Raw genomic sequence first — 113,430 nt, forward strand, 5'->3', positions numbered from 1 at the left:
GCACGATCGGCGAGGTCGGCGAAATCGGCCCCTGGCGCGATTGACCGGCGCGAAGGCACGTCGCACCGACCGCGTCACCCTTTCACCCGCACAACTTTACCTCTATGACGGATCGATGACATGCGACCGGCACTTTCGTGACGGCCGGAACAAAGGGTCCCCATGAGCAAGTTCGAACCCGTCGCCAAGGCGCCGGTCCGCATCCAGCAGAATATCCTCGCGCGCAGCGAACGCCGTCTGCTCAACTGGCTGTGCGCGCGTCTTCCCGCATGGGTCACCCCCGACCAGCTCACCACGCTGGGGTTCGCCGGCGCGGTGCTCGTCGCGGCGGGCTATCTGCTCAGCTGGTTCGACAGCGAATGGCTCGGCCTGTCGCTCGCCGGCTATATCGTCAACTGGTTCGGCGATTCGCTCGACGGCAGCCTCGCGCGCTGGCGCGGCATCGAACGCCCCAATTACGGCTATTTCGTCGATCACAGCGTCGATGCGATCGCAACGCTGCTGATGATCAGCGCGATTGGCATGAGCCCCTATATGCGGCTCGACGTCGCGCTGATGGGGGTGATCGGCTATTTCCTGCTCTCGATCCACACTTTCATTTCGGCGAAGATCCTCGGCGAATTCCGCCTGTCCTACATGGCGGGCGGGCCGACCGAGCTGCGGCTGATGCTGATGGCGATGACCATTTCGATGCCGATCATCGGCGGGGCCGACATCAAAGGCACCAATTTCTCCGTGTTCGATCTGTTCGCGCTTGTCGTGTCGAGCATCCTCGTCACGCTGTTCATCGTCCAGACGTCGGCGACCGCACGGATGCTCCGCCGCCGGGGCAACTGAGACCGAAGAAACGACGTCGGCGGCCGACCTCAGGGACGCGTCCGCGCCTGTGCATAGGTGCCGAGAAGGCGCAACGACTTGGTCTGGAAACCGAGTTCCTCGAGCGCGCGATCGATCCTTTCGTCGCCGGGAGCACCGACGATGTCGGCATAAAATTTGGTCGCCGCAAAGCTGTCGCCGGTCTGATAGCTTTCGAGCTTGGTCATGTTGACGCCGTTGGTCGCAAATCCGCCGAGCGCCTTGTAGAGCGCGGCCGGGATATTCTTCACTTCGAACATGAAGGTCGTCATCAGCGGGCCGGGTATCGCCGCGACATCGGCGAGCGGTTCGCGCGCCAGCACGACGAAACGCGTCGTATTATGGTCGGCATCCTCCATCCCGATGCCGTGCAGCGTCAGGCCATAGAGTTCGGCCGCGTGCGGCGGCGCGAGCGCGGCGAGGCCGACCTCGTCGCTGTCGGCAACCCACGCCGCCGCGCCCGCGGTATCGCTGTGCGCGACGGGCGCGATATTGTTCGCGCGCAGCCAGTGGCGGCATTGCCCCAAAGCCTGCTCGTGGCTCATCGCGCGCGTCACCGGGCCAAGGTCGCGGCTCATCAGCCCGTAGCGGATCGGCAGAAAATGCTCGCCGACGATCGACAGGCCCGATTCGGGGAGCAGGAAATGGATGTCGGCGACGCGGCCGTGCAGGCTGTTCTCTATCGGGATGATCGCGCGGTCGACGCGACCCTCGCGCACGGCGTCGATCGCATCCTCGAACGCATAGCAGGGCATCGGCAGCGAATTCGGATCATATTCGCGCGCGGCGAGGTCGCTGTTCGCGCCGGGCGCGCCCTGGAACGCCAGCCCGCGTCCGGGCTCGGCGAGCGCCACCGCCCGCATTTCGTCGACCAGATGCTGCGCCGAAGCCGAATAGCTGCCCATCGATTGCCTTCCCAGGGTGGAGCCGCGGCGCATAGCCGCCCCGCCCGCCGCGCGCAACCGGACCTTGGGCCTTCGGCTCTGCGGGCGATTTCATCCCCTTGCGCCGCCGTCGTCGCCCCTTTAAGGGAGCCTCCAAATCAAAGATGCGTCCGGCAAGCGGGCGCCAGCTAACGGGGCTGCTAGAGCATGGACGATCGCAACAATACTATTGCCGGCTGGGTGCTGTTCGCCGGCATTTGCGCGCTGGGCCTGACGATCGGGTCGCAGATGCTGTTCGCCAGCCACGCCCCCGAAAAGCCCGGTTATCCGATCGAAGATGCCGAAGCCGGTGCCGGTGGCGGCGAATCGGCGGTGCCGCTTCCCAACCTGCTCGCCGCCGCCGACCCGGCCAAGGGCGAAGCGGTGTTCGCGAAATGCGCCGCGTGTCACACGATCAATCAGGGCGGCGCCAACGGCATCGGCCCGAATCTGTGGGGTGCGCTCGGCAAGCCGCACGGCCATGTTCCGGGCTTCGATTATTCGGCGGCGCTGAAGGGCGTTGCGGGCAACTGGGACTTCGCGGGCATGGACGAATGGGTGAAGAGCCCGCGCAAATACGCCCCTGGCACCAAGATGTCGTTCGCGGGCCTCAGCAGCCCCGAGGACCGCGCGAACCTGATCGTCTATCTCAACAGCCAGGGTTCGAACCTGCCGCTGCCCGCCGCCGAAGCCGCTCCCGCGGCCGAAGAAGCGGGTGCCGCACCGGCCGAAGGCGAAGCTGCCGCCGCGGCTGCCCCGGCGGCCGAGGGCGAAGCCGCTCCGGCTGCTGACGCCGCGCCCGCTCCGGCCGAAGCCAAGAAATAATGCGGCTCGCGCCCGTGCTGCTGGCGGGCGCACTGGCGCTCGCCGGCTGCGGCAAGAGCGATCACCCCGCCGACGACGCGCCCGCGAGCGGCGAAGCGGCGGTCGAGGCCCCTGCCGTCGCGCCGACGGCGGCGATGGGCGAACAGGTCTTCCGGCGCTGCGTCGCCTGCCACACCGTCGAAAAGGGCGGATCCAACGGCATCGGCCCCAATCTGCACGGCATCGTCGGCGCCGCGGTCGCGTCGAAGCCGGACTTCTCCTATTCGGGCGCCATGAAGGCGAAAGGCGGCGTCTGGGACGAAGCCGCGCTCGACGCCTATCTGAAAGCCCCGATGAAGGATGTCCCCGGAACGCGCATGGCCTTTGCCGGGGTGATCGACCCTGCGGATCGCAAGGCGCTGATCCTCTATCTGGAAGAACAGTCGAAATAGCTCATTGATCCTCCCTGTCGCGAAGCGATGGGGAGGTGGCAGCCCGTAGGGCTGACGGAGAGGCCCATGACGCACCGTCGCCGCCCCTCCACCACCGCCTGCGGCGGCGGTCCCCCTCCCCATTGCTTCGCGACAGGGAGGATTGCAGTCGATCAATGTTCCTCGATGTTCGCGTAGAAATCCGTGATGATCGTCCACGCCTCATCCGCGGTCTCGACAAAGCGGAAAAGATCGAGGTCGCGCGCGCTGACCACGCCCTCTTCGACCAGCGCCTCGAAATTGACCACGCGCTGCCAGAATTCCTTGCCGAACAGGACGATCGGAATTGGCTTGATCTTGCCCGTCTGGATCAGCGTCAACAGTTCGAACATCTCGTCGAACGTGCCGAAGCCGCCGGGGAATACACAGACCGCGCGCGCGCGGAGCAGGAAGTGCATCTTGCGCAGCGCGAAATAGTGGAACTGAAAGCTCAGCGACGGTGTGACGAAGCGGTTCGGCGCCTGTTCGTGCGGGAGCACGATGTTGAGTCCGATCGATTCGCGGCCCTCGTCGTCGGCGCCGCGGTTCGCGGCCTCCATGATCGACGGCCCCCCGCCCGAGCAGACGACGAAATGGCGGCAGCCCTTTTCATCGCATGGATATTGGCTGGCGAGCCGCGCGAGCGCGCGCGCCTCGTCATAATATTTGGCTTTTTCCTTCAGCCGCCGCGCGATGTTGCGCTGCGCATCGTCGGTCGCCGCGGCCTCGAGGCCGTCGGCCTGCGACGGTTCGGGAATGCGCGCCGAACCATAGATGACCAGCGTCGATTCGATCCCCGCTTCGTCGAGCAGCAATTCGGGCTTGAGCAGTTCGAGCTGGAAGCGAACCGGGCGCAAATCCTCGCGCAACAGGAAATCCTTGTCCTGGAATGCGAGCTTGTAGGCGGGGTGCGCCGTCTGCGGGGTGGTGGTCGCCTGCTTGGCGAACTGCGCGTCGTCCTTGGCTTTGTGAAAACGCGAACGATGGGGTTGTTTATCTTCTGCCATTGGCGGACGGCTAGCCGGTCCGCGTGACTTTGCCAAGACGGACGGGCTTTAGCGGCAGTAGCCGTTGCCGCTCATGTCGAAGTGGAAATGATTATAATGGGCGGCATTATAATCGGGGCCGAGCACGGTGCCGAAGCGGCGGCAGCCCGATTTGTGCAGCGCGCGCAGGAAATCCCGCGACGGCTGGTCGCCGTCCCAGCCGCCGTCGAGCATGATGCGGCGCCCGTCGGCAAGCACGAAGCCCGACACGTCGATCGCGTTCGAATAGGCGTGCTGCGACAGCCGGCCCGAACGGCCGCCATAGATGTTGCGGCAGCTGTAGGTGCCATAGGTTTCGATCTTCACGACCTCGGTCCCGAAATATTTTCGCGCCGCGGGCTTCACCGCATATTGCGCCCAGGCGGCGAAATTCTTCGCGAGCGGACAGGTCATCGCGCCGAGCCCCGACACCGGCACGCCGACGTCGAGCAGTTTCACCGAATCGATCGAGGTGCAGCCGCCGCCATGATCCTGGTTCGGCAGCGGCGTGAAGCGCACCCCGGCCTGTTTGAGGTCGAACGCGCATTGCTGCGCCGCGGCGCTGGTGAAAGAGGGAGTGCCTATCGCTTGCGGGCGGCTCGGCTTGCTAGCCGACGTCCGTTTTCCGCCACCGTTCTTCATCGCTTCGGGCGCACCGAAACAGGCCGATAGTGCGAGCGCCGCGCTGGCGGCGATCAGGATCCGGGGCTTCAGGAACGTCGGGATCGGCATGGCCGTCAAAATACCGACGAAATGGTTAACAAGCTGTATACTATTTTCTCCACTCGTCGAAAATTTCGCGCGGTCCGTGCAATTTGTTTGACAGCCCGCGCGTCCGCCCTAAACGCGGCGCCGGGCCACGCGGTCCCAACGCCGCGCGAGCTCTCTGCAAGGAGAGACTATTATGAGTGAAGTGACGACGCCAAAGGTGCGCCCGACGCGCCCCTATTTTTCTTCCGGACCCTGCGCCAAGCCGCCGGTCTGGTCTCCCGAAAAACTGAACACCGAATCGCTCGGCCGCTCGCATCGCGCGAAGATCGGCAAGACGCGCCTCCAATATTGCATCGACCTGATGCGCGAGATGCTGCAGCTGCCCGACACGCACCGCATCGGCATCGTGCCGGGCTCCGACACCGGCGCCTTCGAAATGGCGATGTGGACGATGCTCGGCGCCCGCCCCGTGACGACGCTCGCCTGGGAAAGCTTCGGCGAGGGCTGGGTCACCGATGCCGCGAAGCAGCTCAAGCTCGATCCGACAATCATCCGCGCCGACTACGGCGAGCTTCCCGATTTGACGCAGGTCGACTGGTCGAACGACGTCCTCTTCACCTGGAACGGCACCACTTCGGGCGTGCGCGTTCCCGATGGCGACTGGATCGCCGACGACCGCGCCGGCCTCAGCTTCGCCGACGCGACCTCGGCGGTGTTCGCTTACGACCTGCCGTGGGACAAGATCGACGTCGCGACCTTCAGCTGGCAGAAAGTGCTCGGCGGCGAAGGCGGTCACGGCGTGCTGATCCTCGGCCCGCGCGCGGTCGAACGGCTCGAAACCCACACCCCTGCCTGGCCGCTGCCCAAGGTGTTCCGCCTGATGTCGAAGGGCGCGCTGTCCGAAGGCGTGTTCAAGGGCGAGACGATCAACACCCCGTCGATGCTCGCGGTCGAAGATGCGATCTTCGCGCTCGAATGGGCGAAGTCCCTGGGCGGTCTCGATGGCCTGAAGGCACGCAGCGACGCCAATGCCGCGGCGCTCGACACGATCGTCGCGGAGCGCGACTGGCTCTCCCACCTCGCCGCCGACCCCGCCAGCCGCTCGAAGACGTCGGTCTGCCTGTCGGTCGCGGGCGCCGATGCGGATTTCATCAAGAAGTTCGCGGGTCTGCTCGAAAAGGAAGGCGCGGCCTATGACATCGCGGGCTATCGCGATGCGCCTCCGGGCCTGCGCATCTGGTGCGGCGCGACCGTCGACACCGCCGACATCGAAGCGCTAGGCCCGTGGCTCGACTGGGCCTACGCAAGCCTTTCGGCCTGACGCTCCCTTTTTTCCGTTTGCCCTGAGCTTGTCGAAGGGCCGCCCTTTTCTTCCGACGTCCAAGAGAAATACTGTCCTTCGACAAGCTCAGGACGAACGGAGCTTTTGAAAGCTATCGAAATGACCCAACCCAAAGTCCTCATCAGCGACAAGATGGACCCCAAAGCCGAAGCGATCTTCAAGGAACGCGGCATCCAGGTCGACGTGATCACCGGCAAGACCAAGGACGAGCTGATCGCGATGATCGGCGACTATGACGGCCTTGCGATCCGTTCGGCCACGAAAGTCACCGCCGATGTTCTCGCCGCCGCGACGAACCTGAAGGTCGTCGGCCGCGCCGGCATCGGCGTCGACAATGTCGACATTCCGGAGGCGTCGAAGAAGGGCGTCATCGTGATGAACACCCCCTTCGGCAACAGCATCACCACCGCCGAACATGCAATCGCGATGATGTTCGCGCTCGCGCGCCAGATTCCCGAAGCCAACACGGGGACCCAGGCGGGCAAATGGCCCAAGAATGACTTCATGGGCGTCGAGCTGACCTCGAAGACGCTCGGCCTGATCGGCTGCGGCAACATCGGCAGCATCGTTGCCGAGCGCGCGCTCGGCCTGCGCATGAAGGTCGTCGCCTTCGACCCCTTCCTTACCCCCGAACGCGCCATCGAACTCGGCGTCGAAAAGGCCGATCTCGACACCTTGCTCGCCAAGGCCGACTTCATCACGTTGCACACGCCGCTGACCGACCAGACGCGGAACATCCTGTCGAAGGAAAATCTGGCGAAGGCCAAGAAAGGCGTGCGCATCATCAACTGCGCGCGCGGCGGGCTGATCGACGAAGCGGCGCTGAAGGAAGCGCTCGAATCGGGCCATGTCGCGGGCGCCGCGCTCGACGTGTTTCAGACCGAGCCGCCGGCGGCCGACCATCCGCTGTTCAGCGCGCCGAACTTCATCTGCACCCCGCATCTCGGCGCGTCGACCGACGAGGCGCAGGTCAATGTCGCGATTCAGGTCGCCGAGCAAATTTCGGACTATCTGCTCACCGGCGGCATCACCAACGCGCTCAACGTGCCCAGCCTGTCGGCCGAGGAAGCGCCGAAGCTGCGCCCCTATATGAGCCTTGCAGAAAAGCTCGGTAGCCTCGTCGGCCAGCTCGCGCACGACAATCTCACGCACATTTCGATCGAGGTCGAGGGCGCCGCCGCCGAGCTCAATATGAAGCCGATCACCGCCGCGGTGCTCACCGGCCTGATGCGCCGCTATTCGGATAGCGTGAACATGGTCAACGCCCCGCATCTCGCGCGCGAGCGCGGGCTCGACATCCGCGAGGTGCGCCACGACCGCGAAGGCGATTACCACACGCTCGTCCGCGTCACCGTCGCGACCGAAGCGGGCGACCGTTCGGTCGCGGGCACGCTGTTCGGCAACAACGAACCGCGCCTCGTCGAGATGTTCGGTATCAAGGTCGAAGCCGACCTCGACGGTCATATGCTCTACATCGTCAACGAGGACGCGCCGGGCTTCATCGGCCGCATCGGCACCGCGCTCGGCGAAGCGGGGCTCAACATCGGCACCTTCCACCTCGGCCGCCGCGCCGCGGGCGGCGAAGCGGTGCTGCTCTTGAGCCTCGACTCGCCGATGCCCGAGCCGCTGCTGTGGCAGCTCTGCCAGCTTCCCGGCGTGAAGACGGTGAAGGGTTTGAAGTTCTAATGGTTAAGTCCCCTCCCGCTTGCGGGAGGGGCAGCGAGACTTGCGAGCTTGCTCGCTAGTCACAGCGGGGTGGGTCCGGCAAAGTCGCTATCCACCCCTAACCCCTCCCGCAAGCGGGAGGGGGACTATATTGAACTCCCCTCGCCACCCGCCTAAGGCCGCATTCGATGACCAAGGCCCCTGCCCTGCTGCCCGAAGGGCTGCGCGATCGCCTCCCCCGACAGGCGGAGGCCGCGTCGCGCGTCACCCGCGCGCTCGTCGATGCGATGCGCGCGCATGGCTATGGCCGCGTCTCGCCGCCGCTCGCCGAATTTCGCGAGACGCTCGGCGGCGATGACGAACGCGCGACGCGCGACCTGCTGCGCTTCACCGACCCGGTCTCGCAGCGCACGCTGGCACTCCGCCCCGACATCACGCGGCAAGTCGGCCGCATCGCAACTTCGCTGCTCGCGAAAGCGCCGCGCCCCTTGCGCCTCTGCTACGCCGGCCAAGTCGTCAAACTCCGCGCCAGCCAGCTCCGTCCCGCGCGCGAGATGCTGCAGGTCGGCGCCGAGCTGATCGGCAGCGACAGCGTTGCCGCCGCACGCGAGATCGTGACGGTCGCGATCGACGCGCTCGAAGCCGCCGGCATCGGTCCCGTCACGATCGACTTCACCCTGCCCGATGTCGTCGACCTGCTCGCTAGCGGGCCGCTTCCCGTCGAAGCCGATATCCAGCAATTGCGCGACGAACTCGACGCCAAGGACGCCGGTGCGCTGACCCGCCTCGGCGCCCAAGCCTATCTGCCGCTGCTCCGCGCGACGGGTCCGTTCGATCAGGCGATTGCCGATCTCCGCGCCTTCGACACCACCGGCGTCCTCACCGCGCGCATCGACGCGCTCGAAGCGATCGCCGCGCCGATCCGCGACCGCGTCACGCTGACGCTCGACCCGACCGAACGTCATGGCTTCGCCTATCAAAGCTGGTTCGGTTTCCAGATCTTCGTGCCGGGGCAAGGCGATGCGGTGGGTCGCGGCGGCGGTTATTCTATCCCCGTTGGCGAGCAGGAAGAATCGGCCGTCGGCTTTTCGCTCTACCCCGACCCGCTGATCGACGCGGGCCTCGGCGCCGAGGACGACGCCGACCGCCGCATCTTCCTGCCGCTCGGCCACGACCCCGCGCTCGCCGCGAGCCTGCGCGCCGACGACTGGCAGACGGTGGCCGCGCTGTCCGAGGGCGACGAGGCACGCGCGCTCGGCTGCGGCTTCATCCTCGGGCCCGACGGTCCGGTCGAAGCCTAAATCCTCTTGTCGTCAAAAACCGTGCCCCTGCGAAGGCAGGGGCCTATCTCCGGTCGATTCCATCTCGAGCCGGCAGGAGATGGGTCCCTGCCTTCGCAGGGACACAAGCTTAAAAATCCGACACGCCGAAGCGCGGAATGCCCTGGTTGACCCCGGGCGGATCGAGCACGGTCACGTCGAGTTCGACGGGTTCGCCGATCCAGTGCGCCAGCGTCGTATGATCGGCGAGATCGTCGTCAGTCAGCGGGTGGACGAGCGCGCGCAGCCCCGTCGCCTCGATCGTCGCGACAATCGCAGGAACTGCCGCGCCCAGAAAATGCACCTCATATTGCGCGATCGGATGCGGCCCCGCCGCGCCGTCGGTCATGTCGCCGACGAACAGGATCGCCGAGTCGCGGCCAAAATCATCGCGCAATTGTGTCGCCGCGGAACGCTCGGCGTCGTCGAAATAGATATGGGCGTGATAGGGGGCGTCGGGTTCGATCATCGAGGGCATCCTTCTTTTCGTCTCGCTACCCTCTCGAAAAGACGGGCGCAACCATGCCACTGCCCTTGCCTCTGCGGCCAAATCCGCTAAGGCCGCGCCGGGCCGGAAGGGCCTCGCTCAGCAGGACAGCATCATGGCAAATGTTACCGTCATCGGGTCGCAATGGGGCGACGAGGGCAAGGGCAAGATCGTCGACTGGCTCGCCAGCCGCGCCGACGCCGTCGTCCGCTTCCAGGGCGGTCACAATGCCGGCCATACGCTCGTCGTCGGCGAGCAAGTGTACAAGCTGTCGCTGCTTCCCTCGGGTATCGTCACCGGCACGCTGTCGATCATCGGCAACGGCGTCGTGCTCGACCCCTGGGCGCTGCGCGACGAGATCGCCAAGCTGCGCGGTCAGGGGGTTGCCATCAATCCCGAGAATTTCGCGATCGCCGACAATTGCGCGCTGATCCTGCCCTTTCACCGCGACCTTGACGCGCTGCGCGAAACCGCGGCGGGCGCGGGCAAGATCGGCACCACCGGCCGCGGCATCGGCCCCGCCTATGAGGACAAGGTCGGCCGCCGCGCGATCCGCGTCTGCGACCTCGCGCATCTCGACAAGCTCGAACCGCAGCTCGACCGTCTGACCGCGCACCACGACGCGCTGCGCGCCGGCTTCGGCGAGCCGCCGATCGACCGCGAACGCCTGGTCGCCGACCTGCGCGAAATGGCGGATTATGTGCTCGAATATGCCCAGCCCGTCTGGAAGCGCCTGAAAAAGGTCCGCAAGGCCGGCGCGCGCATCCTGTTCGAAGGCGCGCAGGGCGTGCTGCTCGACATCGATCACGGCACCTATCCCTTCGTCACCAGCTCGAACACGGTCAGCGGCACCGCCGCCTCGGGTTCGGGTCTAGGCCCCTCGGCGGTCGGCTTCGTGCTCGGCATCGCCAAGGCTTATACGACGCGCGTCGGCAGCGGCCCCTTCCCGACCGAACTCGAGGATGACACCGGCCAGCGGCTCGGCGAGCGCGGGCATGAGTTCGGCACCGTCACCGGGCGCAAGCGCCGCTGCGGGTGGTTCGATGCGGTACTCGTGCGGCAGAGCTGCGCCGTCTCGGGCGTCACCGGCATCGCGCTTACCAAGCTCGACGTGCTCGATGGCTTCGACACGATCCGCATCTGCACGGGCTATCGGCTGCGTGGCAAAATCCTCGACTATTTCCCCGCACACGCCGCCGATCAGGCCGAGGTCGAGCCGATCTATGAGGAAATGGACGGCTGGCATGAATCGACCGCGGGCGCGCGTAGCTATGCCGACCTGCCCGCGCAGGCGATCAAATATATCCAGCGCGTGCAGGAACTGATCGAAACCCCGATCGCGCTGGTGTCGACGAGCCCCGAACGCGAAGACACGATCCTGATCCGCGATCCGTTCAGCGACTGACGAGGGAGCGCTTGCACGCGGACGAGGGAGCCATAAGGTGACGGGATGCGGACCGTCCTGAAAGCTTTGCCGTTATTTGCCCTCGCCGCATGCGGAACGGCCCAGCCACCGCCGCTGCAACCCGGAACCCAAGCGGACCGGATTGTCGTCGTCAAAAGCCAGCGCTGGCTGACCGCCTACGCGGGCGAGCAGGAACTCGTCACCTATTTCCACATCGGGTTCGACGGCGAATCGACGAGCGCCAAGCGATTCGAGGGTGACGGGCGAACACCGGAGGGCACCTATATGCTCAAGCGCAAGGCCCGCGAACTCGGCCCCCCGCGCTCGTTCCGTATCTCCTACCCCTCCCCCGCCGACCGCGCCCACGCCAAGGCGAGGGGCCGTTCTGCCGGCGGCGACATCCTGCTTCGCAGTTCAGCCGACTTCTCGCGCGGCAGCGGGCTTACCACTCGCCCGGGCGACGGCAGCATCATACTCAAGGAGTGGGAAATGCAACAATTGTTGACGCTCGTTCCCGACGGCACCCCGATCATCATCCGACCTTAGGAGCTGCTATGCCGCGCCATATCCTCGTCTTCTACGGCAGCTATCGCCGCGACCGGCAGGGCATCAAGCTCGCGCGCTGGCTCGTTGACGCCATCGATGCGCGCGGCGACAGCGCCGAACTGATCGACGCGAAGGCCGTCGGCCTGCCAATGCTCGACCGGATGTACAAGGAATATCCCAAAGGCGCGGCGCCGGCGGCGATGGAGGAACTCGCGGGAAAGATCCGCGCGGCGGACGGATTTCTGTTCGTCACAGGCGAATATAATTGGGGGCCGCAGCCGGGGCTCAAGAATCTGACCGACCATTTTCTCGAGGAATGGTTTTGGCGCCCCGCCGCGATCGCCTGTTACTCGGCGGGACCCTGGTCGGGGGTGCGCGCGATGATGGGCTGGCGCGACACGCTCGGCGAAATGGGGATGGCGGTCACCTCGTCGATTCTGCCCGTCGGGCGGATCGGCGGCGCGTTCGACGCCGAGGGCAATCCGACGGGCGACGACGGCGCGCGGCTTCGAAAGAGCTTCCCCCGCTTCGCCGACGACCTCAACTGGTGGATCGACGCCGCGAAAACGCAGCGCGCGAAGGTCGACCCGCCCTATTAACCCGACTTGAGTTCAGAGGCGAGCCGCAGGCTGGCGCGCCAGAAGAAGAAGGCGGGGATGAGGCCGAGCCACGCCGCCCCGTAGAGAACATAGCGCACGCTTTCCTCGCCATAGGCGGGCGCGAGCGCGTCCGACAGCACGCCGAAGAGGAATGGGCCGAAACCGAGCCCGATCAGATTCTGTCCGAACAGCATGATCGACGCGGCGACCGCGCGCGCCTGCGGCCGCACCAGCCCCTGTACGCAGGCATAGGCGGGACCATAATAGGCCGAGTTGAGGATGGTCGGGACGATGAGCAGCGCCACGGCGACGCGCCAGTCGTCCATCTGGTAGCCGAGAAAGAGGATCGGGGCGCCGACGGCCATGCCATAGGCGGGCAAGGTCAGAATATGCCGCTTGTCGCGCTTGCCGAAAAGGTCGGCGCATTTGCCGCCGAGCCAGGTGCCGAATACCCCTGCCACCCCCAGCACGACCGCCATCGACAGCCCCGCTTCGGTCGTCGACAGGCCATGGCTGCGGATGAAGAAACTGATCGTCCACAGCGCCTTGCCATAGCCGAGGAATGCGGTGACGGAGGCCGCGATCAAGATGTAGATGAACGCGCGCGACGAAAAGATTTCGCGCATCGCATCGCGCGCAGGAAGCTGCGGCAGCGCAGCGGTCACCGTCGCGTCGGCGGACCGATGATGCCGCGGTTCGCGCATCACGAACAGCACCACCAGCGCGAGCAGCAGTCCCGGCGCCCCGACAAGCATCAACGCGATACGCCAGCCATAAAGATCGTTGACGATACCGCCGAGAATCAGCCCGAGCAGCGAGCCGATCGGCACGCCGAGCCCGTAAAATGCGATCGCAGACGAGCGCTTTTCGGGCGCCACACTGTCCGAAATCAGCGAATGCGCGGCAGGGGTGCACCCTGCCTCGCCCACGCCGACGCCAATCCGCGCCAGAAGCAGTTGCACGAAATTCTGCGCCAGCCCGCACACCGCGGTCATCGCCGACCAGACCGCGAGCGCGAGGGCGATCAGTCGCACCCGGTTCGTCCCCTCCCTGTCGGCATAGCGCGCGATCGGGATTCCGAGCAGTGCATAGAAAACGGCGAACGCGGGTCCGGCGAGCAGGCCGAGTTCGGTATCCGAAAGGCCGAGATCGGCCTTGATCGGTTCGGCGAGGATATTGACGATCTGCCGGTCGAGGAAGTTGAAGATATAGACGATCAGCAGGATCCACAGCATCGTCCGCGTCTGCGCGGAAACGCCATCGGCGGACGGCGAAGCGATACCCGGGGCCGGAGCGGCTTTGTCAGACATTCATCTCTCCCGCCGCCATCGGAGCAGACGGGAGGGACCGGTGTCAACGCCCTTGCGGCGCGCCAGGAATGGCCGTTCGCAATTGCCGTTACGGCGCCCGCCGTGCGATGCACGGAAAAAATTTTCGCCGGTTAGGGCCGGTCGCGCCGCCGCTTCCGATCCCTGCCCTCCAGTTCGAGCAATTCCATCGGGACGTGGATCGCGCGCACCGCGAGACGGACCTCGACGAGAAAAAGGATCAGCGAGACGAGCAGCAACAGCATCGCCGCCGCAAAGGCCCACGACGCCGCAACGCCCAGGTTGATGCCGGTAAAGGCCTGGGTGAACAGCAATGCGACGAGCAGGCAGACGACGATCCCGCACGCCACGGCCGAGAGGATCGAATTGTTGATGATCCCCATTCGCCGATCGGCGATGCGCAGTTCGGCGACGATGCGCTCATGTTCGAGACCCTCGGTCTCGGCCCAGCGCTCCATCAGATTACGCGAGCGATCGACGACGCGCGCCAGCCGCCCCGCGATGACGTTGAGCAGGCTGCCGGTCGCGACCAGCAGAAACACCGGCGTGACCGACAGCTGGATCGTCTGCGCGATGGCGCTCGCGTCGGGAGTCATTATCCCCCGGCCGCGACCGACGGCGTGTTCACGCCATGCATCTGGAGAAACTTTCGGATGTTGCGCGCCGCCTGCCGGATGCGCTGCTCATTCTCGACCATCGCGATGCGGACATAGCCCTCGCCGTCCTCGCCATAGCCGACGCCCGGCGCGACCGCGACCTTGGCGTGGATCAGAAGCTGCTTCGAAAATTCGAGGCTGCCCATTTCCTTGAGCGCGGGCGGCAGCGGCGCCCAGGCGAACATCGACGCGGGCGGGCTCGGAATGTCCCACCCGGCGCGCGCGAAGCTTTCGACCATCACGTCGCGGCGCTTTTGATAAAGCTCGCGGTTCTTGGCGACGATGTCCTGCGGACCGTTGAGCGCGGCGCACGCCGCCGCCTGGATCGGCGTGAAGGCGCCATAATCGAGATAGGACTTCACGCGCGTCATCGCCGCGATCAGCCGCTTGTTGCCCACGGCAAAGCCCATGCGCCAGCCCGCCATCGAATAGGTTTTCGACATTGAGGTGAACTCGATCGCGACGTCCTTCGCACCCGGCACCTGCAGGATCGAGGGCGTCGGATTGCCGTCGTAGTAAAGTTCCGAATAGGCAAGGTCCGACAGCACCCAGACCTTGTTCTCCTTCGCCCAGGCGACAAGCCGCTCATAGAAAGCGAGGTCGACCGCTTCGGCGGTCGGGTTCGACGGATAGTTGACGACGAGGATCGACGGGCGCGGCACGGTGAAGGCCATCGCGCGGTCGAGCGCGCGCCAGTAATTCTCGTCGGGGGTCGTCGGCACGCTGCGGATCGTCGCGCCGGCGATGATGAAACCGAAGGTGTGGATCGGATAGCTGGGGTTCGGCGCAAGCACGACGTCACCGGGGCCGGTGATCGCGGTCGCGAGGCTCGCGAGCCCTTCCTTCGACCCCATCGTCACGACGACCTCGGTTTCGGGATCGAGATCGACGTTGAAGCGGCGGCCGTAATAATTGGCCTGCGCGCGGCGGAGCCCCGGAATGCCCTTCGACTGCGAATAGCCGTGCGCGTCGGGCTTCATCGCGACTTCGCACAGCTTTTCGATCACATGCGCGGGCGGCGGCAGGTCGGGGTTGCCCATCCCCAGGTCGATGATGTCCTCTCCCGCGGCGCGGGCGGCCGCACGCATCGCATTCACTTCAGCGATGACGTAGGGCGGCAGGCGCTTGATGCGATAGAATTCATCTTCGGACATGGGAAACTAGAACAACTCCTTTGCGTTAACTGTTGAATTGACGCGCGCGGCAATCTCGCCAGCCGCATCGCGGCTTGTTATAGGCATTATATCCGCACTGACCAGCAGGAACGAGCATGAACGATACGGGTAAGGACGACACGACCGAAGCACCGAATCCCTTCATGCCATCGCCCGATGACCTGCAGCATTGGGCCAGCGTCATGGGCCGCGCGCAGCAGATGATGCTCGAATATGCGCTGGGTCAGGCGAACCAGGGTAACAGCGCCGCCGCAGGTATGTTCGACCCCGCTAGCTGGCTGCAAAATCCGACGACCCAGCTGTGGGCCGAACAATCATCGAAGCTGTGGGAACAGGGCGTCACCTTCTGGACCTCGCTCGCGACGATCCAACCCTCCTTCACGCCCGAAACCGATGCGCGACCAGACAAGCGTTTCGCCGATCCCGACTGGACCGCCAACCCGGTCTTCGCGCTGATCCGCCAGACCTATGGCCTGCTCGCCGAGCAGTTGCTCACGACCACGCGCACGATGCAGGGGCTCGACGAGCATGCGCGCGCGAAGATGGAATTCGCCGCGAAGAATATGACCGACGCGCTGTCGCCTTCGAACCTTGCGATCACCAATCCCGAAGTGATCAGACGCGCGGTCGAGACGCGCGGCGAAAGCCTGCTCAAGGGTTTGAAGAATATGCTCACGGACCTGTCGCGCGGGCAACTCTCCCACGTCGATCCCGACGCGTTCGAAGTCGGGGTGAATATCGCGACGACGCCGGGCAAGGTGGTCCACGAAACCGATCTCTATCAGCTGATCCAGTACAGCCCGACGACGAAGGAGGTTTTCACCGTCCCGCTCGTCATCTTCCCGCCTTGGATCAACCGCTTCTACATTCTCGACCTCAACCCCGCGAAAAGCTTTGTCGCCTGGGCGGTCGAACAGGGGCTCAGCGTGTTCATGGTATCGTGGAAGTCGGCCGACGCGTCGATGAGCGAGGTTGCATGGGACGACTATATCGCGGCGCAGGTCGACGCGGTCGACACGGTGCGCGATCTGCTGGACGTGCCGCACGTCCACACCATCGGCTATTGCGTCGCGGGCACCACGCTTGCCGCGACGCTCGCGATGCTCGCGGCGCGCGGCGAGGCGGACAAGGTCAAGTCGGTGACCTTCTTCACCGCGCAGGTCGATTTCGAACTGGCGGGCGACCTCAAGATGTTCGTCGACGAAAGCTATCTGACGCTCTTGCAGCAACTGTCGGCGGGCGGTTTTCTCGACGGGCGCTATATGGCCGCGACCTTCAACAGCCTGCGCGGGCGCGACCTCATCTGGAATTATGTCGTGAGCAATTATCTGCTCGGCAACGACTATCCGCCTTTCGACCTTCTCTATTGGAACGGCGACGTCACCAACCTGCCCGCGAAGTGGCACCGGCAATATCTGGTCGACCTTTATCGCGACAATCGCATGGTGATCCCGAACAGCCTGACGGTGATGGCAACGCCGATCGACCTCAAGAAAATCGAGACCCCCGCCTATATCCAGGCGGGCCGCGAGGATCATATCGCGCCGCTCGCGAGCGTGTGGCGGCTGATGGACCATCTCGCGGGACCCAAGACCTTCGTCCTTGCGGGCTCGGGACATATCGCCGGTGTGGTCAATCCGCCCGCGGCAGGCAAATATCAATATTGGACCGGTGACAATGAAGCTGCGTCGCTCGACGATTTTGTTGCGAGCGCGTCCGAGACCAAGGGCAGCTGGTGGCCGCACTGGATCGGCTGGATCGCGCAGCAGGATGATATGAAAATCGCCTCCAAGGGCGCGCGTATCCCCGGAAAAGGCAAGAAAAAGCCGATCGAGGACGCACCCGGCCGCTACGTCAAACAGCGGTAATATCTGGCGAATATATCGGCGCTCGGGCCGGCGGTGCAGCATTTTTGTGCGCTGCACAAATTTTTGCTTGAAATCGCCGATCCACTCCTATATTGTGCAGTGCAACATAAAGGAGTTGTCCCGATGGCTACCAAGATGGATAGTGCCGAAAAGGCTTTCGAAGCCGCGACGCTGGAAACCGCCGCCAAGCCGGTGGCTGCTCCTGCCGTTCCCGCCGAAGCTGCGCCCGCAGCGAAGGCCGCGGCGCCCGTGAAAACCAAGACTGTCGCGGCGAAGGCCAAGCCGGTCCAAAAGAAAGCCGCAAAGCCGGCAGCCAAGAAGGTCGCCCCCAAGAAGGCGGCTGCGAAGACCCTTGCCTCCAAGCCCGCGAAAGCTGCGCCGAAGCCGGCCGCTCTCGCCACCAAAGGATTGAAGACCATGAACGACACCGTCAAGAAGTTCGCCGACGAAGCGAAGACCCGCGCCGAAACCCTGACCGCCGACTTCAACGAGAAGGCGAAGGAAGCCATGGCCAAGTCGAGCAAGCTCGCCGAAGAAGCCGTCGAATTCAACAAGGCGAACCTCGAAGCCCTCGTCGAATCGGGCAAGATCGCTGCCAAGGGCATCGAAACGCTCGGCCAGGAAGGCGTCACCTTCGCTCGCAAGAGCTTTGAAGACACGACCGCCGCGCTGAAGGGCTATACCGCCGTCAAGACCCCGGCCGACTTCTTCAAGCTCTATGCCGAAAACAGCAAGAAGGCGTTCGACGCCGCTGTCGCGCAGACCTCGAAGACCAGCGAACTCGTCGTCAAGCTGACGAACGACAGCTTCGCGCCGATCTCGAACCGCGTTTCGGTCATTACCTCGAAGATGAAGGCCGCCTAAGCGCCCTCTCTTCCATCGTTGGCGCGGGCAACTCCCCTCCCTCTCCCCGCCTGTGCCGACACCCCAAGGCCGCTCGCTTCTTTTCAGAAGCGGGCGGTTCTTGTTTTGGCACCGCCCGCTGGCGAACAAGAGGTTAAAATCCGCGACCGCGCCCCTTGCGCTTCGGCCGCGGCTTGCGATATTCCTGCGATGATGTTTCCAGTTTCGACCATCCAGCCGGTCCGCGCCATGGCGGATAAGGACGACGGCTCGCCCGGCAGCCCCGGCGTCGGCATCGCGACGCGCACCCGCGCGAAGGCGAAGAAGCCCTCGATGTACAAGGTGCTGCTACTCAACGACGATTACACGCCGATGGAATTCGTCGTGATGGTGCTCCAGCGTTTCTTCAACATGGATATCGAACAGGCGACGCAGGTGATGCTGCACGTCCACCAGCAGGGCGTCGGCGTGTGCGGCGTGTTCAGCTACGAGGTCGCCGAAACAAAGGTGAACCAGGTGATGGACGCCGCGAGACAGAACCAGCACCCGCTGCAATGCACGCTGGAAAAGGCCTGATCAGCCAGATTTTGCGGCCTGCTCGGCTTTGAGCGCCGGCGATGGTTCGCCCTTCAGATCCCCATAGCGCAGCGGCTCGCCGCACCCCGGACAGACGGTCGATGTGCCGACGTCGGCACCGCAAGCGCGATGGGTATAGCGCATCGCCGGCCCTCCCCCGGTCTCGCCCTCTTCATAGGCCCAGCGTTCGGCCCAGTTGCGCATCGCGTAGAGGACATCGAACAGATCCCTGCCCTTCGCGGTAAGGCGATATTCGTACCGCGGCGGCCGCTCCCGATAAGCGTGGCGTTCGACCACCACTTGCTCGATCAGCAGCTTGAACCGCGCCGATACGATCTGCGGACCGAGCCCGGTGTTCGCCACAATCTCCTCGAACCGCCGCCGCCCGAAGAACAGGTCGCGCAGGATCAGGAGCACCGCACGGTCGCCGAGCAATTCGGCCGAGCGGCCGACGGGGCAAAATGTGTCCGATAGATCCGCGCGTTTGGGCAAATTCAAACCGTCCTTCGTCTTTTCCCTTGTCACTATGATTATCATAGTTACTATCGGGCGCAAGAGGAGAGTCGCTCATGCCCAATCCCGCAGCCGTCATCATCGGAGCCGGCGACGCCACCGGCGGCGCCATCGCGCGCGCCTTCGCCGCCGAAGGCCTCGCCGCGTGCGTCAACCGCCGCGAACGCAATGCCGACCAGCTCGAAGCCCTCGCGCAATCGATCCGCGACGAAGGGCATCGGGCGCGCGCTTTCCCCGCCGATGCCCGTGACGAAGAGGCGATGATCGCGCTGTTCGACCAGGTCGAAGCCGACGTCGGACCGGTCGAGGTCGCCGTGTTCAACATCGGCGCCAATGTGAATTTCCCGATCACCGAGACGACGGTGCGCGTCTATACCAAGGTCTGGGAAATGGCCTGCCTCGGCGGTTTCCTGATGGGCCGCGAGGCGGCGAAGCGCATGGCGCCGCGCGGCCGCGGCACGATCATCTTCACCGGCGCGACCGCGTCCTTACGCGGCGGGTCGGGCTTTTCGGCTTTCTCGGGAGCCAAAGCGAGCTTGCGTATGCTCGCGCAGTCGATGACGCGCGAACTCGGGCCACAGGGTATTCATGTCGCGCACACGGTCATCGACGGCGCGATCGACACCGACTTCATCAAGGGCCGCCATCCCGATTTCGAGCATGCCAAGGCGCAGGAGCTGATCCTGAACCCTGCCGCAATCGCCGCCAATTATGTGATGCTCCACAAACAGCCCAAAAGCGCATGGACGCACGAACTCGACCTTCGCCCGTGGGGAGAAAAATGGTGACCAAAACGCTCGAACTCATTTTCGACTTCGGCAGCCCCAACGCCTATCTCTCGATGAAGGCGCTCCCCGATCTGCTCGATCGAACCGGCGCCGATCTCGTCATCACTCCCTGTCTTTTGGGCGGCATCTTCAAGGCAACGGGCAACAAGGCGCCGATGATCCAATATGCCGACGCTCCCGCGAAGCTCGCATATGAGAATCTCGAAATGCGCCGCTTCATCGCGAAGCACGGCCTCGTCAGATTCCGCATCAACCCGCATTTCCCGGTCAACACGCTGATCATCATGCGCGGCGCGATCGTCGCCGAGGACGAAGGCAATCTCGACGATTATATCGACGCGGTGAACCGCGCGATGTGGGAGGAAGGCCTCAAGATGGACGACGCGCAAGTGATCGCCCCCTTTCTCTCGGCGAACGGCTTCGACGGCCCGGCGCTGCTCGCACGCGCGCAAGAGCCCGAGATCAAGGCAAGGCTGGCCGCCAATACCGAAGCCGCGGTCGCGCGCGGCGTGTTCGGCATCCCGACCTTCTTCGTCGGCGGCGAGATGTTCTTCGGCAAGGACCGGCTGGCGCAGGTCGAAGAGGCTCTCGCTTAGGCCTGCGCCGCGGGCGGCGGGCGGCCGGCGACGAGGATGCCGGCGACGATCAGCGCCAGCCCGGCGACATGGAACAGATGCAACGCCTCGCCGAGGAACAGCATCGCAAGCCCCGCGCCCATCAGCGGCATCACATTCATATATTGCCCCGTCGCCGCCGATCCGATCAGCTCGACCCCGCGATTGAAGAAGAGATAGGCGAGGAAGGACGGGAAGATCGAGACATAGGCGATCGCGAGCGCGCTCCCCGCCGCCGGAACGATCAGCCGCCCCGACCAGAGTTCGTGCGCATAGACGGGCGCGATCACCGCGATGCCGACGACCATCGATGCTGCAAGGAAACTCAGCGGATGCACCACAGGGCGACGGCGGAGCAGCACCGAATAAAGCGCCCAGAGCAGGACCGCCACGCTGATGATCGCGTCCCCGATATTGAGCTGGAGGCCCCATAGCATCGCAGGATCGCCGCGCCCGATGATCGCGAGCACGCCGGCGAGCGAGATCAGCACCCCGGCGACCTGCCGCAGACTGGTGCGATCGCCCATCACCAGCGCTCCGGCGATCAGCACGAGCGCGGGCTGGGCCGACTGGATCAGCATCGAATTGAGCGCAGTCGTACTCTGCAGCCCGGTATAGAGCAGGATGTTGAACGAGCCGATGGCGAGCGCGCCGAGCAGCGCGACGATCGGCCAGTTCGCCCGCAGCACCGGCCAGTCGCGCCGCAGATGCGGCCAAGCGAGCGGCAGCAGCAGCAAGAACGCGAAGGTCCAGCGCCAGAAGGACAAGGCGGCCGGCGGCACCAAATCGCGTGCGGCGCGCCCGACGATCGAATTGCCCGCCCAGAACAGCGCGGTTACCGTCAACAGCGGATAAGCCTTCGACCAAAGCGCCGCGAACGGGCCACCGTCTTTCATCATTCCATCCCGCTCACGCCGCGCCCTTCTTCTCATTCACGGCTTGGCGGAAAGATGCAATCGGTAGGATGGCATAGGCGGCGGTTTCGGCCGAAACCAGCCGTCGCCCCCGCGAAGGCGGGGGCCGGTGGATGACCTACACAGCCGCGCGGCGTAAATCGACAGCGGCCCCCGCCTTCGCGGGGGCGACGGCGGTGGGCAACGTCCGCTTACCGGCGCGCGACCTAACTGAAGTCGAGCTGGATGATCTGCGTCGGCGTCGCGCGGCAATACATTTCGAGCGTGCGCGTGCCGTCGGGATAGGTCGCGGTCATCGCCGCGCGGATGCGCCAGCCGCCATTGCCCTGTTCGAGGTTGACCAGCCGGTCGAACGACAGCCGCGTGCCGCCGGTCACCCCGATCTGGCGCGCCGCATCGTTCATGCAATTCTGCACCGACGGCCGCGCCGCGCTCGGCAGCGACGAGAGATTGGCGCTCAGCGTCGCCGGAGGGCCCGCCGGATAGGTCGGCGTGGTCGTGCCGTCCTGCACCGGCTGGCCGGCTTCGGCCTTCTTCTTCTTGCTCTGGCTCGCGAGCAGGGCGAGCAGCCCGCCCGCGACGACGATGCCGCCGATGATGAGGCCGGTGCTCGGCCCCTTGTCCTTGTCCTTTTCGGGCGGCCGGAGGTTGCGATAGCCATAGCCGAAGTCGGCGCGGCATCCGTTGTTCACCCAGACATAGGTCGAGGTATAGCCCCATTGCCGCCCCGCGTTGCAGCGACCGCCGATCCGGCGCACCAGTTCGACGCGGTCGTTCGTCGCAACATTGCACTGCTGGTAGCGGTTGCTGCGCGACTCGCAGCGGATCGTCCCCGCATAATCGTCGACCGGCTGCGGCAACGGCACCGGATTGCCGCCATCATTGGCATAGCCATAGCGGAATTCGGCGCGGCATCCGCCCGACACCCAAATCTGCGTCGCGGTGAAGCCCCAGTCGCGCCCTTTCGAACAGCGCCCGCCGATGACGCGCGCCAATTCGACACGATTGTCCGTGCGGACATTGCAGCGCTTGAGCTTGTTATTTCGCGATTCGCAGCGGATCGTTCCGGCAAAGCCATCGCCATAGCCGGGACGCGGCGGCTGTACCTGCGGGCCACCCGGCGGCGGATAGGGCAAGGTCGTGGCCTGCGGCATCGCGGGCACGGCAAGTTGGCTGGCAATCAAGGTGGCCGTAGTCACGACCGTGACGACATTATTCCGCATGACCTTCTCCCCTGTGAAAAGTCGTTTTACGTAAACACTGCGATTGTCGAGGCCCGATATGGGCACGAATAGTTTCATATTTTCACCGGGAAAGCCACGACGAAAGCCATTCGCCCATACGGCAACTTAACCATCATCGCGGCGCGCTCCGCCGGCCGCCATCGCCGGCATGGCCAGTCCGCTTGCGCGGCCCCGCGCATGCGCTAAAGACAGCCGATGGATCAGATCGTCATTCGCGGCGGCCAGCGACTCAAGGGCCGTATCCCCATCTCCGGTGCCAAGAATGCGGCGCTCACCCTGCTGCCCTGCGCGCTGCTCACCGATGAGCCACTGACGCTCAGGAATCTGCCGCGGCTCGCCGACGTCGACGGCTTCGGCCACCTCTTGAACCAGCTCGGCTGCTCGACGACGATCGAGGGATCGCGGCCCGAGGATTTCGGCCGCGTGATGACCGCGCGCACGACAACGCTGACCTCGACCGTCGCGCCCTATGACATCGTGCGCAAGATGCGCGCGTCGATCCTCGTGCTCGGCCCGTTGCTCGCGCGCGCGGGCGAAGCGACGGTGTCGCTCCCCGGCGGCTGCGCGATCGGCAACCGTCCGATCGACCTCCATCTGAAAGCCCTCGAAGCCTTCGGCGCAGAGATCGAGCTCGCCTCGGGCTATGTGAAGGCGAGCGCGCCCGGCGGCGGGCGCCTTCCCGGCGGCAAGTTCACCTTCCCCGTCGTGTCGGTCGGCGCGACCGAAAATGCCGTCATGGCGGCGGTACTCGCCAAGGGCACCTGCGTGCTCGAAAATGCGGCGCGCGAGCCCGAGATCGTCGACCTGTGCAATTGCCTCGTCGCGATGGGCGCGCATATCGACGGCATCGGCACCGAAACGCTGACGATCGAGGGCGTCGACCGCCTGCACGGCGCGACCTATCGCGTCATGGCCGACCGCATCGAAGCGGGAAGCTATGCCTGCGCCGCCGTGATTACCGAGGGCGATGTCGAGCTCGTCGGCGCCAAGGCGTCCGAAATGGACGCGACGCTCGCGGCGCTGCGCGAAGCGGGCGCGACGGTCGAGGAGACCAAGGCCGGCATCCGCGTCGCCATGTCGGGCCGCGCCGAACCCGTCACGCTGTCGACCGCGCCCTATCCGGGTTTCGCGACCGACATGCAGGCGCAGTTCATGGCGATGGCGACGCTGGGCAAGGGCGCATCGCTGTTCACCGAGACGATCTTCGAAAACCGCTATATGCACGTCCCCGAACTGGCGCGCATGGGCTGCGACATCCAGGTCAAGGGCCGCACCGCGATCGTCCGCGGGGTCGAGCATCTGGTCGGCGCGCCGGTGATGGCGACCGACCTGCGCGCGTCGATGAGCCTGATCATCGCCGGCCTCGCCGCCGAGGGGCAGACCGAGGTCAACCGCGTCTATCACCTCGATCGCGGTTACGAGCGGCTCGAGGAAAAGCTTCAGGCCGTCGGCGCCGACATCGAACGGATCAGCGCGGGGTAAGTCGTTCCACGCGGCCATAGGCGCCGTGCGTATCGCCCTTGATCCAATCGCCGAGCAATTTGAGATAGCCGTCGGTGATGCGCGTTATGCTGCGCGAGCCGTCGGCGGCGGTCGTGAACTCGAACATGCCGTGGTCGGTATCGGGGAAGAGGTAGACGTCGAACGGCTTGCCCGCCTCCGCCAGCTTTAGCAGCGCGGCGCGGGTCGTTTCGATCGGCGCCTCGCGGTCCTCTCCCGCGAGCACCCACAGCAAGGGCGTATCGAGCTTCCGGAGCGCCGCGACCGCGTCATAGTCCCAGATCAGCTCGACATTGTCGAAACGCGCGCGCCCGAGGCGTTTCAATTCGTCGTTCGTCATGCGCGCGATCGCGCCGCTATATTCGCCGTTGATCGCCGCTGCCCAAGGCTGAGCGGCCATCTCGCGCCGCACCGCATCGAGCACTTCATAGCCCTGCGTGAAGTTCGTCAGCACCAGCTTCGACGTCGCCGCCGACAGCCGGTTGACCAGTGCCTCGGCGTCCTTACCCAGTCCCTCCGCGCGCACCTCGGACACCATCTGCTCGCGGTCCTCCTCGATCGGCGAGGCGACGAGGCCGAAGCCGACCGCGACGAAATCGGCCTTGGTTCGCGTCGCGGCGAGCGGGGCGACCCAGCCGCCCTGGCTACCACCGAAGAAACCCGCGCGGCCGTGGCGGCCCGCCGTCATCCCGCGCGCGGTGTCGAGCGCCTTCGCGGCATCGGCGGCGAGCAATTCGAAATTCTGCGTATATTCGCCCTCCGATCCGCCGGTGCCGCGCTTGTCGTATACGAACACCGAAATTCCCTGCGCCGCCATCGCATAGCCATAGATGCCGCCGATCGGCGACGAACGTTCGGACCCGTGCACCATCACCACGAGCGGGCGCTGCGCATTCTGGCCCGACGGCTCGATGAGCATGCCGTTCATCTTCGTGCCCACGCTGTCGAAGCTCGCGGGCGTCTCGCGAAAGGCGATCGGCTTCCAAACTTCGCCATCCACGCTGACGTCGGCGGCACCGCAAGCCAGCGGCACGTCCGCATCGGATGTCGCGCCGCGCCGCCCGTCGCGAAACTGATAGCGCAGCGCGGGCGCCGCAACCGCGGGCGACTTCGCCAGCACGACGAAATCGCCGTCGGGGGCGGCATAGGTGGCGGGCTGGCAAGGCGTTTGAGCCGATGCGGGGGTGACCGAAACGGCGGCGGAAAGAAAAGCGATTCCAGCGATTACGGATTTCATGGCACCGTCTTAGCGACATAGGACACAGGCGGCAATGCTACTCCTGCGCGTCGACCGGCACCGACACCATATTGCCGCTGACCGAGGGCCGCTCGGGCCGCTTGGCGACCGCGATCACCAGCCCGACAAGCGCGACGACGCCGCCCGCGACCGACAGCGTCGCCCAGCGATAGCCCTCGAACGCGGTCGAAAAGCCCATGGCGATGATCGGGATCAGCACGCTCGACCAGGCCGCCTGCCCCGGCCCGACCGCACGAATGACGTTGAAATAAAGCGGAAAGGTCACCGCGCTCGCGATGATGCCGAGATAAAGCACGCCGCCCAGATAGACGGGGGTGGGCTCGATCACCGGCGGGCCGGTGGTGATCCACGCGTAGCTTCCGTCGGCGAGCGCGCCGAATGCCATCGCCCAGGCGATCATCACGACCATCGACTGCGCGCGCGCGATGCCCGTCCCCTGCATGACATTCGCGGTCGACGCGCTCATCACGCCCGCGAGCGTCAGCGCGGTTCCGAGCAGGACCTCGCCCGCCCCCACCGCCGCGGCGCGATACTCGTGCAGGATCATCATCCCGACGCCGACGATCGCGATGCCCGCCCCGGCGAGGAAGCGTCCTTCGAGCGGCGTCTTCAGAAAGGCCCGCCCGAGCAAGGTATTGGGCACGATCAGCAGCGCGAACAGCACCGCGACGAGCCCCGAGGTGATATGCTGCTCGGCGCGGTAGACGAAGTTGAAATTGAGCGCGAACTGCGCGATCCCGAGCACCGCCGCAAAGACCATCGCGCGCGGCTCGATCCACATCCGCTCGCGCCGCATCGCGGCAAACAGGAACATCGCGATCGCCGCGACCGCGAAACGATAGGTCACCGACCAGCTCGGCGGCACGACGCCGAGTTGCCCCTTGATGACGATCCAGGTCGACCCCCAGATCAGGGTGACCAGCGCGAAGGGAAGCAGGACGCGCGGGCTGAGCAGCGTCGGCTGCTCGCTGCTCATGGCTCGCAGCTCATAGCGCGCCGATCGCCGCCGCCAGCGGCGCCACGGCCTCGGCATCCTGATCCCAACTGACGACGAGGCGCGCGGCGCCTTCGCCCCAGTCGTAGAAGTCGAACCCGGCGCCGCGCAGCTTCGTCGCCTCTTCCGCACTCAGCCGGACGAACAATTCGTTCGCCTCGACCGGATACATCAGCCGGCCGCCGCACGCCGCCGCGAGCTTCGCCGCGCCGGCATTGGCGGCGCGCGCGTTGGCGAGCCACAGATCGTCCTTCAGCATCGCGCGAATCTGTGCCGCGACGAAGCGCCCCTTGCTGAGCAGATGGCCGCCGCGCTTTTTGAGCTCGCGCACCCCGGCACCGCCGCTGCCGCCGAAAAAGACGATCGCCTCGGCCATCATCGCGCCATTCTTGGTGAAGCCGAAGGACAGCGCATCGACCCCGACGCGCCACGTAACATCGGCGGGAGCGCAGCCCAGAAAGGCGACGGCGTTGGCGAAGCGCGCGCCGTCCATGTGCAGCTTCAGCCCCTTGCCCTTCGCGATCTCGCTGATCTCGCCGATCTCTTCGGCGCGCCACGCGAGGCCATATTCGGTCGCGTTGGTGATGCTGACCGCCGCGGGCTGGACCTGATGCACATCCTGCCGGATTCCCGCGATCCGCGCCTTCAGCGCCGCGGCGTCGATCTTGGCCCCGCGCCCCGGCAGCGTCATCAGCTTCGCGCCCCCCGAATAAAAGGTGGGCGCGCCGCATTCGTCGACCTCGATATGCGCCTCTTCGTAGCAAAGAATGCCCTGCCACGGCCGCACGAAATGCGCGAGGATGATGCTGTTCGCGGCGGTGCCGGTGGGGATCCAGACGACCTCGCACTCGGTTTCGAACAGCTCGGAAAAAGCCGCGTCGAGCGACTGGCTGAGCGCGTCGCCATCATAGGCCGTATCGACCTGATTGGCGGCAGCCATCGCCTCCATCACCGCCGGATGGACGGTCGCGGCATTGTCGGAAAAAAATCGGGTCGCAGTCATGCCCCGCGCCTTAGCGCGGCGCGAGCCGCTTGCTAAGCCTTCATTTCTGCTGCGCTTCTCCGGACGGCTCCGCCGGATCTTCGGACGCCGATCCGCGCGAAAGGCTGGCTCCACCCGCCACGCCAAGACCGCCGGCCATTCCCATGCCCATGCCGCCTCCCCCGCCGCCGCCACGCCCCCCTCCGCCGCCGCGCGCCTCGCCGCCGCGACCGCCGCCCTTTCCCCCGCTGCTCGCCGGCCGCGTCGGTCCCTGGACCGGAATGGTGACATCGGCGGGAACCGGATCGAGATCGAGCGCCTTGCGGATGAAATCGCGCAGTTCGACGACAAGGTCGTGGACATGCACCGGCCGTCCTTCGGCCAGTTCCTGCGCCGCGCGGCTCGCGAGGCGGACCTGCGCTTCGGTGCCGAGCAGGATGATATCGGACAACGCGCCTTCGACCGCGTCGCGAATACGGCGCGGTCGGTCCGATTCGCCGGGCCCACTCTCTTCGGTCGCGGGCTCATCGGACAGGTCGATCGCGGGCTCCCCCTTCGCCTCGCTCGCCTGGCGTTTGATATCGCGCAGGTGGCGCGGATCGACCATCAGATTTCCGGTAAAGGAACCGCCGAGCGTCTTATACGCCGCCATCAACGTGCGCAGCCGCTCGTTGATCTGGCGGTTCATCCGTTCGCGGCGCTGCTGGATCGTCATCATCACCATGAGCCGGATACCGACGCCGATCAGCGTGACGAGCGCGAGTCCGACCAGCGTCGCCCCGATGCTTTGCCACGACGAAAAATCGAAGAACCGCATGGCGGCAATAGTGCCGTCCTTCGCGGCGCGGCGCTACCCGAAAATCGGGCGCCTTTACGGGATCAGATGCCGAGAGCGTCGGCGCAGTCGAACACCGAAGCGAGCTTTTCGCGAAAGCCCGAAACGTCCGATCCCACATCGACGAGCACGGCATCGCCGATCGCGCCCGCATCGAGCCTCTCGTGGAGCGCGATCGACAGCGAATCCTCGGTGAACAGGTCGCCGACGAAGCGATTATGCGCCACGAAACCCAACCGCTCCGGCGTCGATTCGATCACCACCGCACGCCACGCGGGGCCATAGCTCGCCTTCGCCCACAGCTGGGTGCCGACGGGAAGCGTGCGCGTCGGCTTGCCGGCCACCACCGCGACATTGATCATCGTGCGATCGGCATCGTTGAAGGCCTGGCGGATCTCGATCGAGCCGCCGCCGAAATTCGCGGTGCACTCGCCCGCGGCGCGCTCCACATACCCTAGGTCGGCATAGGAGGCGTCGTTGAACGCGGGTGTCAGGCTGGCCGCCGCCAGCAAAAGGGAGAACATCGATCAAGGCTCCTGTCGCAACCGGGTCGGTGCCCGGCCGCTTTATTGACCCTGTTTCGCGAGCAATTTCAAGCGCAAGGCATTGAGCTTGATAAAGCCCGCCGCATCCTTCTGATCATAGGCGCCGGCATCGTCCTCGAAGGTCACGTGGCGTTCGCTGTAGAGGCTGAACGGCGACTTGCGGCCGACGACGCTCGCATTGCCCTTGTAGAGCTTGAGCCGCACGGTGCCGGTGACGTTCGTCTGACTGTGGTCGATCGCGGCCTGCAGCATCTCGCGCTCGGGCGCGAACCAGAAGCCGTTGTAGATGAGCTCGGCATATTTCGGCATCAGCTCGTCCTTGAGATGCGCCGCGCCGCGGTCGAGCGTGATGCTTTCGATGCCACGATGCGCGCGCGCATAGATTTCGCCGCCCGGTGTCTCGTACATGCCGCGCGACTTCATGCCGACGAAGCGGTTCTCGACCAGGTCGAGGCGGCCGATGCCATGCTTGCGGCCAAGGTCGTTCAAGGCCGCGAGCAGCGTCGCGGGCGACATCGCCTGCCCATTGAGCGCGACGCCGTCGCCCTTTTCGAAATCGATCGTGATATATTCGGGCGTGTCGGGCGCATCCTCGGGATTGACCGTGCGCGAATAGACATAGTCCGGGGTCTCTTCCCACGGATCCTCGAGCACCTTACCCTCGGACGAGGTGTGGAGGAGGTTCGCGTCGGTCGAGAAGGGGCTTTCGCCGCGCTTGTCCTTGGGCACGGGAATCTGGTTCTTTTCGGCGAAGTCGATCAGCGCGGTGCGGCTGGTCAGGTCCCATTCGCGCCACGGCGCGATCACCTTGATGTCGGGGTTGAGCGCATAGGCGCTGAGTTCGAACCGCACCTGGTCGTTGCCCTTGCCCGTCGCGCCGTGCGCCACCGCATCGGCACCCGTTTCCTTGGCGATTTCGATGAGACGCTTCGAAATCAGCGGTCGGGCGATAGAGGTGCCGAGCAGGTAATCGCCCTCGTAGCGCGCATTGGCACGCATCATCGGGAAGACGAAATCACGGACGAATTCTTCGCGGACGTCATCGATATAGATATGCTCTGGCTTCACGCCCATCAGCTCGGCCTTGGCGCGCGCGGGCTCGATCTCTTCGCCCTGCCCCAGGTCGGCGGTGAAGGTCACGACCTCGCAGCCGTAAGTCACCTGCAGCCACTTCAGGATGACGCTGGTATCGAGGCCGCCCGAATAGGCGAGGACGACGCGCTTGAAGGACTCGGACATGATGCACCTTTGGCGAGAGAAAGACGCGGGCGCGGCTAGCAGGGAGCCGGCGAACGCGCAACCGGCTTGGCGCTCCGCCGCGCGCAGGCTATCGTCGGCGCCCGGGAGAAACGCCATGGCCAAAGCCGAAATCAAGACCAAGGCGACCGATGTGTCGGTCGCCGATTTCATCGCCGCCGTGCCCGACGCCAGACGCCGCGAGGAAGCCGTCATCGTCGATGCGATGCACCGCCGCGTCACCGGCCAGCCGCCCAAGATGTGGGGTCCGTCGATCATCGGCTATGGCAGCTACGACTATGTCTATGACAGCGGCCGGTCGGGAACGATGTGCCGCGCCGGTTTCTCACCCCGCAAGGCCGCGATGACGCTCTATCTGATGGGCCATTATTGCGATCGCCAGCCCGAGGCCGACGCGCTGCTCGCCCGGCTCGGCAAGCACAAGACGGGCAAATCCTGCCTCTACATCAACAAGCTCGCCGATGTGGATCTCGATGTGCTCGAACAGCTCGTCACGCTGAGCTGGGACGTCATGAACGAGCGCTATCCGACATAGCCTAGCTCCGCATCGCCCATATAATCGCGGGTCAGCGGCAGCGCGTGGCGGCTGCGCGCGAACTGGATCTGATAATTGCCCATCCCGCCGCTCTCGAACGCCGAGGTCGCACCGGCGAGGTAGAAGGTCCACATGCGGAAGAAGCGGTCCCCCATTAGGGCGACGATCTCGTCCTCGTGCGCGAGCGTCCGGGCATACCATTGGCGAAGCGTCAGCGCATAATGCAGCCGTAGCGTCTCGATGTCGGTCGCGATCAGCCGGCTCTTTTCGCTCGCCGCCAGCGTCTCGCTCAATGCCGGGATATAGCCGCCGGGGAAGATATATTTGCGGGTGAAGGCATCGGTCGATCCCGGCCCTCCGAAACGCCCGATCGTGTGGAGCAGCATCACTCCGTCGGCGGTCATCAAATTGGCGGCGGCGCGAAAGAAGGTTGCGAAATTGGGCGCACCGACATGCTCGAACATGCCGACCGATACGATGCGATCGAACCGCCCCGCCTCGCGCGCGGCGAGGTCTCGATAGTCGATCAACTCGAATTTGACACGATCGGCGACGTCAGCCGCTTCGGCGCGCTGGCGGGCGAGCGCGAGTTGCTCCTCCGACAGGGTGATCCCCAGCACCTCGACCTGCTCGAGCTTCGCGAGCGTGATCGCCATCCCGCCCCAGCCGCAGCCGATGTCGAGCACCCGCTGCCCCGGCGCGAGCGCGAGCTTCGCCGCGATATGCGCCTTTTTCGCGGCCTGCGCTTCTTCCAGCGTCATGTCCGGCCGCGGCCAATAGGCGCAGCTATATTGCATGTCCTTGTCGAGGAAGAGGCGGTAAAGCTCGTTTCCGATGTCGTAATGATGTTTGACGTTGGCACGCGACCGGCGCCGGCGGTTGATCGATCCGATCCGCGTCTTTGCCCATGCGGCGCGGCGGCCGAGCCAGTTCTTGGGGTGGAGCCTCGCGCCGCGATCCCACGGCGTGTTCATGCGGATCAGGCCGACGAATTCCATGATGTCCCCCTCGACCAGTTCCATCTCGCCATCCATGAACGCTTCGGCCGCACCAAGGCGCGGGTCGAGGAGGATGCGGCGCATTCCCTTGCGGCTGGTGAAGCGGATCGTGACGTTGGGAAAGCCATCGGCCGGCTGGCCATATTCCTCGCGCGCGCCACCGGGCGTGACGACGGTAAGCCGCCCCTGGCGAATGATCCGGGAGAGAAACGGACGCAGAATCGACATATGTTATGCGCCGAATATTTGCACCGCGACGGGGCCGAGGTCAAATTCCGGCATACCATTCATAATCCACGCGATCCTCCCAATAACCGCCCTTGCCCGCGCCGATCTGGTCGAGACTCGCGACCGCTTCGATCGCGTTGATATATTTGGCGTGCTTATAGCCCAGCTGGCGCTCGATGCGCAGGCGCAGCGGGGCGCCGTTGGCGATCGGCAGCACGGCGTCATTGAGCGCCCAGGCGAGGATCGTCTGCGGATGGCGCGCGTCGATCATGTCGCAGCTTTCATAATAGAGCGCGTCGCCGATCCGGTCGGCGCAGCGGAATACGATATAGCGCGCGCTGTCCCGCACCCCCGCCGCTTCGAGAATCCGGCGGAGCTCAACGCCGGTCCATTGCCCGATCGCGCTCCACCCCTCGACGCAGTCATGGCGCGTGATCTGCGTGCGCTGCGGCATCGCGCGAATGTCGACCATCGACAGCGACAGCGGGCGCGCGACGAGGCCAGAGACCTTGACGCGCCAGTCGACGAAGCCGTTCGCGGCATGCGCGGCATAATCCGCCCCGGCGGGGAGGCGCGTGCCGTTGGGCCGGAAAAAGGGCGACAGGTCGGCGCGGGTGAATTCGCGCGCGAGCGCGTCGCGGTCGATCAGCGCGCGCTGGCTCGCGCGGTTCATCTCCTCGCCCATCGACAGGATCTTGCGCACCGCGGGCGCGTCGTTGATCGCGTCGCAGCCCGCGAGCAGCGGCAGCGTCCCCGCCGCGACGACCAGCCCGCCGGCGCGGGCGATCAACTGGCGGCGCGGGATGATGATGTCGCTCACGCGCGCCCGTCCTTCTCCGGCGGCAGGCGGAACCAGCCGGTGACCATCGACCGAATCTCGTTCAGCTGCCCGGCGAGCAGCACCATCGCGATATGCACGATAAAAAAGGCCACGAGCGCCCAGGCGGCGATGAAGTGGATCGAGCGCGCCGACTGGCGCCCGCCGAAAATGTCGAGCAGCCACGGCCAGGCCGCGTTCATGCCCGGCGACATGGTGAGCCCGGTCGCGATCATCAGCGGCAGCGCGACGAAGATGACCCCGATATAGCTGAGCTTCTGCAGGATGCCGTAGCGCGCCGCAGCTTCGCCCTTCGGAAAACGCAGCCGCGCATGCTCCTTCACATCGTGCCAGATATGGCGCGGCGACCATTCGGCGCGGCGGACGTGCAAATCCTTGCGCAAATGTCCGCCGAACAGCGTCCAAAGCATATAGAGCGCGAGCCCGACCGACAGCAGCCACGCGAAAAGCAGATGCCAGCGCCGCCCGTCGGCGAGGCTGTAGTTCGTCGGAATCGTCGCCCAGCCCGGAAAGGCCCAGGTCTTGGTCGCCCCTTGCGCGTCGGTCCATCGGCCGAGCACGCCGGTCGTGTCGATCTTCCAGTCGCCGACCCGCAGATAGCCCGTGTCCGTCGTCGAGCCGATCACCAGCCACGCCCGATCGAAATTGGCGCCATATTCGCCCCAATAGAGGCGCGGATGCGCATTGAAGATCATCAGCCCGCTCATCAGCAGGACGAGCAGCGTGACAGCATTGACCCAATGCCAGATGCGCGTCGGCAGCCGGTGGCGATAGACGCGCACCGGCTCCGGCTTTTCGGGAGCGACGGGAGTTTCAGCCTCGGCCATGGTCCCGGTTCGCTCCTGTCCTTCAATTGGTTACGCGACGACCTCCGCCGCATATTCCTCGCGATAATGGTTGCGCAAGCTGACCTTGTCGATCTTTTCGCTGCCGAGCTTGGGCAGCGCGTCGTTCGACATCCAGATCTTGCACGGCACCTTGTAAGGCGCGAGGCGCGCGCCGAGGAAGGCGGCCAGATCGTCGGCGCTCACGACGCTGCCCGGCTTCATCCACACCACCGCGCCGACGCATTCGCCGAGCCGCTCGTCGGGAAGCCCGAACACCGCGCATTCATTCGCCTCCGGATGTTCGTAGATCGCCGCCTCGACTTCCTGGCAGCTGATATTCTCGCCGCCGCGGATGATGATGTCCTTCTTGCGATCAACGATGAACAGATAGCCGTCCTCGTCGAGATAGCCGAGGTCGCCCGAACGGAAATAACCATTGTCGAAAAAGGCCGCCTTCGTCGCCGTCTCATTGTTCCAATAGCCCTCGAAATTGCAGACCGACCGGATGCACACCTCGCCGACGCCGCCCTGCGCCACCGGCTCGCCATTGTCGTCGAGGATCGCAAGATCGACGAGCGGCTTCGACGCGGGGCCTGTCGACAGCGGCTTGTCGACATAATTCTCGTTGATGATGCCGCAGCCGACCGCATTGGTTTCGGTCAGGCCGTAACCGAGCAACGGCTTCGCTTCCCCCATCTCCGACGCAAGGCGCCGCACATGTTCGGGCGGACGCGGCGCGCCGCCGCCGGCGTAGCTCTTGCACGTCGACAAATCGTAATTCTTGCGGTTCGGGCTGACGAGAATTTCATAGCTCATCAGCGGAACGCCGACGAAATAATTGACCTTCTCGTCCTGGATGAGCCGCATCGCCTCGTCCGCATTCCACTTGGGCATCAGGACCAGCTTGCGCCCGATCGCGATGCTCTGGAGGAACACCGGAATTTCCGCGGTGACGTGGAACAGCGGGGTGCAGATCAGCGTCGCGGGCTGGATGTCCGACATCAGCCCGTCCTGCGTGAGCAGATGCACGATGCTCGCGGTTTGCGTCACATAGTTGAAGATCGCCTGCACCACCGCATGATGGCGCGAATAGGCGCCTTTCGACTGGCCGGTCGAACCCGAAGTGAAGAGGATTGTCGCAAGATCGTCACCGGTGAGAGCGGGCAAGGCTGTCCCGGCGCTACCGCCCGCGCTCGTGAGCGGGGCGATCGCTTCGTCGATCGGCTTTGAAAGATCGAGCGTGATGACCTTGGCGCCATGGCTGACGCCCGGCTCGGCGAGCCGCGCCGCGCGCTGGACGTCGGCGATGACCAGCTTCGCTTCGGCATCCTCGATCCCCGCGGCGAGCTCGCCGCCCTGCCACCAGCCGTTGAGCAGCGTCGCGCAGCCGCCCGCCATCAACACGCCGAGGTAGGAGACGCACCAGGCATTGGCGTTGCGCATCGCGATACCGACGCGGTCGCCCCGCTCGACGCCATGCCCTTCGACGAGCGCCACGGCGACCTCGCGCGCGGCGGCATAGACCTGTTTGAAGCTCAGCCGTTCGTCGCCCTCGACCAGAAAGGTCGCGTCGCCATGCTGCGCACAAAAAAAGGCGACATAGTCGGCCAGATTCGTCGGCGCATTGGTGATGACGGGCAGCTCGCGGCCAAAGCGTTCGACGGACCCGACCTGGATCGGCCCGCCCGGGCCGGTGATCAGATTGTAAGCGGCTTCCAGGCGCAAATCGAGCGCAGATGGCATCTTCTATCTCTCCTCTTGGTCTCGCTCGCCTTACCCCTTATGGGGAGGCCTCTCCTGGGGAAGGACAGCGCGACAATATGTTTCTTTTTGCAACCTTAGCCGAAGCAACGCAATATGTGAACTTCGACGAGCTGATGGGACCGAACAGCGAGATCGCGTTCAGCGTTTTCGGGCTTCCCATCCGCTGGTATGCGCTCGCCTATCTCGCTGGCATTTTCGTCGGTTACTGGTATCTGTTGAAGCTGATCGCGCAGCCCGGCGCGCCGATGGCGCGGCGTCACGCCGACGACATGATCTTCTATGCGATGCTCGGGATCATCCTCGGCGGCCGGCTCGGCTATGTGCTCTTTTACAACCTCGGCAATTATCTCCAGAAGCCGCTCGAAATCTTCAAATTGTGGGACGGCGGCATGTCGCTCCACGGCGGGGTGATCGGCGTGTTGGTCGCGATCTGGTATGTGACGAAGAAGGAAAAGCTCAGCTTCCTGCGCTTTTGCGACTATATCGCCTGCGTCGTCCCCTTTGGCCTCCTCTTCGGCCGCCTCGCCAACTTCGTGAACGGCGAATTGTGGGGCCGCGCGACGACCGTGCCGTGGGCGATCATCTTTCCGGGCAGCGGGACGATGGACCCGCGCCACCCGAGCCAGCTTTACGAAGCCGGCCTCGAAGGGATCGTGATGATGGCCGTCCTCGCCTTTTTCTTCTGGCGCACCGATGCGCGCTACAAGCCGGGTTTCCTGTTCGGCATGGCAGCGATCATCTATGGCCTCAGCCGGTTCGCGGTCGAGTTCGTGCGCGAGCCCGACGTCCAACTCGGCACCTTGTCTTGGGGGCTGACGATGGGGCAGACGCTCACCATCCCGATGCTGCTGATCGGTTTCTGGCTCGTGGCGACCGCGAAGGGGCGCCGTCAGCGCGTCGAACCGGTCGCCGGACCCGATGCCGTTGCGTGACGGCCCTCCCAGCCCCGACCAGCTGATAAGCGACATCGCGGCGGCGCGGTCGACGACGATCGCCGACTATATGGCGGCCGCGAACGCGCATTATTATGCGACGCGCGATCCGCTCGGCGTCGCCGGAGACTTCACCACCGCGCCCGAGATCAGCCAGATGTTCGGCGAGATGGTCGGCATCTGGATCGCCGACCTGTGGTCGCGCGCGGGCAGCCCGGCGTTCCGCTATGCCGAACTCGGCCCGGGGCGCGGGACGCTTGCCGCCGATGCGCTGCGCGCGATGGCCCGCTTCGGATGCACGCCGCAAGGCGTCCATCTCGTCGAGACGAGCCCGGCGCTGCGCGCCGCGCAGTCGGCGCGCTTGCCCACGGCGATGCACCACGACGACATCGCCGACCTGCCGGGCGAAGACGCGATCGTCATCGTCGCCAACGAATTTTTCGACGCGCTGCCGGTGCATCAATATGTCCGCACCACCGATGGCTGGCGCGAGCGCATGGTCGAACGCGTGGATGGCAAGTTGACGGCGGTGCCCGGTGCCGCCCCCGCCGACGAGCATGTCCCGGTGGCCCTGCGCGGCCATGGCGAAGGCGACATCGTCGAAACCGCCCCGGCATCGGCGGCGATCATGCAGGGCTGCGCCTTTCGGCTCGCCCGTCACGGCGGCGCGATGCTGGTGATCGACTATGGCTATCAGGGCCCCGCCGCGGGCGACACGTTGCAGGCGGTGAAGGCGCATCGATTCGCCGATCCCTTCGCCGATCCCGGCGAAGTGGACCTCACCACCCATGTCGATTTCACGCCGCTCGCGCACGCGGCGCGGCGCGGCGGAGTCGTGGTGACCGGCCCGGTCGGCCAGGGCCCATGGCTGCAGGCGATGGGCATCGACGCGCGGTCGCGGGCGCTCGCGAGCGCGGCACCCGGCCGCGCCGACGAGCTGAGGGCGCAGCGCGACCGGCTTGTCGAGCCGCAAGCGATGGGCGAATTGTTCAAGGTCATGGCCGCCACCGCCCCCGGCTGGCCGCGACCCCAAGGTTTCGGGGCGATCGAGGAACCGGCATGACGACCATCACCCTGGCCCGCGACGAGGACGTCGGCGAGCTGACGCTGTTCGCGAGCACGGCCTTCACCCACACCTTCGGGCATATCTACGACCCCGCCGACCTTGCGGCCTTCCTCGCGGGCTGGAACCCACCCGAACGCATCCGCGACCAGATCGCCGATCCCGGCTGGGCGATTGCCCTGGCCCATGACGACGCGGGCGCGATCGCCGGCTTCATCAAAATGGGCCCGATCGATTTCGACCTCCCCGAAGGCCAGCCGGGCGAAGATGCGACCGAACTCCACCAGCTCTATGTCGGAGAAGCCGCGAAAGGCACCGGCATCGCGGTGGCGCTGATGGACTGGGGCATCGAATGGGCGCGCGCGCGCGCGTCGATCCTCTATCTTTCGGTCTTCACCGAAAATCCGCGCGCGCAGGCCTTTTACCGTCGCTACGGCTTTGTCGACGTCGGCCGCAACGCCTTTCGCGTCGGCAATCATGTCGACGAGGACCGCATCTTCAGGCTTGACCTGTGACCGCGCCCTTCGTCGCCGCGCCCATGCTGGACGGCATCGCGCACGGTTTCTTCGGTCGCCGCGGCGGCGTGTCGAGCGGTGATCTCGCCTCGCTCAACTGCGGACTCGGGTCGGGCGACGATCCGGCGCTGATCGCCGCGAACCGTCGGCGCGTGGCCGACGCCGTGCTGCCCGATGCGACGCTCACCGGCCTCTATCAGGTCCACGGCAATCGCTGCGCGATCGTCGATGCGAGCAGCGACCTCGCCGCGCGGCCCGAAGCCGACGCTTATGCGACACGCACGCCCGGCATCCTGCTCGGCATCCTGACCGCAGACTGCGTCCCCGTGCTCCTCGCAGACCGCGAAGCAGGCGTCGTCGGCGCGGCACACGCGGGCTGGAAAGGCGCGCTCGCCGGGGTCACCGACAGGGCGCTGGACGCGATGGAAAGCCTCGGTGCCAACCGCGCCCATATCGCCGCCGCGATCGGCCCCTGCATCGGCCGCGCCTCCTACGAGGTCGACGATGGCTTCGTGCAGTGTTTCATCGCCGACGATCCCGCGAACGAACGCTTCTTCGCCGCCGGCAAGCCCGGCCACGCGATGTTCGACATCGCCGCTTATGTCGCGGCGCGGCTCGCCGCGGCGGGCGTCACGCGAATTGCCATCGGCGGGCAGGACACCTATGCCGAGGCCCAGGATTATTTCAGCTATCGCCGCGCGTGCCATAAAGGGGAGAACACCTATGGCCGCCAGCTATCGGTGATCGGACTGGCGGGAGGATAAGGGGTCGATGACGCGCACGCGCTGGCTGGGATTGATCGGCGGGCTCGTCGTCTTTGGCATCATGCTTCTGCTCCCGGCCCCCGCCGGAATGGAAATCACCGCCTGGCGCGTCGCGGCACTGACCGTGCTGATGGCGATCTGGTGGATGACCGAGGCGCTGCCGCTCACCGTCACCGCGCTCCTCCCCTTCCTCACCGTGCCCGCCTTCGGCGTGATGGACGCCAATGCCATCGCGAAGGAATATTATTCGCCGATCCTGTTCCTGATCCTCGGCGGCGCCTTCCTCGCGCTCGCGATCGAGCGCGTCGGGCTGCACCGGCGCCTCGCGCTCGCGCTGCTCAAGCGCGCTTCGCCGACGGCATCAGGCCTCCTCTTCGCCTTCATGGCGGCGACTGCGCTGCTCAGCATGTTCATCTCGAACACCTCGACGACGCTGATCATGATCCCGATCGCGCTCGCGGTCGTGCGCGCGGGCGGCGTGCAAGACGGCGAGACCGACGGCTTTGCTGGCGCGGTGATGATGGGTATCGCCTTTGCCGCCTCGCTCGGCGGGCTCGGCACACTCGTCGGCAGCCCGACCAACGCGATCGCCGCGGGGCTGATCGAAAAGGCGCTCGACCTGCGCATCTCCTTCCTCGACTGGGCAATCTATGGCGTGCCGATCGTATTGCTGTCGGTCCCGATCGCGATGTGGACCCTGGCGCGCGTCCAGCGGCTCGCCGAGCATCCCTTCGACGGCACCGCCGCGGCGACCGCGCTCGGCAATCAGGCGATCTGGTCGACCGCCGAACGCCGCGTCGTCCCGATCTTCCTTCTCGTCCTCGTCGCATGGATCGCGCAGCCCTGGCTCGAACCGATGCTCCCCGACGGCGCGCTCACCGACGGCACGATCGCCGTCGCGGGCAGCCTGCTGCTCTTCATCCTTCCCGACGGCACCGGCCGGCCCTTGCTGCTCTGGAAAGAGGCCGACCGCGCGCCGTGGGGTGTCATCATGATGTTCGGCGGCGGGCTCGCGCTCGCCGCCGCGATCACCGCGAGCGGCCTCGCCGCCTGGCTCGGCGCGGTGCTCGCGCCGCTCGGCAGCGTCCCGACGATCCTGCTCGCGGCGGCAATCGTCGCACTAACGATCCTTGTCACCGAATTTGCCAGCAATGTCGCAACCGCGAGCGGCATCATGCCCGTGCTCGCGGCGCTGATCGCCGCGACGGGCGTGGATCCGATCCTGCTCGCGCTGCCGGTCGCGATGGCGGCGAGCTGGGGCTTCATGCTGCCGTCGGGCACCGGCCCCAATGCGCTCGCCTGGGCGACCGGCCATATCGCGCTGCCGCGCATATTGAAGGCTGGGCTTGCACTCGACATCATCGGCGTTCCGCTGCTGATCGGGGTGATCTGGGCCATCGCCATGATTGGATGACCCGCGCAATATAGTTTCAAACGAAACTTGGCGCGCTATAAGGGCTGCCAGATTCAAGGAGCATTCCATGGCCATGCGCGGCAAACCCAAGACGAACAGCAAGAAGATCGGCGACAAGGAGCTGAACCCCGCAACGTTGATGATGGGGCTCGGCTATGATCCGATGCTGTCCGAAGGGTCGCTGAAGCCGCCGATCTTCCTGACCTCGACCTTCGCGTTCGAAAGCGCCGCGGCGGGCAAACGCTTCTTCGAGCATATCACCGGCAAGCGCGAAGGGCCGGCCGACGGCCTCGTCTATTCGCGCTTCAACGGCCCCAATCAGGAAATCCTCGAGGACCGCCTCGCGGTGTGGGACGGCGCCGACGACAGCCTCGTCTTTTCGAGCGGCATGTCGGCGATTGCCACCCTGCTCCTCGCGCTCGTCGGCCAGAATGACGTGATCGTCCATTCGGGCCCGCTCTATGCCGCGACCGAAACGCTGATCGCGCGCATCCTGTCGCGCTTCGGCGTCAGCTTCGTCGACTTTCCCGCCGGCGCGACGCGCGACGAAATCGACGCGATCCTCGCCCGCGCGCAGGCACTCGCCGACGAAAAGGGCGGCAAGGTCGCGCTCGTCTATCTCGAAAGCCCGGCGAACCCGACCAACGCGCTCGTCGATGTCGAGGCGGTCCGCGCCGCGCGAGACGCTGCCTTCCCCGGCGAGGCGAAGCCCGCGATCGCGATCGACAACACCTTCCTCGGCCCACTGTGGCAGAAGCCGCTGAAACAAGGGGCCGAACTCGTCGTCTACAGCCTCACCAAATATGCCGGCGGCCATTCGGATCTCGTCGCGGGCGGGGTGTCGGGCGACCAGCGGCTGCTCAACATCATCCGCCCGATGCGCAACACGATCGGCACGATCTGCGATCCCAACACCGCCTGGATGTTGCTCCGCAGCCTCGAAACGCTCGAACTCAGGATGAGCCGCGCGGGCGAAAATGCGCTGAAGGTCTGTGCCTATCTTCGCGATCATCCAAAAGTCGAGGGCCTCGGCTATCTGGGCTTCATTACCGATCCGCGCCAGAAGGATATCTTCGACCGCCATTGCACCGGCGCGGGATCGACTTTCTCGCTCTTCATCAAGGGCGGCGAGGCCGAAAGCTTCCGCTTCCTCGACGCGCTCAAGATCGCCAAGCTCGCGGTCAGCCTCGGCGGCACCGAAACGCTCGCGAGCCACCCTGCGGCGATGACGCACCTGTCGGTCCCCGACGAGCGCAAGAAGGCGCTCGGCATCACCGACAATCTGGTGCGCGTGTCGATCGGGATCGAGGATGCCGACGACCTGATCGCCGACTTCGCGCAGGCGCTCGACGCGGTTTAACGACCGCGCTTTGCGCGCCAGTCGACCACCTGCCAGCCCATTTTCGGCGCGAGCTGCTTGAGCCCGCGCGACGGCGTCGTGGCGACCGCCTCGTCGGCGAAATACAGCATCGGATGGTCCGAGACATGATCCGAATAGGCGCGCACATGCGCCGCCTCGCGCGTGATGTCGTTCGCGGCGAGCCAGTCGGAAATGCGCGCGAATTTGGCGTCGCCATAGCAATTGTCGCCGGCGAGCCGCGCGTGAATATGGTCGGCGCCGTCAGGCTCGTCGAGCCGTGTCGCGAGCACGTCGTCGATCCCCAGCCGCCGCGCGATCGCATCGACATAGAGGTGGAAGGACGCCGTCGCGAGCAGCAGCCGGTATCCCGCCTCGCGGTCGGCCGCGAGCTGGTCGAGCGCGGCGGGGTGCAATCCCCTCGCCACCACCTTGTCGGCATAGCTTTCGGCGAGCGGCGCGATCTCGGCGCGGCGAAAACGCTTTCCCACCAGCAGCCGCAGGTTGATCGCCTTCAGCCGCGACCGGTCGATCAGCCGCAGCGACCAGGCCGCACCCGCCAGCCCGACGAGCGGCAGGAGCAAGAGCCGCCATTGCTGCCGCCGCCGTGCAACATGGATGAGGAACCCGCTGTAAGTCCCTGAACGCGTTATCGTCCGGTCCATGTCGTATACGGCGACGCGATGCGCATAATCGGGAATGGCGGTGACAAGCGGATCGTCCATTCCCGTTCCTTAATCGGGCGACGCGGCACCGCCAAGGCTTGGCGAACACACCATGGATTCGCTTGCCGTTACCGGGCAAATAATACAATGTCGCCCGCACGATGGTGGCCAGAGCGGATTTCGAACATAGCGATGGTGCCAGTGGCGCCGAAGTCCGCTTCACAGGCCGACTGACGCTCGCCCGTCTGGGCGACGTCCCGGCGCGGCTCGACGCGCTCGGCGCGATCGCGACGTTGGACCTGTCGGCGATCGACCGGATCGACACGGTCGGCGCGTGGATCGTGACGCGCACCGCCAAGGAACATGGTTCGCAGGTCGTCGGCGCGAGCGCCGAGGCCGAGCGCCTGCTCGACGCGCTCGCCAGCGACAAGAGCGAATATCGCGTCCACCGCGACCGCCGCCCGGCGTGGATGCGGATGCTCGAACAGGTCGGCACCGCGAGCGTCGCAATCTGGCACGAATTGCTCGGCATCATCGGCTTTTTCGGCGCGATGATCGTCGCGCTCGTTACGCAGATCCGCGCGCGCCGCCGCCTCCGCTGGAATGCCATCGTCACCCGCTTCCAGACCGTCGGCGTCGACGCGCTGCCGATCATCGGCCTGATGAGCTTCCTCATCGGCATCGTCATCGCCCAGCAGGGCGCGGTGCAGCTCGAACAATTCGGGCTCGAGGTGTTCACGATCAATCTCGTCGGCCGCGCCTCGATCCGCGAACTCGGCCTGTTGATGACCGCGATCATGGTCGCCGGCCGGTCGGGATCGGCCTTTGCCGCACAGATCGGCACGATGAAGCTGACCGAAGAGGTCGATGCGATGCGCACCATCGGCGTCTCGCCGATGGAGGCGATCGTGCTGCCGCGCGTAGCCGCGTCAACGATCACCATGCCCTTGCTCGGCTTTTACGCCAGCCTTTGCGCGATCGCGGGCGGCGGGCTCTTTTGCTGGGTCGGGCTCGACATTCCGCCGCTCACCTATATCCAGCGCCTGCGCGAAATCATCCCGATGACCGATTTCTGGATCATGCTGATCAAGGCGCCGGTGTTCGGCGTCCTGATCGGTGTCACCGGATGTTACGAAGGGATGCAGGTGCGCCAGAATGCCGAAGAGGTCGGGCAGCGCACCACCTCCGCCGTTGTCGCCGCGATCTTCCTCGTCATCGTCCTCGACGCGATGTTTGCCGTCTTCTTCTCGTCGCTGGGATGGAATTGATGGCCGAAGAGACCGACATCGAAATCCGCGAGGAACTGGCGGCCGCCGACGCCGTGCGACCCGAGAAGTTCGAGCGCGCCATCTGTATCCGCGGGCTGAAGAACCAGTTCGGCGACGCGGTGATCCACGACGGGCTCGATCTCGACGTGCGTTCGGGCGAGATTCTCGGCGTTGTCGGCGGGTCGGGCACCGGCAAGTCGGTGCTGATGCGCTCGATCATCGGGTTGCAGACGCCGGCGGCGGGCGAGATCGAAGTCTATGGCAAGACGCTCGACACGATCGCCGACGAGGAGGAATCGCGCGACCTGCGGCGGCGCTGGGGCGTGATGTTCCAGGGCGGTGCGCTCTTCTCGACGCTCAGCGTCGCCGAGAATATCCAGGTCCCGCTACGCGAATATTATCCGCGGCTCGACGCGAATCTGCTCGACGAAATCGCCGCCTACAAGGTCGAGATGGTCGGCCTGCCGCCCGATGCCGGCCCCAAATATCCGGCCGAGCTGTCGGGCGGGATGGTCAAACGCGCGGGGCTCGCCCGCGCGCTCGCGCTCGACCCGGCGCTGCTCTTCCTCGACGAGCCGACCGCCGGCCTCGACCCGATCGGCGCCGCCAAGTTCGACGAGCTGATCCGCGAACTCGCCGACACGATGGGCCTCACCGTCTTTCTCATCACGCACGATCTCGACACGCTTTACGCCACTTGCGACCGCGTCGCGGTGCTCGCGGAAAAGAAGGTGATCGCGGTGGGCACGATCCCCGAACTGCTTGCCACCGAACATCCGTGGATACAGGATTATTTCAATGGGCCGCGCGGCCGTGCTGCTGCGGGCGGGAACCAAACCGCGCGCGCGCGATAGGAACAGCTGATGGAAACACGCTCGAACAATGTCCTCGTCGGCGCCTTCGTCCTCCTTTTCACCGCGGCGCTCGCGGTGTTCGTCGTCTGGCTCGCCAACGACAGCGGCGGCACGAAGCGTGAATATGACATATTTTTCAAACAGTCGGTCGACGGACTGAACAAGGGCGCACAGGTGCAATTCTCCGGCGTGCCGTCGGGACAGGTGCGCGAAATCGCGCTCTGGCCCGACGATCCGCAGTTCGTGCGCGTGCGGATCGAGGTGAACGAAGGGGTGCCGGTGCTGCAGGGCACGACCGCCGCGCTCGAAGGCGTCGGCTTTACCGGCGTGTCGCAGATTTCGCTCGACGGCGCGGTCAAGGACGCGCCGCCGATCACCGACAAGGGGCCCGCCGGCAAGCCGGTGATCCCGACGCGCGTCGGCGGGCTCGGCGAACTGCTCAACACCGCGCCGCAGCTACTCCAGCGCCTGTCGACGCTCAGCGAGCGCCTCGCCGAACTCGTCGATGACGAGAACCAGGCGAGCATGCGTGGCATCCTCAAAAATGTCGAAGCGTCGACCGCAATCCTCGCGCGCAACGGCCCAGCACTCGAAAAGGCGCTCGCCGATACTCGCATCGCGATCCAGCAGACCGGCCTCGCGGCCGAGCAGATCGGCAATCTCGCCGCAGCGACGCAGGGGACGATCGACCGCAACGTCGACCCGGCGATGCGCAACCTGCGCGAAACGCTCGCCTCGGCGAACGAATCGATGAAGACGCTTGAGGGTGCGATCGCCGATGCGCGGCCCGGCCTCAAGACGTTCAGCGAAACGACGATCCCCGAAACCAACGCGCTGATCCGCGACCTGCGCCGCACTTCCGCTTCGCTGTCGAGCCTGACCGACAAACTCGACCAGCAGGGCGCCGGCGCGCTGCTCGGCGGCAGCAAGCTGCCCGATTACAAGGAATGAGGATGCCCATGATGCGTAGATTTCGCGCCCCGCTCATCGCCGCCGTCGCGGTCGCGACGCTGTCGGGTTGCATCGGGCTGGGCGGCAAGACGCCCCCCTTCCTGCTGACGCTCGACCCGGAGGCCGAGCCGCAGGCGGGCGCCGCGCGCACCGCTGCCGAGGCGGCGACGCTGACCATCCTGATCCCGACCGCACCGCAAAAGCTGCGCACGACGCGCATCCCGGTGCAACAGGATGATGCGAGCGTCTCCTATGTGAAGGATGCGCAATGGGTCGAGGCGCCGTCGCGCCTGTTTCAGCGGCTGGTGTCCGAAACCGTCGCCGCGCGCACCTCGCGCGTCGTGCTCGACGAGGGGCAATATCTGACCGCGCCGGGCGAACAGCTCGCGGGGCAGCTCATGGAATTCGGCGTCGATGCGCGCACGAACGAAGTGGTCGTCGCCTATCAGGCGATGCTCGTCGCCGCGGGCGGCAAGACCGTCACCCAGCGCCGCTTCGAGACGCGCGAGGCGATCGGCGGCAAGGTCGAGGCAAAGCCCGTCGGCGAGGCGCTGACCCGCGCCGCGAACAAGGTCGCGGTCGACGTGGCGGGCTGGCTCGGCGGATAGGAATCCTTTCCGTCGCCCGTATCCATTTCGATTACTCTTGAGGTAATCGCTTAGCCGTCGGCATCGCCCTATCGTCGCTCCATCACATCGACAGGAGGGACGGATGCACAGACGCGAGATCATGGCATTGGCAGGCATCGCCGCGGCGGGCACCTTTTTGGCGCCGGCACGCACCCTTGCCGCAGCCCCGGATGCGAAACGGCCCGCCGAGAGCTTCGTCGCCGCCAAGGACGGGACGTCGCTGTTCGTCCGCGACTGGGGTGCAGGCCGGCCCATATTGTTCCTGTCGGGGTGGGCTTTGCCGTCCGATTTCTGGGGTTATCAGATGCTCGCGCTCGCGCGCAAAGGCTATCGCGCGATCGCCTATGACCGGCGCGGGCACGGCCGCTCGGCCGACCCGGGGCGCGGCTATGACCATGACACGCTCGCCGACGATCTGGCGGCGGTGATCGACGGATTGAAGCTCGACGGCGTGACCATCGTCGCGCATTCGATGGGCGCCACCGAGGTCGCGCGCTATTTCGCGCGCCACGGCGGCCGCGGCGTCGCGCGCGTCGTGCTCGTCGGCACGATCACGCCCTGCCTGATGAAGCGCGCCGACAATCCCGGCGGCATCGATCCCGCCACGCTCGCTGCGGGCGCCGACCTGCTCGCGCACGACTTCCCGGCGTGGATCGCCGCCAACACCAAGCCCTTCTTCACCCCCGAAACCTCGGCCGCGATGGTGGCATGGGGACAGGCGATGATGATGTCGACCTCGCTGCTCGCGGCGGCGCAGCTGGCGCAGGCGAATTTCACGACCGACTTCCGGGCCGATGTGCGGAAAATCAACGTTCCGACGCGGATCATCCACGGCGACCGCGATGCCTCGGCGCCGCTCGCGCTGACCGCGAGGGCAACCGCGGCGTTGCTGCCGCAAGCGACGCTTAGCGTCTATGAAGGCGCGCCGCACGGCCTGCCGCTGACGCATGTCGAGCGGTTGAACGCCGAACTGCTCGCCTTGCTTTCGAGCACGTAAGCCACTTGCCACCGCGCTCAGGCTGACCTAGGGGCGTGCCCACGACGTTTCTGTCCGATGCGCGCAGCCTCTTTCGGGTTTCCGGCTGCGTCCTTTCCTTCGAGCCCGCAATTCGAAGGAAATGATATGGGATGGTTCATCCTCGGGGTCGCCGTGTTCACCGAAATCGTCTGGGCGCTCAGCCTGAAATGGGCCGCCACGATCGGATCGTGGCAGGCGTCGCTCGTCCCGGTTTCGCTGAGCTTCCTGAACATGGCGCTGCTCGCCTTCGCGATGCGCGAGATTTCGGCCGGCACCGCCTATGCGATCTGGACCGGCCTCGGCGCGATCGGCGTGATCATCGGCGGCATCATCCTGTTCGGCGAGAAGGTAAACGGGGTCCAGCTCGGCTTCATGGCGCTCATCGTCATCGGCGTCGCGGGGACGAAGCTCTTCGCCCCCGCCTGACATTATGATCAGCCAGCCAGGCTCTTCGACGCCTGCTCGGTCACGTCGCGCGACAGGCCGGGCTGCGCGAGGATGCGCTCCAGCTCGGCGCGCATGAGCGCCTGCCGCCCCTCCTCGAACCGCTTCCAGCGGCCGAGCGGCGGGATCATCCTTGCCGCGGTCTGCGGATTCTTCGGATCGAGCGCGATGACGAGGTCGGCGATCAGCCGGTAACCCGCCCCGTCGGCCTGATGGAACGCCGCCTGATTGCCCGTCAGCGCGCCATAGAGCGACCGCACGCGATTGGGGTTCGCGAGCGTGAAATCGGGATGCCGCGCGAGTTCCTTCACCGCACCGACAGTATCGGGCCGCAGCGACCAGGCCTGCACCTGAAACCATTTGTCGAGCACCAGCGGATTGTCGCGATAGCGCTGATAAAAGATATCGAGCGCTGCCACGCGCTCTTCGCTGTCGCCATGTGCAAGCGTCGCGAGCGCCGCCTGCCGCTCGGTCATCCCGTCGGCGTCGGAGAAGATGCGGAAAGCCAGCGCCGCGGCATCGTCCAAACCCGCCGCCGCGAGATAGGCGAGCGCCACGCCGCGCAAGCGGCGGCCGCCCTTCGCGCCGCGCGACAAGTCGGTCGCCGCCGGCGTATCGCCGGCGAGGACCGCGTGCCATTCCGCTTTTAGCGCGGCGCCGATCGCACCCTGCAACGCCAGCCGCTCGCGGCGGATCGCATCGGGGTCGACCGTCACCATCTGGTCGCCGATAAAGGCTTCGCTGGGAAGCAGCACCGCCTCGGCGACGAAGGCCGGGTCATCGGCGCGCCCCACCAGCGTCTGCGCCACGGCTTCGATCACCGCGCCGCTGCCGCCGCCCTTGCCTGACACCGCGGCGACGAGCGTGTCGAGCATCAGTTGCTGCAACGCCTCATAGCGGGCGAAAGGATCGTCGTCGTGCGCGGCGAGCCATGCGAGCTCGCCGTCCTCACGCGCGAAATCGACGATCACCGGTGCCGAAAAGCCGCGGTTGATCGAAAGCATCGGCCGGCTGCGATAAGGACCCAGCGGCACCGCCATTTCGGCGCGATCGAGCAGTATGAGCTGCTCCGCCGCGTCGCCATGGCCGCCATCGAGATCATAAGCCTTGATACGCAGCGGGATGAGCATCGGCGCCTTGTCGGGTTGCCCGGGCGTCGGCGGCACGGCCTGTGCCAGATGGAGCGTGCGCTCGCCCGTCGCCGCGTCGGTGTCGATCCGCGCGGTGATGCGCGGCGTGCCCGCCTGCCCATACCACAGTCGGAACTGGGCGAGATCGACCTTGGCGCCGTCCTCGATCGCGCGGACGAAATCCTCGCACGTCGCCGCCTCGCCGTCGTGGCGCTCGAAATAGAGGTCGGTGCCCTTGCGAAAGCGTTCGGCGCCGACCATCGTGTGCATCATCCGGATGATCTCGGCGCCCTTGTTATAGACGGTCGCGGTATAGAAGTTGCTGATTTCCTGATAGGAGTCGGGGCGGATCGGATGCGCGAGCGGCCCGGCATCCTCGGGGAATTGCGCCGCGCGGAGCAGGCGGACATCCTCGATCCTTTTGACCGGCGGCGATCCCATGTCGGCCGAGAAATTCTGGTCGCGAAAGACGGTGAAGCCTTCCTTCAGCGACAATTGGAACCAGTCGCGGCAGGTGACGCGATTGCCCGACCAATTGTGGAAATATTCATGCGCGACGACGCCCTCGACCCCGTCATAATCGAGATCGGTCGCGGTATCGGGGTCGGCGAGGATGTAGCGGGTGTTGAAGATGTTGAGCCCCTTATTCTCCATCGCCCCCATGTTGAAATCGCCGACCGCGACGATGTTGAACAGGTCGAGGTCATATTCGCGGCCATAAACCGCCTCGTCCCACTTCATGCTGTTCTTGAGCGCGTCCATCGCGTGGCCGGTCCGGCCCTCGTCGCCCTCGCGCACCCAGATACCAAGTTCGACCCTGCGCCCCGACATCGTCGTGAAGCTGTCCTTGTTGACGACGAGATCGCCCGCGACGAGCGCGAAGAGGTAGGAGGGCTTCGGCCACGGGTCTTCCCAAAGCGCCCAGTGCCGACCGCCTTCACCCGCGCCCCGCTCGACGCAATTGCCGTTCGACAGCAGGATCGGGAAGGCCGCCTTGTCGCCTTCCATGCGCACCCGGTAACGGCTCAGCACGTCGGGCCGGTCGGGGTGGAAGGTGATGCGGCGAAAACCCTCGGCCTCGCACTGGGTGCACAGCATGCCGTTCGAGGCGTAGAGCCCCATCAGCTGGGTGTTCGCCGCCGGGTTGATCTCTGTCTCGATTTCGACCGTCGCCGCCGTCCGCTCGCCCAGATCGACGATCAGGTCGCTACCATCGAGGCGCCAGTCGTTCCAGCTCTCGCCGTCGACGCGCACCGCGGCGGGGGTCAGCCCGTCGCCGCGCAGCACGAGCGGCGTCGGCGCATCGGCATGGCGCACGACGGACAACGCCGCGGCGACCTTCGTTTCGTCGAGCCCCAGCGCGAAATCGAGCGAGATGTCCGGAACCTGCCATTCGGGAGGGCGATAATCGCCGCGATGGATGGTGACGGGGATGGCGGGCGTGGAAGAGAGGTCGGTCATCCAATCGATCTAGGCAGGACGCCGCCGACGCGCAATAAGGCGCGCGATGAGCCATATGCTGATTTTCGGAATGGGCTATGCCGCGAGCCATCTTGCCGGACGGCTGCGCGCGCGCGGGTGGGAGGTCGAGGGAACGACGCGCGACGGGCGCGCAGGCGGCACCGCCTTCGACGACGAGCGCGCGGTGCACAAGGCGTTGCGCAGCGCGACGCATATCCTCTCGTCGGTCCCCCCGGCCGAAGGCGGCGACCCCGTGCTCGCGCGCTATGGCGAAGCCATCGCCCTCGCCCCCGCAACGTGGACCGGCTATCTTTCCTCGACCGGCGTTTATGGCGATACGCGCGGCGCGTGGGTCGACGAGAGCGCCCCGGTCAAGGGCCGCCGCGCCGATCGCAACGCCGCCGATGCGGCTTGGTCGGCGCTGCGCGGCGATGTGTGCGTCTTTCGCCTTCCCGGCATCTATGGCCCCGGACGTTCGATCCTCGATCGCATCCGCGAGGGGCGCGCGCACCGGATCGACTTGCCGCAGCAGGTCTTTAGCCGCATCCATATCGACGACATCGCAGGCGGCGTGATCGCGTCGTTCCGGGGCCCCGCGGGCACCTATAATCTCGCCGACGACGCACCCTGCCACCAGAATAGGCTCGTCGAATGGGGCTGCGTCATGCTCGGCGCGCCCTTGCCGCCGCTGCAGTCGCTCGACGAAGCCGGCCTGTCACCCGCCGCGCGCGCCTTCTATGCCGAAAACCGCCGCGTCGCGAACGGCAAGGCGAAACGCCTGCTCGGCTGGACCCCGCGCTATCCGACGTTTCGCGAGGGACTTGCAGCGAGCGGCTAGATCAAAACATCGACTGTATGGATCAGCACGCCCACCAATCCGCCGACCAGCGTGCCGTTGATGCGGATATACTGAAGGTCGTCGCCGACGGCATTTTCCAGCCGGTCGGTGATCGTCTTCGCATCCCAGCCGCGGATCGTGTCGGACACGAGCTTGAGCGCGGTTTCGCCATAGCTGTCGACGACGCCGACGACGGCGCGGCGCGCATAGCGGTTGAGCGTACGCTTGATGCCGACATCCTCGCCGAGCATCGCGCCGAATTGCGTGACGAGTTCGCCGATCCGGCCCGCGAGCATCGTATCGGGGTTACGCGCCGCCTTGAGCAGCGCGCTGCGGCCCTGTTCCCAGAGGCCGTCGAGCCACCGCTTCACCGCCTTATTCTCGAGCAGCTCGTCGCGGACCTTGGCGACCTTCGCCTTGACCTCGGGGTCGTGCTGCAGGTCGAGCGCCATCTTGGCGAGCCCTTCCTCGACACGGATACGCAGCGGGTGCGTCTCGTCGACCGCCATTTCGCTGAGCAGCTTCGACAGCCCCGCGACGATACGGTTCGAGATGCTTTCGTCGAGTCCGGTGAAACGCACGATCGCGTTACTATTGTCGTGGACCATCTGGTGGATCAAATGCTCGTTGAGTTCGAGCGTCTTCGATCCCCATTTGACCATCGCATCCAATAGGGGTTGATGCCGCCCCTCGGCAAGCGCAGCCTGCAGCGCCTGCCCGAGCAGCGGCGCGACGTCGAGTTCGCGCAGGCGGTCGGCGATCGCCGATTTGACCATGCCGCCGAGCCGTTGCTGGTCGAGCGCGCCGAGCGCATCGGCAATGATGCGCGAGGCACCAAGGCGCAATCGCCCGCCGCCCTCGCCCGGTTCGGACAGGAACTTACCGACCGCGCCTGCGACGTCGACCGTCTGCATCTTGCGCGCAATCAGGCGCGGCAGCAGGAAATTGGTGAGCAGGAAGCGCGCGAGCGTATCGCCGATGCGGTTCTTGTTGCGCGGGATGATCGCGGTGTGGGGGATCGGCAGCCCCATGGGGTGGCGGAACAGCGCGGTGACCGCGAACCAGTCGGCAAGCCCGCCGACCATCGCCGCTTCGGCAAAGGCACGGACGAAGCCGACCGCGGGGTGGACGTCCTGATAGTATTTCGCGCCGATGAAGACGAGCGCCATCACGATCAGCATGCCGGTCGCGACGACGCGGATGTTCGATCCCCTCGCCGGAATGGAAACGCCAATCGGCCGGGGGGAAGCGCGGTCGGTCATGTGAATCAAATGGCGAAAACCGGCAAAGGTTGCAACCGGCGCGGCGCGGAGCCGCACCGGTCGCTCGTCATTCTCACTCGGCGGGGTCCGGCACGGCCTCGCCATGCGGCTTGCTTTCGTCGCCCTTGCGATAGGTCAAGAGGTTCGCAGAGAAGAAGCGGCCGAGGCGTTTCTCGATGCTGTCCGCCAGGCTGAAACCGGCGGGCACGATCAGCAGCGTCAGCAGCGTCGACAGGATCAGGCCGCCGATCACGACCACACCCATCGGCGCGCGCCACGCTCCGTCGCCCGACAGAGACAGTGCTGTCGGCACCATGCCCGCGACCATCGCCACCGTCGTCATCACGATCGGCTGCGCACGCTTGCGTCCCGCGTCGAGCAGCGCATCCATCTTGCTCACGCCATGGTCCATTTCCTCGATCGCGAAATCGACGAGCAGGATGGAGTTTTTCGCGACGATCCCGAGCAGCATGAGCAAGCCGATATAGACCGGCATCGAAACTTCCATGCCGGTGACTGCCAGCCCCAAAAGACCGCCGAGCGGCGCGAGCAGCAGCGACGACATGTTGACGAGCGGCGACAGAAAGCGGCGATAGAGCAGCACCAGCGTCGCAAACACCAGCAGAAGCCCCGACACCACCGCGATGATGAAGTTGTTGATCAGTTCCGCCTGCCACTTCTGGTCGCCCTGCACGACCTTGCGGACGCCCTGCGGCATATTCTTGACCGCCGGTAGCGCATCGATCTTTTTCTGTGCGTCGCCCGTGACGAGGCCGGGCGCAAGGTCGGCACCGATGACGATGCGCCGCGTCTGGTTATAGCGACGCAGTTCGGTCGGCCCGGCCCCAAAGCCGATCTCGGCAACCGACTTCAGCGGCACGGTCGTCCCGCTCGCGGTCGGCACCGGCAGATTCTCGATCGTCGCAAGGCTGCGGCGCGAATCTTCGGACAGGAGCACGCGGATCGGGATCTGCCGGTCGGACAGCGAGAATTTGGCTGCGTTCTGATCGATATCGCCCAGCGTCGCGATGCGGATCGTCTGGCTGAGCGCCGCCGTCGTCACGCCGAGTTCGGCGGCAAGGTCCATCCGCGGATTGACGATGATTTCGGGACGCGGAATGTCGCCTTCGATCCGCGGCGCGCGCAGTTCCTTCATTCCGCCCATCTGATCGACGATCAGGCGCGCATGTTTTTCCAGCGCGACCGGATCGTCACCGCCGACCACCATGGTGATGTCGCGGCCCGAAAATCCGCCCGACTGGCTTTGGAACGACACGCGCGCGTCGGGAATCGCCGCCAGTTTCGGTTGCAGGCTGCGTTCCCATTCGACGCTGGTCTGCTCGCGTTCCTTTTTGAGCGTGATGAAAGCGTTTCCGCCGCCGACCTCGACGTCGTAGAAGGCGGTTTGAACCGCGGGGCTGTCGTCGAGGATGGCGCCGATCTGCCGCACGATCGCCTCGCTCTGCGCCAGCGTCGAACCCGGCGGCAGTTCATATTTCACCTGGCTGTAATCGCTGTTGATCGTCGGCTGAAACTGTTGCGGCAGGACCGCAAACAGACCGATGCTCGACAAAAATGCCAGAATGCCGATGCCGACGATCCACACGCGATGGTCGTGCAGGCGCGCCCAGAAACGCTGGACCATGAATTTGGCCCAATGGGTGAAGGCGAACCCCCGCATTCCCAAGGCATAAACGAGCGCGCCGATCAGGATCGCGAGCAAGCTCGTCACCAAAAAGGTCGCGATCGTCATAACCGGGGTCAACAAAAGGAAGTGAATGGCCGGGTTCGGGCCATCCTGTCCGGCCGGGACGGGCTGGAAATAGGCATAGACCGAATAGAGGGCGTATAGACCCGCCAGCACGAGCGGGACGCCGAGAAACGCCAGCCTGGTCGGCGTGCCGTCATATCCCGCCCGCACCCTCTGCTGCTTGCTGCTGTCGAGTGTCCACGCCAGCAGCCGCTCGTAACGATCGACCCACGGGCCGGCGGCATGTTCCTGCTCGCCCTGCGCCGCCAGGAAATAGGCCGCGATCATCGGGGTGATCATGCGCGCGACCGCCAGGCTGGCGAGCACCGCGAACACGACGGTCAGGCCGAACTGGATGAAGAATTGGCCCGAGATGCCCGGCATCAGCGCGACCGGCAGAAACACCGCGACGATCGACATCGTCGTCGCGACGACCGCGAGGCCGATTTCGTCGGCGGCGTCGATCGACGCCTGATAGGCGGTCTTGCCCATTCGCATATGCCGGACGATATTCTCGATCTCGACGATCGCATCGTCGACGAGCACGCCGGCGACGAGGCTGAGCGCGAGCAGCGACAGACTGTTCAGCGAAAAGCCCATCATGTCCATGAACCAGAAGGTCGGGATCGCCGACAAGGGGATAGCGAGCGCGCTGATCAGCGTCGCGCGCCAGTCGCGCAGGAACAGGAACACCACGACGACGGCAAGCACCGCGCCCTCGATCATCGCGAGCATCGAGCTGCGATATTGTTCCTTGGTATATTCGGTGCGGGTGAAGAGGATCTTGAAGTCGACCTTCGGGTTGTTCTTCTTGATCTGTTCGAGCTTCTTCATCGTCTCGTCGTGGACGGTGACGTCCGACGCGCCCTTCGCCTTTTCGATCGAGAAGCTCAGCACCTGGCGCCCGCGGATCTTCGCGAGGTTGCGCTGCTCGGCATAGCCGTCGGTGACCCTCGCGACGTCGGCGAGGCGGATGGTGCGGCCATCGCCGATCGAGAGGCGCGTTTCACCGAGCTGAAAAGCGTTTTCCGCGTTGCCCAGCACGCGCACGGCCTGTTCGCTGCCCGCGATTTCGGTGCGCCCGCCCGCGGCGTTGACATTCACCTGCCGCAACTGCTGGTTCACCTGGCTCGCGGTCAGGCCATAGCTTTGCATACGCGCGGGATCGAGAATGACGCGGATCTCGCGGTCGACGCCGCCCGACCGGCTGACCTGGCTCATCCCAGGGATCGACAGCAATTCCTTCGCGATATTGTTGTCGACGAACCACGATAATTGTTCGAGCGTCATGTCCGACGCCTCGACCGCAAAATAGGTGATCGGGCCGCCGGCGATGTCGACCCGCACGACCTGCGGTTCGAGGATGCCGTCGGGCAGATCGCTGCGGATCTGCTGAATCGCCTGGTTGACGTCGTTATAGGCGCGGTCGATCGGCGTGCCGATCGCGAACTGCACGAAAGTCCGGCTGTTGCCTTCGCTGACATAGGACGACATTTCGTCGACGCCGCTAACCCCGCGGATCGCCGCCTCGACGCGCTGCGTCACCTGCGTCTCGAGCTCGGTCGGCGCCGCGCCGGGCTGGACCACGACGACCTGCACCGCGGGAAATTCGATGTCGGGCTGGTCGTTCACGTCCATCCGGTTGAAGCTGACGATACCCGCCAGCAGCAGCAGGACGAACATGACGACCGGCGGCACCGGATTGCGGATGCACCAAGCGGAGATGTTGCGAAAGCTCATGATTCAAACGCCTTTTGTGCGTACGCGATCCGGTTCGATTACTGCGACGATTTCTGGACCACCGGCTTTACCTTGTCGCCGACGTTGAGGAAGGCACCGGCCAGCACGACCACGCGTTCGCTGCCGTCGAGACCCGAGGCGATCGACACGCCGCCATCGGTCACCGTGCCGACCTTGACCGGGCGGCGCCGGATCGTGTCCTTGCCGTCGACGATCAGCACATAATTGCCTTCGGGGCCGCTCTGCACCGCACTTTCGGGGAGCAACGGCGCTTGGGCGGTGCCCGCCACCAGCCGCGCGTCGGCAAAACCGCCGGGACGGAGCGCGGCGCTGTACGGCACCGCGATACGCACCATGCCTTGACGTGTATCGGGGTTGATGACCGGCGACACCTGCCACACCTGCCCTGCGATGTTCAGGTTGCTGCCGACCGGGGTGATCGTGGCGCGGGTGCCGACGCGCACGCGTTGCAGATCGGCTTCGGCCATCTGCGCCAGCAATTCCATCTCGCCGCCGCGGGCCATGCGGAACAGCACGCCGCTGCCGGCGCCCACGATCTGGCCGACCTCGACGTCGCGGGTCAGCACCAGTCCTGCGGCCGGCGCGACGATGTTGAGCCGGTCGTTGCGCGCGGTCGCTTCGGCATATTGCGCTTGCGCAACGCGCACGCGCGCGTTGGCGGCGTCGCGCGTTGCCCGCTTGCGATCCATATCGGCCTTCGAAATGAAGCCGCGCGATACCAGCGCCTCGGCGCGTTCGAGTTCGGCCTGCGCCAGGTTCGCGTCGGCCTGCGCCACGCGGATCGACGCCGCGAGGCCGGCGGCCTGCTGCGTCTGAACCGAGCGATCGATGACGGCGAGCGGCTGTCCGGCGCCGACCCATTGGCCGGGCTCGACGAGCACGCGCTCGACGCGGCCGCCTTCGCCGGCGACCCCGACGGGCATTTCGCGCCGCGCCGCGATCGTCCCGTTGGTCGAAATCGTCGACTGGACGGACTGACGGCCGGGGGTGACGACGGTGATGCTGGGCACGGCGGCGGCGCCAGCGGCACCTCCCGCGGCGGCCCCATCGGCGCCCGCCGCGCCGCCCTTTCCGGCGGAAAAGGCATAATAGGCCGCAGCCAGCGCGAGCGCGATCAGCACCAGCGCGACGATCAGCCGCGTCCGCTTGCGCCGGCTGTCGTCGGCGTCTTCATAAAAGCTTTGCGTGCCCGCCAGGCTGTCCATCGAATCCACTTTCCGCTCGTAGTTCACGCCGAAAACCCTCCCTGCCTTGCGCGGCATCATGATGCGGAAGGCGCGAGCGCGCCCACCCCCTTCGATCCCGCACAACAGGATCAATCCTCTGCGAGGTGTATTACCTAATTAAATCACCACTGGCAAGAGGCGAAACTTCGCCGTCCCCCCTGCGCCCCGAAGCGCGCGCCATAGACGCATTGTCACGCGAATTCCAGTGGTTGCGAGCATGAAAAAGGGCGGCCCGCCTCGCGGCGGCCGCCCTCTTCTTCGTGCCGGTCTGCCGGACCGGCTATGGCCGTTCGGTGGTCAGCGGACGCGACCGCGGCGCACGAGGTTGACGATCCCGAGCAGGATCACGGCGCCTAGAAAGGCGGTGAGCAAGGTCATCGGATCGAAGGCGTCGCCGCGCAGATGGCCGCCGCCGAGGAAGCTGCCGAACAGGAAACGGCCGAGGATCGACCCGATGCAACCGACGATGATGTTGAGGAAGATGCCCTGTTGGGCGTCGGTGCGCATCACGATGCTGGCAAGCCAGCCGATGATGCCGCCCATGATGATTGCGATAATCCAAGTCATAAGATCACCCCTACGATCGTTGTTGGCGCCTGACCTTGCAGGCATGATATTGGTAACTCAAATATCTGAAATCGCCTAGCGGAATGGCGGCGGCGGAATGCGGCCATCCGCCGCCATGCCGATCAGCGGACGCTGCCGCGCCGTATCAGGTTGATGATCCCGAGGAGCACCACCGCGCCGATGAAGGCCCAGAGCAGCCCGATCGGGCTGAAGGTGTCGAGGCTGGCGCCCATGCCGAAAAAGCTGCCGAGGAAATTGCCCAGGAACGCGCCGACGATGCCCACGACGACGTTCAGGATGATGCCTTGTTGTGCGTCGGTGCGCATGACGATGCTCGCCAGCCAGCCGATGATGCCGCCGACGATCAATGTGATGATCAAACCCATGATTTTCCCTTCCCTGAACCGGCCGGGCACGCGCCGGCGGCCGGCGATTATCGAAACGTCCGGTCGTGCCCGGACATCGCTTCAGCGATATTGGGACAATGCGGTCGGGGATCGAAAGGTTCCCGGCCGGCCCGTCCGGACGCGGCCGGGAAAAGGGGGATCGGTTCCTGATCGGGAACGTCTCCGGGTCGCAATATGGCACTAAGCAGCGCAGTTTGACGCTGGTGTGACGAAAGCCACAGTCGCGAAAATAATTGCGGCGCGGAACAAGGGCTCCAGAGGGAGCAGGAGGCGTGGGACGCACCACAGAAGTATGGCGATGCCGTGCCACTGCGGGGCCGCTTGGACGGGCATGCGAAATGGGGGCCGGCATCGCTGCCAACCCCCACTATCCGGTTTTGCCCTGCTGGCTCCGTTCCGCTTCATCCCGGTCCGCTTCTCTCGCGATCAGCGGCCCGCAAAACGATGCGTCGCGGCGCACGCCGGAGCAATCCGGCGACGGTTTGGTCGGCCCCCTTTCGGGGGCCGGCCGCACCTGGAAAGCCCTTCATCATCTCTTCTTGCGTCCGCCGAAGCGGTCGCTGTCCAAGCGATGGACTGCATTTCCTGTACCCGATCGGGTCCGTATCAACTCGTGGGAATCGCTACGTTCCGTGATCAGGCTATCGGTCGATTTCCTCGCTGGTCCGCTCCGTTCTCTTCCGGCTAGTCTTGCAACTACCCTTGATGTCCCGGTGGTCCGACGTCTCTGTCGTCCGATGATTTGAAGCTGACACGAAGCATTCGGGGCGCCAACAAAAAATGCACCAAAACCCGCCCGCAACCGCCCGCGCTTGTGGATAAGTCCGGCATTAGCAACAAGCGGATTCGCTGCAGCAATTTTGCAACAAGGTTGCAGCATTTTCGGAGCCATCGCCGACCGGCTTGCCGACGGCGGGCGAGTCGCGACTCGCCCCCTCGCTCAAAAAAGAGAGCGGGCTGCACAGAACCCGCTCCCCATCATCGCCGCAAAAGACGATCAGCCCTTCACGGTCACCTCGACACGACGCGCCGCTGAATTGTCCGTGCCGGACGTCGTAGTCTCCGCGGGTTTTTCCAGAACCACCCGTTCGGGGGCGAAACCGAGCTTTTCGAGCGCGGCCTTCACGCTCCGCGCGCGGTTCTTCGACAGCTCGGCGTTGGCGGCCGCGTTGCCCGTCGGATCGTTATAGCCCGACACCGCCAGCGTCGCGGCGGGGTTGGCGTCGAGATAGGTTTTAACCGCCGCCGCCGCGGTGGACAGATCGTTCGACACCTCGGACTTCCCGGTATCGAAATAGACCGTCAGCATCGGCTTGCCTTCGCGATCCGCGGCGACAACCCCTGCGCCTTCCGGAATGGCGGCGGTCGTGGTCGGTGTCGCTGCGCTGTCGGCGGGTGCGACCGTTTCGCTGACAGCAGCTTCGTCGGTCGCCGGCGCCACGGCGGCTTCCTGTTTCGAACAATAGCGCAGCCCGAAGAAAAGCAGCGCTGCCAGGATCAGCGCGAGCAGGAGCCAGCCCAGCCAGCCCATGCCGCCACCGGCCTTCTCGTCGTCGTCGCCACTCGAATAGACGGCCTGGGGCGCCGTCGAGGCCGGCGGCGGTGGCGCCGCGGGTGCAGCGGAAGGTGGGGGGACGGCCGTGGGGCTCGCGGCCGCGGGGCTACCGGACGCGGCACCGCCCGCCGCAGCGCCGGCCCCGAGGCCCGCCGCAGCGAGCGGCGCCACCGGCGCCGTTTCCTCCTCGTCCTTATCCGCGTCGCCGCCCGCCGCACCTGCGGCCGCCAGTCCGGCGGCGGCTCCGGCCGCTCCCGCAGCGCCAGCGACGCCGCCGAAGATGTTGAGGAGGCCGAAATGCCGCGCGAGAAGATAATAGACGGTGACGCGGTTCTTCGTCCGGTCTTCCTTCATCCGCTCGCCGACGCCGGCGATCGCGGCATCGAGCGTCGCATCGTCGTCGGTCAACCCCAGCTTCTTTTTGAGGAAATTCTCGCGAACGCGGTCGGTTTCTTTTTTGTCGCTGAAGGAAACGAGCGAGGAATCGCGGTTTCTGAGCGCGATCCCGAGATATTTGACGATCGCCGCAACCACCGTCTCGTCGGCGTCCGCGACATATTTCCTGACATCCGCCAGCCAATCTTCTGCCATGCGATCATCCTCCTGCCAGACGCAAGGGTTCGCCGTCAGACGCTCGCACGGGGGGCGAGACTCGCGTCTTAGGAGCCGGAACTTATATCATTTTTCAGGAATGCAATAATGCAGCGGGTCAGCGCTTGCCGAGATCGCCCTTGCCCACCGTCCCCGACGCCATGTCGAGCATCCGGTCGAGGCTCTTCCTCGCGGCGAGGCGGAGATCCTCGTCCATCTCGATCCGCGGTTCGAGATCGCGCAGCGCGAGGTAGAGCTTCTCCATCGTGTTGAGCGCCATATAGGGGCAGATGTTGCAGTTGCAGTTGCCGTCGGCTCCGGGCGCACCGATGAAATTCTTCTCGGGCAGCGCGAGTTCCATCTGATGGATGATGTGCGGCTCGGTCGCGACGATCAGCGTGTCGCCGGGGAAACTCTTCGCGAACTGCAAAATGCCGCTCGTCGAGCCGACATAATCGGCGTGGTCGACGATGTGCGGTGGGCATTCGGGGTGCGCGGCGACCGGCGCGCCCGGATGCTGCGCCTTCAGCTTCAGAAGCTCGGTCTCGCTGAACGCCTCGTGCACGATGCACACGCCCGGCCACAGCAGCATCTCGCGCCCGAATTTGCGGTTGAGATAGCCGCCGAGATGACGGTCGGGACCGAAGATGATCTTCTGGTCCTCGGGGATCTGGCTGATGATCGTCTCGGCGCTCGACGAGGTGACGATGATGTCGCTGAGCGCCTTCACCGCCGCCGAGCAATTGATGTAGGTCAGCGCGATATGGTCGGGGTGCGCTTCGCGGAAGCGTTTGAACTGTTCGGGCGGGCAGCTGTCCTCGAGACTGCATCCCGCGTCCATGTCGGGTAGGATCACGATCTTTTCGGGGCTCAATATCTTCGCGGTCTCGGCCATGAACTTGACGCCGCAAAAGGCGATGACGTCGGCGTCGGTTTCCGCCGCCTTGCGCGAGAGCTCGAGCGAATCGCCGACGAAATCGGCGAGGTCCTGAATTTCGGGCTTCTGGTAATAATGCGCGAGGATGACGGCGTTACGCTCCTTGCGGAGGCGTTCGATTTCGGCGCGCAGATCGAGACCCGAGAGATTCTCGCGGATGGGAGCAGTCATGGCATTTCCTTATATGGCTTAGCCTTGGCGTCCCCCTACACGCTGCCCCGCGACAGGGCAACGCGGTCAACCGCCGGCCAGCCGCTCCGCGAGCGCGATGACAGGGGGCGTCATCGACAAGAGATAGATGGTGAGTCGCACCGCGATGACAACCGCCGCGACAGCTTTCGTCGCCGGATGCACCCGGCCGAGCGTGCGGCGGTCGTAGAGCGCGACGATGCCGACGACGCCGAGCTGGACCAGTCCGACCGGAATGTCCGACCAGCCGATCATCAGCGGCATCGGGAGCAGCCGTCCCAGCGCCGGTTCGAGGATCACGATCGTCGCGCCGATCATCAGCCGCCGGTGCCAGTCGGTCGCGCGCCGTCGGCGGAGCGCCCAGGCGACCATCGCGCCGAAGGCCAGCGACTCGGTTACCGTCAGCGCGAGGAAATAGGGCGGCGTGAAAAAGGGCGGGAAACGGTTGAGCACCAGCGACGCGACCCCGGTGAAGATGCCGAGGCAGGTGATGAAGATCGCCAGCAGCCCGCCGACCCGCCCGAGCTGACGGTGCCGCGCCAGATTATCGCGCGAAACCAAGGCCGGTTGCGCGATCAACAGCGCGAGCCACGCGAGCATCGCTACCCCGTGGACATGCACCCAAAAGGGCGCCGCGACCGGATCGACGAAGCCCCGCAACGCGAATTGCAGGAAACCGACGACGATGAAGATCGCGAGGCCGATCGCCATGCGATGCCAGAAAAGCTCGACGCGCGCGGCGCCGCCTGCCGTTGTAGCCATGCCCGTTTCCCCTACCCGACCCGGCGGGAGAATAGCGTGGCCGAAAAAGCGCGAAAAGCCCGGTTTTTACCCAGCCGATGCGTTGGCGAAGCGCGCGGTCACCTTCGCGTCGATACCCGCGGCCTTCAGCGGCATGGCGAAGCTCTGCTCGACCGCAGTGCGCGCGGCGCCCTGCGCGAGGCGCATCGGCGTCGTGCCCTTGGCCTGCTTGATCAGCTCTTCCTGCGCGCGCTTGCGATTGGCGGCATCGAGCGTCTGCTCGGCATCGGTCAGCGTGAGCAAAATCTCGCCGTCGCGAAACTCGCTGATCGCATCGATATCGATCTCGGGGCCCGCAAGCCGCAGCGGCGGCAGCGTGACGGTCAGCGCATTGGTCGCCGCGTCCCAGTCGAGGTCCGACTGTTTCAGCTTACCGAGGTCGAGTTCGTAGCGGACGGTGCCCGGCATGATCAGCGTCTTCTTCGCGCTCAGCCCGAGCCGGCTCTGCGTCGAGGTCACCACCGCGACATAGCGCGCGGTGAAGGGCACCAGCACATTCTGTTCCTGCAGTCCCTGCAGGCTCGCGGCGACGACCGTCTCGGGATCATAGCCGCGCTGCCAGTCCTGCCAGGCGCGCCAGCCGAAGAAGAGCGCGAGCGCAAGGATCGCGACGAGCGCGGCGCGGAACGGGCCTTTGCTCATGCCACCAGCCTCCAGCTTTCGGCATCGCGCGCGACGCGGCCGCGATTTTCGAGATCGATCAGATGCGCGAGCACCGATCGGCCGGCGGCCCCGGTCAATCGCGGGTCGAGCCCCTTGTACATTTGTTTCACCATCTCGGGGATGACGCTTGTGCCCTTTTCGAGTTCCCGCAATATCTGCCGCTCGCGCTGCTTGCGATGGCCGAGCATCCCGCGCACCAGCTGCCGCGGCTTGGTCACCGCGGGGCCGTGCGCCGGATAATAGACGCGGTCACCCCGCTCATAGAGCTTCGACAGGCTCGCCATATAGGCGGCCATGTCGCCGTCGGGCGGGCTGACCACGCTGGTCGACCAAGCCATGACATGATCGCCGGTGAACAGCGCCCCCGTCTCGACCAGCGCGAAGCAGAGATGGTTCGACGTGTGCCCCGGCGTCGCGACCGCCTCGATCGTCCAGCCGTCGCCCGAAATCCGCTCCCCATCGGTCAGGATGCGATCGGGCGCATAATGGGCGTCGAACGCCGAATCGGCGCGCGGGCCGTCGTCGTTGAGCGCCAGCGGCGCGCAGCCGATGATCGGCGCGCCGGTCGCCGCCTTAAGCGGCGCGGCCGCCGGCGAATGATCGCGGTGCGTGTGCGTGCAGAGGATCGCCGTGACGCGCTGGCCCTCGACCGCGCGCAGGATCGCGTCGACGTGCCCTGCGCCGTTGATATCGGCGGGATCGCCGATGCTCAGCCCCGATCCGGTCGGCCCCGGATCGATCACCGCGACATCGCGGCCCGCCCCGACGATCCACGTCTGGGTGCCGGTAAAGGTATAGGGTGAGGGGTTCGGCGCGAGCACGCGGCGCACCAGCGGCTCATGCTGTTCGCACTCGCCAGCGCGGATGCTGTCGGGCCAGGGCTTTTCGTCGCTCATGCCGCCCATGTGGCATCGCCGACCGCGAAGGAAAAGGGATGAAGGCCAAAAATCGGGATGCGAAAAAGGGAGCGACATGGGCCGCTCCCTTCCCCGCCCCTGCCGCCGGCCCCACCGGGGAGCAAAGGCCGGCGTCGAAGCTGGTCGGGCCCGTCGGGTCTAGTGGCCCGATTTCTCCATATCGGCCATCGCCTTGTCGAGGTCGGCAGCGACCTTCGCGCGCATCTCCTCCGACATGGCGTGCGCCCATTTGGCTTGGGCGAAGGACTCGCGCGCCTTCTTGAGCGCCGACAGCCGCGCCGCCCGGCCGGCCCGGTCGCCGCACGAGAACATATAAACGCTGCTGTGCTTGTTGCCGTCGGATTCTTCGCGACTGACGATCGGCGCGGTCGGCTTGCCGTCGCCACATTTGCTGACGACCCGGGTACCGCTGTCAGTCGTCCAAGCGCCGTGCGGCACTGGCGGCACCGGCGGCATGGCGGGTATCGGGGGCATCGGCGCCAGGACGGTGCGGATGTGCTCGGTGCGCTTCGCTTCCAGTCTGTCGGCGATCGCCTCGGCGCGCCTCCCGGAAATGCCCTGTTCCTTGAGCGTCGCGAGGACATCGTCGCGCGACAGGCTACCGGGGGTGCGGATTTCGATGTGGCGCGCGTCGTCCTTGCTGGCGGTGCGCGCGGACGTCGCCGCAGGCGCCTTTGCGCCATCCTCGCGGATCACGATGCGATGCACCTCGCGCTTCGCCCCGCCCTCGTCGGCCGTGACATCGTCGCTATGTTGGGTGAAGACCATGACGCCGGGCGCGTCGGGCACTTCGAGGGGCGCCTCGGGCGCCGGCGGCGCTTCGGGCGGAGCCGGGACATCGGCGGTCTGCGCCTTCGCCACGACGATGCCCGCCGGAACGAACGTCGCAGTGGTCGCGAGTACCGCGAGCGTCGCGCCGCCGACGAGCAGCCGGCCGACAAGGCCGCGCTTTTTCGAAATATCCTGCCGCGTCAACATCGTCAGCCTCTCCTGCAGATTGTCGTGCACCGCCATCGGCGCGGCGAGCGACAGGCGCGGGCCGACCGCCGCCTTGACGATCGCGGTCGCATAGCTCGCCGTCCGGTCGCTGCGCCCCTCGCGATCGGCCCCCGCCTGATCGACCATCCCCAGAACCCGCGCGTCGCAGGCGGCCTCCTGGTCGAAGCGAAAGGCGCGGATCGCGCGCCAGGCGAAGGGATTGAACCATTGGGCGGCCAGCAGCACAAGCGCCGCGCTGTTCGCCCACAGATCGCCGTGGCGATGGTGCGACAGCTCGTGATCGATCGCCAGCGCGCGCTCCTCGGCGACATAGCGCGCGAAGAAATCGTGCGGCACCGCCACATTGCGTTGCCACAGGCCAAAGGCGACCGGGCCCTCGACCGCGTCGGACATCACCAGCCGGATGCTTCCAATAGGTTCCAGCTCGACGGCATCGCGCAGAACGTCGCGGCGAAAGCGGCGATGCGACACCAGCGCGGCGGCCAGCACGGCGGCCATCCCGGCCGCCCATCCGGCGAAGAGGAGCGGGGTCAGGTCGGCGAGCGACCAGAGCGGCTCGGCGACCGGCCCGGGCGCCGCGACCGGCAGGCCGGCCGGCGCCATCTCTATCGCCTCGACCGCGGGCGCGGGCATCACGATCACCGGGTCGGCGAAAGGCAGCGGCGGCAGCACCAGCCGCAGCGCCGGAACCGCCCATAAGGCATAGGTCAGCCGAGGGCCGAAATGCCGTGCAAAGGGCTTGCGGACGATCAGGACCAAGAGGACGAGAACCGCCGTGGTGATCAGCGTGTCAGCCCACGCGCCCAGCAGCAGCGCGGCGCTCACGACTTGAGCTTCTTCAAGAGCGCCTCGATCTCGGCAATGTCGGTATCGGTGAGCGCCTCGCGGTCGGCGAGATGCGCGATCAGCGGGCTGACGCGGCCGCCGAAGAGGCGGTCGACGAAACGCTGCGATTCCTCGCCGACGGCGTCGGCGCGCTCGATCGCGGGGCTATAGAGATAGCGCCGGCCGTCGGCCTCGGCCGTCACCGCGCCTTTCTGGACCAGCCGCGCAAGCAAGGTTTTCACCGTCGCTTGCGTCCAGCCGTTGATGGTGCCGATGCGCCGGGTCAGGTCGGCGGCGGTCTGCGGGGCCTTGTCCCACAGCGCCGACAGCACCTGCATCTCCGACTCGCTTGCTCGTTCTGCCATGCGGACCCCTCCCATTGGCACCCGTCGATCTAATGCGACTACAAATGTAGTCAAAGGGCTGAACGCTTGCTGAACGAAGCTGAACGGTATTGTGTCGGAATATTTGACACCGTTCGTCATCGGTAAGAAATTGCTAACCAGCGTCTTGCGCCGGAATCCGCGAAGCCCCGAAACTGGCACAGCATTTGTATAATATCATTTGTTCCCGAGTGTTCCGCTCAAATGGAGCGGTGGGGGGCATCGGTCTGGTCCCTGATGCCCCCTGCCCCCACCCGGGAAACCCCACTTACCCCCGATGCAGACGGGGGGCGGAGCGGCCGAAAGGCCCCGCCCCCCGGACGCTTTTTCAGCCCTTCGAAACTTCCGGCACACCGAACAGCGCGGCCAGATTCGCGCGCTTCGCGAGCAGGTCGGCGAGGCTGTAGCCGTCGAGCACCGTCATGAACGCGGCGAGCGCCTCGGCGAGCGCACCCGTCAGCCCGCATGCGGGCGCGATGATGCAGCTGCCGCAATCGACGAGGTCAAAGCCCTCCTCGGTATGGCGCACCACGGCGCCGACATTGATCTCGGCCGCGGGTCTGGCGAGTCGGATGCCCCCGAAACGCCCGCGCATGCTTTCGAGATAGCCCGCATTCACCAGGTCATTGACCACCTTCATCAGATGGTTCTGCGAAATGCCATAGGCGCGCGCGATCTCCGAGATCGGGCTCAGCCGTTCTTCCTCCCGCGCCCCCACATAGAGGAGCACGCGCATCGCATAATCGGTGTAGCGCGTCAGGCGCATCGCAATCCTTCAAATCCGCTTCGATCGCATAATATGTATTTTCGTTGCATGTTTCAAATTTCGAACATACATGCACATCAAATACATGATTGGAGCGAGTCGTGAACCACGACGATCAGATCGACGAAGCCGCGCTCGCGCGCCTGATTCCGGCCTTTTACGACCGAGTGCGCACCGATGCCGAGATCGGCCCGCTGTTCAACGAAGCGGTCGAAGACTGGCCCGCGCACCTCGAAAAACTCGTCGCCTTCTGGTCGTCGGTGATGCTGACGACCGGCCGCTACAAGGGCAGCCCGGTCGCCGAGCATCTGAAGCACAAGGCACGCATCACCCCGGCGATGTTCGACCGCTGGCTCGCGATCTGGACCGCGACGACCGACGAGCTGATGCCGCCCGCCGCAGCCGCAGCCCTCCAAGCCAAGGCCGCACGCATCGCCGAAAGCCTCCAGCTTGCCCTTTTCTTCCGCCTCGACGACCCCGGTCGCGGGGCGGCCTGAAGCCCTTCTCCCCTCTTCAACTAAAAGGAAAATCCTATGCGCACCGCGTCCGCCCACGCCATGGCGATCGTCAAATCGACCGCCCCCGCACTCGAAAAACATGGCCTTGCGATCACCACCGCGATGTACGCCCGACTGTTCGAGAATGAGGAGATCGAAGCGATGTTCGACCGCGCCGCGCAGACGAGCGGCGAACAGCCCAAGCGGCTCGCCGCGGCGATCCTCGCCTATGCGAAGAATATCGACAAGCTGCAGAACCTCGGCACCGCGGTATCGCGCATGGTCGCCCGCCATATCGAGACCGGCGTCCGGCCCGAACATTATCCGCATGTCGCCAATGCGCTGCTGCCCGCGATCCGCGACGTGCTGGGCGAAGAGGTCGCGACCGACGACGTGCTCGCGGCATGGAGCGAGGCCTATTGGATGCTCGCTGACATCCTGATCGCCGCCGAAGCGCAAGCCTATGAGGATGCCGAGGCGGCCTGACCGAAGCGCCGGTTTCGGCCGGTAGCGGACATTGCCTTTTCTTCGTCATTCCCGCGAAAGCGGGAACCCAGCGAGCCAGCGTAGCGACTGGGTTCCCGCTTTCGCGGGAATGACGAGGGTGGGGTAGGAACGTCAGCTAACCACCCCAGAACGGACAAACACAAAAAAAACCCGCCGGCACATCGGCACCGGCGGGCTTTTAATAAGCCGCGAATGCGCCCCCTTATTCAGCGCGCGTCGGAATCCCGTCCATCAGCGTGTGCAGTTCGCCCGCTTCCCACATTTCCATCATGATGTCGCTGCCGCCGACGAATTCACCCTTCACATAGAGTTGGGGGATGGTCGGCCAGTCCGAAAATTCCTTGATGCCCTGACGGACCTCCATGTCCTGCAGCACATCGACGGTTCCATATTCGACGCCGAGCCGGTCAAGCATCGCGATCGCGCGCGAGGAAAAACCGCATTGGGGAAAGAGCGGTGTGCCCTTCATGAAGAGCAGCACGGGGTTGTCGGCGACCAGCTTCGTAATGCGGTCGTGAGTGGTGGGGTCGGTCATTGTCGGTCTCCGGGCAGGCGCGCCATCGCGCCCGCAAATCATCTGCCCCCTATGAGGGGATCGCGGTCGTCAATTGCAAGGCATGAAGTTCGCCGCCCATGCGCCCGCCCAGCGCGGCGTAGACCGCCTTGTGCTGCGCGACGCGGGTCATCCCGCGAAAGGAGGCGCTGACGACATGCGCCGCATAATGGTCGTTGTCGCCGGCGAGGTCGGTGATCGTCACCTCCGCATCGGGAAAGGCCGCGACGATCATCGCCCGCAGATCGTCCTCGCGCATGCCCATGACGATCGCCTCAGTTCTGGCTGTCGATGAACTGGCGGCGGGCTTCGGCGGTCTTGTCGTTCAGCGCGGCACGGATTTCGGCGTCGCTGATCTCGACGCTCGCCGCGGTCAGGTCGCCCGCGAGCTTGCGGATGACGTCTTCGTCGCCCGCTTCCTCGAAATCGGCCTGCACCACCGCCTTGGCATAGGCGTCGGTTTCCTCGGGGGTCAGCCCCATGCGCTCGGCCGCCCATTCGCCGAGCAACCGGTTGCGGCGCGCGGTGATCCGGAACTGCACCTCCTGGTCGCGCGCGAATTTCGTTTCGAAAGCCCGTTCCCGATCGTCGAATGCGCTCATCTTGTCCTCGTGCGAATGAATCTTCCTTTGCAGATAGGTCGGCGACCCCGGCGGCGCAAGCCGCCTGTGCGGCAGATCACTTCCCTTTCGCTTACGAAGGGTTTAGGGTTCATCGTCAAGGGAATGGGTCGTACCGCAGCAATGAAGACTGCGCCTTGCCGACATGGCGTCGGCACGGCGCCTTCACGCTTGTGTTTGGGGGATTGGGTGATGACCGTTCGACGTCCGCATTTGGCGCCGGTTCTGGCCGCGCTGGCCTTGGCCGCGCCGGGAACCGCGCTGGCGCAAGGAGGCGACCCGACGCTTCGCGACAGTTTTGCGATCGGCGGCGAGGGCGGCTCGCTGTGCGAGGTGCAGGCCACCGTCAACGACCGCGTCATCGAGGGCATGTTCGACCGTGCCTGGACGATCATCTGCCGCGATGCCAGCCAGCCCGTCGGCACCGTGCGCATGCTGCGCGCCGACGCCGATACGGCGCGCGCGCGGATCGAACGCGCCCGGGCGGGCACGATCACCTGCACCGCCGACGGCGCCTGCACCGTCGGAAGCAGCGATGTCGCGTGGACGACGCGGATCGAAGCCGACGGCGACACGAGCTACAGCGTCGAAGGCTTCGCCGCCTATGACGATGCGCTCCGGATCGCGCTCGAATCGGTGCGCCAGCGCCGGATCGCCCCCGGGGTGATCCAGGTGGCGACGATCTCGGTCGGCGACAATGATGGTTTCGCGCGCACGCTCGCGGGGGCGATCGACCTCGACAAGGCGCTGGCCGAGGGATATCGCCGCAACCATAGCGGCGATTATGCCGAGGCCGCCGAATTTTTCGAGGCGCTGTCGCGCCGCGCGCTCGATGAGCAGGCGGCGGCGGGAATCGATCCCACCGAATTTACGCTGAACCGCGCGCTGCAACGCTCGAATCTTGGCGAGTTCGCCGAAGCCGAACGCCTGTTCGCCGAGGTCGAGGCCATCCCGACCGGCGACCCCGTCCAGCTCCGTCTCCGCCGCAATTTCCGCGCGATCAACGCGCTCAACCAGCGCGATTATGATCGCGCGGCGGCGCTGCTGCAGGCGCCGATCGCTCCGCTCGCCACCGGCGTGACGGTCGCGGAAGGCGCGGTAACGCTGACCCCCGAAATCGTCGCCGGCGTCAACAGCGGCGACAATGCCCGCGTCATCCGCCAGGCGAACGATCGCGAGCGGCTGACCCCGACCGAGCGCGCGCAAATTATCGACGCGCAGGCGGTCCACCTGCTCGGCACCGTCGAACGGCTGCGTGGCAATGCCGCGGCGGCGAAGACCGCACAGCTCAAGGGACTCGGCGACGCGCTGGCCGTGCGTCAGGGCCGCGTGACCTCGATCATCCGGCTGCGCTCGCAAATGCTCGGCGAACTCGCCCTGGCCGAAGAAGCGACCGGCGATATCGGCAGCGCCGACGCGCGTTTTGTCGACTCGGTCGAGCTGCTCGCGGCCGAATATCCCGAAACCACCGCGCTCGCTTCGGCGCGCGCGCGCTATGCCGCCTTCCTCACCCGCCACGCGCAGGACGACAAGGCGATGGGCATCTATCGCGAGGTCGTCACCGCGCTCGCGAACTCGCAGCGTTCGACCGCGGGCATGGCGAATGTCATGGCGCCCTATTACCGGCTGCTGGCGAACCGTGCTGCGACGGACCCCACGGCGCTCGACCAGTTCTTTGTCGCCAGCCAGCTTCAAATCCGCCCCGGCGTCGCCGATACGCAGGCGGTGCTGGCACGCGAATTGTCGAGCGGCAGCGACGACGGCGCGCGGCTGTTCCGTCAGGCGACAACGCTGAACCGCGACATCGAGCGCGCGCGGATCGAGGATGCGCGCCTTACGCAGCTCCCCGAATCGCCCGAAGTCAATGCGCTGCGCGCCGACATCAAGACCCAGCTCGACAATCTGGCGTTTCAGCAATCCGAAACCATCGTCCAGCTTTCGGCCTTTCCGCAATATCGCGTCGTCGCATCGGGCAAGCTCGACCTTGCCGAATTGCAGCAGGTGCTGCGGCCCGGCGAAGCCTATCTGAAGATGCTGGTCGTCGGCGAAGGCGTCTATGCGATGCTGATCGAACCGGACGGCGCGCAGCTCTGGAAATCGGACATCGGCGCGTCGGAACTCGACCGGGCGGTCGACACGCTGCGGTCCACCATCTCGATCGTCGAAAATGGCCGCCGCCTCACCTATCCTTTCGATGCGGCGACCTCCTACAAATTATACGGCCAGCTGTTCGGCCCGGTCGCCGCGAAGCTGCCGACGGTGCCGCACCTGATCTTCGAACCCGACGGCGCGATGCTGCGGCTGCCGATCAACCTGCTGATCACCGCCGACACCGGGCTCGCCGAGTATGAACAACGGCTGCTCAACCCCGAGGCCGACCCGTTCGACATGCGCCGGATCGCATGGCTCGGCCGCACGACGCGCCCAAGCACGGCGGTATCGACGCTCGGCTTCCGCAATGCGCGGCAGGCGCCGCCGTCAAAGGCGAGCCATCAATATTTCGGGCTCGGCGAGAATCTGCCGGTCGAAGGCCGCTTGCCCTCCACCGGCACCCGCGGCGCGGTGGGCGGCAGCGTCGATGGCGACTGTCTGTGGGACGTCGCGCAATGGGGTCGTCCGATCTCGGCCGACGAACTGATCACCGCCCGCGACGCGATGGGCCGAACCGCGGGGACCTTGCTCACCGGCGGCGCATTCACCGACACGGCGGTCAAGAACCGCGCAGACCTCGCCGACTATCGCATCATCCATTTCGCGACGCACGGCCTCGTCACCGCGCCGCGACCCGCATGCCCCGCGCGCCCGGCGCTCGTCACCTCGTTCGGCGGCGCGGGTTCGGACGGTCTCCTCACCTTCCAGGAAATCTTCGATCTCAAGATCGACGCCGATCTCGTCATCCTCTCGGCCTGCGACACCGCCGGCGCGGCGAGCGTCGCGGCGACGCGCGAGGCGGGACTTTCGGGCGGCGGCAGCGCGCTCGACGGGCTCGTGCGCAGCTTCATCGGCGCCGGAGGCCGTTCGGTGATCGCGAGCCATTGGCCCGCGCCCGACGATTTCGACGCCACCCAGCGGCTGATCGGCGGCCTGTTCGCGGCCGACGAGGGGACGAGCGTCGCCGACGCCTTGTGGGCCACCCAGATGCGGCTGATGGACGACCAGCAGACCTCGCACCCCTATTATTGGGCGGGCTTCGCGATCATCGGCGACGGCGGCCAGGCGCTGCTCCAGGGCGGCACGACCACCGCCCGAAGGGGAGAGGCTGCCGGCCGCGCCGCCCGCTGATCCGATGAACGCGCCCGAAACCATCATCCCCGCCGAGGCGCCGCCCGCGCAGGAGGACAAGCGCGCCGCGGTGCCGCTTGGCAAGCGCGTGCGCCGGCTGATCATGCAGCTCGGCCCGTCGCGGATGGCGGCAACGATCGTCTTCTTGCTCGCCGCGATCCTGATCGCGCGCTTCAGCTGGCAGATGCCGCTGATCAACGCCGCCGAACGCGCGCTCTATGACGCGCGCGCCACGCTGATGGCGCCCACGGTTGAACAGGACAGCCGGATCACCCTCGTGACCTATAATGACGAGACGCTGTTCAACACCGGCATCCGCTCGCCGCTCGACCGGACCCTGCTCGCGAATGCGCTCGGCAATCTCGACCAGATGGGGGCGAAGGCGATCGGCATCGATATCGCCTTCGATTCGCCGCGCCCCGACGACGAATTGCTGAAAGCGCAGCTGCGTGCGATGCGGACGCCGACATGGCTCGCCTATGCCGAACAGGCGAGCAACCCGAACACCATCTTCTATGAGCAGCAGAAATTCCTCCAAGCCTTCATCGCCGACGTCACGACCGCGAAGACCCGGCCGACGAGCGTGCTGTTCCGCACCGACGACGACGACGTGATCCGCAAATGGCCCCACCGGCCGGCAAATCTGCCGCCGTTGATGGCGAACGCGCTGGCCCCCGTCGATCCGGCCTACGCCGATTTTCAGGGTGGCATCCGCTTCCTCGTCCCCGCGCGCGCCGCCGCGGGTCAGGAGGAACCCGTCTTCGCCAACATCCCGATCGACACGTTCGCGATGCCGATGGATTCCGAAATGCGCGCCGGTTTCGCGGAGCTGGTGAAGGGCCGCTATGTTCTGATCGGCGGCGACATCATCGACAATGACCAGTTCAACACGCCATTGAGCCGCTTTCCCGACGCGATCACCGGCCAGCATGAAACGATGATCGGGCTCGAGGTGCACGCCCATATGTTGGCGCAGCAACTCGATCGCGCCTGGCCGCACCCGATCCCGGGGCCGGCGCTTTGGACGCTGGCGGTGCTGATCGTCGCCGCGGGCGGGCTCACCAGCCTGATCGACCTGCGCGCACGCTGGGTCGCGCTCGCCTTCCTCGGACAGATGGCCTTCTTCGTCGCCTTCCCTTTCTGGCTGCACGGGCGCGGCATCGACACGACGACGCTGCCGACCTTCGGCTGGGCGGTCGGCTGGCTGTTCGGCTATGCCGCGGTGGGCACGGCGGCGCGCACGATCGGATCGCGCCAGCGCGCCTTCGCGCAGTCGGCACTCGGCAAATATCTGCCCGCCGACGTCGCGGCGCAGATCCTGCGCGATCCCGACCAGCTTTCGCTGCATGGCGAGCGGCGCAACATCTTTTGCGTCTTCACCGACCTCGAAGGCTTTACCAAGCTCAGCCATGCCGTGACGCCGGAGACCGTCGCGCGCTTGCTCAACGAATATCTCGACCGCCTTTCGGACATCGTGCTCGACCACGGCGGGACGATCGACAAGTTCGTCGGCGACGCCGTCGTCGCCTTCTGGGGGGCGCCACTCAGCCGACCCGACGACGGCGAGCGGGCGGCCGCCGCGGCATTGGCAATGTACGAAGCGGGCGAGAAATTTCGCACCGACCTGGCGGCCGAAGACGTGCCGCCGATCGGCATGACGCGCGTCGGTCTGCACGTCGGCGACGCCATCGTCGGCAATTTCGGCGGCGAGGGGCGCATCCAATATACCGCGCTCGGCGACAGCATGAACACCGCCTCGCGGCTCGAGGCGGCGAACAAGAGCCTGAAGACCGGCGTGCTGATCTCGGCCGAAGCCGCGGTGCGCTCGGGCCGCGACGATCTGGTCCCGATGGGGCGCGTGACGCTGCGCGGGCGGGCGCAGCCGGTCGACGTCTTCACCCCGCGGCCCGATCTTGTCCCGGAACGGCGCGCCCGCATCGCCGCGCTTGTCGCCGCCCACGCGGCGGGCGATAAAAATACCCATGTGACCGCCGCCACAGCCTTGGCTGCGGAATTCGCCCAGGACGCATCCATCCTGTTCCTGATCGAACGCCTGAACGAGACTCAAAAGGGAGAAAGCTATGTCCTTTCCTGACTTCCGGATGCGCCGCTTCGGCCTGACAGCCGCCGCCGCCGTCGCCGCCGTGACCATGGTCACCGCCGCCGCCGCACAATCGATGGTCGTCCGCTCGACCGGCCCGTCGGCGGCCAAATATCCGACCGGGGCGCGGCTCAAGCCGGCCGACAAGCTGACCCTCGTCGCCGGCGACAGGGTCGTGCTGATGCAATCGGGAAAGACGCGCACGCTTTCCGGCCCCGGCACCTTTGCCGCCACCGGCACCGTTCAGGCGAGCCAGTCGCTTGGCGGCAATGTTACGCGTATGCTCGCCAAGGGACCGACGATGCGGTCACGTGGTGGATTTTCGCGCGGCCCCGGCGATCCCATCCCCGCCGAGCTTCGCGCGCCCAATCTCTGGCTGCTCGATTATCGCGAGGGCGGAACTTTTTGCGTCCTCGACCCCGCGTTGCTGATGCTGTGGCGCCCGAACATGGCGGGCGACACCGCGCTTGAGATCGAGAGCGGCGGCAAGAAGACGACCGTCGCGATCGTCGATGGCGCCAATTTCCGCAAATGGCCGACCGACGTCCTGCCGGTGCAATATGGCGCCGACTATCGCCTCTCGGGCGGCGGGCTGGCGCAGCCGGTCACGGTGCGCTTCACCGCCGTGGAAAACGCCCCCGACACGGTCGAGGGGTCGGTCGACATGCTGATGGCCAAGGGCTGCACACCGCAGCTCAACCGCCTCGTCGAAACGATGTCGGACGCGGAGGCCGGTTGAGCAAAAAAGGATGGGCCGCGATTGAACGCGCCCTATCCGTCTGATATTATTCCAGGGAAATACCGCCTGTCGCGTGGCGGAACCTTCCTTGGGTCGCAATTGGCTCCGCCGGGTCTGCCGGCGGGCCGATGAAATTGGCGCACCGCGATCGGTGCGCCGGAACGCAAGGGGTGGTGATGGCCGTGTCGGGGGATGTGGGATTTCATGCGGCCGCGAGGCCGAAATACGCGGCGCTCCGCAGGGCGCTCGCCGGCTCGGCGGGGTTGATCGCGGCCGCCCTGCCCGCCCCCCTGTGGGCGCAGGCGACGCCGCAAATCCCGACGCGCGAGGAAATCCAGCGTCCGGCGACACCTCCCGCTGTAAGGCCCAGTGAACAGATCGTCGCGATCGACGACGGCATCGAACGCGCGCCCTGCCCGCTCGCCAGTCCCGAATTCGCCCAGATCCGTTTCACGCTGCGCGGGGTCGAATTTTCGAGCGTCGAAGGCATCGACAACGCCCTGCTCGCGCCGAGTTGGTCCGATCGCGTCGGGCAGGAACTCCCGATTTCCGCGGTGTGCGAGATTCGCGACCGCGCTGCAACGATCCTGCGGTCGCAAGGCTATCTCGCCGCGGTCCGCGTGCCGCCGCAGACGATCGGCGACGGCATCGTCCGCCTCGACATCCTTTCCGCGCGAATGGCGCGCATCGAGGTGCGCGGCGATGCGGGCGCCAACGAGAAGCTGCTACAACGCTATCTCTCGCGGCTCGACGATGCGCCGGTGTTCAACATCGCCGATGCCGAACGCTATCTGCTGCTTGCGCGCGACATCCCGGGGATGGATGCGCGGCTGACGCTGCGCCCCGGCACGGTTCCCGGCGAAGTCGTCGGCGAAGTGACCGTCACGCGCACGCCCGTCTCCTTCGACTTCAATGTGCAAAATCTGGGGTCGCGCGACGTCGGCCGTTGGGGCGGCAACGCGCGCGCGCGCTTCGCGGGCCTGACCGGCATGGGCGATCTCACCACGGTCAGCTTCTATGCGACTCCCGATCTCGACGAGCAGAAGGTGGTGCAGGCGTCGCACGAGTTCCGCGTCGGCGGCGAAGGGCTGCGCCTTGGCGCCAGCTATACCTATGCCTGGACGCGCCCCGACCTCACCGGCCTGCCGATCAAGTCGAACACCCAGATCGTCAGCCTGTTCGGGTCTTACCCGCTCGTCCTGACGCAGGCGCGGCGCGTCACGATCGGCGGCGGCCTCGACATCATCGATCAGGACATCAGCCTGACCGGCGTGCCGATCAACGAGGATCGGCTGCGCGTCTTCAACTTGCGCGCCGACGCCAGCTGGATCGACCCCGCCTCGATCGCCGGGCGCGGCGGATATAATCCCAGCGAGCCGCGCTGGTCGCTCGCCACTTCGCTCGAAGCGCGGCAGGGCGCCTCCTTCCTCGGCGCCAGCGACGATTGCGGCCCGGGCGGCACGGCCTGCTTTCTGCCCGGCGCGGTGCCGCTCACGCGCATCGAGGGCAAGCCCGACGCCTTTCTGGTGCGCGCCAACGCGATCGCCGAATGGCGACCGGCAAAGCTGTTCACGCTGTCGGCGGCGCCGCGCGCGCAATGGGCGAACGATCCGCTCCTCGCCTATGAGGAATTTTCGGGCGGCAATTTTACCGTCGGGCGCGGTTTCGATCCCGGCACGGTGATCGGCGACAGCGGCGTCGCGGTGGCGCTCGAGGCGCGCTACGGCTCGTTCGTCCCCGCGAGCACGCGGGCCTTCGCCTTCCAGCCCTTCGTCTTTTTCGACGCCGCCTGGGTGTGGAACGAGGATGCCGCCTTCGACGGGCTCGATCCGCAGAAACTCTATTCGGCGGGCGGCGGTGTGCGTGTCGCTTATGGCAACCTCGGCCGGCTCGACGTCACGCTCGCGGTGCCGCTCAATCGCGGCGGCTTCCTGACCGAAAAACCCGATCCGCGACTGCTCGTTTCGCTGACCACCCAATTTGGCGTGGGGGCGCGCTGACCATGACCTTTGCTTCGAGGACGACTGCCATGCGTGCCACCGCCACCTTATCGCCAGTCCGCAAAGGCAAGCAGCACCTGCTGGCCAGTTGCGCGATCGCGGCCGGCATCGCCGCGCTTTCCTATGGCGGCCCGGCCGTGGCGCAGGTGGCGGGCACGGGCAGCTTCGCTTCGGGCACCGGCTCGATCGGTAACGACGGTGCAACCAACTCGACGACGGTAAATGTCGATGGGGCGCAGAGCATCATCAACTGGGTGCCGACCGATACCGCGCCGACGGGCGGCGCGATCGACCTGCTCCCTGCGGGCGAGAACTGGAATTTCGTCGGCACCGGCGACTATACGGTCCTCAACCGCTTCGTGAACGGCAGCGGGGGATCGCTCAGCCGCCAGATCGCGCTCAACGGCACGGTCAACGCCTATACGGGCTCGACCAGCGGCCCGCGCGGGGGCAATATCTGGTTCTACAACGCCGGCGGCATCCTGATCGGCGCGAGCGGCGTGATCAACGTCGGCAGCCTGCTGCTCACGACGAACGACATCGTCACCACCGGCGGGCTGTTCGGCGCGGACGGCTCGATCCGCTTCAACGGCGCGTCGGGCAGCACCTCAGCGATCACCGTCAACGGCGCGATCAACGCCGATATCGGCGGCAGCCCCGGCAGTTCCTATGTCGCGCTGGTCGCGCCGCGCGTCGTGCAGGCAGGCGCCGTCCGCGTCGACGGATCGGCCGCCTATGTCGCCGCCGAGCAAGCGAATATCCGCATCAACGGCGGCCTCTTCGACATCGACGTCACCGTGGGGGCAGAGGGCGGCAACGCGATCACCCACACGGGCACGACCACCGGTCCGGCGCATCTCGACACCAACGGCAACCAGAGCCGCATCTATATGGTCGCCATTCCCAAGAATGACGCGGTGACGATGCTGGTCAGCGGCGCGATCGGTTATGACGACGCGCTGTCGGCACAGGTCGATCCCGACGGCGCGGTACGCCTGTCGGCGGGCTATAACATCACGGCCGGCGAACAGAATCCGGCGCCGGTTAACGCGGCCGCCGCCAATATCGTCGTCAACGACACGCTTTTCCGCAGCAATACGGTCGCGCGGGCAAGCGGCACCTTTGTCGGCGAGGCGCTCCAGCAGATCCCGGGGTCGCCTCCCCCGCTGTCGTCGGCGGGACGCATCTTCGTCGAAGGTGACGGGGTTTTCAGCGGCGACGCAGGCGCCACGCTGACCATCGGCACGGGGCAGCAAGGCGGGGCCACGGGCAATCTGGTCGTCCGGTCGGATGGAGCGCCCGGCGCGGCCGGGAACGTCGCGGTGAACGTCACCGGCGGTACGTTTTCGACCGGCAACCTGCTGCAGATTACTTCGCTCAGCCAGCCCGCCACGGTGACCGGCAACAGCCAGGGCGGAACGGCCAGCCTGACCGTAACCGGCGGCACCCTGACGTCGCCGACGATTGTGGTATCCGCAAGCGCCGCGGCCGATGACGGAACAAATGGCGATACGGGTGATGCACGCGGCGGCAATGCCAGCATCTCCGTCCGAAACGCCGGCACAACACTGAACGCTGACGCCGTGACCATCGATGCGTCGGCTTCCGGCTCGACCAATATCGCCCTTCCGACGGGAAGCGACGCGCAAGGCGGCACGGCCACGTTGACGGTCGCCGATGGCGCAAGCTTCAGCGCGACGACCAGTGTGTCGATCGACGCGAACGGCAGCGGGGGCTTCGGCCCGGTTCAAGCGGGCAACGGAACGGGCGGTACCGCGCGCATCGACATCCTCGGCGCGAACAGCTCGTTCGAATCCGTAGCCACATCGCTGGAAGCACTCGGCAGCGGGGGAAGTTTCTCCGGCCCGAATGACACCTTAAACGGCGGCGACGGAACGGGCGGCAACGCCACGCTCGTGATCAACAGCGACAATGGCGGGATCAAATCGCTCGGCACGCTCTCGCTCGACGCCAGCGGGCGGGGCGGCGATGCGGGCGGAGAGAATTCTGTCGGCGGCGACGCGCTGGGCGGCACGGCCAGCCTGACGGCCGACGGCGGCGCCACTGCGCAATTCTCCGAAATTGAGCTGGTCGCGTCCGCAGCCGCCGGAGCCGCCACATCGCCCAGTGGCACGACGGGCCTGTCGGGCAACGCGCGCGGCAACGATGTGACATTGACGGCGACCAACGGCTCCACCATCGACAGCGACGGCCCGATCAATCTCTTCGCGGTCGGCAGGGGCGAGGCGGGCGAGAATTTCGGGACGGGCAACGGCGGCAATATCGCGGTCAGCGCGACCGCGGGCGGCGCAATCACCACGACGAGCACGCTGACCGCCCTGGCGATGGGTGGCAGCATGTCGGGCGCGCCCCGCCAAAGCGCCGGTAACGGCGTCGGCGGCGATATCGACTTCACTGCCGACAGCGGCACGATCCAGACCCCGGTCTTTGACGTCGATGCGAGCAGCGACACGGCCAACGTCACCGGCACGGGCGGCACAGCGCAGGGCGGGACGATCGACCTCTTCGCCCGCAATGGCGGCCAGATCGTCGCGACGGCCGACGAATTCAGCCGCTTTACGGTCAGCGCACGCTCGGGCGTCAGCGCGGCGGGAACGGCGGCCACCGGCGGTTCGGTCCAGCTGGCCGGCGATGCGGGAACGATCGATCTCGGCATTGGCGCCAACCTCTCCGCCGACGGCAGGACGGGCGGCGCGGCGGTTTCGGGTGCGAACAACCCGACCGGCATCGGTGGCGCGATCCTGATCCGTGTCGAAGCCGACGCATTGGACAGCAGTCGCATCGACGCCGGCGAACTTTTCGCAACTGCCGACGGCCAGGCCCAAGCCGAAATAGAATTGCCGCCCGGCGTGGAAGCTCCGGTCGGCAACAGCCAGGGCGGCACGATGAGCGTGATCGTCGCGGGCGGCACGCTCACCGGCAACGTCATCGACCTTTCCGCCAACGGCGGCACCGGCGACGGCAGCACCGGTAACGGCACCGGGGGCACCGCGACGTTCACCCAGACGGGCGGAACCGTATCGGTCAGTGACATCAGCATCGCGGCCGACGGCTTCGGCGGCACCGCGCAAGGCGTCTCTGGAACGGGCATCGGCGGCATCGCGGCGATCGACCTGTCCGGCGGCACGATCACCGCGGCCGATATCACTGCCTCGGCCAACGGCGAAGGCGGCATCGGCTTTACAGGCGATGACTCCGACCCGCTCAACATCGTCACCAGCGGCGATGGCGGCATCGGACGGGGGGGCACCGCGACGATCAGCATCAGCGGCGCAGCGATCGTCGATGCCAGCGTGATTCAAGCCAACGCCCTTGGCACGGGCGGCGAAGGCGGACAGTTCGACAGCTTCTTCAGCGGGATACCGGGCGATGCCGGCAACGCCGGTGACGGCTTCGGTGGCGAGGCAACGGTGAATGTGCGCGGCGGCACGACGACCGCCAGCAGCCTGGTCGCCGACGCGTCGGGCACCGGCGGTACCGGCGGCTCCAGTTTCTTCTCGAGCAGCGGCGGCCCTGCCACCGGCATCGGGGTCGGCGGCACCGGCGGCACGGGTCGCGGCGGCACCGCCACGATCGCGCTCGAAACCGCGATCGACGGCGTCGGCGCGGCGAGCAGCGTCGCGCTCGGCACCGGCGGTGCGGGCGGCATTCACAATGTCGGCGGCGATGGCGGCGATGGCACCGGCGGCGCCGCGCAGGCGATCGTGACCGGCTTCGAGGCCGGCGAGCTTGCGGTTACCATCGATTCGACCGGCACGGGCGGCAATGGCGCCGACGGCAACGACGGCGCGGGCGGCAGCGGCGGGGGCGGCACCGGCGGCACCTCGCGGATCGCCGCCGACGGTGCGGGCGCGAGCCTGACCGCCGTTCAAAGCAATCTCGTCTCGGGTGGCATCGGCGGCAACGGCGGCGCGGGCGCGCTGGGCTTCAGCTCCTTTCCGACGGTCGCGCCCGATGGCGGCGACGGCGGCGACGGGCAAGGCGGCACGATCGAGATTGCCGCCAACGACGGCGGGACCGTCGCGCTCGGCCTCGACGGCGGCGACATCGTCTCGCTCTCCAGCGGCGGAAGCGGCGGCGCGGGCGGCCTCGGCAGCGACAGCAGTTTCGGCGAAGGAAATCAGTCGGGAAGCGGCGGCAACGGCGGCGCGGGAACCGGCGGCACCGTCCGCCTCGTCGCGACCGGCGGCGCGATCACCTCGAACGGCGAAGCGGTCGATATCGCCGCCAGCGGCCTTGCGGGCGAAGGCGGCAGCGGGGGCGTCGGCCAGGGTGGCGGCACCGACGGCGGCCTCGGCACTTCGGGGCAGACCACGGGCGGCCGCGTCGTGATCGAAACGGCGGGTGGCGCTTCGGGGGCCGGGCAGATCGACCTCGGTCCGACGAGCATCGCGGCAAACGGGGATTTTGCGGGGCGCATCGAATTGCGCGCGCGTGGCGACATCAGCTTCGCGGGTCTTGCGGCCGAGGCGTTGGGGATCGCTGCGCCGACGAACAACGATACCGATAGCGCGCTCGCGGGAATCTTCGTCGCGCCGACCGGCGGCACGATTGCCAGCCAGGGCGACGTCACGCTGACCACCGACGGCTCGATCGGCGTCCATGCCCAGTCGGCCGGCACCCTCGACGTCGACGGCACCCTGACAATCGACGCAGGCGACCAGATCGACATCCGCCACGATGCGCGCGAAGGCGACGGTCCGACGCTACGCGCGACCGGAAACCTGACCGCGACCGCAGCCACCAGCATCAGCGGCGCGCCGGGCAGCCTGATCGCCGCCGACGGCGCGCTGTCGCTGACCACCGGGGGGACGATCGGCGTCGACGGTCTCGCGGGCGACGACATCACACTGACCAGTAGCGGCGCGACGACCGTCGAACATGCCGAAGCCGTCAATGATTTCACCGCGAACGCCGCGAGCTTCGCGACCGGGCTCAATTCGATCATCACCGGCGGCGACATCGATATCAGCTCGCCGGGCGCGGTCGATCTCGGCAATTCGAGCGCGGGGGGCTTCGTTCAGGTCTCTGGGCAATCGATCGTCTTCAACAGCATCGACGCGGGCCTGTCGGTCAGCCTGTCGGCGGATGGGACGGCGCCGGGCGCCGAGGGTATCAGCGGCGGATCGATCGCCGCGGGGGGCAACATCAACCTGTTCGCGAACAGCATCGCGCTCACCGGCGCGGTGACGGGCGATGCCTCCCTCTTCGCTTCCGGCGGCGCGGTGTCGGTGAACAGCGCCGACGTCGCCGGCACGATCTCGATCTTCTCGGCCGACGATCTTTCAGGCAGCTTCATCGCCGGCGGCGACATCTTCCTCAATTCGGGCGGGGACATCGATGCCTCGGCGCAGGCGAACGGCGGCTATGTCGATGGCAACGGTATCGCCGCGGAGGGCAATCTGTTCGTCGTCGCCGCGGGCGGCGCGGCGCTGACCGACAGCTCGGCCGCGCGCATGTTCGGCGTCAGCGCCGGGGGCGCCGCATCGATCGATGGCGGCGCCGCGGGCGAGGACATGCTCGTCATCGCCGGGACGACCGCCAGCCTGACCGACGTCAGCGTGGGCGACGACCTCACCGTCCGCACACCCGGAAACATCGACGCGGTCAATGTCAGCGCGACCGGAGACGGTGCCGACACGCATATTCTGGAGTTTTCGTCCGGGTCGGGCAGCCCGATCTTCACGATCGGCGTTGGCGATGGAAGCGGCGCCGACATCGTCATGACCTCGGCGAATGGCGCGATCGACGCCGCGACGCTGTCGGCGGGTGACGACATATTGCTCAATGCCGCAAACGGCATCGCGATCAACGGCGCGACCACTCTCGGGCTCGGCACGACCGGCGGCGACAGCAGCATCCGCACGCAGGGCGGCGCCACGACGCTCGCGGGCATCGATGCCTTCAGCGACGTGATCGTCGATGCCGCAGGCCTCACGAACCTTTCGGGCAGCGTCGCCGCGGGCCGCAACGCCACGATCAACGCGCAGGACGTCACCCTCGCCGCGCTGACCGATCCCGGCGGCAACGCCGTTCCGACGCTGAGCGCCGACGGCGATGTAGTAATCAATTCGGCGACGGGTATCGCGGGCGGCGGCGTTCGCGCGCTCGGCGGCGCGGCGCTGACGGCGGGCAACGCCATCGGCCTCACCACGGTCGAAGGCCAGAATGTCACGCTGACCGGCACGACCGGCATCGACGTGGAGGCGGCCAATATTCTCGGCGCGGCCAGCCTGAACAGCAGCGATGGCGATATCCGTATCGGCAGCCTGCTTGCCGCGGGCGCGGTCGATGCCAGCGCCGATGCGATCCGTATCGAAGGCGGCGGCAACCTCGCCTTTGCCACGCTCACTACCGACGTCGGCGACGCCTATGTCCGTGCGAACGGCGACCTGTCGGTCGCAAACGGCAATGTCGCGGGCACCGCCGACTTCGGCACGCAGGGCGAAGGAATGAGCATCGGCACGCTCAACGCGGCCAATGCGATCCTCGCCAATTCGGGCGGCTTCCTCAATCTTGACACCGTCACCGTTGCGGGCAGCCTCGACGCCAGCGCGCTCGCCTCACTCGGCATCACCGGCGTCGTCACCGGCCAGTCGATCGGGCTTGCCTCGGGGAATATCACGATCGGCTCGGCGGGCCGCGTCGGCACCGCGGGCGTCACGCAGCAATTGTCGGTTGCGAACAACAACAGCGACAACCAGACCTTTGTCGGCGGCGCGCCGGGCACGAGCGTCGCGGGCTATCATATCGATGCCGACGAACTGACCCGCCTCTATGCCAGCCAGATCGAAATCGTCGCGCCTGCGGTGCAGGCCGCGGGCAGCAGCTCGGTCGGGTCGACCGCGCCGCCCGACGTCATCGTCGACACCTTCACCATGACCGGCGGCGCGGCGGGATCGAACCTCGGCGCCAACGGCGCGCTGACGATCCGCACCCCGGGCAAGATGCGCGTGATCGGCAATGTCGAACTGACCGGGCTCACCGACGCCAATACGCTCAATCTTGTCGCGGGTGACGCGCTCGAAGTGATCCTCGGACAGGGCAGCGTGCGGCTCGTCAACGGCGCCGATCCGGCGGGGCAGCTCAACCTCGTTTCCGACGACGTCATCGTCGCCACCGCCGAAGCGATCGCGGATGTCGGCGCGGCGACCTCGACCAGCGCGATCAACACGCGGCTCGCACAGAATGACGGCATCGTCCTCGACGAAGGCGCGCTCTTCGCACGCGGCATCCGCGCCGAGGTCGTCGGCGGCTTCTACGTCCAGAACAGCGGAGCCGGAACCGACCTCGCGCAGCGCCGCGGGCTGACCTTCGGCGCCGGCGGGCTCGACGTCGTCACCGACGGGCCGTCGCGCATCGTCGTCAACGGCGTCGCGCTTGGCGCGAACGGCCAGGTAACCGGCCTCGACGCGCTCCAGCTTCTGACCATCGGCGGTGCCGCCCCCGTCCCCGGCAGCTATGACCGGGGATCGACCGTCAACGGCTGCCTCATCTCCAGCCCGACCGTCTGCGCCACCGTCGTCTTCGACATCGACAGCAATTTCCCGGTGCAGGACGTCATCGAGGAGATCGACGGCGACGAGGAGAGCGAGGGCGAAGGTAATACGCTGCCGCAACCGCTGATCACGATGCGCGAGGTCGACCCGCTCACCGGCGCGCCGCTTCTCGACGATCCGGTGACCGGCGCGGGCAACGACGATCTGTGGACGCCGCCCGCAGAGTAGCAAGCGTTTCGGTTGACGCCGACCGGCGGAGCAAGGCATGGGCGGCGGCATGACCGACGCCCCTGCTCTCCCGCTCAAGCTGTTCAACAGCCTGACGCGCAGCCTCGAAATCTTCGAGCCCGTCCACCCCCGCGAAGCGCGCGTCTACAGCTGCGGCCCGACGGTCTATAATTACCCGCATATCGGCAATATGCGCGCCTATGTCTTCGCCGACACGCTCGGCCGCACTTTGTCGTACAAGGGCTATAAGCTCACCCACGTCATCAACATCACCGACGTCGGCCACCTGACCGACGACGCCGACGCGGGCGAGGACAAGCTGGAAAAGGCCGCGGCTGAAAAGGCGCAGTCGATCTGGGACATCGCGAAGCACTATACCGAAGCCTATTGGGCCGACGTGAAGGCGCTCAATATCCGCCAGCCCGCGCACTGGTCGATCGCAACCGACTATGTCCCGCAGATGATCGAGTTCGCAAAGGCGATTGCGGACAGGCATTGCTACGAGCTCGACGGCGGCCTCTATTTCGACACGACGACGGTGACCGGCTACGGCCGACTGGCACGCCACGGAACCGATGAGGGTGAAAGCCGCATCGACCCCGTCGACGGCAAGCGCCACCCCGCCGACTTCGCGATCTGGCGCAAGACGCCGCCGGGCGAGAAGCGCCAGATGGAATGGGATTCGCCGTGGGGCCGCGGCGCGCCGGGCTGGCACCTCGAATGCTCGGTGATGTCGGAGGCTTTGCTCGGCTTTCCGTTCGACATCCACACCGGCGGCATCGACCACCGCGAGATCCACCACCCGAACGAGATCGCGCAGAACCAGGCGCACAGCTGCAGCGACGCGAGCGGCGCAAGGCTGTGGATGCACAATAATTTTCTCGTCGAGCGCTCGGGCAAGATGTCGAAGTCGAGCGGCGAGTTCCTGCGCGTCCAGCTCCTCATCGACAAGGGCTACCACCCCCTCGCCTATCGCCTGATGTGCCTGCAGGCGCATTATCGCAGCGAGCTCGAATTTTCGTGGGAAGGTCTCGGCGCCGCGCTGACGCGATTGAAGCGGTTGGTGATGGCGGCGGCGCCGGTCCGCGAAGCCGAAGCGATCGACGTGACCGACCGCCGCCTCGCCGACCTGCTCGCCAGGTTCGACGCGGCGATGTCGGACGACCTCAACACACCCGTCGCGCTGACCCTGCTCGAAGAGACGGCGGCGATGAAAAAGATCGACGGGGGCCAGAAGCGCGCGACGCTCGCCGCGATGGACGCGGTGCTCGGCCTCGACCTGCTGACGATCGATCGCGCCGACCTGCGCGTCCGGCCAAAGGCGGCGACCATCGCCGAAGACGAAATCGATGCTACCCTCGCGCGCCGCAAGGATGCGCGCGCGGCCAAGGACTTCGCCGCCTCCGATGCGCTCCGCGACGAACTCGGCGCCGCGGGGGTCGAGGTGATGGACGGCGACCCGCTCGGCTGGGAGTGGCGGCTCGACAACTAGCCTCTCGCTCGCCATGATCGGTTGCAGAATGGAACCGAAGAGAGGTCAAATGTCGAAAACCATCACCGTCCTGTCCGGCCTGATCCGCCCGCTCGTCGAAGACCGCCTGCCCGGCTGGGTCGAACCGCGCTTCTTCGCGTCGAAGGAAGAGGCGATGGAACTGGCGCCGCAGGCCGAAATCGGCTGGTTCGACATGTACGACAAGAAGGACATGGCCGCGGTGATCACCGCCGCGACCGGGCTCAAATGGCTCAACTCGATCTATGCCGGGGTCGACGGCATGCCGCTCGATCTGCTCGCCGGGCGCGGCACGGTCGTCACCAATGGCGCCGGGATCAACGCGATCACCATCGCCGAATATGTCGTGATGGGCATGCTCACCGTCGCCAAGGGCTATCGCGACGTCGTGCGCGCGCAGGAACGCCGCGAATGGCTGATCGATTCGCCGGGCAAGGTCGAACTGTTCGGGTCGAAGGCGCTGCTCCTCGGCTATGGCGCGATCGGCAAGCTGATCGAGGAGCGGCTGCAGGCTTTTGCGGTCGACGTCACGATCGTGCGCCGCTCACCCGGCCCCAATACACTCACCCCCGACCAGTGGCGCGCAAAGCTCGGCGAATTCGACTGGGTGATCCTCGCGGTTCCCGCCACCCCCGAAACCGACGGAATGATCGGCGCCGCCGAACTCGCGGCGATGAAGCCGAGCGCGACGCTCATCAACATCGCGCGCGGCAGCGTCGTCGATCAGGACGCCCTGGTCGCGGCGCTGAACGAACAACAGATCGCATCGGCCTTCCTCGATGTCACCACGCCCGAACCCCTCCCCGCCGACGACCCGCTGTGGAGCCTCGACAACGCGCACATCACGATGCACCTGTCGGGACGCGCGCAGGACAAGATGTTCGTCCGCTCGGCGCAACGCTTCCTCGAAAATCTCGATCGCTGGAAAAAGGGCGAAGCCGTCGAGCCGCGCGTAGACCTGACGCTGGGCTACTGACCCGGCCGCTCGGCTTTCAGCTCGCGCACCAGCGGCTGCAACCGCTCGTCATATTTGGCGAGCATCGTGTGTGCGCCGGCATGGTCGTAGAAACTGACCAGTTCGCGTCCGTTCCAGCGATGGAGCGCATAGGCGGGGTCCTCGGCGACGATCATCGGGCGATCGTCGGGGTGATTTTCGTCGATCGGGCGAAGGTCGAGCGACACCTGCGGCGCGGTCGATGAACAGATCGCGATCGTGCGCCCTTCCCACGCCACCGTCACGCTGCGGTGAAGGTGTCCGCAGATAAGCCCTCGTACTTGGCCGTGTCGCCGCACCACATCGGTGAAGGTCGCGACCCACGGCTCGTCGGGGTCGGTGTTCATCCACTCGATCCCGCTTTCGATCGGCGGGTGATGCATGACGATATAGGTGGGCTTGTTCCTGTCCTTTGCCAGCTCGGCGTCGAGCCATGCCGCGCGGCTCTCGCAGAAGGCGCCGCCGTGGCGTCCCTCCTCCAGCGTATCGATCGTCACCAGCCGCAGTTCGGGAAGCTCGATCGTGTATTGCACGAACCCGCCACCGTCGTCGAACCCCGGAAAATGCGCGTGAAAATTTTCGCGCAGGTCGTGATTGCCGACGCTCGGCCACACCGGAAAGGGGCAGCGCGAGAACGCCGTGACGAGGCGCCGATAGCTGTCGTCGTCGCCGCGGTCGGTGAGGTCGCCGGTCGCGAGCAACAGGTCGGGACAATTTGGACCCTCGATCAGCACGTCGAGCACCTCGTCGAGGCGCTTGCGGTTATATTCGGCCGGATTGTCCGGATCGAACCCGATATGGATATCTGTGATCTGCGCGATCAGCATATCCGCCCCCTGCTCCCGCCGGTCTGGTCCGGCGACCCAAAACCTATCCGCCCCGCCTTGCCGCGTGCAAGGAAGGTGTGCGCCACGTCACTTCGTAAAGGCCCCGCCCCCCGGTTCCTGTGATCATGCTCACACCATAGGTAGCGCCAAGACGTTTATTTGTGATTGCCGCGACATTTTTCTTCCGCTGGCGCGCCGGCATCCACGGCTTGCTGCCGTCCGAATGATATTCGTGGCACATCGCGCAGGGCGATTCGGTCGCGGTTTCGACCTTCACCAGCCGCGCGCCCGATTCGCCGACATGGCAGTCGCGGCACTGGCGCACCCCGGGGACGAGCAGGTCGGTCGAGACCTTCGAAGCGGGCGCCGCGGTGTGGCAGTCGGCACAGGCGGTTTCGCTGTGCGCGTCATGGTCGAACCAGCCCTTTTGCAGATAGCGCGGCGTCTGACTCACCGCCGCGACGCGCCAGCTCTTGCCCGCCTGCGGCGCAAAAATCGTGTGGCAGTCGTAACAGGCACCGCCCTTCGAGAAGACCGCGCGCACCGCATCCCGCGCCCGGCTCGGCCGTGTCGCGACTTCGTTGAAATAGATGTTGTAGACTTGCCCCTCGGCATAGGCGCCGGGGCGTCGCCGCTGCATCCCGCCGAGCTGGAGCGGCCGTGCGGGCGGGGTCGAGCGATAATAAGCGGTGAGGTCGGCAACCACCTGATCGGGCTCGCCGTGGCGCAGCGTTCGCGTCACCCCGCCGACGGTCTCGAAAGCAAGGCTGTGGCACATCGCACAGTCGCGCTCCATCTCGACCGGCTTCACGCGCACCCCGTCGGCCTCGACGCGGTGGCAATTCTGGCACTCGAGCTTCTTGCCGAAATCATAGCGCCCACGGAAACTCGCGGCCATGCGCGCAACCCCGCCGGTTGCCTGCAAATGCATATCGTGCGGGAATTTGAGGCCATTATAGTCGACCGTTCCCTTGGCCAGCGTCGTGCGCACCAGCTTCGCTCCCGGACCCGGACGCACGAGCGGGCGAAATTCCGGATGGCTCGTGCCGAAATCAGCGGCATCGGCCAGCATCGTCGGATGCCCCGCGGTCTTCAGTCGCGCCGACATGCCGTCATGACAATCGGCGCAGAATTTCTGCGGCGTCGCCGCCATCGGCCCCGCGCCTTCATGCTCGGTATGGCACTCGACGCAGCGCCCCTGCGGCTTGTTGAATGTCTTGGCAAAGCCCGCGAGAATCTTCTCGCCCATCCCGGGCGGATGGCGGGCGGCGAGCAGCATCGCCGCCGGCGCGTTCGCATGCGCCATGCTCATCGCCTTGTGCTCGCCGGTGTGGCAATTGACGCACGCCTTGTCGGTCACCGCGACGAACGGCTCGACATGGCACGACTGGCAGTCATTTTTCAGGCTCGCATGCGCACTCGACAGCGGCCCCGACAGCCACGCACTGTCGGCATGATAGCTATCGGGGCGCTCGTTCACATTCTTGTAGCTGTACCACGCCCAGATCGGCCCGATCAGGAAGGCGAGCAGCATCAACAGGCCGAAAACCCAAGCCCCCATACGCTTGCCGGGCATCACCCCCGCGAGCGAAAAAGCCTTCGCCTCGTCGACGTCCTTCGACGATTGCGACAGTTCGTCGATCCGCTCGACGAGCAGAATGATCTTTTCATCCTCGCGCGCGATCGTCAGCCGGTGGCCGCCAAAGCGCAGCTCGGCGCCGGCCGCGCTGTCGATGTCGGCCGCATCGACGCTGCGGCCGTTGAAATCGAAGCCCAGCCCCTCGAGCGCCGCGACGCGCACATGGCGCCCGTCGGCGCTGCTGATCATCGCATGATGCGGGTTCACCGCAAGGTCGGCGATATGGATGACATTGCCGCTTTCGCGGCCGAGGCTGATCGTGTCGCCCGGCAGCGCCTGGTCGCGGACGATCTGCTTGCCCGTCTTTGTCGTCGCGATGCGGCGGAGAATGAAGCTCATCAACCGCGCCTTACCAATAGAAGAAGACGCTGATGATGTGCGCCGACAGCGCCGCGATCAGCGCGAAGGTCAACGGCACATGCACATAGAGCCAGACTTCGAGCAGCGCCCGGATGCGGAGATGCTTGCGCAGCCGGGTTAGCGCCGCCTCCTTCTGCTTGAGCAGGCCGATCACCTTTTCGCGCGCCTCGACATCGCTACCGCGCGATATGGTCAATTTGCGCAGCGCCGCCGCGGTGGCGCAGCCCGGATAGCGCCCCGACAGGCGCGCTGCGATGCCGCCCGCAAACGGATCCTCGTCGAGCGCCGCGAGGACCGGCGCGGTGTCGTCGGGCGTCAGCGGCTGCGCCGCCGTGTGCAACTGACGGTCGAAGGCACGGATCGCCTCGAGCATCTGCATCTGCGTCATCTGCTCGCGGTTGTTCGACAGCGCCTGCGGTAGCGTCGCATAGACGATGACGCCGTAAAGCCCCGACAGGATCACCAGCATCATCAGCACCCAGGCAAGCGTGTGGACGTTCCAGCCGAGCTGGAAGCCCGTGTGCCAGGTGCCGATGACGATCAGGCTGAGCCCCAGATAGACGTGCGCCGACGTCCATGCCTTCAATGACCAGTGGTCGCTCGTCATCTTGCGCTTGCGATAGCCCAAGGCGGTGAGCCACAGGATCAGCAGCGCCCCGATCGTGCCGAGCGTATAGCCGTACCAACTGCCGCCATTGTGCCGCGGGGTGACGTCGACCAGCGCGTAGGAGACGATGATCAGCAGGCAGAGGCCGCCCGAAATCTTCGCCCAGCGAAAGCCCGCATAGCGTAGGAAACCCTCGTGCCGCCGCTCGCGGACGCGCTCGACCTGTGTGGCCTTCGACCGGCGCTGGAACAGGCTCGCCATCAGTCCGTAGCCTCGTCGAGCCGTGCGATCGACAGGAATTCCTCGGGAGAGACGCGGATCGCGGCGCCCGTGGGGCACGCCCGCACGCACGCCGGGCCGCCCGAAATGCCCTTGCACATGTCGCACTTGACCGCGATCTTCTTGGGCTTCTCGTCACCCAATTGCTTCTTCGTCCATTTGGGCGACGGTTCGCCCGGACCCGGCCCGAAACCGGTGAGCAACCAGCGCAGCAGGCCCGGCTTCTCGGGCGGCGCTGCTTCCATGCGGATCACGCCATAGGGGCAGTTGCGCATGCAGTTGCCGCAGCCGATGCAGCCCGGCTCCATGAACACCTCGCCGTCGGGGCCGCGGTGGATCACGTTCGGCGGGCAGTCGGCCATGCAGTGCGGATGCTCGCAGTGGCGGCAGCTCGTCGGCACGTGCAGATGCGCGAAAGTCTTGCCCGCCTCGCGATCGAGCCGCGACAGGCCTTCGTGGCTGTCGGCGCACGCCTTTTCGCAATTGTCGCAGCCGACGCACAGATTCTCGTCGATCAAGAGCGCGTCGGTCGCCTCGCCGAGCCCTTCCTTCATGATGAAGCTCGCGGTGTCCGAATAAAGATCGACCGCGCTCGAATAGCTCGCCTTGCGCGATTCGATGAAGCTGTTCATCTGCGCGCGTTCGGCGACCGCCGCCTCGGTCGCTTCGCGCACCTGCGGCCGCGCGGCGAGCATCTTGCGGAAGCTTTCGCCGGTCAGCTTGATCAGCTCGGCGCCGACCGCGGCCTTGACCGTGGCGTTGCGCGGCTCCCCGCTCAGCACGCCCATCTCGCCGAAGAAGCTGCCCGCGGGCAGATAACGGAGGAAGATCGGCTTGCCACCGATATCCTTCTCGACCACCATCGATCCCGAGCGGATCACATAGACGTCATCGCCCTGCTCGCCTTCGGTCAGCACCACCTTACCCGCGGGAACGCGCTCGACCTCGGCGGTGTCAACGACAGGGCCAAGATCGTCGACGGTCAGCCCGCCCTTGAAGATCTGGAGCAGCTGGCGTTCGAGCGAGATGCGGTTGATCGCCCGCTTCGCGCCCGGGACCGATGCCATCAGCTTCAGCGCCGCGGTGCGCGACACCTCGACGAAGATGCCGTCTTCGCCCGCGCGGATCGTCGCGCCGCGTTTGCGGCCCGAGATCAGCCCGACCTCGCCGAAGATCGAGCCCTGCTCGATCGGCACCGTGACGCCCGGGCCGACCTCGACCTCGGCATGACCATCGGCGATCGCGAACAGCGACGATCCAGGGTCGCCCTTTTCGAACACGACGTCGCCCCCCCGATAAAAGGCGACCTTCGAATCGAGCATGAATTCGCGCATCTGCAGCGGCGATACGTCGGCGAAGATGCTGACTCGCGTGCGCAGATATTCGAGCCATTCACTGACCGATTTCTTCTGCGGCAGCCCGGCGAAAATCGCCGCCAGATCCTTCTCGTCCGCCGGGGTCAGCCCGGAATTGCCATTGATGAACTCGACGACGTCATAGCCCTGGTTCATGCAATGCTTGATCAGCGGATAACCCGCGAGCGCGCCGATCACGAAAATGCCGGGCACAGTCGATTCAAAGGTCGGCGACAGCTTCGGAAAGGCTTCGCGGTCGGGTCCGGTAAACTCGATCCCCATCGATTCGACGAAACCGCGCGGCGCCACCGACCCCAGCCGCGCGACGATCACGTCGCACGCGATCTTCTCCTCGCCGTTCGGAGTGTCGAGCGTCAGCCAGCCGGGCTCGACCTTTTTCGGCTGCGTCTCGGTGCGGATCGACATGAAACCATTCTCGCCCGCCTCCATCATGTCGGAGACATTCTTCGCCTTGGCGCGCGCGAAATCCTTCGACCGGTTAAGGATCGTGACCCTGTTTTCGAGCGCCTCCTCGGCGACGCCGAGCGCATTCTCGATCCCCGCATCGCCCGATCCGACGACGGTGATATGCCGGTCCTTGAAATCCTCGGGATCGTCGACCTGATAGATGATGTGCGGCAGGTCATATCCTTCGCAGCGCAGCCGGTTCGGATTGCCCTGCGTCCCGATCGCGAGCACGATATTCTCGGCGTGAAAGACGTCGCCCTTGGCGGTCTTGATCACGAAGGCGCCCTTTTCGCCCGTCACTTCGGCAACATCGGCGTGATAGGCGATATTCACCTTGTTGTTCGCGGCATCCTCGTCCCAATTGCCGAGGATATATTCGCGCGCGCCCTCGGCGAAGCGGCAGTCCGAACGCAGGTCGAGCCGCTCGGGCGTCGCGAGCACGCGCTTGCCCTTCTGATATTTGAAGATGGTATCGGAGAGGTGATCGGTCTTTTCGAGCAGGATATGGCTGAGCCCGAGCTGCCCCGCGCGCGACGCGGCGCTGAGGCCCGCGGGCCCCGAGCCGATGATCGCGACCTTGACCGCCTCGCTCATGCGGAAACATCCTCTCGCCAGGGGCGAATGATCAAGATACCGGTGAACGCATACACGGGCATCCCATTCCCCCCAATCGCTTAACCCCTAAGCGACGCTAACCACGGATGCGACCCGGACTTGTCGTCCTCGCGACGGCTATGCCCTTGAAAGCGGGAAAAGGTCAACCGCCCGGCCGCCAGAATCGGCAGTTGCGAGCCATTCTCAACTGCCCCCGAGGAATGGGTGGGCTCAGGCGAGTTCGAACATCGCCGCGATGCGGTCGGACTGCGTTTCTTCGACGCGCGACCAGCCGTCGGGCCCGAGCTTTTCGAGCGGACGGAAGCGCGCCTTGTACGCCATGCGCGCCGACCCTTCGATCCAGTAACCGAGATAGACATAGGGCAGCCCGGCGCGCGCCGCGCGCTGGACATGGTCGACGATGATATAGGTGCCGAGCCCCTCACGCATCGGATGATGCGCGTCGAAAAAGCTGTAGATCATCGACAGCCCGTCGCCCTGCCGGTCGGTCAGGCAGCAACCGACGAGGCGGCCCTTGCTGCCGTCGGTCGTCGGCTCGCGATATTCGATCACATAGGAGTCGACCGGGGTCTGCTCGACCATGTCGGCGAAATCCTGCTCGTCCATGTCGGCCATGCCGCCGTCGGGATGGCGCGAGCCGAGATAGGAGCGGAGCAGCGCATATTGTTCTTCGGTCGCCCACGGCTTGCACGCCGTCGCGACCAGATCGCCGTTGCGGCGCAGGTTGCGCTTCTGCGAGCTGCTGGGGGTGAACTCGGCCGCGCAGACGCGCACCGACACGCACGCCGAACAGTCGGCGCAGCTCGGGCGATAGGCGACCGACTGGCTGCGGCGGAACCCGATACGGCCGAGCGCGTCATTGAGCTCGTTCGCATTGTTGCCGCTGAGTTCGGTGAACACCTTGCGCTCGGTCTTGCCCGCCAGATAGGGGCAAGGCGCCGGGCTGGTGACAAAAAAGCGCGGAAAACGGAACGGTGCGGACACGCGGAAAAAACCTCCGGACTTGCGATGCGGAGCCCCCCGACGCGGGTCCGACGCGCTACTTGCACCAACTATGCCGCGCGGCGTCAATGGTGCAAAGTCCATTTACCATTTTTAAACGTCCCGTTCTGAATCACGCCGAAAATTTTGTGAATCGGCCGGTAACTTTTGTGCCGATTTGAATCGAATATGCCGAATGATCCTCCCTGTGGCGAAGCCATGGGGAGGTGGCAGCGGCGCAGCCGCTGACGGAGGGGCCATTGGCGCAGCCGTCGCGGCCCCTCCACCATTCGCTTCGCGAACGGTCCCCCTCCCCATCGCTGCGCGACAGGGAGGAATTGGCTTGTCAGCTATACCCGCGCAGTTCATCGCCGGTGAGCGTCGCGACGTGGAGCACGTTGGTCGACCCCGGCGTGCCGAACGGAACCCCCGCCATCATCACGAGCTTCGCGCCCGCCTTGCAGATGCCGTGGCGCAGCGCCATGCGCTTGCCCTTGGCGATCATTTCCTCGAAGCTGCCGATGTCCTTCGTCGGCACCGCATGGGCGCCCCACAGCAATCCCATGCGCCGCGCGGCTTCCTTCTTCGGCGTCAGCACCAGCAGCGGCGCGCCCGGCCGCTCGCGCGCGACGCGGCGCGCGGTCGATCCCGACGCGGTGAAGCAGATGATCGCGTCGGCGGCGATCGTCGTGATAATGCTGCCCGCCGCCTCGGCGAGCGCGTCGGCGGTCGTCGCGTCGGGCACCGTCTCGGTGAAATGCAGGCGGCGATAATAGTCGGGATCGCTTTCGACCGAGCGCGCGATCGAATCCATCATGGTGACGGCTTCGACCGGCCAGGCGCCCGCCGCGGTCTCGGCCGACAACATGATCGCGTCCGCCCCGTCATAGACGGCGGTCGCGACGTCGGACACCTCGGCACGCGTCGGCGACGGCGAAACGATCATCGATTCGAGCATCTGCGTCGCGACGACGACCGGCTTGCCCATGCGGCGCGCGGTGGCGACGATCTTTTTCTGCAGCGGCGGCACCGCTTCGGGCGGCAGTTCGACGCCCAGATCGCCGCGCGCGACCATCGCCGCGTCGGCGAGCTCGAGAATCTCCTCGATCCGCTGCACGCCCGACGGCTTCTCGAACTTGACGAGCAACGCCGCCTTGCCGCCGATCAGGCGCCGCGCCTCGGCGACATCCTCGGGTCGCTGGACGAACGACAGCGCGATCCAGTCGACATGCTGTTCGAGCGCGAAGGCCAGGTCCTTGCGATCCTTTTCGGTCAGCGCTGCGAGCGGAACGACGACGTCGGGGACATTGACTCCCTTGCGGTCCGAAATCTTGCCGCCGACCTCGACGATCGTTTCGATCCGGTCCGGCGCCACGCTCTTTACCCGCAGCACCAGCTTGCCATCGTCGATCAGCAGGCGTGTATCGGGTTCGGCGGCCGCGAACAATTCGGGGTGCGGCAAATGCACGCGCGTCGCGTCGCCGGGTGCCTTGTCGGCGTCGAGTACGAAGGGCTTGCCCTTCACCAGTTCGGCGGGGCCGTCCTTGAACGTGCCGACGCGCAGCTTCGGCCCCTGCAGATCGACCAGGATCGTCGTCGGGCGGCCGGTGTCCTTTTCGAGCGCGCGGATCGCGGCGATCACTTTCGCGTGACCGGCGTGGTCGCCGTGGCTCATATTGACGCGAAAGGCATCGGCGCCCGCACGGTGCAGTTCGGCGATCATCTCGGCATTGGCGCTGGCGGGACCGAGGGTCGCCAGGATGCGAACCTTGCGCTGGCGGGGGGTAAAGCTCTGAACCACAAATGCTCCGATGACTTGGGTAGGTGGGGGTCTGGGACGCTAGGGCAATGCCGCCTTGATACCGCCAAGGCAACAACCGTATAGCTATTCATCATACAAAGGAGAATCCATGTCCTGCAGCGACGACCAGACGAATTCCGGCGATGCGCTCGATAGCGTAGATGACGCCGTCGCGGCCGCCGCATTCCGCCGCCTCGTTCGCCTGCTCCAGCATCGCAGCGACGCCGCGAACATCGACCTGATGGGCCTCGCCGGCTTTTGCCGAAATTGCCTCGGCGACTGGATCGCGGAGGCGGGCAACATGGACAAGGAAGCCGGGCGCGCGATCGTCCACGGCATGCCGACCGCGGAGTGGAAATCGCGCTTCCACGTCGCCGCCACACCCGAACAGCTCGCACGGATGGAAGAAAGCATGGCCAAGAATCCCTGACGCCGCTAATCGGGCGCCGAGGCGATTCTCGCCACACAATCATCCCCATCCTAGCGGAGTATAAAATGAGCGAAGCCACCGTGTCCGACGAACAACTGCGCCTTTTCATCGAGCGCATCGAGCGTCTGGAAGAAGAGAAAAAGGGCATCGCCGACGACATTCGCGACACCTATAATGAAGCGAAATCGCAGGGTTACGACCCGAAGATCATGCGTCAGATCGTCCGTCTGCGCAAACTGCCGGTTCATGACCGCAAGGAAATGGAAGCGATCCTCGACGTCTATAAATCGGCGCTCGGGATCGACTGAGGATCCCGGAAAAAACCGCTGTCCTACATTATCCGGCCGGGTTACCCCCTTCCCATGTCGCGCGTCACCTCTCCACTCTGTCCGCGCCCTCGGAGCCCGTTTCTGGGCGAAGGGTATCATGGTACCGGAGGGGAATGACAAGTTTGACAACTTCCGCGAGTCCCGCGGTCGGGCGCGGCACCCACGCTTGAGGCCGATCCGCCAATCCACAGGAGAGTGACGATGTTCAGCACCACGACCAACACTGTCGAGGGCCGTCCGGTCCGCGAATATCTGGGCATCGTCACCGGCGAGGTGATCGTCGGCGCGAATCTGTTCCGCGACCTGTTCGCGTCGATCACCGACATCGTTGGCGGCCGCTCGGGAAAATATGAGGATGTCCTCGCCCGCGCGCGCAAGGAAGCGATCGCCGAGATGGAAGCCGAAGCGGCGCGCCTCGGCGGCAATGCGGTGGTCGGCGTCGACCTCGACTATGAAGTGCTCGGCCAGAACGGCTCGATGCTGATGGTCAGCGCCTCGGGAACCGCCGTGGTTGTCTGATTTGAGCCGCCGCGCGCGGTTGTCCGAAGCCGCGCTCCGCGCTAGGGGCGGCGCAGCTTTCAAAATTACCGATGGAGGGTGGCTTGGCCGGCCATAGCAAATTCAAGAACATCATGCACCGCAAGGGTGCGCAGGATAAAAAGCGCAGCAGCCTCTTTTCGAAGCTCAGCCGCGAAATCACCGTTGCGGCGAAGATGGGCCTGCCCGATCCCGACGCAAATGCCCGTCTTCGGGCGGCGGTCAACGCCGCCAAGGCGCAGTCGATGCCCAAGGACAATATCCAGCGCGCGATCGACAAAGCCGCGGGCAATGATGGCGATAATTACGAGGAAATCCGCTACGAAGGCTATGGCCCCGGCGGCGTGTCGCTGATCGTCGAGGCGCTGACCGACAACCGCAACCGCACCGCGACAAACGTCCGCACCGCCTTTTCGAAGAATGGCGGCAACCTTGGCACGAGCGGCAGCGTCAGCCACGGCTTCGACCGGCTGGGCATGATCAGCTATGGCGCCGGCGCCGGCGATGCCGACACGGTGTTCGAGGCCGCGCTCGACGCGGGCGCCGACGACGTCGAATCGTCGGAGGACGGCCACGACATCTGGACCAGCGTCGACAGTCTGCACGAAGTCGCAAAAGCGCTCGAAGGCAAGCTCGGCGAGGCCGAGGGCGTGAAGCTCGCGTGGCGCCCGACGCTGAAGAGCGAGGTCGCCGACGAGGCGGTCGCGCAGACGCTGTTCAAGCTGATCGACACGCTCGACGACGACGACGACGTCCAGACCGTATGGGGCAATTACGAAATCCCCGACGCGGTGATGGAAAAGCTCGGGTGATCGGGCGTTTCGCCGCAACCGCATTGATCGCGGGCCTCATCGCCGGATCCGCCCCCGGCGCGATGACCGCACCCGCCGCCGCGGGCCTTTGCAAGGCCGGCGAGGAACCGCTGTTTTCGTGCCGCTTCGGCAGGAAGATCGGCAGCGTCTGCGGCGGCAGCGACCGCGTGACCTATCGCTTCGGCAGCGCGGCGAAGACCGAGATGGAAATCGCGAGCAAGTCCGACTGGTCGAACGTCCGGCTGGGTTTCGTCACCGGACAACAGGGCGGGCATCAAAGCCACATCCGCTTCACCCGCGGCGATACGCACTATATCGTGTTCGAAGGCGCGAACGGCCAGGCGACGACGCGGCCCGGCTTCACCTATTCGGGTATCGCAATCGTCGCCGGCCCCGACGGCGACAAGTCGCTCGGACGGCTCGATTGCGGCAATGGCCTCGACGCGTCGGCGATGGCCGGGGCGGCCCGCGACCGCGCGCCGGCGGCGCTGCGCGAGCGGCTGAACGAAACCACCAATGGCCCCTTCGACGGCTGGTTCTGATCCGACGGTCATCCTCGGCCTCGACCCGTCGCTCAGTTGCACCGGCTGGGGCGTCATCCGCGTCGAGGGCAGCCGGATCAGCCACATCGCCAACGGCCAGGTGAAGACCGACGCCAAGGCGTCCCTGCCCGACCGGCTCGCGCACATCGACACCGCGCTCGCGGCGGTAATCGCCGATCATGCGCCGATGTGCGCCGCGGTCGAGGAAGTGTTCGTCAACGACAATCCGCAATCGACGCTGAAGCTCGCCCACGCGCGCGGCGTCGTCCTGCTCGGCTGCGCGCGCGGCGGGCTGACCGTCACCGAATATGCGCCGCGCCTCGTCAAGAAGGCGATCGTGGGAACCGGCGGTGCGGCGAAGGAGCAAGTGCAAGCGATGCTGCGCGTGCTGCTCCCCGGCGCGAAGGTCGCGGGCGCCGACGCGGCGGATGCGCTTGCGGTCGCGATCTGCCATGCGAACCATCGCCCGCGATAATTGATTCCCTTTTCGTTCTCCTCGCGCTAGGCACGGATCATGATCGCGAAACTGACCGGACGGCTCGATTCAAGCGGTGCAGGCCATGCGGTGATCGACGTCGGCGGCGTCGGCTATCTGGTAGAGGCATCGGCGCGGACGCTGGACGCGCTCGGCCCGGTTGGCGGCGAGGTCACCATCCACACCGAAATGCTCGTCGGCGAGGATTTCCTGCGCCTGCTGGGATTCGCCAAGGCCGAGGAACGCGACTGGTTCCGCCTGCTCACCAGCGTGCAGGGCGTCGGCGCCAAGGTCGCGCTCGCGATCCTCTCGGCGCTCGAGATCGGCGACCTGCAACGCGCGCTCGCGAGCGGCGACAGCGCGATGATCGCGCGCGCCAACGGCGTCGGGCCGAAACTGGCGCAGCGGATTACGCATGAATTGAAGGACAAGGCGGGCGCACTCGGCGGGATTGCGGGTTCGGGCCCCTCCCTCGAGGCGACCGCCGGCCCGCTCGGCGATGCCGTCGCCGCGCTCACCGGCCTCGGCTTCAAGCCCGGCGAGGCGAGCGCGGCGGTCGCAGCAGCGAGCGAGGAATTGGGCGCGGGCGCAAGCCTCGACGCGCTGGTGCGCGCGGCACTCAAAAAGGCAGCCAAGTGACCGAGCGCGTCCGTAACGCCTCCTGCCGCTGCGGACAGCTCCGGATCGTCTGCGCCGGCGAACCGATTCGCGTCTCGGTCTGCCACTGTCGCAATTGCAAGGCGCGGAGCGGCAGCGCCTTTGCCGCACAGGCGCGCTTCCCCGCCGATCAGGTTCGCACCGAAGGCGACGCGAAGCTCTACCAACATCCGGGCGGGAGCGGCACGCTCGCGGACTTCTATTTTTGCGGCAATTGCGGCTCCACACTGTGGTTCCTCAATCACCCGGAGCTCGACAGCTATGCCGTGCCGATCGGCAATTTCGAACCGGGCCATGACTTCGAGCCGCAATTTTCAGTCTATGAGGATCGTCAGGAACCTTGGGTTTGTATCCTCGGCGAGGCAATAGAGCGTTATGACTGAGCCCACCCTCACCACCCCCATCCGCACCCCTGAGGATGCCGACGCGGCGCTGCGGCCAAAGTCGCTCGCCGAATTCGTCGGGCAGGCCGCGGCACGCGAGAATCTGCGCATCTTCATCGAGGCGGCGAAAGCGCGCGCGGATGCGCTCGACCATGTGCTCTTCTTTGGTCCGCCGGGGCTCGGGAAGACAACGCTGGCGCAGATCGTCGCGAAGGAGCTCGGCGTCGGCTTTCGCTCGACCAGCGGCCCGGTGATCGCGAAGGCGGGCGACCTCGCGGCTTTGCTCACCAATCTCGAGGATGGCGACGTGCTGTTCATCGACGAGATTCACCGGCTGTCGCCCGCGGTCGAGGAAATCCTCTATCCCGCGATGGAAGACCGCGCGCTCGACATCATGATCGGCGAAGGGCCGTCGGCGCGCAGCGTCCGCATCGACCTGCCGAAGTTCACATTGGTCGGCGCGACGACGCGGCAGGGCCTGCTGACGACGCCGCTGCGCGACCGCTTCGGCATCCCGGTGCGACTCAATTTCTATACCCACGCCGAACTCGAACAGGTGATTTCGCGCGCCGCGCGCCTGCTGGCGCTGCCGATCGCGTCGGACGGCGCGCTCGAAATCGCGAAGCGGTCGCGCGGGACGCCGCGCATCGCCGGCCGGCTGCTCCGCCGCGTGCGCGATTTCGCAACCGTCGCGGGCCATGCCGTCGTCGATGCAAAGGCGGCCGACGCGGCGCTCAACCGGCTCGAAGTCGATGCGCTCGGCCTCGATGCGATGGACCGCCGCTACCTGACCATGATCGCCGATATCTATCGCGGCGGACCGGTCGGGGTGGAGACGCTGGCGGCGGGCCTCAGCGAACCGCGCGACACGATCGAGGATGTGATCGAGCCCTATCTGTTGCAGGCCGGACTCATCGCGCGCACCGCGCGGGGGCGGATGCTCAATGCGAGTGCGTGGAAGCATCTGGGGCTCAACCCGCCTGCGGGATCGCAGGACGGACTTTTCGATCAGGCGAAATAGGCGGATTTCCGCCGCTTTCATTCCACCAGCCGGCCGCGATCTGCGACGAAATGTTCAAGGGGGGTTTGCGACGAGTCGTTGCGACGCTATCGATCGGGACAATGGTAAATGCACCGCTCCCCTTCATTCCCGGCGCCTTCGTCGGGGCCGAGCATCATTTCCGGGCGCGCGTCTATTTCGAGGACACCGACCTTTCGGGCATCGTCTATCACGCCAATTACCTGCGCTATATGGAACGCGCGCGATCGGACATGCTGCGCCTTGCCGGCATCGACCAGCGCGCGGCGATGGAGGCGGGCGAAGGCGCGTGGGCGGTCACCGACCTCGTCATCAAATACCGTAGCCCCGCGAAGCTCGACGACGACCTGCTCGTCGTCAGCACCGTCGAGGCGGTACGCGGCGCGAGCGTTATCATCGCGCAGCGCATCCTTCGCGGAAGTGATACGTTAAGCGGCGAGACATTGACGGACGGGCAAGTCACCGCAGCCTTTCTGTCGCCCGGGGGCCGGCCGCGCCGCCAACCCGCGGGGTGGGCCGACCGATTTACCGCCATCATGAATGGAGAGACCTTCCCTTGCTAGACAATATCTCGCTGGCCGCCGACGCGGCGACCTTGTCCCCCGTCGCGCTGTTCCTGCAAGCCGACATCATCGTGAAGGCCGTGATGATCGGCCTGTTGCTCGCGTCGATCTATGTCTGGGCGGTGATCTTCACCCACGGCCGCGGGGTCGGTAAGCTGATGAGCGCGTCGGAACGCTTCGAGCGCGATTTCTGGCGCGCCGACAATATCGACAAATTCTTCGACAAGAACAGCGACGAGGATCTGCCGAGCGCGAAAGTGCTGTCGGCCGGGATCGGCGAATGGCGCCGGTCGACCAAGGGCAAGACTATCGACCGCGACGGAACGCGCGAACGCCTCGGCATCGCCATGAACAGCGCGGTCGCGGGCGAAGTCGACCGCCTCGCCGAAAAGATCGGGACGCTGGCGACGATCGGTTCGGTCGCGCCCTTCGTCGGCCTGTTCGGCACCGTCTGGGGCATCATGCGTAGCTTCACCGCGATCGCGGCGGAAAATAACAGCAGCCTCGCCGTCGTCGCCCCCGGCATCGCCGAAGCCTTGTTCGCGACCGCGATCGGCCTCTTCGCGGCGATTCCCGCGGTCATCGCCTATAACGCCTTTTCGCAGCGCCTGAACCGGCTCGAATCGCGGCTCGGCCGCTTCGCCGACGGATTGCATGCGACGTTCAGCCGCGAACTGGAGGTCGAAGCCTGATGGCGATGTCCGGACCCTCGGGCGGCGTCGGCGGCCGGCGCGGCCGTGGCAACCGCCGCGCGCCGATGGCCGAAATCAACGTCACTCCGCTCGTCGACGTGATGCTCGTGCTGTTGATCATCTTCATGATCACGGCCCCGCTCCTCGCCTCCGCCGTGCCGATCGACCTGCCCGAAAGCCGGGCGAAGCCCGTCGAGACCGAGGATCAGGAGCCGATCCAGCTGTCGGTCGGCGCCGACGACACGCTCTATATCGGCGAAGACGTCGTGCCCGAGGCCGAATTGCCGGCGCGGCTCGATGCCATCGCGCGGGAGAATGAGGGTCAGGATCGGCCGCGCCAGATCATGCTGCGCGCCGACAAGGGGCTCGATTATGGTCGCGTGATGCGCGTGATGGGCGAGCTCAACCGCGCCGGCCTGACGCGGATTTCACTCGTCACCACCGGCGCCAACGCCGAGCCGGCCGCCCCAGCGGCGGTCACCGACGGTTCAGAAACCGGAATCTAGGTTAAGACGATGGCCGAACACCGGGCAGTGAGGGGGAAGGAAGGACGCGGCTTTGCCATCGCGGTGGCGGCGCATGTCCTGATCATCGGCCTGCTGTCGGTCCAGTGGACCGCAGGCGAACGCCGTTTCGACAATCCGCCGATGGAAGTCGACCTGATCGCCGAAACCGCGGTGCGATCGACCGCGCCGGTGATCAGCGAGACGCCCCCCGCCGCGCGACTGGGCGAAGAATATGCGACCGACATCGCCGCGCCCGAGCCCATGCCGGCACCGCCGCTTCCCGACCCCGTCGTGCGGCCCACGCCGGCCCCGACCCCCAAACAGGTCGCGAAGCCCAAGCAGGCGCCGCCGAAGCAGCGCCCCGCCGAAAAAAAGGCGCAGCCCAAAGCCGCGCCCAAAGCGCCGCCCGCAAAGGACCGCCCCGCGCGCCCCACGGGCCGGCTCGACGGTATCGCCGAAGGCCTTTCGAAATCGCAGCCCAAATCGCCGTCGAGCAAGGGCGCCCCCGCCGCGGCGACCGCGGCCGAGGTGCGCCGCTCGATCGACGTCAGCATCAAGTCGGCGGTCCTCCCGCGCTGGAACGGCTGCCGCGTTTCGGGGGTCGACGTCGATCAGCTCAAGACCGTCGTGAAGTTTAGACTGACGCAGTCGGGCGGGCTCGCCGGCTTCACCAGCGTGACCACGTCGGGCGAGACCGACAGCAACAAATTCCAGATCCAGCGCCATCAGGAATGCGCAAAACGTGCGGTGGAACTTGCCGCTCCCTTCGAACTGCCCGAGGAAAATTACAGCTTCTGGCAGAATTACACGCTCGATTTCATCAAGAGGTAAGAGAAATGCTTCTCCGTCCGATCAGCCTTTCGCTCGCGCTGCTGCTGACCACCGCCCCGGTGTTCGCACAGACCGCCCCGACGCCGCCCGCGGTTACGCCGACGACCACGCCGCGCGAGACGATCGAGGGCACATTGTCGCAGGAACGCACGGTCATCGGCATCCCGCCGCTCGCCACCGCGTCGGTCCAGACCGTCGCGGGGCTGCGCACCGACAGCCTCGGCCGCCAGATCGCCGAAGTCATCGCCGCCGACCTCGAACGCAGCGGCCTTTACGAACCGATCGGCCCGAACGGGGTCCGCGCGATCACCCGCGCCGAGGTGCAGGCGCCGCGCTTCGCCGAATGGCAGACGCGGGGCGCCGAAAATGTCGTCCACGGCTTCGTCGATGCCGGATCGAACGGCAGCCTGATCGTCGGCTGCTATCTTTACGACACCGCGCTCGGCAGCGAGCTGGTGCGCAAGGGGTTCGAGATCCAGCCCGCCGACTGGCGGCGCGCCGCGCATAAATGCGCCGACGCCATCTATTCACGCCTGTCGGGCGAAGCGCCCTTCTTCGACAGCCGCGTCGCCTATATCGCCGAGAGCGGCCCCAAGGGGAACCGCATCAAACGCCTCGCGATCATGGATTCGGATGGCGGCAACCACCGCTTCATCACCAACGGTCAGGCGCTCGCGATCAGCCCGCGTTTCTCGCCCGATTACAAGAAGATCGTTTACGTCAGCTATTTGAACAACCGCGTCCGCGTCTTCATCTATGACGTCGCCGCGGGGTCGCAGAAGCTGGTGACTGAAAGCAGCAACGCGACCTTCGCGCCGCGCTGGTCGCCCGACGGCACGCAGATTCTCTATTCGATGGCCGTGAACGGCAACACCGACATCTATCGCATTTCGGCCAATGGCGGCACGCCGGTGCGCCTCACAAACACGCCGGGTATCGACGTCGGCGGCAGTTTCTCGCCCGATGGGCGGAAGATCGTGTTCGAAAGCGACCGGTCGGGCGGCCAGCAAATCTATACGATGAACATCGACGGGTCGAACCAGCAGCGGATCAGCTTTGGCGGCGGCCGCGCCGCGACCCCCGAATGGTCACCGCGCGGCGACCTGATCGCCTTTACCCGCATGGGCGGCGGCGAGTTCCGCATCGGCGTGATGACCCCGTCGGGCGGCGGGGTGCGCATGCTGACGAACAGCTGGCAGGACGAGGCGCCGACCTGGTCGCCGAACGGCCGCGTCATCCAGTTTTTCCGCACGACGCGCGGGCGCGAAGGCAAGTCCAGCCTGTGGCAGGTTGACCTGACCGGCGTAAACCTGCGCCGCCTGCCGACGCCGCAGGATGGATCGGATCCGAGCTGGGGTCCCGTCCTGCCTTGAGCGGCGCGGAACCAAAACGCCCGGCTCGGGTTCAAATACCGCGTCCAGCCGGTTCTTTTTGCCCGCAGAATGATTTCCCAACAACAACAAGAGGACAGAAAACATGACGATACGGAAAAGCACCGCGATGATCGCGGCGATCACCATGCTTGCTGTTGGCGCCTGCGCGAAAAAGGCTCCTGACACGCTGCCCCCCGCCCCCGAAGGCACCGGAACCGATCCCGGCGCCGGAACCGGCACCGGCGTGATCCCGGGATCGCAGGAAGATTTCCTCGCCAGCGTGGGCCTCGAAGGCGACCGTGTCTTCTTCGACTATGACCAGTATAATGTCGACGCACAGGATCAGGCGACGTTGCAGAGCCAGGCGCAGTGGCTGCAGCGCAACCCCGCGGTTCGCGTCACGCTCGAAGGCCATGCCGACGAACGCGGCACCCGCGATTACAATATCGCGCTCGGCGAACGCCGCGCCAATGCCGCGAAAAATTATCTGGCATCGCTCGGCATCGACCCGAGCCGTATCAACGTCATCAGCTATGGCAAGGAACGTCCGGCCGAGCTTGGTTCGACCGAAGCGGCCTATGCCAAGAACCGCCGCGCGGTGACGGTCGTTATCGGCCAGTAAGGCGTTTTCTCCGCCTGACGGCGGAGGCGGCACCGGCCCGCTCCCCCGCCCGGCCTCCCCGACGATAATATCCTATGGGAGGCCGGGCGGGGGAGCGGGCCGGTGCCGCGTTCCACGTCAGTGGAACAACAGAAACTGCCAGACCGGCACCGCGGCGAACGCCGCGGCGCACAGGAAGACACCGAAGGGGACCCGTCGCTCGGCGAGCGACCGGTCCCCTTTTCGCTGCAGGGACAATGCCCAGCCGATCCCCCCGGCGCTGGCGAGCAGCAGCAGCAGCGGCAACGCCTGCCATCCGGTCCAGCAGCCGATCGCCGCCACAAGTTTGGGATCGCCGCCGCCCATGCCCTCGGCACCGCGCGTCCGCCGGTAAGCCCAGGCCAGAAACGCGAGCGCTACTCCGCCCGCAACGGCGCCGATCCAGCGATCGAGCAGAGCCACATCGAACAGCGGTCCCGCGAACAGCAGCCCGACGACCGCCAGCAGCGCGCTGAGCCGGTCGGGCAACCAGAAGTGCCGCGCATCGAGCAACAGGAGGGGCAGCAGCAGCCAGCCGAACAGCGCCCATAGCCAGCCGGTCGTCCCGGGCATCAGGGCGAGTGCGGCCGCACCGATCAGCGCCGCCCCCGCCTCGACAAGTGAATGAAAGCGATCGATCGGCGCGCCGCAGGTCCGGCAGCGCCCGCGCGCGGCGAGAGCCGAGAGCAACGGGACGAGATCGAGCGCACCGAGCGGCCGTCCGCACGCGTCACACTGAGATCGTCCCAACACCGACCGGCCCGCGGGCCAGCGCAGCACCAGCGTCGCGATGAAGCTGCCGAGGATCAGCCCGGCCAGCGCGGCAAGGGCGATGCCCATGCCGAAGGGCAAGGCATCGAGAAGGGGCACGTCAGAAGCGGCCCGTGGTCGCCAGCACGAACCCGCCCGAGCCCGCCTTGAACCCCAGCGCTGCGAGCGCCGCCGCCATCGCCGGGTCGCGGTCGACATTGATCGCGAATTGGGCGCGATACGCGCCGCTGCCGTCGAACGACAGCGTCAGCCGTTCCATTCCCGACTGGCTGGCGAGCGCCGCCTGCGCGCGCCCCTTCGCGCAGCTAAGCGGGCCTGACAGGCCGCGCGACAGGTCGAGACCCGCGATCGGCGCGCTGACCACAAGCCGGATCCGGCCGCCGGCGACGGCGCATTTGCCCGTATCGTCGAAACGCACCGTCGCGCCTTCGAAACTGATCCTGTCCACCGGAATCGCGCCCAGCCCGCCCGCCATCGACGTCGTGCCGCTGACGTCGGACACGCCGCGCGGATCGCTGCCATAGAGACGCCCGGCGAGCGCCCCCAATCTGTCATCGGTGCGCGAGAAAGCCAGTTCGACATTCCCGCCGAGAAGCGCGAGCGGCGAAAGGCTCGCCCGCACCGTGCCGAGCGGCAAGGCGCCGAACCGCGCTTCGACAAGTTCGCCCGACCAGACCGAGCCGCGAACGTCGCGCGCGGCGACACCCGCATCGGTCGCACCCGACCAGGCGAGCGCGAGCCGCATCGGAAAAGTCGCGATGAGCAGCAGCAGCGCGAGCGCAGCAGCGGCGACGATCCATCCTCGGCGCCCGGTCATCGCCCGCCCTTTCGGAGTTCGGCGGTCAGTCCGACGGTGCCGTCGGCGGCGGGGGTGATCGTCACTTGATCGACGACGAAGCCCTGCGCTTCGAGCGAAGCGAGCCAGTCGATCAGCACCGGCGCCTTGGCGGTCGCGATGGCGATCGTCGCTTGCCCGGCGCCCCGCGCCTCGTTGCGATCGAGCGTCAGCCCGATCTCGCCCGCCGATTGCGCAAGATATTGGTCGATCGCTTGCGTCTCGACCGTCGTCGCGACCGATTTCGCCGGGCGCCGGGCGAGCAATTGCACCTTGGCCTTGACCCGTCCCTCGCGCTCTATCGCGGCGCGATGCTGGCTTTCGAGATCGATGAACGCCGCGACTGCCGGCCGGGCGAGGCCCCAGACCAGCACGCCAAGCGCCAGCACGCCCGCAACGCCGACCAGCCAGCGTTCGCGTAGCGAAAGCCCGCTCCACCAATTTTTGAGCTTGTCGGTCATGGCACCGCCCGGATCGTTACATTGGCCATCTGCTGGCCGTCGCTTCCCGCCATCGGCTGCGCGGTGATGCGATAACTGCGCGCCTGCAGCGCGAGCAGCACCTGGTTGATATCCTCGACGCGCGGCGCGGCGAGCGTCGTCGTCAACGTCCCGTCGGTGCGGTGCGACAGCGTCTTGAGCGAAACGCCGGGCGCATCGCCCATCGCATCGTAAAGCGCCGACGCGGGGACGGAGAAAGCCAGCGGCCCGCCGCCGGCAGCGGCAAGACGGCGGTCGAGTTCCGCCTCCGCCGCGGTGGCGTCACCCGCCGTTACCCCGGCCTTCTTCGCCATCGCCACGACCGCCTCGTCGGCGCGGCCGGTGTCGGAAACGAGGCGCACCGCATGGATGACAGGGATGAGCAGGCTCACGACGACGAGCGCGATCAGCAAATATTTCGCAATCCGCAGCAGCGCCGGATCGACCGCCCAGCTTCGCTTGGGCTTCCATCCGCCGCTGAGCAGGTCGAGCGGCGGCGTGGCCAGTGTTAGCAGCAGCGCCTCGCGCATCTGGTCGGGGTCGAGCGGGGCGATATCATGGCTACCCGCGATCAGCGCGTCGAGCTCGGGATCCGAGCGGTAGGCGCGGTCGGCGCTGCGCACGATCTGCTCGCCGCCGACCTCCGCCGTCCACAGCATATCGGGTTCGGGCGGCGGCACCGCGGCGGCGGCGGGAATGACGGCGACGGGCGCCAGGTCGCGCGCCTTCATCCACTCGGTCCACGCGGTCATGGCGGCATGGGTCGTGACCGCCACCGGGACGGCCTGCCCCTCGCCCGCCGGCTGACCCGTCACGACATGCAGCGACGCGGCATCCCCAAGGCTGTCCTTCAGCGCATCGATCCGCGCCGCGGCGGCCGCCTGCGCCGGCGCGGCGCCGGGATAGTGGAGCCAGCGGAGCGGCACGTCGACGGCGGGTGCCAGCGCGACCAGCCGATCGTCGGCGCTGTCATCCTGCGGCTTCTCCCACGCGCCGACCCAGCCGTCGTCCTGTCCCGAATCGACGATCACCCCGTCATCGACGCGCAGCCACGCCGGATGCGGTGCATTTTCCTCGCCGAGCGCCGCCACCGGGGGCAGCCAGAGAACCAGCGTGCGCGGCATGTCAGTCGCTCTCGCCCCAATCGCGGCGCACGATCACTGGCGGCGTCATTCCGGCAGACGGCGCTCCGCCATTGGCATCGATCAGCGAAACTGCGGTCAAGAAACCGTCCCCCATCGTCACATTCGTCGTCAGCGCGAGCCAGCGGCTGGTCACGCCCGCCTGTTCGGCAACATCGTTCGGCGGCTTGCGTCCGTCGAACACACTCGCCTCCCAGAATCGCACGCTGCTGCCATAGCCGCCCGCGGGGCGCGCCGCCAGCGCCGCCCGTGCGTCGGCGATACCGATCTCGCCGGGCAGCAGCATCGCGACCAGCGGCGCCTGTTCGGGCGCGAGCGTGTTGACGTTCAGCTTCACCGGATCGGTCACCGGCAGCACGCAGATCCAAGGCTTCAGGCGCGCATAGATTTTCGGAGTGACCCCGCGCACCGCGCGCAATTCGCTGATATCGGCCATCTTGCGGTTGGCGGGCAGATAGGCGCCCTGCATCGATCGATAGACATTGTCCTCTGCGCCCAGCCGGCCTTCGTTGCTGTCGCTGTCGATCCAGTCGGCCGCCGCGCCCGCAATCGCCTGCGCTTCACCGTTTTCGATCCCGAGCAACGTCATCAGTTCACCGAACTGGCGCATCGCCCCCGACCGCTGGCTGAACCGTCCCGGCACCGTCTCGGCGACCAGGCTGTTGAGGTTGAAGCAATTGTTCGCATCGCTGAGCTTCGCCCGCCCTTCGCCGCCGGGCAGGGGCAGCGTGAAATCGCGGCCCAGCCAATTGCCGGCGAGCGTGAGCTTCGCCGGGTCGCGCCCGACAAGATCGGCGACCCGGCGCAGCGCGATCTGTTCGGCGGCAAAGGCATAGGCACGCCCCTGATCGACCGTCGCCGCGCTGCCCGCGATGCGCGTCGCGAGCGTCAAACGGTCGAGCGCGGTTGCCGCGATCACCGCCATCACCGCGACGAGCAGCAACACACTGAGCAGCGCCGCGCCGCGTTCATCCCTGCCCTGGCGCTTCATGGCGCCGGCACCCCGGCGGCGGGCGACGGCGGCAACGTCGGCGCGGTCAAGAACGCCATCGTCAGCGGCTCGCGCCCGGTGCGCGTCAGCCGCACCTCGACCGCGCGCGGCAGCCGGTCGCCCGGTTCCGACGTCCAGCTTTCGCTCCAATTGCCCCGTTCGTCGCGATAGCGCACCGCCACCGCCGCGACCTCATCCACGAGCCGGTCGCCGTCGCCGAGCGCGGTTCCGTCGAGCATCGGCTGCGTCGCGCGGCGCCACTCGCCCCCGACGAGCGCATAACCGACACGTTCGACGTTCGGACGCGGGCTGCCATCGAGCGCGCCGGCGCCGCCATGGACGAAGGCAAAGCCGTTCGACGACCCGATGAAAGCAGGAATGGCCTCGCCTGCCGGACCGCGCGTCGAGCGTTGGACCGCCTGCGCGAGATCGTTCGCCATCACCGCGCGCAGCCGGTTGATGCCGCCCATCGCCTTCAGCCGTTCCTGAACAGCATCCTGCGTATCGACGCTGCTGCGCAGGAGAGCGACGCCCATCGCCGCGATCGCCGCGAAGATGGAGAGCGCGACGAGCATTTCGACGAGAGTGAAGCCACGTTCGCCTTTCATCGCGATGGCCGGATGATCGTCAGCGCCGCCTGCCCGCGCCCGTTTTCGGGCCGCACGAGCAGGTCGATGCGCAACAGTGCGTCGTCGGCGGTCCTGGCGACGCGTTGTTCGACGCGCCAGTTGCGGCCGGCGTTGGCAACGCCGATCGCGCTGTTGCCGATCGTCGGCGGCGCGGGGTCGGTCCATAGCTCGACCGCGCGGTTCTGCGCGACGATGCCCGCCATCGTGCTTTCGTCGAGGTCGCCCGCGGTGCGAACCGCATAGGCGTCGAGGCGGACGAGCGCGAGCGCGGCGATGCTGATGACGCTGAGCGCGACCAGCATTTCGAGCAGCGTAAACCCGCTTTCATGCTCACCGGCCACGGCTGACCTCCCCCGTCGCGGAAACGCGGACGACCTCGCGCGCATCGCCCCCAGCGAGCACGATGGCCTGCGGCGTCGGGCTGGTGCCGACGCGGTCGAAGAGCAGCCGCGCCGCGCCGCGTCCGTCACCCGCCGCGAAGCGGACGTCGCCGGGCCAGTTTCGCTGTTCGAAGGCACGGCCCGGCAGCACTTGCCATTCGCCGGCGATCCGCCGTTCGAATCCATAGCCCGAGGGCGCGAAATTGACCGCAACGCTGCGCCCCTCGATCACCGCGACATCGCGCGCGGCGGCGAGGCGTGCCGCCAGCCGGTCGGCTTCGCTGCGCACCGTGCGCTCCTCGCCCGGAATGGTGAGCACGACCGCGGTCGCGGCAAGCGCCATGATCGCGAGAACGACCATCAGTTCGACGAGCGTGAAGCCGTTGGCGCGAGGACGCGGGCGCGCCTCAGGCGTCGCTGCGAATATCCGCATTGTCGTCGGTCCCGCCGGGCGCACCATCGGCACCGAGCGACCAGACGTCGAACGCCTTCCCGTTCGGCCCCGGCGCCTGATAATTATAGGGGCGCCCCCACGGATCGGCGGGCAGTTTCTTGATATAGCCGCCGCGGCGATAGCGTTCGGGCTGGGCCAGTGCCGGAGGCGCGGTGACGAGCGCGTTCAGCCCGTCGGTGGAGGCCGGATAGACCAGATTGTCGAGGCGATATTGTTCGAGCGCATTTTCGAGCGTCGCGATATCGGCCTTCGCCTTGGTCACCATCGCGCGGTCCTGGCTCGGCAGGACGTTGATCATCACCACGGTCGCGAGCAGTCCGATGATGAAGATGACGACCATCAATTCGGTCAGCGTGAAGCCGCGCTCGTCCTTCTTGCGGCGGCGGTGCACGGGCGGGCGGGCGGTATCGAGCATCAGGTGAAGGAATAGCTTCATCAGCGACATTTTCATAGTCCGGCTAGATTCTGCAACTGAAGGATCGGCAGCAGAATGGCGAGGATGATCAGGGCCACGCACGACCCCATAACGACAATTATGACAGGTTCGAGAAGCGCCATCGACGCCGCCGTGAAGCGGTCGAATTCGCGTTCGAGATAATCGGCCGCGCGTTCGAGCATCACCTCGAGCCGCCCGGCGCTTTCGCCGCTCGCGGTCATATAGACGAGCAGCGGCGGAAAGACGCCGGCGTCGCGGAGCGCGGCCGACAGGCCGCCGCCGGCGCGCACCTGATCGACGATATTGGCGGTCGCGCCGGCGAGCGCGGCATTGCGGATCGTCGGCACCGTCAGCTTGAGCCCTTCGACGAGCGGCAGACGGCTCGACACCATGGTCGACAGCGTCCGCGCGAAGCGTGCCGCGTAAAGATCGCGGAGCAGGCGCCCCAAAAGCGGCAGGCGGAGAAGGCGGGCATCGACCGCGGCCTTGAACGCCGGGCGGCGCAGCGCCGTGACCCAGCCGAACGCGGCGGCGGCGATCAGCAGCGCGATCAGCCACCACCAGTTCGCGGCGAAGCTCGAAATGGCGATCACCGCGCGGGTCAGGAAAGGCAGTTGCTGGCCGGTGTCGGTAAACTGCTCGACGACGCGCGGGACGACGAAGATCATCAGCGCGGCGACGACCCCGATCGCGACGACCGCGAGCACGATCGGATAGGCGAGCGCGGCGATCAGCTTGCCGCGCACTTCGGCCTGGCGTTCGAGCAGGTCGGCGAGGCGCGCGAGGATCGTGGTGAGGCTGCCCGTCGTCTCGCCCGCCGCGACCATCGCGCGATAAAGCGGCGGAAAGCTCGTCGGCTGGCGGCCCATCGCGTCGGCGAGGCGGCGGCCTTCGAGCAGGCCGGCGTGGACGTCGCCGATGATCGCGCGCGCGCTTTCGGCCTCGCTCTGACGCGTCAATGTGCGCAGCGCCTCTTCGAGCGGCGCGACCTCGGCGAGCGTCGCGAGTTGGCGGGTGAAAAGCGCCAGTTCTTTGCTGCTCAGCCTGGTCTTGCGAAATGCGAGCAGCGAGCGGCCGGCGGCCTTCGCTCCTGCGGCTTCGACCGCGACGATATGGAATTTGCGGCGAATGAGGTCGGCGCGCGCGGCCTCGTCGTTCGCGGCGGTCAGCCGTCCCTTGCGCTCGCGGCCCTGGGGATCGATCGCCACATAGCGATAATCAGGCATCGACATCCTCGCGCCGCGCGATGCGGATCGCTTCCTCGGCGGTCGTCAGCCCCTTAGCGACCATCGACCGCGCCGCCGAAGCGAGCGTCGGCGATTTGAGGAAGGCGTGCTTGGCGATCATCGCCTCGTCGCCGCCGGCGTAGATATAGCGGCGCACCGTCTCGTCGACCTTGATCGCCTCGAACACGCCGATGCGCCCCTTGAAGCCGGTGCCGCCGCACGCCTCGCAGCCTTTGGGGCGCCAGATCACGGTGCCGATGTCGAGGCCGAGCATCGCGGCGACACTGTTGTCGGCCTGGACGGGTTCGCGGCAATTTTCACAAAGTTTGCGCACAAGTCGTTGAGCAAGAACGGCGCGGAGGGTCGAGGCCAGAAGAAAAGGCTCTACTTTCAAATCCTTAAGTCTCGTTATCGCGCCGACGGCATCATTGGTGTGGACGGTCGAGAGGACGAGGTGGCCGGTGAGCGAGGCCTGCACGGCGATGTCGGCGGTCTCGCGGTCGCGGATTTCGCCGACCATCACGACATCGGGATCCTGGCGCAGGATCGCGCGCAAGCCCGCGGCGAAATCGAGCCCGACCTTGGCATTCACCTGCGTCTGCCCGACCCCGTCGACGGCATATTCGACCGGATCCTCGACGGTCAGGATATTGCGCTGGCCG

At 66.3% G+C, this 113,430-nt stretch carries 109 protein-coding genes (2 of these 109 cut by a window edge); 54 read left to right on the forward strand and 55 right to left on the reverse strand.

Annotated elements, in window-relative coordinates:
* A protein-coding gene (locus VFG17_RS05720; protein WP_325028501.1) for a hypothetical protein crosses the window boundary here: on the forward strand, positions 1 to 44 show its 3' end. 466 nt of this gene lie to the left of the window's left edge; 44 of the gene's 510 nt are visible here — the last part of the coding sequence; the start codon falls outside the window, past its left edge; it ends in the stop codon at positions 42 to 44.
* A gap of 118 nt (positions 45 to 162) precedes the next feature.
* On the forward strand, positions 163 to 837 hold the full coding sequence (locus VFG17_RS05725) for a CDP-alcohol phosphatidyltransferase family protein (RefSeq protein ID WP_325028502.1): 675 nt from the start codon (positions 163 to 165) through the stop codon (positions 835 to 837).
* A 29-nt stretch (positions 838 to 866) separates the two neighbouring features.
* Here the strand turns inward: VFG17_RS05725 and VFG17_RS05730 are convergent, their stop codons facing one another.
* Positions 867 to 1,760, reverse strand: coding sequence for a prephenate dehydratase (locus VFG17_RS05730; RefSeq protein ID WP_325028503.1), 894 nt, complete (start codon positions 1,758 to 1,760; stop codon positions 867 to 869).
* Between the two features lie 186 nt (positions 1,761 to 1,946).
* Here VFG17_RS05730 and VFG17_RS05735 point away from each other — a divergent pair, with 186 nt between their 5' ends.
* Positions 1,947 to 2,603 carry a cytochrome c family protein gene (locus tag VFG17_RS05735; protein ID WP_325028504.1) on the forward strand — a complete coding sequence of 219 codons (657 nt, stop codon included), beginning with the start codon at positions 1,947 to 1,949 and terminating at the stop codon, positions 2,601 to 2,603.
* Positions 2,603 to 3,034: a cytochrome c family protein gene (locus tag VFG17_RS05740; RefSeq protein ID WP_325028505.1), complete on the forward strand. Its 432-nt coding sequence runs from the start codon at positions 2,603 to 2,605 to the stop codon at positions 3,032 to 3,034. Before VFG17_RS05735 ends, VFG17_RS05740 begins: the two co-directional genes overlap by 1 nt.
* Positions 3,035 to 3,186: 152 nt before the next feature.
* Here VFG17_RS05740 and VFG17_RS05745 read toward each other — a convergent pair whose 3' ends face one another.
* Together VFG17_RS05745 and VFG17_RS05750 are read right to left on the reverse strand one after the other, a co-directional pair.
* Entirely contained in the window at positions 3,187 to 4,059 is an 873-nt protein-coding gene (locus VFG17_RS05745) for an LOG family protein (protein ID WP_325028506.1), read from the reverse strand.
* Positions 4,060 to 4,107: 48 nt separating this feature from the next.
* Complete coding sequence (locus VFG17_RS05750; RefSeq protein ID WP_325028507.1) at positions 4,108 to 4,809, reverse strand: extensin family protein; 702 nt, start codon at positions 4,807 to 4,809, stop codon at positions 4,108 to 4,110.
* Positions 4,810 to 4,981: 172 nt separating this feature from the next.
* On the opposite strand from VFG17_RS05750, the gene VFG17_RS05755 reads away from it, so the two are divergent.
* The 3 genes from VFG17_RS05755 to VFG17_RS05765 all read left to right on the forward strand — a co-directional run bounded on the left by VFG17_RS05755 (position 4,982) and on the right by VFG17_RS05765 (position 9,096).
* A complete protein-coding gene (locus tag VFG17_RS05755) occupies positions 4,982 to 6,109 on the forward strand; it encodes a phosphoserine transaminase (protein WP_325028508.1) in 1,128 nt (375 codons plus the stop codon).
* 120 nt (positions 6,110 to 6,229) lie between these two features.
* Entirely contained in the window at positions 6,230 to 7,816 is a 1,587-nt protein-coding gene (gene serA, locus VFG17_RS05760; RefSeq protein WP_325028509.1) for a phosphoglycerate dehydrogenase, read from the forward strand.
* Positions 7,817 to 7,983: 167 nt separating this feature from the next.
* Positions 7,984 to 9,096: an ATP phosphoribosyltransferase regulatory subunit gene (locus VFG17_RS05765; protein WP_325028510.1), complete on the forward strand. Its 1,113-nt coding sequence runs from the start codon at positions 7,984 to 7,986 to the stop codon at positions 9,094 to 9,096.
* A gap of 109 nt (positions 9,097 to 9,205) precedes the next feature.
* Here VFG17_RS05765 and VFG17_RS05770 read toward each other — a convergent pair whose 3' ends face one another.
* Complete coding sequence (locus tag VFG17_RS05770; protein WP_325028511.1) at positions 9,206 to 9,583, reverse strand: DOPA 4,5-dioxygenase family protein; 378 nt, start codon at positions 9,581 to 9,583, stop codon at positions 9,206 to 9,208.
* A gap of 133 nt (positions 9,584 to 9,716) precedes the next feature.
* Between VFG17_RS05770 and VFG17_RS05775 the strand changes: the two genes are divergently transcribed.
* The 3 genes from VFG17_RS05775 to VFG17_RS05785 are packed head-to-tail and all read left to right on the forward strand — an operon-like array spanning position 9,717 to position 12,151.
* The gene (locus VFG17_RS05775; RefSeq protein ID WP_325028512.1) at positions 9,717 to 11,006 is read left to right on the forward strand and encodes an adenylosuccinate synthase; all 1,290 of its coding nucleotides are present in this window, start codon (positions 9,717 to 9,719) and stop codon (positions 11,004 to 11,006) included.
* 45 nt (positions 11,007 to 11,051) lie between these two features.
* Positions 11,052 to 11,552 (forward strand): L,D-transpeptidase family protein, encoded by a 501-nt coding sequence (locus VFG17_RS05780; RefSeq protein ID WP_325028513.1) that lies wholly within the window; start codon positions 11,052 to 11,054, stop codon positions 11,550 to 11,552.
* 8 nt (positions 11,553 to 11,560) lie between these two features.
* On the forward strand, positions 11,561 to 12,151 hold the full coding sequence (locus VFG17_RS05785) for an NADPH-dependent FMN reductase (RefSeq protein ID WP_325028514.1): 591 nt from the start codon (positions 11,561 to 11,563) through the stop codon (positions 12,149 to 12,151).
* Here the strand turns inward: VFG17_RS05785 and VFG17_RS05790 are convergent.
* The 3 genes from VFG17_RS05790 to VFG17_RS05800 all read right to left on the reverse strand — a co-directional run bounded on the left by VFG17_RS05790 (position 12,148) and on the right by VFG17_RS05800 (position 15,289).
* Positions 12,148 to 13,461: an MFS transporter gene (locus VFG17_RS05790; RefSeq protein WP_325028515.1), complete on the reverse strand. Its 1,314-nt coding sequence runs from the start codon at positions 13,459 to 13,461 to the stop codon at positions 12,148 to 12,150. The two genes, VFG17_RS05785 and VFG17_RS05790, sit on opposite strands and share 4 nt — an antisense overlap.
* A 131-nt stretch (positions 13,462 to 13,592) precedes the next feature.
* The gene (locus VFG17_RS05795) at positions 13,593 to 14,075 is read right to left on the reverse strand and encodes a DUF2721 domain-containing protein (RefSeq protein ID WP_325028516.1); all 483 of its coding nucleotides are present in this window, start codon (positions 14,073 to 14,075) and stop codon (positions 13,593 to 13,595) included.
* Positions 14,075 to 15,289 carry an LL-diaminopimelate aminotransferase gene (locus VFG17_RS05800; RefSeq protein WP_325028517.1) on the reverse strand — a complete coding sequence of 405 codons (1,215 nt, stop codon included), beginning with the start codon at positions 15,287 to 15,289 and terminating at the stop codon, positions 14,075 to 14,077. Before VFG17_RS05800 ends, VFG17_RS05795 begins: the two co-directional genes overlap by 1 nt.
* A 116-nt stretch (positions 15,290 to 15,405) precedes the next feature.
* Here VFG17_RS05800 and VFG17_RS05805 point away from each other — a divergent pair, with 116 nt between their 5' ends.
* The 3 genes from VFG17_RS05805 (at position 15,406) to clpS (ending at position 18,597) form a co-directional block, all read left to right on the forward strand.
* On the forward strand, positions 15,406 to 17,178 hold the full coding sequence (locus VFG17_RS05805; protein ID WP_325028518.1) for a class I poly(R)-hydroxyalkanoic acid synthase: 1,773 nt from the start codon (positions 15,406 to 15,408) through the stop codon (positions 17,176 to 17,178).
* 123 nt (positions 17,179 to 17,301) lie between these two features.
* Positions 17,302 to 18,042 (forward strand): phasin family protein, encoded by a 741-nt coding sequence (locus tag VFG17_RS05810; protein ID WP_325028519.1) that lies wholly within the window; start codon positions 17,302 to 17,304, stop codon positions 18,040 to 18,042.
* A 228-nt stretch (positions 18,043 to 18,270) separates the two neighbouring features.
* Complete coding sequence (gene clpS / locus VFG17_RS05815) at positions 18,271 to 18,597, forward strand: ATP-dependent Clp protease adapter ClpS (protein ID WP_235211521.1); 327 nt, start codon at positions 18,271 to 18,273, stop codon at positions 18,595 to 18,597.
* Here clpS and VFG17_RS05820 read toward each other — a convergent pair whose 3' ends face one another.
* The gene (locus VFG17_RS05820) at positions 18,598 to 19,089 is read right to left on the reverse strand and encodes a helix-turn-helix domain-containing protein (RefSeq protein WP_325028520.1); all 492 of its coding nucleotides are present in this window, start codon (positions 19,087 to 19,089) and stop codon (positions 18,598 to 18,600) included.
* A gap of 77 nt (positions 19,090 to 19,166) precedes the next feature.
* On the opposite strand from VFG17_RS05820, the gene VFG17_RS05825 reads away from it, so the two are divergent.
* Together VFG17_RS05825 and VFG17_RS05830 are read left to right on the forward strand one after the other, a co-directional pair.
* Positions 19,167 to 19,898, forward strand: a complete 732-nt coding sequence (locus VFG17_RS05825; RefSeq protein WP_325028521.1) for an SDR family oxidoreductase — start codon at positions 19,167 to 19,169, stop codon at positions 19,896 to 19,898.
* Positions 19,892 to 20,494 (forward strand): 2-hydroxychromene-2-carboxylate isomerase, encoded by a 603-nt coding sequence (locus VFG17_RS05830; RefSeq protein WP_325028522.1) that lies wholly within the window; start codon positions 19,892 to 19,894, stop codon positions 20,492 to 20,494. Before VFG17_RS05825 ends, VFG17_RS05830 begins: the two co-directional genes overlap by 7 nt.
* Here the strand turns inward: VFG17_RS05830 and VFG17_RS05835 are convergent.
* Complete coding sequence (locus tag VFG17_RS05835; protein ID WP_325028523.1) at positions 20,491 to 21,408, reverse strand: DMT family transporter; 918 nt, start codon at positions 21,406 to 21,408, stop codon at positions 20,491 to 20,493. The two genes, VFG17_RS05830 and VFG17_RS05835, sit on opposite strands and share 4 nt — an antisense overlap.
* A gap of 224 nt (positions 21,409 to 21,632) precedes the next feature.
* Entirely contained in the window at positions 21,633 to 22,649 is a 1,017-nt protein-coding gene (locus VFG17_RS05840; RefSeq protein WP_325028524.1) for a DUF3011 domain-containing protein, read from the reverse strand.
* Between the two features lie 216 nt (positions 22,650 to 22,865).
* Here VFG17_RS05840 and murA point away from each other — a divergent pair, with 216 nt between their 5' ends.
* Positions 22,866 to 24,152, forward strand: a complete 1,287-nt coding sequence (gene murA, locus VFG17_RS05845) for a UDP-N-acetylglucosamine 1-carboxyvinyltransferase (RefSeq protein WP_325028525.1) — start codon at positions 22,866 to 22,868, stop codon at positions 24,150 to 24,152.
* On the opposite strand, the gene VFG17_RS05850 is transcribed toward murA, so the two are convergent.
* The 6 genes from VFG17_RS05850 to VFG17_RS05875 all read right to left on the reverse strand — a co-directional run bounded on the left by VFG17_RS05850 (position 24,139) and on the right by VFG17_RS05875 (position 30,023).
* Entirely contained in the window at positions 24,139 to 25,407 is a 1,269-nt protein-coding gene (locus tag VFG17_RS05850; RefSeq protein ID WP_325028526.1) for an alpha/beta hydrolase, read from the reverse strand. The genes murA and VFG17_RS05850 overlap by 14 nt on opposite strands.
* A gap of 37 nt (positions 25,408 to 25,444) precedes the next feature.
* Positions 25,445 to 26,404 carry a DMT family transporter gene (locus VFG17_RS05855; RefSeq protein ID WP_325028527.1) on the reverse strand — a complete coding sequence of 320 codons (960 nt, stop codon included), beginning with the start codon at positions 26,402 to 26,404 and terminating at the stop codon, positions 25,445 to 25,447.
* A gap of 10 nt (positions 26,405 to 26,414) precedes the next feature.
* On the reverse strand, positions 26,415 to 27,425 hold the full coding sequence (locus VFG17_RS05860) for a threonine aldolase family protein (protein WP_325028528.1): 1,011 nt from the start codon (positions 27,423 to 27,425) through the stop codon (positions 26,415 to 26,417).
* A gap of 40 nt (positions 27,426 to 27,465) precedes the next feature.
* Positions 27,466 to 28,221, reverse strand: coding sequence for a hypothetical protein (locus VFG17_RS05865; protein WP_325028529.1), 756 nt, complete (start codon positions 28,219 to 28,221; stop codon positions 27,466 to 27,468).
* Positions 28,222 to 28,283: 62 nt separating this feature from the next.
* The gene (locus tag VFG17_RS05870) at positions 28,284 to 28,763 is read right to left on the reverse strand and encodes a hypothetical protein (protein WP_325028530.1); all 480 of its coding nucleotides are present in this window, start codon (positions 28,761 to 28,763) and stop codon (positions 28,284 to 28,286) included.
* Between the two features lie 42 nt (positions 28,764 to 28,805).
* A complete protein-coding gene (locus VFG17_RS05875) occupies positions 28,806 to 30,023 on the reverse strand; it encodes an argininosuccinate synthase (protein WP_325028531.1) in 1,218 nt (405 codons plus the stop codon).
* A 115-nt stretch (positions 30,024 to 30,138) separates the two neighbouring features.
* On the opposite strand from VFG17_RS05875, the gene VFG17_RS05880 reads away from it, so the two are divergent.
* A complete protein-coding gene (locus VFG17_RS05880; protein WP_325028532.1) occupies positions 30,139 to 30,576 on the forward strand; it encodes a DUF1801 domain-containing protein in 438 nt (145 codons plus the stop codon).
* Here the strand turns inward: VFG17_RS05880 and VFG17_RS05885 are convergent.
* Genes VFG17_RS05885 through VFG17_RS05900 form a run of 4 tightly spaced genes read right to left on the reverse strand, consistent with a single transcriptional unit; the run spans position 30,564 to position 35,210 of the window.
* Positions 30,564 to 31,802, reverse strand: coding sequence for a cyclopropane-fatty-acyl-phospholipid synthase family protein (locus tag VFG17_RS05885; protein ID WP_325028533.1), 1,239 nt, complete (start codon positions 31,800 to 31,802; stop codon positions 30,564 to 30,566). The genes VFG17_RS05880 and VFG17_RS05885 overlap by 13 nt on opposite strands.
* A 40-nt stretch (positions 31,803 to 31,842) precedes the next feature.
* Entirely contained in the window at positions 31,843 to 32,622 is a 780-nt protein-coding gene (locus VFG17_RS05890; protein WP_325028534.1) for a molybdopterin-dependent oxidoreductase, read from the reverse strand.
* Positions 32,619 to 33,467, reverse strand: a complete 849-nt coding sequence (locus VFG17_RS05895; RefSeq protein WP_325028535.1) for a cytochrome b/b6 domain-containing protein — start codon at positions 33,465 to 33,467, stop codon at positions 32,619 to 32,621. The genes VFG17_RS05890 and VFG17_RS05895 overlap by 4 nt, the downstream gene beginning before the upstream one ends.
* A 30-nt stretch (positions 33,468 to 33,497) precedes the next feature.
* Positions 33,498 to 35,210 (reverse strand): class I adenylate-forming enzyme family protein, encoded by a 1,713-nt coding sequence (locus VFG17_RS05900; protein WP_325028536.1) that lies wholly within the window; start codon positions 35,208 to 35,210, stop codon positions 33,498 to 33,500.
* Between the two features lie 77 nt (positions 35,211 to 35,287).
* On the opposite strand from VFG17_RS05900, the gene lgt reads away from it, so the two are divergent.
* From lgt to VFG17_RS05930, 6 genes are all read left to right on the forward strand, one after another.
* Entirely contained in the window at positions 35,288 to 36,163 is an 876-nt protein-coding gene (gene lgt / locus VFG17_RS05905; protein WP_414712933.1) for a prolipoprotein diacylglyceryl transferase, read from the forward strand.
* Complete coding sequence (locus tag VFG17_RS05910) at positions 36,150 to 37,226, forward strand: class I SAM-dependent methyltransferase (protein WP_325028537.1); 1,077 nt, start codon at positions 36,150 to 36,152, stop codon at positions 37,224 to 37,226. Before lgt ends, VFG17_RS05910 begins: the two co-directional genes overlap by 14 nt.
* Positions 37,223 to 37,741, forward strand: coding sequence for a GNAT family N-acetyltransferase (locus tag VFG17_RS05915; RefSeq protein WP_037555513.1), 519 nt, complete (start codon positions 37,223 to 37,225; stop codon positions 37,739 to 37,741). The genes VFG17_RS05910 and VFG17_RS05915 overlap by 4 nt, the downstream gene beginning before the upstream one ends.
* The gene (pgeF, locus tag VFG17_RS05920) at positions 37,738 to 38,505 is read left to right on the forward strand and encodes a peptidoglycan editing factor PgeF (RefSeq protein ID WP_325028538.1); all 768 of its coding nucleotides are present in this window, start codon (positions 37,738 to 37,740) and stop codon (positions 38,503 to 38,505) included. Before VFG17_RS05915 ends, pgeF begins: the two co-directional genes overlap by 4 nt.
* 7 nt (positions 38,506 to 38,512) lie before the next feature.
* Positions 38,513 to 39,919: a DASS family sodium-coupled anion symporter gene (locus VFG17_RS05925; protein WP_325028539.1), complete on the forward strand. Its 1,407-nt coding sequence runs from the start codon at positions 38,513 to 38,515 to the stop codon at positions 39,917 to 39,919.
* 67 nt (positions 39,920 to 39,986) lie between these two features.
* Positions 39,987 to 41,279 (forward strand): cystathionine gamma-synthase family protein, encoded by a 1,293-nt coding sequence (locus VFG17_RS05930; RefSeq protein ID WP_325028540.1) that lies wholly within the window; start codon positions 39,987 to 39,989, stop codon positions 41,277 to 41,279.
* Here VFG17_RS05930 and VFG17_RS05935 read toward each other — a convergent pair.
* The gene (locus tag VFG17_RS05935) at positions 41,276 to 42,001 is read right to left on the reverse strand and encodes an HAD-IB family hydrolase (RefSeq protein WP_325028541.1); all 726 of its coding nucleotides are present in this window, start codon (positions 41,999 to 42,001) and stop codon (positions 41,276 to 41,278) included. The genes VFG17_RS05930 and VFG17_RS05935 overlap by 4 nt on opposite strands.
* Positions 42,002 to 42,102: 101 nt before the next feature.
* On the opposite strand from VFG17_RS05935, the gene VFG17_RS05940 reads away from it, so the two are divergent.
* The 6 genes from VFG17_RS05940 (at position 42,103) to VFG17_RS05965 (ending at position 47,087) form a co-directional block, all read left to right on the forward strand.
* Complete coding sequence (locus VFG17_RS05940; RefSeq protein WP_325028542.1) at positions 42,103 to 43,209, forward strand: ABC transporter permease; 1,107 nt, start codon at positions 42,103 to 42,105, stop codon at positions 43,207 to 43,209.
* Complete coding sequence (locus VFG17_RS05945; protein ID WP_210727539.1) at positions 43,209 to 44,063, forward strand: ABC transporter ATP-binding protein; 855 nt, start codon at positions 43,209 to 43,211, stop codon at positions 44,061 to 44,063. Before VFG17_RS05940 ends, VFG17_RS05945 begins: the two co-directional genes overlap by 1 nt.
* Positions 44,064 to 44,072: 9 nt before the next feature.
* The gene (locus tag VFG17_RS05950) at positions 44,073 to 45,014 is read left to right on the forward strand and encodes an MlaD family protein (protein ID WP_325028543.1); all 942 of its coding nucleotides are present in this window, start codon (positions 44,073 to 44,075) and stop codon (positions 45,012 to 45,014) included.
* An 11-nt stretch (positions 45,015 to 45,025) separates the two neighbouring features.
* The gene (locus VFG17_RS05955; protein ID WP_325028544.1) at positions 45,026 to 45,622 is read left to right on the forward strand and encodes an ABC-type transport auxiliary lipoprotein family protein; all 597 of its coding nucleotides are present in this window, start codon (positions 45,026 to 45,028) and stop codon (positions 45,620 to 45,622) included.
* 103 nt (positions 45,623 to 45,725) lie between these two features.
* Positions 45,726 to 46,640 (forward strand): alpha/beta hydrolase, encoded by a 915-nt coding sequence (locus VFG17_RS05960; protein ID WP_325028545.1) that lies wholly within the window; start codon positions 45,726 to 45,728, stop codon positions 46,638 to 46,640.
* Between the two features lie 126 nt (positions 46,641 to 46,766).
* Positions 46,767 to 47,087: a DMT family transporter gene (locus tag VFG17_RS05965; RefSeq protein WP_325028546.1), complete on the forward strand. Its 321-nt coding sequence runs from the start codon at positions 46,767 to 46,769 to the stop codon at positions 47,085 to 47,087.
* Positions 47,088 to 47,095: 8 nt separating this feature from the next.
* Here the strand turns inward: VFG17_RS05965 and pepN are convergent, their stop codons facing one another.
* Complete coding sequence (gene pepN / locus VFG17_RS05970; RefSeq protein WP_325028547.1) at positions 47,096 to 49,696, reverse strand: aminopeptidase N; 2,601 nt, start codon at positions 49,694 to 49,696, stop codon at positions 47,096 to 47,098.
* A gap of 46 nt (positions 49,697 to 49,742) precedes the next feature.
* On the opposite strand from pepN, the gene VFG17_RS05975 reads away from it, so the two are divergent.
* A complete protein-coding gene (locus VFG17_RS05975) occupies positions 49,743 to 50,534 on the forward strand; it encodes an SDR family NAD(P)-dependent oxidoreductase (protein WP_325028548.1) in 792 nt (263 codons plus the stop codon).
* Here VFG17_RS05975 and VFG17_RS05980 read toward each other — a convergent pair.
* The 13 genes from VFG17_RS05980 to VFG17_RS06040 all read right to left on the reverse strand — a co-directional run bounded on the left by VFG17_RS05980 (position 50,531) and on the right by VFG17_RS06040 (position 66,133).
* Positions 50,531 to 51,796 (reverse strand): DUF445 domain-containing protein, encoded by a 1,266-nt coding sequence (locus VFG17_RS05980; RefSeq protein WP_325029085.1) that lies wholly within the window; start codon positions 51,794 to 51,796, stop codon positions 50,531 to 50,533. The genes VFG17_RS05975 and VFG17_RS05980 overlap by 4 nt on opposite strands.
* A gap of 73 nt (positions 51,797 to 51,869) precedes the next feature.
* Entirely contained in the window at positions 51,870 to 55,286 is a 3,417-nt protein-coding gene (locus tag VFG17_RS05985) for an efflux RND transporter permease subunit (protein WP_325028549.1), read from the reverse strand.
* 38 nt (positions 55,287 to 55,324) lie between these two features.
* Positions 55,325 to 56,512 (reverse strand): efflux RND transporter periplasmic adaptor subunit, encoded by a 1,188-nt coding sequence (locus VFG17_RS05990; RefSeq protein WP_325029086.1) that lies wholly within the window; start codon positions 56,510 to 56,512, stop codon positions 55,325 to 55,327.
* A 318-nt stretch (positions 56,513 to 56,830) separates the two neighbouring features.
* Complete coding sequence (locus VFG17_RS05995; protein WP_179494935.1) at positions 56,831 to 57,100, reverse strand: GlsB/YeaQ/YmgE family stress response membrane protein; 270 nt, start codon at positions 57,098 to 57,100, stop codon at positions 56,831 to 56,833.
* Positions 57,101 to 57,222: 122 nt separating this feature from the next.
* Positions 57,223 to 57,486: a GlsB/YeaQ/YmgE family stress response membrane protein gene (locus tag VFG17_RS06000; RefSeq protein ID WP_039572182.1), complete on the reverse strand. Its 264-nt coding sequence runs from the start codon at positions 57,484 to 57,486 to the stop codon at positions 57,223 to 57,225.
* A gap of 1,018 nt (positions 57,487 to 58,504) precedes the next feature.
* Positions 58,505 to 59,653 carry a DUF2853 family protein gene (locus VFG17_RS06005; RefSeq protein WP_325028550.1) on the reverse strand — a complete coding sequence of 383 codons (1,149 nt, stop codon included), beginning with the start codon at positions 59,651 to 59,653 and terminating at the stop codon, positions 58,505 to 58,507.
* Between the two features lie 118 nt (positions 59,654 to 59,771).
* The gene (gene nadA / locus VFG17_RS06010) at positions 59,772 to 60,761 is read right to left on the reverse strand and encodes a quinolinate synthase NadA (RefSeq protein ID WP_325028551.1); all 990 of its coding nucleotides are present in this window, start codon (positions 60,759 to 60,761) and stop codon (positions 59,772 to 59,774) included.
* 66 nt (positions 60,762 to 60,827) lie between these two features.
* Positions 60,828 to 61,541 carry an adenylate cyclase gene (locus VFG17_RS06015; RefSeq protein ID WP_325028552.1) on the reverse strand — a complete coding sequence of 238 codons (714 nt, stop codon included), beginning with the start codon at positions 61,539 to 61,541 and terminating at the stop codon, positions 60,828 to 60,830.
* Positions 61,542 to 61,607: 66 nt separating this feature from the next.
* Positions 61,608 to 62,222, reverse strand: a complete 615-nt coding sequence (locus tag VFG17_RS06020) for a DUF4230 domain-containing protein (RefSeq protein ID WP_325028553.1) — start codon at positions 62,220 to 62,222, stop codon at positions 61,608 to 61,610.
* Positions 62,219 to 63,139: an MBL fold metallo-hydrolase gene (locus VFG17_RS06025; RefSeq protein WP_325028554.1), complete on the reverse strand. Its 921-nt coding sequence runs from the start codon at positions 63,137 to 63,139 to the stop codon at positions 62,219 to 62,221. The genes VFG17_RS06020 and VFG17_RS06025 overlap by 4 nt, the downstream gene beginning before the upstream one ends.
* Positions 63,140 to 63,298: 159 nt before the next feature.
* Positions 63,299 to 64,984, reverse strand: a complete 1,686-nt coding sequence (locus VFG17_RS06030) for a M56 family metallopeptidase (protein WP_325028555.1) — start codon at positions 64,982 to 64,984, stop codon at positions 63,299 to 63,301.
* Positions 64,981 to 65,349, reverse strand: a complete 369-nt coding sequence (locus tag VFG17_RS06035) for a BlaI/MecI/CopY family transcriptional regulator (protein ID WP_325028556.1) — start codon at positions 65,347 to 65,349, stop codon at positions 64,981 to 64,983. The genes VFG17_RS06030 and VFG17_RS06035 overlap by 4 nt, the downstream gene beginning before the upstream one ends.
* Before the next feature lie 346 nt (positions 65,350 to 65,695).
* Positions 65,696 to 66,133: an Rrf2 family transcriptional regulator gene (locus VFG17_RS06040; protein ID WP_325028557.1), complete on the reverse strand. Its 438-nt coding sequence runs from the start codon at positions 66,131 to 66,133 to the stop codon at positions 65,696 to 65,698.
* A gap of 101 nt (positions 66,134 to 66,234) precedes the next feature.
* Between VFG17_RS06040 and VFG17_RS06045 the strand changes: the two genes are divergently transcribed.
* Positions 66,235 to 66,630 carry a group III truncated hemoglobin gene (locus tag VFG17_RS06045; RefSeq protein ID WP_325028558.1) on the forward strand — a complete coding sequence of 132 codons (396 nt, stop codon included), beginning with the start codon at positions 66,235 to 66,237 and terminating at the stop codon, positions 66,628 to 66,630.
* A gap of 36 nt (positions 66,631 to 66,666) precedes the next feature.
* Entirely contained in the window at positions 66,667 to 67,116 is a 450-nt protein-coding gene (locus tag VFG17_RS06050; RefSeq protein ID WP_325028559.1) for a globin domain-containing protein, read from the forward strand.
* A 223-nt stretch (positions 67,117 to 67,339) separates the two neighbouring features.
* Here the strand turns inward: VFG17_RS06050 and grxD are convergent, their stop codons facing one another.
* Genes grxD through VFG17_RS06065 form a run of 3 tightly spaced genes read right to left on the reverse strand, consistent with a single transcriptional unit; the run spans position 67,340 to position 68,292 of the window.
* Positions 67,340 to 67,672, reverse strand: a complete 333-nt coding sequence (grxD, locus tag VFG17_RS06055; RefSeq protein WP_325028560.1) for a Grx4 family monothiol glutaredoxin — start codon at positions 67,670 to 67,672, stop codon at positions 67,340 to 67,342.
* A gap of 49 nt (positions 67,673 to 67,721) precedes the next feature.
* Positions 67,722 to 67,955 (reverse strand): BolA family transcriptional regulator, encoded by a 234-nt coding sequence (locus tag VFG17_RS06060; protein WP_325028561.1) that lies wholly within the window; start codon positions 67,953 to 67,955, stop codon positions 67,722 to 67,724.
* A 10-nt stretch (positions 67,956 to 67,965) separates the two neighbouring features.
* Entirely contained in the window at positions 67,966 to 68,292 is a 327-nt protein-coding gene (locus VFG17_RS06065) for a DUF1476 domain-containing protein (protein ID WP_136175180.1), read from the reverse strand.
* 210 nt (positions 68,293 to 68,502) lie between these two features.
* On the opposite strand from VFG17_RS06065, the gene VFG17_RS06070 reads away from it, so the two are divergent.
* The 7 genes from VFG17_RS06070 (at position 68,503) to VFG17_RS06100 (ending at position 86,666) form a co-directional block, all read left to right on the forward strand.
* A complete protein-coding gene (locus VFG17_RS06070) occupies positions 68,503 to 71,592 on the forward strand; it encodes a CHAT domain-containing protein (protein ID WP_325028562.1) in 3,090 nt (1,029 codons plus the stop codon).
* Between the two features lie 4 nt (positions 71,593 to 71,596).
* A complete protein-coding gene (locus VFG17_RS06075) occupies positions 71,597 to 73,687 on the forward strand; it encodes an adenylate/guanylate cyclase domain-containing protein (protein WP_325028563.1) in 2,091 nt (696 codons plus the stop codon).
* Entirely contained in the window at positions 73,674 to 74,432 is a 759-nt protein-coding gene (locus tag VFG17_RS06080) for a hypothetical protein (RefSeq protein ID WP_325028564.1), read from the forward strand. Before VFG17_RS06075 ends, VFG17_RS06080 begins: the two co-directional genes overlap by 14 nt.
* Positions 74,433 to 74,608: 176 nt before the next feature.
* On the forward strand, positions 74,609 to 76,432 hold the full coding sequence (locus VFG17_RS06085; RefSeq protein WP_325028565.1) for a ShlB/FhaC/HecB family hemolysin secretion/activation protein: 1,824 nt from the start codon (positions 74,609 to 74,611) through the stop codon (positions 76,430 to 76,432).
* A gap of 29 nt (positions 76,433 to 76,461) precedes the next feature.
* Positions 76,462 to 84,180: a hypothetical protein gene (locus tag VFG17_RS06090; RefSeq protein ID WP_325028566.1), complete on the forward strand. Its 7,719-nt coding sequence runs from the start codon at positions 76,462 to 76,464 to the stop codon at positions 84,178 to 84,180.
* 49 nt (positions 84,181 to 84,229) lie between these two features.
* Positions 84,230 to 85,672 carry a cysteine--tRNA ligase gene (gene cysS, locus VFG17_RS06095; RefSeq protein WP_325028567.1) on the forward strand — a complete coding sequence of 481 codons (1,443 nt, stop codon included), beginning with the start codon at positions 84,230 to 84,232 and terminating at the stop codon, positions 85,670 to 85,672.
* 49 nt (positions 85,673 to 85,721) lie between these two features.
* A complete protein-coding gene (locus tag VFG17_RS06100) occupies positions 85,722 to 86,666 on the forward strand; it encodes a D-2-hydroxyacid dehydrogenase (protein WP_325028568.1) in 945 nt (314 codons plus the stop codon).
* Here VFG17_RS06100 and VFG17_RS06105 read toward each other — a convergent pair.
* The 6 genes from VFG17_RS06105 to pyk form a co-directional block, all read right to left on the reverse strand.
* Complete coding sequence (locus VFG17_RS06105) at positions 86,660 to 87,511, reverse strand: metallophosphoesterase (RefSeq protein ID WP_325028569.1); 852 nt, start codon at positions 87,509 to 87,511, stop codon at positions 86,660 to 86,662. The two genes, VFG17_RS06100 and VFG17_RS06105, sit on opposite strands and share 7 nt — an antisense overlap.
* A gap of 43 nt (positions 87,512 to 87,554) precedes the next feature.
* On the reverse strand, positions 87,555 to 89,489 hold the full coding sequence (locus VFG17_RS06110) for a cytochrome C (protein WP_325028570.1): 1,935 nt from the start codon (positions 89,487 to 89,489) through the stop codon (positions 87,555 to 87,557).
* A gap of 10 nt (positions 89,490 to 89,499) precedes the next feature.
* Positions 89,500 to 90,378, reverse strand: a complete 879-nt coding sequence (locus VFG17_RS06115; protein WP_325028571.1) for a hypothetical protein — start codon at positions 90,376 to 90,378, stop codon at positions 89,500 to 89,502.
* Entirely contained in the window at positions 90,378 to 92,813 is a 2,436-nt protein-coding gene (locus VFG17_RS06120) for a cyclic nucleotide-binding domain-containing protein (RefSeq protein WP_325028572.1), read from the reverse strand. Before VFG17_RS06120 ends, VFG17_RS06115 begins: the two co-directional genes overlap by 1 nt.
* Positions 92,814 to 93,044: 231 nt before the next feature.
* A complete protein-coding gene (locus VFG17_RS06125) occupies positions 93,045 to 93,818 on the reverse strand; it encodes an arginyltransferase (protein ID WP_325028573.1) in 774 nt (257 codons plus the stop codon).
* A gap of 343 nt (positions 93,819 to 94,161) precedes the next feature.
* Positions 94,162 to 95,616 (reverse strand): pyruvate kinase, encoded by a 1,455-nt coding sequence (gene pyk / locus VFG17_RS06130; protein ID WP_325028574.1) that lies wholly within the window; start codon positions 95,614 to 95,616, stop codon positions 94,162 to 94,164.
* Between the two features lie 109 nt (positions 95,617 to 95,725).
* Between pyk and VFG17_RS06135 the strand changes: the two genes are divergently transcribed.
* The 15 genes from VFG17_RS06135 to pal all read left to right on the forward strand — a co-directional run bounded on the left by VFG17_RS06135 (position 95,726) and on the right by pal (position 105,407).
* Positions 95,726 to 96,046, forward strand: coding sequence for a DUF1244 domain-containing protein (locus VFG17_RS06135; protein WP_325028575.1), 321 nt, complete (start codon positions 95,726 to 95,728; stop codon positions 96,044 to 96,046).
* Positions 96,047 to 96,111: 65 nt separating this feature from the next.
* Positions 96,112 to 96,354, forward strand: a complete 243-nt coding sequence (locus tag VFG17_RS06140) for a DUF2312 domain-containing protein (RefSeq protein ID WP_037555168.1) — start codon at positions 96,112 to 96,114, stop codon at positions 96,352 to 96,354.
* 222 nt (positions 96,355 to 96,576) lie between these two features.
* On the forward strand, positions 96,577 to 96,894 hold the full coding sequence (locus VFG17_RS06145; RefSeq protein WP_325028576.1) for a heavy metal-binding domain-containing protein: 318 nt from the start codon (positions 96,577 to 96,579) through the stop codon (positions 96,892 to 96,894).
* 83 nt (positions 96,895 to 96,977) lie between these two features.
* Positions 96,978 to 97,724, forward strand: coding sequence for a YebC/PmpR family DNA-binding transcriptional regulator (locus VFG17_RS06150; protein ID WP_325028577.1), 747 nt, complete (start codon positions 96,978 to 96,980; stop codon positions 97,722 to 97,724).
* Positions 97,721 to 98,266 carry a hypothetical protein gene (locus VFG17_RS06155; RefSeq protein ID WP_325028578.1) on the forward strand — a complete coding sequence of 182 codons (546 nt, stop codon included), beginning with the start codon at positions 97,721 to 97,723 and terminating at the stop codon, positions 98,264 to 98,266. Before VFG17_RS06150 ends, VFG17_RS06155 begins: the two co-directional genes overlap by 4 nt.
* Positions 98,241 to 98,741, forward strand: a complete 501-nt coding sequence (gene ruvC, locus VFG17_RS06160; protein ID WP_325028579.1) for a crossover junction endodeoxyribonuclease RuvC — start codon at positions 98,241 to 98,243, stop codon at positions 98,739 to 98,741. Before VFG17_RS06155 ends, ruvC begins: the two co-directional genes overlap by 26 nt.
* Positions 98,742 to 98,780: 39 nt before the next feature.
* Positions 98,781 to 99,380, forward strand: coding sequence for a Holliday junction branch migration protein RuvA (gene ruvA / locus VFG17_RS06165; protein ID WP_325028580.1), 600 nt, complete (start codon positions 98,781 to 98,783; stop codon positions 99,378 to 99,380).
* Positions 99,377 to 99,781 carry a GFA family protein gene (locus VFG17_RS06170; RefSeq protein ID WP_037555176.1) on the forward strand — a complete coding sequence of 135 codons (405 nt, stop codon included), beginning with the start codon at positions 99,377 to 99,379 and terminating at the stop codon, positions 99,779 to 99,781. Before ruvA ends, VFG17_RS06170 begins: the two co-directional genes overlap by 4 nt.
* A complete protein-coding gene (ruvB, locus tag VFG17_RS06175) occupies positions 99,774 to 100,802 on the forward strand; it encodes a Holliday junction branch migration DNA helicase RuvB (protein ID WP_325028581.1) in 1,029 nt (342 codons plus the stop codon). The genes VFG17_RS06170 and ruvB overlap by 8 nt, the downstream gene beginning before the upstream one ends.
* Before the next feature lie 101 nt (positions 100,803 to 100,903).
* Positions 100,904 to 101,383 (forward strand): YbgC/FadM family acyl-CoA thioesterase, encoded by a 480-nt coding sequence (locus VFG17_RS06180; RefSeq protein ID WP_325028582.1) that lies wholly within the window; start codon positions 100,904 to 100,906, stop codon positions 101,381 to 101,383.
* Positions 101,377 to 102,075: a protein TolQ gene (gene tolQ / locus VFG17_RS06185; RefSeq protein ID WP_136175204.1), complete on the forward strand. Its 699-nt coding sequence runs from the start codon at positions 101,377 to 101,379 to the stop codon at positions 102,073 to 102,075. Before VFG17_RS06180 ends, tolQ begins: the two co-directional genes overlap by 7 nt.
* A complete protein-coding gene (gene tolR, locus VFG17_RS06190; protein WP_325028583.1) occupies positions 102,075 to 102,581 on the forward strand; it encodes a protein TolR in 507 nt (168 codons plus the stop codon). The genes tolQ and tolR overlap by 1 nt, the downstream gene beginning before the upstream one ends.
* Before the next feature lie 9 nt (positions 102,582 to 102,590).
* Complete coding sequence (locus VFG17_RS06195; RefSeq protein ID WP_325028584.1) at positions 102,591 to 103,412, forward strand: hypothetical protein; 822 nt, start codon at positions 102,591 to 102,593, stop codon at positions 103,410 to 103,412.
* A 5-nt stretch (positions 103,413 to 103,417) separates the two neighbouring features.
* Positions 103,418 to 104,785 (forward strand): Tol-Pal system beta propeller repeat protein TolB, encoded by a 1,368-nt coding sequence (tolB, locus tag VFG17_RS06200; protein WP_325028585.1) that lies wholly within the window; start codon positions 103,418 to 103,420, stop codon positions 104,783 to 104,785.
* A 103-nt stretch (positions 104,786 to 104,888) separates the two neighbouring features.
* The gene (pal, locus tag VFG17_RS06205) at positions 104,889 to 105,407 is read left to right on the forward strand and encodes a peptidoglycan-associated lipoprotein Pal (protein ID WP_200880172.1); all 519 of its coding nucleotides are present in this window, start codon (positions 104,889 to 104,891) and stop codon (positions 105,405 to 105,407) included.
* 117 nt (positions 105,408 to 105,524) lie between these two features.
* Here the strand turns inward: pal and VFG17_RS06210 are convergent, their stop codons facing one another.
* The 11 genes in view from VFG17_RS06210 to VFG17_RS06260 are tightly spaced (at most 31 nt apart) and all read right to left on the reverse strand, a layout consistent with a single transcriptional unit that may run on beyond the window.
* Positions 105,525 to 106,265, reverse strand: a complete 741-nt coding sequence (locus VFG17_RS06210; RefSeq protein WP_325029087.1) for an A24 family peptidase — start codon at positions 106,263 to 106,265, stop codon at positions 105,525 to 105,527.
* A 31-nt stretch (positions 106,266 to 106,296) separates the two neighbouring features.
* A complete protein-coding gene (gspN, locus tag VFG17_RS06215) occupies positions 106,297 to 107,013 on the reverse strand; it encodes a type II secretion system protein N (protein WP_325028586.1) in 717 nt (238 codons plus the stop codon).
* The gene (gene gspM, locus VFG17_RS06220; protein ID WP_325028587.1) at positions 107,010 to 107,492 is read right to left on the reverse strand and encodes a type II secretion system protein GspM; all 483 of its coding nucleotides are present in this window, start codon (positions 107,490 to 107,492) and stop codon (positions 107,010 to 107,012) included. The genes gspN and gspM overlap by 4 nt, the downstream gene beginning before the upstream one ends.
* Entirely contained in the window at positions 107,489 to 108,634 is a 1,146-nt protein-coding gene (gspL, locus tag VFG17_RS06225) for a type II secretion system protein GspL (RefSeq protein WP_325028588.1), read from the reverse strand. Before gspL ends, gspM begins: the two co-directional genes overlap by 4 nt.
* 1 nt (position 108,635) lies before the next feature.
* Entirely contained in the window at positions 108,636 to 109,643 is a 1,008-nt protein-coding gene (gspK, locus tag VFG17_RS06230; protein ID WP_325028589.1) for a type II secretion system minor pseudopilin GspK, read from the reverse strand.
* A complete protein-coding gene (gspJ, locus tag VFG17_RS06235) occupies positions 109,640 to 110,251 on the reverse strand; it encodes a type II secretion system minor pseudopilin GspJ (RefSeq protein WP_325028590.1) in 612 nt (203 codons plus the stop codon). Before gspJ ends, gspK begins: the two co-directional genes overlap by 4 nt.
* Positions 110,248 to 110,613 carry a type II secretion system minor pseudopilin GspI gene (gene gspI / locus VFG17_RS06240; protein ID WP_325028591.1) on the reverse strand — a complete coding sequence of 122 codons (366 nt, stop codon included), beginning with the start codon at positions 110,611 to 110,613 and terminating at the stop codon, positions 110,248 to 110,250. The genes gspJ and gspI overlap by 4 nt, the downstream gene beginning before the upstream one ends.
* Positions 110,603 to 111,085 carry a GspH/FimT family pseudopilin gene (locus VFG17_RS06245; protein WP_325028592.1) on the reverse strand — a complete coding sequence of 161 codons (483 nt, stop codon included), beginning with the start codon at positions 111,083 to 111,085 and terminating at the stop codon, positions 110,603 to 110,605. Before VFG17_RS06245 ends, gspI begins: the two co-directional genes overlap by 11 nt.
* The gene (gene gspG, locus VFG17_RS06250) at positions 111,060 to 111,542 is read right to left on the reverse strand and encodes a type II secretion system major pseudopilin GspG (protein ID WP_325028593.1); all 483 of its coding nucleotides are present in this window, start codon (positions 111,540 to 111,542) and stop codon (positions 111,060 to 111,062) included. The genes VFG17_RS06245 and gspG overlap by 26 nt, the downstream gene beginning before the upstream one ends.
* Before the next feature lie 11 nt (positions 111,543 to 111,553).
* Entirely contained in the window at positions 111,554 to 112,768 is a 1,215-nt protein-coding gene (gene gspF / locus VFG17_RS06255; protein WP_325028594.1) for a type II secretion system inner membrane protein GspF, read from the reverse strand.
* Positions 112,761 to 113,430, reverse strand: the final stretch of a protein-coding gene (locus VFG17_RS06260) for a GspE/PulE family protein (protein ID WP_325028595.1). 824 nt of this gene lie beyond the right edge of the window; the window shows 670 of its 1,494 coding nt (coding positions 825-1,494); its start codon lies off the right edge, out of view; the stop codon is at positions 112,761 to 112,763. The genes gspF and VFG17_RS06260 overlap by 8 nt, the downstream gene beginning before the upstream one ends.

It is taken from the genome of Sphingopyxis sp., assembly GCF_035686825.1.
Classification (GTDB): Bacteria; Pseudomonadota; Alphaproteobacteria; order Sphingomonadales; family Sphingomonadaceae; genus Sphingopyxis.

Coding starts and splice junctions, on each gene's coding strand:
- VFG17_RS06000 (WP_039572182.1), bottom strand. CDS start 57,486: ATGGGTTTGATCATCACATTGATCGTCGGCGGCATCATCGGCTGGCTG.
- nadA (WP_325028551.1), bottom strand. CDS start 60,761: ATGACTGCTCCCATCCGCGAGAATCTCTCGGGTCTCGATCTGCGCGCC.
- VFG17_RS05745 (WP_325028506.1), bottom strand. CDS start 4,059: ATGGCAGAAGATAAACAACCCCATCGTTCGCGTTTTCACAAAGCCAAG.
- VFG17_RS05880 (WP_325028532.1), top strand. CDS start 30,139: ATGGCCAAAGCCGAAATCAAGACCAAGGCGACCGATGTGTCGGTCGCC.
- gspG (WP_325028593.1), bottom strand. CDS start 111,542: ATGAAGCTATTCCTTCACCTGATGCTCGATACCGCCCGCCCGCCCGTG.
- grxD (WP_325028560.1), bottom strand. CDS start 67,672: ATGACCGACCCCACCACTCACGACCGCATTACGAAGCTGGTCGCCGAC.
- tolR (WP_325028583.1), top strand. CDS start 102,075: ATGGCGATGTCCGGACCCTCGGGCGGCGTCGGCGGCCGGCGCGGCCGT.
- VFG17_RS05915 (WP_037555513.1), top strand. CDS start 37,223: ATGACGACCATCACCCTGGCCCGCGACGAGGACGTCGGCGAGCTGACG.
- VFG17_RS05765 (WP_325028510.1), top strand. CDS start 7,984: ATGACCAAGGCCCCTGCCCTGCTGCCCGAAGGGCTGCGCGATCGCCTC.
- VFG17_RS05795 (WP_325028516.1), bottom strand. CDS start 14,075: ATGACTCCCGACGCGAGCGCCATCGCGCAGACGATCCAGCTGTCGGTC.
- gspM (WP_325028587.1), bottom strand. CDS start 107,492: ATGACCGACAAGCTCAAAAATTGGTGGAGCGGGCTTTCGCTACGCGAA.
- VFG17_RS06145 (WP_325028576.1), top strand. CDS start 96,577: ATGTTCAGCACCACGACCAACACTGTCGAGGGCCGTCCGGTCCGCGAA.
- VFG17_RS05830 (WP_325028522.1), top strand. CDS start 19,892: ATGGTGACCAAAACGCTCGAACTCATTTTCGACTTCGGCAGCCCCAAC.
- VFG17_RS05790 (WP_325028515.1), bottom strand. CDS start 13,461: ATGTCTGACAAAGCCGCTCCGGCCCCGGGTATCGCTTCGCCGTCCGCC.
- VFG17_RS06060 (WP_325028561.1), bottom strand. CDS start 67,955: ATGGGCATGCGCGAGGACGATCTGCGGGCGATGATCGTCGCGGCCTTT.
- VFG17_RS05810 (WP_325028519.1), top strand. CDS start 17,302: ATGGCTACCAAGATGGATAGTGCCGAAAAGGCTTTCGAAGCCGCGACG.
- VFG17_RS06065 (WP_136175180.1), bottom strand. CDS start 68,292: ATGAGCGCATTCGACGATCGGGAACGGGCTTTCGAAACGAAATTCGCG.
- VFG17_RS05995 (WP_179494935.1), bottom strand. CDS start 57,100: ATGACTTGGATTATCGCAATCATCATGGGCGGCATCATCGGCTGGCTT.
- VFG17_RS05805 (WP_325028518.1), top strand. CDS start 15,406: ATGAACGATACGGGTAAGGACGACACGACCGAAGCACCGAATCCCTTC.
- VFG17_RS05855 (WP_325028527.1), bottom strand. CDS start 26,404: ATGAGCAGCGAGCAGCCGACGCTGCTCAGCCCGCGCGTCCTGCTTCCC.
- VFG17_RS05950 (WP_325028543.1), top strand. CDS start 44,073: ATGGAAACACGCTCGAACAATGTCCTCGTCGGCGCCTTCGTCCTCCTT.
- VFG17_RS05775 (WP_325028512.1), top strand. CDS start 9,717: ATGGCAAATGTTACCGTCATCGGGTCGCAATGGGGCGACGAGGGCAAG.
- VFG17_RS06180 (WP_325028582.1), top strand. CDS start 100,904: ATGGTAAATGCACCGCTCCCCTTCATTCCCGGCGCCTTCGTCGGGGCC.
- VFG17_RS05780 (WP_325028513.1), top strand. CDS start 11,052: ATGCGGACCGTCCTGAAAGCTTTGCCGTTATTTGCCCTCGCCGCATGC.
- VFG17_RS06135 (WP_325028575.1), top strand. CDS start 95,726: ATGTCCTGCAGCGACGACCAGACGAATTCCGGCGATGCGCTCGATAGC.
- VFG17_RS06070 (WP_325028562.1), top strand. CDS start 68,503: ATGACCGTTCGACGTCCGCATTTGGCGCCGGTTCTGGCCGCGCTGGCC.
- VFG17_RS05985 (WP_325028549.1), bottom strand. CDS start 55,286: ATGAGCTTTCGCAACATCTCCGCTTGGTGCATCCGCAATCCGGTGCCG.
- VFG17_RS06080 (WP_325028564.1), top strand. CDS start 73,674: ATGTCCTTTCCTGACTTCCGGATGCGCCGCTTCGGCCTGACAGCCGCC.
- VFG17_RS06110 (WP_325028570.1), bottom strand. CDS start 89,489: ATGAGCTTCATTCTCCGCCGCATCGCGACGACAAAGACGGGCAAGCAG.
- VFG17_RS05850 (WP_325028526.1), bottom strand. CDS start 25,407: ATGAAATCCGTAATCGCTGGAATCGCTTTTCTTTCCGCCGCCGTTTCG.
- VFG17_RS05930 (WP_325028540.1), top strand. CDS start 39,987: ATGGCCATGCGCGGCAAACCCAAGACGAACAGCAAGAAGATCGGCGAC.
- pepN (WP_325028547.1), bottom strand. CDS start 49,696: ATGACCGACCTCTCTTCCACGCCCGCCATCCCCGTCACCATCCATCGC.
- VFG17_RS05940 (WP_325028542.1), top strand. CDS start 42,103: ATGGTGGCCAGAGCGGATTTCGAACATAGCGATGGTGCCAGTGGCGCC.
- VFG17_RS05980 (WP_325029085.1), bottom strand. CDS start 51,796: ATGACCGACCGCGCTTCCCCCCGGCCGATTGGCGTTTCCATTCCGGCG.
- VFG17_RS05990 (WP_325029086.1), bottom strand. CDS start 56,512: ATGGACAGCCTGGCGGGCACGCAAAGCTTTTATGAAGACGCCGACGAC.
- VFG17_RS05925 (WP_325028539.1), top strand. CDS start 38,513: ATGACGCGCACGCGCTGGCTGGGATTGATCGGCGGGCTCGTCGTCTTT.
- VFG17_RS05735 (WP_325028504.1), top strand. CDS start 1,947: ATGGACGATCGCAACAATACTATTGCCGGCTGGGTGCTGTTCGCCGGC.
- VFG17_RS05965 (WP_325028546.1), top strand. CDS start 46,767: ATGGGATGGTTCATCCTCGGGGTCGCCGTGTTCACCGAAATCGTCTGG.
- VFG17_RS05945 (WP_210727539.1), top strand. CDS start 43,209: ATGGCCGAAGAGACCGACATCGAAATCCGCGAGGAACTGGCGGCCGCC.
- cysS (WP_325028567.1), top strand. CDS start 84,230: ATGACCGACGCCCCTGCTCTCCCGCTCAAGCTGTTCAACAGCCTGACG.
- VFG17_RS06035 (WP_325028556.1), bottom strand. CDS start 65,349: ATGGCAGAACGAGCAAGCGAGTCGGAGATGCAGGTGCTGTCGGCGCTG.
- gspN (WP_325028586.1), bottom strand. CDS start 107,013: ATGACCGGGCGCCGAGGATGGATCGTCGCCGCTGCTGCGCTCGCGCTG.
- VFG17_RS05840 (WP_325028524.1), bottom strand. CDS start 22,649: ATGCGGAATAATGTCGTCACGGTCGTGACTACGGCCACCTTGATTGCC.
- VFG17_RS05770 (WP_325028511.1), bottom strand. CDS start 9,583: ATGATCGAACCCGACGCCCCCTATCACGCCCATATCTATTTCGACGAC.
- VFG17_RS05750 (WP_325028507.1), bottom strand. CDS start 4,809: ATGCCGATCCCGACGTTCCTGAAGCCCCGGATCCTGATCGCCGCCAGC.
- VFG17_RS05975 (WP_325028548.1), top strand. CDS start 49,743: ATGAGCCATATGCTGATTTTCGGAATGGGCTATGCCGCGAGCCATCTT.
- VFG17_RS06210 (WP_325029087.1), bottom strand. CDS start 106,265: ATGGGCATCGCCCTTGCCGCGCTGGCCGGGCTGATCCTCGGCAGCTTC.
- VFG17_RS06040 (WP_325028557.1), bottom strand. CDS start 66,133: ATGCGCCTGACGCGCTACACCGATTATGCGATGCGCGTGCTCCTCTAT.
- ruvC (WP_325028579.1), top strand. CDS start 98,241: ATGGCCCCTTCGACGGCTGGTTCTGATCCGACGGTCATCCTCGGCCTC.
- clpS (WP_235211521.1), top strand. CDS start 18,271: ATGGCGGATAAGGACGACGGCTCGCCCGGCAGCCCCGGCGTCGGCATC.
- gspJ (WP_325028590.1), bottom strand. CDS start 110,251: ATGAAAGGCGAACGTGGCTTCACTCTCGTCGAAATGCTCGTCGCGCTC.
- VFG17_RS05755 (WP_325028508.1), top strand. CDS start 4,982: ATGAGTGAAGTGACGACGCCAAAGGTGCGCCCGACGCGCCCCTATTTT.
- VFG17_RS05825 (WP_325028521.1), top strand. CDS start 19,167: ATGCCCAATCCCGCAGCCGTCATCATCGGAGCCGGCGACGCCACCGGC.
- VFG17_RS05935 (WP_325028541.1), bottom strand. CDS start 42,001: ATGGACGATCCGCTTGTCACCGCCATTCCCGATTATGCGCATCGCGTC.
- VFG17_RS06195 (WP_325028584.1), top strand. CDS start 102,591: ATGGCCGAACACCGGGCAGTGAGGGGGAAGGAAGGACGCGGCTTTGCC.
- VFG17_RS06005 (WP_325028550.1), bottom strand. CDS start 59,653: ATGGCAGAAGATTGGCTGGCGGATGTCAGGAAATATGTCGCGGACGCC.
- VFG17_RS05885 (WP_325028533.1), bottom strand. CDS start 31,802: ATGTCGATTCTGCGTCCGTTTCTCTCCCGGATCATTCGCCAGGGGCGG.
- tolB (WP_325028585.1), top strand. CDS start 103,418: ATGCTTCTCCGTCCGATCAGCCTTTCGCTCGCGCTGCTGCTGACCACC.
- VFG17_RS06105 (WP_325028569.1), bottom strand. CDS start 87,511: ATGCTGATCGCGCAGATCACAGATATCCATATCGGGTTCGATCCGGAC.
- VFG17_RS06100 (WP_325028568.1), top strand. CDS start 85,722: ATGTCGAAAACCATCACCGTCCTGTCCGGCCTGATCCGCCCGCTCGTC.
- VFG17_RS05895 (WP_325028535.1), bottom strand. CDS start 33,467: ATGGCCGAGGCTGAAACTCCCGTCGCTCCCGAAAAGCCGGAGCCGGTG.
- VFG17_RS05900 (WP_325028536.1), bottom strand. CDS start 35,210: ATGCCATCTGCGCTCGATTTGCGCCTGGAAGCCGCTTACAATCTGATC.
- VFG17_RS06015 (WP_325028552.1), bottom strand. CDS start 61,541: ATGGCTACAACGGCAGGCGGCGCCGCGCGCGTCGAGCTTTTCTGGCAT.
- ruvA (WP_325028580.1), top strand. CDS start 98,781: ATGATCGCGAAACTGACCGGACGGCTCGATTCAAGCGGTGCAGGCCAT.
- lgt (WP_414712933.1), top strand. CDS start 35,288: ATGTTTCTTTTTGCAACCTTAGCCGAAGCAACGCAATATGTGAACTTC.
- serA (WP_325028509.1), top strand. CDS start 6,230: ATGACCCAACCCAAAGTCCTCATCAGCGACAAGATGGACCCCAAAGCC.
- VFG17_RS05955 (WP_325028544.1), top strand. CDS start 45,026: ATGCGTAGATTTCGCGCCCCGCTCATCGCCGCCGTCGCGGTCGCGACG.
- gspL (WP_325028588.1), bottom strand. CDS start 108,634: ATGCCGCGCACGCTGGTTCTCTGGCTGCCCCCGGTGGCGGCGCTCGGC.
- VFG17_RS05835 (WP_325028523.1), bottom strand. CDS start 21,408: ATGAAAGACGGTGGCCCGTTCGCGGCGCTTTGGTCGAAGGCTTATCCG.
- VFG17_RS06120 (WP_325028572.1), bottom strand. CDS start 92,813: ATGAGCGAGGCGGTCAAGGTCGCGATCATCGGCTCGGGGCCCGCGGGC.
- murA (WP_325028525.1), top strand. CDS start 22,866: ATGGATCAGATCGTCATTCGCGGCGGCCAGCGACTCAAGGGCCGTATC.
- VFG17_RS05960 (WP_325028545.1), top strand. CDS start 45,726: ATGCACAGACGCGAGATCATGGCATTGGCAGGCATCGCCGCGGCGGGC.
- VFG17_RS06020 (WP_325028553.1), bottom strand. CDS start 62,222: ATGAGCAAAGGCCCGTTCCGCGCCGCGCTCGTCGCGATCCTTGCGCTC.
- VFG17_RS05785 (WP_325028514.1), top strand. CDS start 11,561: ATGCCGCGCCATATCCTCGTCTTCTACGGCAGCTATCGCCGCGACCGG.
- VFG17_RS06140 (WP_037555168.1), top strand. CDS start 96,112: ATGAGCGAAGCCACCGTGTCCGACGAACAACTGCGCCTTTTCATCGAG.
- VFG17_RS05860 (WP_325028528.1), bottom strand. CDS start 27,425: ATGACTGCGACCCGATTTTTTTCCGACAATGCCGCGACCGTCCATCCG.
- VFG17_RS05730 (WP_325028503.1), bottom strand. CDS start 1,760: ATGGGCAGCTATTCGGCTTCGGCGCAGCATCTGGTCGACGAAATGCGG.
- VFG17_RS06115 (WP_325028571.1), bottom strand. CDS start 90,378: ATGGCGAGCCTGTTCCAGCGCCGGTCGAAGGCCACACAGGTCGAGCGC.
- gspF (WP_325028594.1), bottom strand. CDS start 112,768: ATGCCTGATTATCGCTATGTGGCGATCGATCCCCAGGGCCGCGAGCGC.
- VFG17_RS05875 (WP_325028531.1), bottom strand. CDS start 30,023: ATGTCCGAGTCCTTCAAGCGCGTCGTCCTCGCCTATTCGGGCGGCCTC.
- VFG17_RS06085 (WP_325028565.1), top strand. CDS start 74,609: ATGGCCGTGTCGGGGGATGTGGGATTTCATGCGGCCGCGAGGCCGAAA.
- gspK (WP_325028589.1), bottom strand. CDS start 109,643: ATGAAGCGCCAGGGCAGGGATGAACGCGGCGCGGCGCTGCTCAGTGTG.
- VFG17_RS05740 (WP_325028505.1), top strand. CDS start 2,603: ATGCGGCTCGCGCCCGTGCTGCTGGCGGGCGCACTGGCGCTCGCCGGC.
- VFG17_RS06050 (WP_325028559.1), top strand. CDS start 66,667: ATGCGCACCGCGTCCGCCCACGCCATGGCGATCGTCAAATCGACCGCC.
- VFG17_RS05870 (WP_325028530.1), bottom strand. CDS start 28,763: ATGTTCTCCCTTTTGCTGGCGGCGGCCAGCCTGACACCCGCGTTCAAC.
- VFG17_RS06090 (WP_325028566.1), top strand. CDS start 76,462: ATGCGTGCCACCGCCACCTTATCGCCAGTCCGCAAAGGCAAGCAGCAC.
- VFG17_RS06025 (WP_325028554.1), bottom strand. CDS start 63,139: ATGAGCGACGAAAAGCCCTGGCCCGACAGCATCCGCGCTGGCGAGTGC.
- ruvB (WP_325028581.1), top strand. CDS start 99,774: ATGACTGAGCCCACCCTCACCACCCCCATCCGCACCCCTGAGGATGCC.
- VFG17_RS05800 (WP_325028517.1), bottom strand. CDS start 15,289: ATGTCCGAAGATGAATTCTATCGCATCAAGCGCCTGCCGCCCTACGTC.
- VFG17_RS05910 (WP_325028537.1), top strand. CDS start 36,150: ATGCCGTTGCGTGACGGCCCTCCCAGCCCCGACCAGCTGATAAGCGAC.
- VFG17_RS06245 (WP_325028592.1), bottom strand. CDS start 111,085: ATGCGGATATTCGCAGCGACGCCTGAGGCGCGCCCGCGTCCTCGCGCC.
- pal (WP_200880172.1), top strand. CDS start 104,889: ATGACGATACGGAAAAGCACCGCGATGATCGCGGCGATCACCATGCTT.
- VFG17_RS05865 (WP_325028529.1), bottom strand. CDS start 28,221: ATGCGGTTCTTCGATTTTTCGTCGTGGCAAAGCATCGGGGCGACGCTG.
- VFG17_RS06075 (WP_325028563.1), top strand. CDS start 71,597: ATGAACGCGCCCGAAACCATCATCCCCGCCGAGGCGCCGCCCGCGCAG.
- VFG17_RS05725 (WP_325028502.1), top strand. CDS start 163: ATGAGCAAGTTCGAACCCGTCGCCAAGGCGCCGGTCCGCATCCAGCAG.